Origin of the sequence: Cyanobium sp. WKJ7-Wakatipu, assembly GCF_024345355.1 — a bacterium.
Classification (GTDB): domain Bacteria; phylum Cyanobacteriota; class Cyanobacteriia; order PCC-6307; family Cyanobiaceae; genus Cyanobium_A; species Cyanobium_A usitatum.
This window is the reverse complement of the sequence record NZ_JAGQAY010000003.1, coordinates 1-108,882: the sequence shown is the minus strand read 5'-3', so window position 1 is coordinate 108,882 and position 108,882 is coordinate 1. Positions and strand designations below refer to the sequence as shown.

Annotated in this window: 127 protein-coding genes and 1 tRNA gene (1 of these 128 only partly in view); 63 read left to right on the top strand and 65 right to left on the bottom strand. The window is 61.0% G+C overall.

All coding sequences use genetic code 11. The features are described 5' to 3' along the window. Positions 1 to 190 carry the end of a TIGR04283 family arsenosugar biosynthesis glycosyltransferase gene (locus KBY83_RS02830; protein ID WP_255018237.1) on the top strand. 560 nt of this gene lie to the left of the window's left edge, so 190 of the gene's 750 nt are visible here — the last part of the coding sequence; its start codon lies beyond the left edge, outside the window; its stop codon occupies positions 188 to 190. Here KBY83_RS02830 and KBY83_RS02825 read toward each other — a convergent pair. Then, complete coding sequence (locus tag KBY83_RS02825) at positions 187 to 675, bottom strand: GNAT family N-acetyltransferase (protein WP_254942346.1); 489 nt, start codon at positions 673 to 675, stop codon at positions 187 to 189. The genes KBY83_RS02830 and KBY83_RS02825 overlap by 4 nt on opposite strands. Before the next feature lie 95 nt (positions 676 to 770). On the opposite strand from KBY83_RS02825, the gene KBY83_RS02820 reads away from it, so the two are divergent. Continuing rightward, a complete protein-coding gene (locus tag KBY83_RS02820; protein ID WP_255018236.1) occupies positions 771 to 1,505 on the top strand; it encodes an alpha/beta fold hydrolase in 735 nt (244 codons plus the stop codon). Positions 1,506 to 1,536: 31 nt separating this feature from the next. Here KBY83_RS02820 and KBY83_RS02815 read toward each other — a convergent pair whose 3' ends face one another. Further along, entirely contained in the window at positions 1,537 to 3,336 is a 1,800-nt protein-coding gene (locus KBY83_RS02815; protein WP_255018235.1) for an ABC transporter ATP-binding protein, read from the bottom strand. Further along, positions 3,336 to 3,983, bottom strand: a complete 648-nt coding sequence (hisG, locus tag KBY83_RS02810; RefSeq protein ID WP_255018234.1) for an ATP phosphoribosyltransferase — start codon at positions 3,981 to 3,983, stop codon at positions 3,336 to 3,338. The genes KBY83_RS02815 and hisG overlap by 1 nt, the downstream gene beginning before the upstream one ends. Positions 3,984 to 4,035: 52 nt before the next feature. Between hisG and gloB the strand changes: the two genes are divergently transcribed. Beyond that, a complete protein-coding gene (gene gloB / locus KBY83_RS02805) occupies positions 4,036 to 4,779 on the top strand; it encodes a hydroxyacylglutathione hydrolase (RefSeq protein WP_255018233.1) in 744 nt (247 codons plus the stop codon). Here the strand turns inward: gloB and KBY83_RS02800 are convergent. Continuing rightward, the gene (locus KBY83_RS02800) at positions 4,776 to 5,891 is read right to left on the bottom strand and encodes an ABC transporter ATP-binding protein (protein ID WP_255018303.1); all 1,116 of its coding nucleotides are present in this window, start codon (positions 5,889 to 5,891) and stop codon (positions 4,776 to 4,778) included. The genes gloB and KBY83_RS02800 overlap by 4 nt on opposite strands. A 74-nt stretch (positions 5,892 to 5,965) precedes the next feature. On the opposite strand from KBY83_RS02800, the gene KBY83_RS02795 reads away from it, so the two are divergent. Then, positions 5,966 to 6,367 (top strand): RidA family protein, encoded by a 402-nt coding sequence (locus tag KBY83_RS02795; RefSeq protein ID WP_254929441.1) that lies wholly within the window; start codon positions 5,966 to 5,968, stop codon positions 6,365 to 6,367. A gap of 18 nt (positions 6,368 to 6,385) precedes the next feature. On the opposite strand, the gene KBY83_RS02790 is transcribed toward KBY83_RS02795, so the two are convergent. Next, positions 6,386 to 6,580: a hypothetical protein gene (locus KBY83_RS02790; protein ID WP_255018232.1), complete on the bottom strand. Its 195-nt coding sequence runs from the start codon at positions 6,578 to 6,580 to the stop codon at positions 6,386 to 6,388. 313 nt (positions 6,581 to 6,893) lie between these two features. Between KBY83_RS02790 and KBY83_RS02785 the strand changes: the two genes are divergently transcribed. Further along, positions 6,894 to 7,040 (top strand): hypothetical protein, encoded by a 147-nt coding sequence (locus KBY83_RS02785; protein ID WP_193486189.1) that lies wholly within the window; start codon positions 6,894 to 6,896, stop codon positions 7,038 to 7,040. Between the two features lie 43 nt (positions 7,041 to 7,083). Next, a tRNA-Pro gene (locus tag KBY83_RS02780) sits at positions 7,084 to 7,157 on the top strand. 204 nt (positions 7,158 to 7,361) lie between these two features. On the opposite strand, the gene KBY83_RS02775 is transcribed toward KBY83_RS02780, so the two are convergent. Beyond that, positions 7,362 to 9,551: an AAA family ATPase gene (locus tag KBY83_RS02775; protein ID WP_255018231.1), complete on the bottom strand. Its 2,190-nt coding sequence runs from the start codon at positions 9,549 to 9,551 to the stop codon at positions 7,362 to 7,364. 101 nt (positions 9,552 to 9,652) lie between these two features. On the opposite strand from KBY83_RS02775, the gene KBY83_RS02770 reads away from it, so the two are divergent. From KBY83_RS02770 to KBY83_RS02745, 6 genes are all read left to right on the top strand, one after another. Next, the gene (locus KBY83_RS02770; protein WP_255018230.1) at positions 9,653 to 10,555 is read left to right on the top strand and encodes a hypothetical protein; all 903 of its coding nucleotides are present in this window, start codon (positions 9,653 to 9,655) and stop codon (positions 10,553 to 10,555) included. A gap of 139 nt (positions 10,556 to 10,694) precedes the next feature. After that, positions 10,695 to 16,142, top strand: a complete 5,448-nt coding sequence (locus tag KBY83_RS02765; protein ID WP_255018229.1) for a DEAD/DEAH box helicase — start codon at positions 10,695 to 10,697, stop codon at positions 16,140 to 16,142. Further along, on the top strand, positions 16,139 to 19,105 hold the full coding sequence (locus tag KBY83_RS02760; RefSeq protein ID WP_255018228.1) for a helicase-related protein: 2,967 nt from the start codon (positions 16,139 to 16,141) through the stop codon (positions 19,103 to 19,105). Before KBY83_RS02765 ends, KBY83_RS02760 begins: the two co-directional genes overlap by 4 nt. A gap of 510 nt (positions 19,106 to 19,615) precedes the next feature. Then, a complete protein-coding gene (locus KBY83_RS02755; RefSeq protein WP_255018227.1) occupies positions 19,616 to 23,011 on the top strand; it encodes an Eco57I restriction-modification methylase domain-containing protein in 3,396 nt (1,131 codons plus the stop codon). A 3-nt stretch (positions 23,012 to 23,014) separates the two neighbouring features. Further along, a complete protein-coding gene (locus KBY83_RS02750) occupies positions 23,015 to 24,493 on the top strand; it encodes a WD40 repeat domain-containing protein (RefSeq protein ID WP_255018226.1) in 1,479 nt (492 codons plus the stop codon). Between the two features lie 2 nt (positions 24,494 to 24,495). Then, positions 24,496 to 25,716 carry an STAS-like domain-containing protein gene (locus KBY83_RS02745; protein WP_255018225.1) on the top strand — a complete coding sequence of 407 codons (1,221 nt, stop codon included), beginning with the start codon at positions 24,496 to 24,498 and terminating at the stop codon, positions 25,714 to 25,716. A 62-nt stretch (positions 25,717 to 25,778) separates the two neighbouring features. Here the strand turns inward: KBY83_RS02745 and KBY83_RS02740 are convergent, their stop codons facing one another. Next, on the bottom strand, positions 25,779 to 26,369 hold the full coding sequence (locus tag KBY83_RS02740) for a hypothetical protein (protein WP_255018224.1): 591 nt from the start codon (positions 26,367 to 26,369) through the stop codon (positions 25,779 to 25,781). Then, positions 26,369 to 26,716 carry a hypothetical protein gene (locus tag KBY83_RS02735; RefSeq protein ID WP_255018223.1) on the bottom strand — a complete coding sequence of 116 codons (348 nt, stop codon included), beginning with the start codon at positions 26,714 to 26,716 and terminating at the stop codon, positions 26,369 to 26,371. Before KBY83_RS02735 ends, KBY83_RS02740 begins: the two co-directional genes overlap by 1 nt. 60 nt (positions 26,717 to 26,776) lie before the next feature. On the opposite strand from KBY83_RS02735, the gene KBY83_RS02730 reads away from it, so the two are divergent. The 3 genes from KBY83_RS02730 (at position 26,777) to KBY83_RS02720 (ending at position 29,214) form a co-directional block, all read left to right on the top strand. Further along, positions 26,777 to 27,412, top strand: a complete 636-nt coding sequence (locus tag KBY83_RS02730) for a hypothetical protein (RefSeq protein ID WP_255018222.1) — start codon at positions 26,777 to 26,779, stop codon at positions 27,410 to 27,412. Positions 27,413 to 27,630: 218 nt separating this feature from the next. Continuing rightward, positions 27,631 to 28,380, top strand: a complete 750-nt coding sequence (locus KBY83_RS02725; protein WP_255018221.1) for a hypothetical protein — start codon at positions 27,631 to 27,633, stop codon at positions 28,378 to 28,380. A 246-nt stretch (positions 28,381 to 28,626) separates the two neighbouring features. Then, the gene (locus KBY83_RS02720; protein WP_255018220.1) at positions 28,627 to 29,214 is read left to right on the top strand and encodes a sigma-70 family RNA polymerase sigma factor; all 588 of its coding nucleotides are present in this window, start codon (positions 28,627 to 28,629) and stop codon (positions 29,212 to 29,214) included. 30 nt (positions 29,215 to 29,244) lie between these two features. Here the strand turns inward: KBY83_RS02720 and KBY83_RS02715 are convergent, their stop codons facing one another. After that, entirely contained in the window at positions 29,245 to 29,382 is a 138-nt protein-coding gene (locus KBY83_RS02715; protein ID WP_255018219.1) for a hypothetical protein, read from the bottom strand. Positions 29,383 to 29,682: 300 nt separating this feature from the next. Between KBY83_RS02715 and KBY83_RS02710 the strand changes: the two genes are divergently transcribed. From KBY83_RS02710 to KBY83_RS02685, 6 genes are all read left to right on the top strand, one after another. Next, complete coding sequence (locus KBY83_RS02710; protein WP_255018218.1) at positions 29,683 to 29,970, top strand: hypothetical protein; 288 nt, start codon at positions 29,683 to 29,685, stop codon at positions 29,968 to 29,970. A 64-nt stretch (positions 29,971 to 30,034) separates the two neighbouring features. After that, positions 30,035 to 30,439: a LexA family transcriptional regulator gene (locus tag KBY83_RS02705; RefSeq protein ID WP_255018217.1), complete on the top strand. Its 405-nt coding sequence runs from the start codon at positions 30,035 to 30,037 to the stop codon at positions 30,437 to 30,439. Positions 30,440 to 30,596: 157 nt separating this feature from the next. After that, complete coding sequence (locus tag KBY83_RS02700) at positions 30,597 to 30,920, top strand: hypothetical protein (RefSeq protein WP_255018216.1); 324 nt, start codon at positions 30,597 to 30,599, stop codon at positions 30,918 to 30,920. Positions 30,921 to 31,183: 263 nt separating this feature from the next. After that, positions 31,184 to 32,155 carry an ArdC family protein gene (locus tag KBY83_RS02695; RefSeq protein ID WP_255018215.1) on the top strand — a complete coding sequence of 324 codons (972 nt, stop codon included), beginning with the start codon at positions 31,184 to 31,186 and terminating at the stop codon, positions 32,153 to 32,155. Between the two features lie 334 nt (positions 32,156 to 32,489). Continuing rightward, entirely contained in the window at positions 32,490 to 32,762 is a 273-nt protein-coding gene (locus KBY83_RS02690; protein ID WP_255018213.1) for a hypothetical protein, read from the top strand. A 502-nt stretch (positions 32,763 to 33,264) separates the two neighbouring features. Then, positions 33,265 to 33,417 (top strand): hypothetical protein, encoded by a 153-nt coding sequence (locus KBY83_RS02685; RefSeq protein WP_255018212.1) that lies wholly within the window; start codon positions 33,265 to 33,267, stop codon positions 33,415 to 33,417. A 102-nt stretch (positions 33,418 to 33,519) separates the two neighbouring features. On the opposite strand, the gene KBY83_RS02680 is transcribed toward KBY83_RS02685, so the two are convergent. Further along, positions 33,520 to 33,756 (bottom strand): chlorophyll a/b-binding protein, encoded by a 237-nt coding sequence (locus KBY83_RS02680; protein ID WP_255018211.1) that lies wholly within the window; start codon positions 33,754 to 33,756, stop codon positions 33,520 to 33,522. A gap of 250 nt (positions 33,757 to 34,006) precedes the next feature. Continuing rightward, complete coding sequence (locus tag KBY83_RS02675; protein WP_255018210.1) at positions 34,007 to 34,150, bottom strand: chlorophyll a/b-binding protein; 144 nt, start codon at positions 34,148 to 34,150, stop codon at positions 34,007 to 34,009. Between the two features lie 194 nt (positions 34,151 to 34,344). Here KBY83_RS02675 and KBY83_RS02670 point away from each other — a divergent pair, with 194 nt between their 5' ends. Beyond that, the gene (locus KBY83_RS02670) at positions 34,345 to 34,587 is read left to right on the top strand and encodes a hypothetical protein (protein WP_255018209.1); all 243 of its coding nucleotides are present in this window, start codon (positions 34,345 to 34,347) and stop codon (positions 34,585 to 34,587) included. A gap of 132 nt (positions 34,588 to 34,719) precedes the next feature. Here KBY83_RS02670 and KBY83_RS02665 read toward each other — a convergent pair whose 3' ends face one another. From KBY83_RS02665 to KBY83_RS02600, 14 genes are all read right to left on the bottom strand, one after another. After that, on the bottom strand, positions 34,720 to 34,872 hold the full coding sequence (locus KBY83_RS02665; RefSeq protein WP_255018208.1) for a hypothetical protein: 153 nt from the start codon (positions 34,870 to 34,872) through the stop codon (positions 34,720 to 34,722). A gap of 16 nt (positions 34,873 to 34,888) precedes the next feature. Next, positions 34,889 to 35,149 (bottom strand): hypothetical protein, encoded by a 261-nt coding sequence (locus tag KBY83_RS02660; protein WP_255018207.1) that lies wholly within the window; start codon positions 35,147 to 35,149, stop codon positions 34,889 to 34,891. Between the two features lie 128 nt (positions 35,150 to 35,277). Continuing rightward, positions 35,278 to 35,490: a Nif11-like leader peptide family natural product precursor gene (locus tag KBY83_RS02655; protein WP_255018206.1), complete on the bottom strand. Its 213-nt coding sequence runs from the start codon at positions 35,488 to 35,490 to the stop codon at positions 35,278 to 35,280. 149 nt (positions 35,491 to 35,639) lie between these two features. Further along, the gene (locus tag KBY83_RS02650) at positions 35,640 to 36,188 is read right to left on the bottom strand and encodes a hypothetical protein (RefSeq protein ID WP_255018205.1); all 549 of its coding nucleotides are present in this window, start codon (positions 36,186 to 36,188) and stop codon (positions 35,640 to 35,642) included. 3 nt (positions 36,189 to 36,191) lie between these two features. Then, positions 36,192 to 36,755, bottom strand: coding sequence for a hypothetical protein (locus tag KBY83_RS02645; RefSeq protein ID WP_255018203.1), 564 nt, complete (start codon positions 36,753 to 36,755; stop codon positions 36,192 to 36,194). 95 nt (positions 36,756 to 36,850) lie between these two features. After that, positions 36,851 to 37,492, bottom strand: a complete 642-nt coding sequence (locus KBY83_RS02640) for a hypothetical protein (protein ID WP_255018202.1) — start codon at positions 37,490 to 37,492, stop codon at positions 36,851 to 36,853. Further along, positions 37,477 to 37,806, bottom strand: a complete 330-nt coding sequence (locus tag KBY83_RS02635) for a hypothetical protein (protein ID WP_255018201.1) — start codon at positions 37,804 to 37,806, stop codon at positions 37,477 to 37,479. The genes KBY83_RS02640 and KBY83_RS02635 overlap by 16 nt, the downstream gene beginning before the upstream one ends. A 117-nt stretch (positions 37,807 to 37,923) precedes the next feature. After that, positions 37,924 to 38,232, bottom strand: coding sequence for a hypothetical protein (locus KBY83_RS02630; RefSeq protein ID WP_255018200.1), 309 nt, complete (start codon positions 38,230 to 38,232; stop codon positions 37,924 to 37,926). Between the two features lie 72 nt (positions 38,233 to 38,304). Further along, on the bottom strand, positions 38,305 to 38,430 hold the full coding sequence (locus tag KBY83_RS02625) for a hypothetical protein (RefSeq protein ID WP_255018199.1): 126 nt from the start codon (positions 38,428 to 38,430) through the stop codon (positions 38,305 to 38,307). Positions 38,431 to 38,543: 113 nt separating this feature from the next. Next, a complete protein-coding gene (locus KBY83_RS02620) occupies positions 38,544 to 39,341 on the bottom strand; it encodes a hypothetical protein (RefSeq protein WP_255018198.1) in 798 nt (265 codons plus the stop codon). 13 nt (positions 39,342 to 39,354) lie between these two features. After that, complete coding sequence (locus KBY83_RS02615) at positions 39,355 to 39,915, bottom strand: hypothetical protein (RefSeq protein ID WP_255018197.1); 561 nt, start codon at positions 39,913 to 39,915, stop codon at positions 39,355 to 39,357. Continuing rightward, a complete protein-coding gene (locus KBY83_RS02610; RefSeq protein ID WP_254993316.1) occupies positions 39,915 to 40,343 on the bottom strand; it encodes a hypothetical protein in 429 nt (142 codons plus the stop codon). The genes KBY83_RS02615 and KBY83_RS02610 overlap by 1 nt, the downstream gene beginning before the upstream one ends. A gap of 3 nt (positions 40,344 to 40,346) precedes the next feature. Continuing rightward, positions 40,347 to 41,288 (bottom strand): major capsid protein, encoded by a 942-nt coding sequence (locus KBY83_RS02605; protein WP_255018195.1) that lies wholly within the window; start codon positions 41,286 to 41,288, stop codon positions 40,347 to 40,349. Positions 41,289 to 41,371: 83 nt separating this feature from the next. After that, positions 41,372 to 41,767 carry a hypothetical protein gene (locus KBY83_RS02600; RefSeq protein WP_255018194.1) on the bottom strand — a complete coding sequence of 132 codons (396 nt, stop codon included), beginning with the start codon at positions 41,765 to 41,767 and terminating at the stop codon, positions 41,372 to 41,374. Positions 41,768 to 41,862: 95 nt separating this feature from the next. Between KBY83_RS02600 and KBY83_RS02595 the strand changes: the two genes are divergently transcribed. The 6 genes from KBY83_RS02595 to KBY83_RS02570 all read left to right on the top strand — a co-directional run bounded on the left by KBY83_RS02595 (position 41,863) and on the right by KBY83_RS02570 (position 45,933). Next, on the top strand, positions 41,863 to 42,588 hold the full coding sequence (locus KBY83_RS02595; RefSeq protein WP_255018193.1) for a C39 family peptidase: 726 nt from the start codon (positions 41,863 to 41,865) through the stop codon (positions 42,586 to 42,588). A 10-nt stretch (positions 42,589 to 42,598) separates the two neighbouring features. Continuing rightward, positions 42,599 to 42,883 (top strand): hypothetical protein, encoded by a 285-nt coding sequence (locus tag KBY83_RS02590; RefSeq protein WP_255018192.1) that lies wholly within the window; start codon positions 42,599 to 42,601, stop codon positions 42,881 to 42,883. 40 nt (positions 42,884 to 42,923) lie between these two features. Continuing rightward, positions 42,924 to 43,334 carry a hypothetical protein gene (locus tag KBY83_RS02585; protein ID WP_255018191.1) on the top strand — a complete coding sequence of 137 codons (411 nt, stop codon included), beginning with the start codon at positions 42,924 to 42,926 and terminating at the stop codon, positions 43,332 to 43,334. 569 nt (positions 43,335 to 43,903) lie between these two features. Next, positions 43,904 to 44,374, top strand: a complete 471-nt coding sequence (locus tag KBY83_RS02580) for a DUF2493 domain-containing protein (RefSeq protein ID WP_255018189.1) — start codon at positions 43,904 to 43,906, stop codon at positions 44,372 to 44,374. Positions 44,375 to 44,450: 76 nt separating this feature from the next. After that, positions 44,451 to 45,077, top strand: coding sequence for a siphovirus Gp157 family protein (locus KBY83_RS02575; protein ID WP_255018188.1), 627 nt, complete (start codon positions 44,451 to 44,453; stop codon positions 45,075 to 45,077). An 88-nt stretch (positions 45,078 to 45,165) separates the two neighbouring features. Beyond that, positions 45,166 to 45,933: an RAD52 family DNA repair protein gene (locus KBY83_RS02570; protein WP_255018187.1), complete on the top strand. Its 768-nt coding sequence runs from the start codon at positions 45,166 to 45,168 to the stop codon at positions 45,931 to 45,933. Positions 45,934 to 45,936: 3 nt separating this feature from the next. Here the strand turns inward: KBY83_RS02570 and KBY83_RS02565 are convergent, their stop codons facing one another. Continuing rightward, positions 45,937 to 46,131, bottom strand: coding sequence for a hypothetical protein (locus KBY83_RS02565; RefSeq protein WP_255018186.1), 195 nt, complete (start codon positions 46,129 to 46,131; stop codon positions 45,937 to 45,939). A 100-nt stretch (positions 46,132 to 46,231) separates the two neighbouring features. Here KBY83_RS02565 and KBY83_RS02560 point away from each other — a divergent pair, with 100 nt between their 5' ends. Together KBY83_RS02560 and KBY83_RS02555 are read left to right on the top strand one after the other, a co-directional pair. Next, positions 46,232 to 46,516 (top strand): galactose oxidase, encoded by a 285-nt coding sequence (locus KBY83_RS02560; RefSeq protein WP_255018185.1) that lies wholly within the window; start codon positions 46,232 to 46,234, stop codon positions 46,514 to 46,516. Next, positions 46,513 to 46,722 (top strand): hypothetical protein, encoded by a 210-nt coding sequence (locus KBY83_RS02555; RefSeq protein WP_254929450.1) that lies wholly within the window; start codon positions 46,513 to 46,515, stop codon positions 46,720 to 46,722. Before KBY83_RS02560 ends, KBY83_RS02555 begins: the two co-directional genes overlap by 4 nt. Here the strand turns inward: KBY83_RS02555 and KBY83_RS02550 are convergent. The 4 genes from KBY83_RS02550 to KBY83_RS02535 are packed head-to-tail and all read right to left on the bottom strand — an operon-like array spanning position 46,691 to position 50,462. Then, complete coding sequence (locus KBY83_RS02550; protein ID WP_255018184.1) at positions 46,691 to 47,779, bottom strand: DMT family transporter; 1,089 nt, start codon at positions 47,777 to 47,779, stop codon at positions 46,691 to 46,693. The genes KBY83_RS02555 and KBY83_RS02550 overlap by 32 nt on opposite strands. 39 nt (positions 47,780 to 47,818) lie before the next feature. Next, positions 47,819 to 48,439, bottom strand: coding sequence for a class I SAM-dependent methyltransferase (locus KBY83_RS02545; protein WP_255018183.1), 621 nt, complete (start codon positions 48,437 to 48,439; stop codon positions 47,819 to 47,821). Between the two features lie 29 nt (positions 48,440 to 48,468). Continuing rightward, positions 48,469 to 49,839, bottom strand: a complete 1,371-nt coding sequence (locus KBY83_RS02540; protein WP_255018182.1) for an Nramp family divalent metal transporter — start codon at positions 49,837 to 49,839, stop codon at positions 48,469 to 48,471. Between the two features lie 41 nt (positions 49,840 to 49,880). Continuing rightward, complete coding sequence (locus KBY83_RS02535) at positions 49,881 to 50,462, bottom strand: hypothetical protein (protein ID WP_255018181.1); 582 nt, start codon at positions 50,460 to 50,462, stop codon at positions 49,881 to 49,883. 121 nt (positions 50,463 to 50,583) lie between these two features. Between KBY83_RS02535 and cadR the strand changes: the two genes are divergently transcribed. Then, a complete protein-coding gene (cadR, locus tag KBY83_RS02530; RefSeq protein WP_255018180.1) occupies positions 50,584 to 51,000 on the top strand; it encodes a Cd(II)/Pb(II)-responsive transcriptional regulator in 417 nt (138 codons plus the stop codon). A gap of 16 nt (positions 51,001 to 51,016) precedes the next feature. Here the strand turns inward: cadR and KBY83_RS02525 are convergent, their stop codons facing one another. From KBY83_RS02525 to KBY83_RS02510, 4 genes are all read right to left on the bottom strand, one after another. Continuing rightward, positions 51,017 to 53,224, bottom strand: coding sequence for a cation-translocating P-type ATPase (locus KBY83_RS02525; protein WP_255018179.1), 2,208 nt, complete (start codon positions 53,222 to 53,224; stop codon positions 51,017 to 51,019). Positions 53,225 to 53,311: 87 nt separating this feature from the next. Continuing rightward, positions 53,312 to 53,722, bottom strand: a complete 411-nt coding sequence (locus KBY83_RS02520) for a hypothetical protein (RefSeq protein WP_255018178.1) — start codon at positions 53,720 to 53,722, stop codon at positions 53,312 to 53,314. Positions 53,723 to 53,795: 73 nt separating this feature from the next. Beyond that, positions 53,796 to 55,259 carry a multicopper oxidase family protein gene (locus KBY83_RS02515; RefSeq protein WP_255018177.1) on the bottom strand — a complete coding sequence of 488 codons (1,464 nt, stop codon included), beginning with the start codon at positions 55,257 to 55,259 and terminating at the stop codon, positions 53,796 to 53,798. Positions 55,260 to 55,269: 10 nt separating this feature from the next. Beyond that, positions 55,270 to 55,767 carry a DUF411 domain-containing protein gene (locus KBY83_RS02510; protein WP_255018176.1) on the bottom strand — a complete coding sequence of 166 codons (498 nt, stop codon included), beginning with the start codon at positions 55,765 to 55,767 and terminating at the stop codon, positions 55,270 to 55,272. Positions 55,768 to 55,926: 159 nt separating this feature from the next. On the opposite strand from KBY83_RS02510, the gene KBY83_RS02505 reads away from it, so the two are divergent. From KBY83_RS02505 to KBY83_RS02485, 5 genes are all read left to right on the top strand, one after another. Then, positions 55,927 to 56,700 carry a DUF305 domain-containing protein gene (locus KBY83_RS02505; RefSeq protein ID WP_255018175.1) on the top strand — a complete coding sequence of 258 codons (774 nt, stop codon included), beginning with the start codon at positions 55,927 to 55,929 and terminating at the stop codon, positions 56,698 to 56,700. A gap of 40 nt (positions 56,701 to 56,740) precedes the next feature. Then, complete coding sequence (locus KBY83_RS02500; protein ID WP_255018174.1) at positions 56,741 to 58,942, top strand: heavy metal translocating P-type ATPase; 2,202 nt, start codon at positions 56,741 to 56,743, stop codon at positions 58,940 to 58,942. A gap of 43 nt (positions 58,943 to 58,985) precedes the next feature. After that, positions 58,986 to 59,237: a DUF2933 domain-containing protein gene (locus KBY83_RS02495; RefSeq protein WP_255018173.1), complete on the top strand. Its 252-nt coding sequence runs from the start codon at positions 58,986 to 58,988 to the stop codon at positions 59,235 to 59,237. After that, the gene (locus tag KBY83_RS02490; RefSeq protein ID WP_255018172.1) at positions 59,237 to 59,881 is read left to right on the top strand and encodes an isoprenylcysteine carboxylmethyltransferase family protein; all 645 of its coding nucleotides are present in this window, start codon (positions 59,237 to 59,239) and stop codon (positions 59,879 to 59,881) included. Before KBY83_RS02495 ends, KBY83_RS02490 begins: the two co-directional genes overlap by 1 nt. 67 nt (positions 59,882 to 59,948) lie before the next feature. After that, positions 59,949 to 60,416: a hypothetical protein gene (locus tag KBY83_RS02485; RefSeq protein WP_255018170.1), complete on the top strand. Its 468-nt coding sequence runs from the start codon at positions 59,949 to 59,951 to the stop codon at positions 60,414 to 60,416. A 294-nt stretch (positions 60,417 to 60,710) separates the two neighbouring features. Here KBY83_RS02485 and KBY83_RS02480 read toward each other — a convergent pair whose 3' ends face one another. The 3 genes from KBY83_RS02480 to KBY83_RS02470 are packed head-to-tail and all read right to left on the bottom strand — an operon-like array spanning position 60,711 to position 61,511. Further along, entirely contained in the window at positions 60,711 to 60,998 is a 288-nt protein-coding gene (locus KBY83_RS02480) for a hypothetical protein (protein ID WP_255018169.1), read from the bottom strand. Then, on the bottom strand, positions 60,995 to 61,249 hold the full coding sequence (locus tag KBY83_RS02475; RefSeq protein WP_255018168.1) for a DUF3721 domain-containing protein: 255 nt from the start codon (positions 61,247 to 61,249) through the stop codon (positions 60,995 to 60,997). The genes KBY83_RS02480 and KBY83_RS02475 overlap by 4 nt, the downstream gene beginning before the upstream one ends. 46 nt (positions 61,250 to 61,295) lie before the next feature. After that, positions 61,296 to 61,511, bottom strand: coding sequence for a DUF3721 domain-containing protein (locus tag KBY83_RS02470; protein ID WP_255018167.1), 216 nt, complete (start codon positions 61,509 to 61,511; stop codon positions 61,296 to 61,298). Between the two features lie 64 nt (positions 61,512 to 61,575). On the opposite strand from KBY83_RS02470, the gene KBY83_RS02465 reads away from it, so the two are divergent. The 4 genes from KBY83_RS02465 to KBY83_RS02450 all read left to right on the top strand — a co-directional run bounded on the left by KBY83_RS02465 (position 61,576) and on the right by KBY83_RS02450 (position 65,206). Continuing rightward, the gene (locus tag KBY83_RS02465) at positions 61,576 to 61,992 is read left to right on the top strand and encodes a heavy metal-responsive transcriptional regulator (protein ID WP_255018166.1); all 417 of its coding nucleotides are present in this window, start codon (positions 61,576 to 61,578) and stop codon (positions 61,990 to 61,992) included. A 169-nt stretch (positions 61,993 to 62,161) separates the two neighbouring features. Then, the gene (locus tag KBY83_RS02460; RefSeq protein ID WP_255018165.1) at positions 62,162 to 62,818 is read left to right on the top strand and encodes a DUF305 domain-containing protein; all 657 of its coding nucleotides are present in this window, start codon (positions 62,162 to 62,164) and stop codon (positions 62,816 to 62,818) included. Between the two features lie 248 nt (positions 62,819 to 63,066). Beyond that, complete coding sequence (locus KBY83_RS02455; RefSeq protein WP_255018164.1) at positions 63,067 to 63,330, top strand: hypothetical protein; 264 nt, start codon at positions 63,067 to 63,069, stop codon at positions 63,328 to 63,330. Between the two features lie 436 nt (positions 63,331 to 63,766). Further along, positions 63,767 to 65,206, top strand: a complete 1,440-nt coding sequence (locus KBY83_RS02450) for a GIY-YIG nuclease family protein (RefSeq protein WP_255018302.1) — start codon at positions 63,767 to 63,769, stop codon at positions 65,204 to 65,206. Between the two features lie 650 nt (positions 65,207 to 65,856). On the opposite strand, the gene KBY83_RS02445 is transcribed toward KBY83_RS02450, so the two are convergent. Continuing rightward, entirely contained in the window at positions 65,857 to 66,195 is a 339-nt protein-coding gene (locus tag KBY83_RS02445; protein ID WP_255018163.1) for a hypothetical protein, read from the bottom strand. Positions 66,196 to 66,203: 8 nt separating this feature from the next. Further along, positions 66,204 to 69,728, bottom strand: coding sequence for a TM0106 family RecB-like putative nuclease (locus KBY83_RS02440; RefSeq protein WP_255018162.1), 3,525 nt, complete (start codon positions 69,726 to 69,728; stop codon positions 66,204 to 66,206). Positions 69,729 to 70,237: 509 nt separating this feature from the next. Between KBY83_RS02440 and KBY83_RS02435 the strand changes: the two genes are divergently transcribed. After that, positions 70,238 to 70,582: a hypothetical protein gene (locus KBY83_RS02435; protein WP_255018161.1), complete on the top strand. Its 345-nt coding sequence runs from the start codon at positions 70,238 to 70,240 to the stop codon at positions 70,580 to 70,582. A gap of 39 nt (positions 70,583 to 70,621) precedes the next feature. Next, positions 70,622 to 71,260: a hypothetical protein gene (locus KBY83_RS02430; RefSeq protein WP_255018160.1), complete on the top strand. Its 639-nt coding sequence runs from the start codon at positions 70,622 to 70,624 to the stop codon at positions 71,258 to 71,260. A gap of 70 nt (positions 71,261 to 71,330) precedes the next feature. Here the strand turns inward: KBY83_RS02430 and KBY83_RS02425 are convergent, their stop codons facing one another. Continuing rightward, entirely contained in the window at positions 71,331 to 72,521 is a 1,191-nt protein-coding gene (locus KBY83_RS02425; protein ID WP_255018159.1) for a DUF3293 domain-containing protein, read from the bottom strand. Between the two features lie 87 nt (positions 72,522 to 72,608). Between KBY83_RS02425 and KBY83_RS02420 the strand changes: the two genes are divergently transcribed. From KBY83_RS02420 to KBY83_RS02405, 4 genes are all read left to right on the top strand, one after another. After that, positions 72,609 to 72,968, top strand: coding sequence for a hypothetical protein (locus tag KBY83_RS02420; RefSeq protein WP_255018158.1), 360 nt, complete (start codon positions 72,609 to 72,611; stop codon positions 72,966 to 72,968). Positions 72,969 to 73,234: 266 nt separating this feature from the next. Next, positions 73,235 to 73,885 (top strand): thermonuclease family protein, encoded by a 651-nt coding sequence (locus tag KBY83_RS02415; RefSeq protein WP_255018157.1) that lies wholly within the window; start codon positions 73,235 to 73,237, stop codon positions 73,883 to 73,885. A 139-nt stretch (positions 73,886 to 74,024) separates the two neighbouring features. Continuing rightward, on the top strand, positions 74,025 to 74,663 hold the full coding sequence (locus tag KBY83_RS02410; protein ID WP_255018156.1) for a hypothetical protein: 639 nt from the start codon (positions 74,025 to 74,027) through the stop codon (positions 74,661 to 74,663). Positions 74,664 to 74,756: 93 nt separating this feature from the next. Continuing rightward, positions 74,757 to 75,125: an AbrB family transcriptional regulator gene (locus KBY83_RS02405; RefSeq protein ID WP_255018155.1), complete on the top strand. Its 369-nt coding sequence runs from the start codon at positions 74,757 to 74,759 to the stop codon at positions 75,123 to 75,125. A 219-nt stretch (positions 75,126 to 75,344) separates the two neighbouring features. On the opposite strand, the gene KBY83_RS02400 is transcribed toward KBY83_RS02405, so the two are convergent. The 3 genes from KBY83_RS02400 to KBY83_RS02390 all read right to left on the bottom strand — a co-directional run bounded on the left by KBY83_RS02400 (position 75,345) and on the right by KBY83_RS02390 (position 76,864). Beyond that, entirely contained in the window at positions 75,345 to 75,596 is a 252-nt protein-coding gene (locus KBY83_RS02400) for a hypothetical protein (protein WP_255018154.1), read from the bottom strand. Positions 75,597 to 75,705: 109 nt separating this feature from the next. Next, a complete protein-coding gene (locus tag KBY83_RS02395; protein ID WP_255018153.1) occupies positions 75,706 to 76,026 on the bottom strand; it encodes a hypothetical protein in 321 nt (106 codons plus the stop codon). Continuing rightward, positions 76,001 to 76,864 carry a hypothetical protein gene (locus KBY83_RS02390; RefSeq protein ID WP_255018152.1) on the bottom strand — a complete coding sequence of 288 codons (864 nt, stop codon included), beginning with the start codon at positions 76,862 to 76,864 and terminating at the stop codon, positions 76,001 to 76,003. The genes KBY83_RS02395 and KBY83_RS02390 overlap by 26 nt, the downstream gene beginning before the upstream one ends. A gap of 102 nt (positions 76,865 to 76,966) precedes the next feature. Here KBY83_RS02390 and KBY83_RS02385 point away from each other — a divergent pair, with 102 nt between their 5' ends. Next, complete coding sequence (locus KBY83_RS02385) at positions 76,967 to 77,167, top strand: hypothetical protein (RefSeq protein WP_255018151.1); 201 nt, start codon at positions 76,967 to 76,969, stop codon at positions 77,165 to 77,167. Continuing rightward, positions 77,164 to 77,427: a hypothetical protein gene (locus KBY83_RS02380; RefSeq protein ID WP_255018150.1), complete on the top strand. Its 264-nt coding sequence runs from the start codon at positions 77,164 to 77,166 to the stop codon at positions 77,425 to 77,427. The genes KBY83_RS02385 and KBY83_RS02380 overlap by 4 nt, the downstream gene beginning before the upstream one ends. Before the next feature lie 9 nt (positions 77,428 to 77,436). On the opposite strand, the gene KBY83_RS02375 is transcribed toward KBY83_RS02380, so the two are convergent. Together KBY83_RS02375 and KBY83_RS02370 are read right to left on the bottom strand one after the other, a co-directional pair. Continuing rightward, a complete protein-coding gene (locus KBY83_RS02375) occupies positions 77,437 to 78,000 on the bottom strand; it encodes a hypothetical protein (RefSeq protein WP_255018149.1) in 564 nt (187 codons plus the stop codon). 9 nt (positions 78,001 to 78,009) lie between these two features. Then, positions 78,010 to 78,498 carry a hypothetical protein gene (locus tag KBY83_RS02370; protein ID WP_255018147.1) on the bottom strand — a complete coding sequence of 163 codons (489 nt, stop codon included), beginning with the start codon at positions 78,496 to 78,498 and terminating at the stop codon, positions 78,010 to 78,012. 116 nt (positions 78,499 to 78,614) lie between these two features. Here KBY83_RS02370 and KBY83_RS02365 point away from each other — a divergent pair, with 116 nt between their 5' ends. Together KBY83_RS02365 and KBY83_RS02360 are read left to right on the top strand one after the other, a co-directional pair. Further along, positions 78,615 to 78,881 carry a hypothetical protein gene (locus KBY83_RS02365; protein WP_255018146.1) on the top strand — a complete coding sequence of 89 codons (267 nt, stop codon included), beginning with the start codon at positions 78,615 to 78,617 and terminating at the stop codon, positions 78,879 to 78,881. After that, complete coding sequence (locus tag KBY83_RS02360) at positions 78,881 to 79,309, top strand: type II toxin-antitoxin system VapC family toxin (RefSeq protein WP_255018145.1); 429 nt, start codon at positions 78,881 to 78,883, stop codon at positions 79,307 to 79,309. The genes KBY83_RS02365 and KBY83_RS02360 overlap by 1 nt, the downstream gene beginning before the upstream one ends. A 9-nt stretch (positions 79,310 to 79,318) precedes the next feature. On the opposite strand, the gene KBY83_RS02355 is transcribed toward KBY83_RS02360, so the two are convergent. Then, positions 79,319 to 80,689: a DUF4055 domain-containing protein gene (locus tag KBY83_RS02355; RefSeq protein ID WP_255018144.1), complete on the bottom strand. Its 1,371-nt coding sequence runs from the start codon at positions 80,687 to 80,689 to the stop codon at positions 79,319 to 79,321. Between the two features lie 327 nt (positions 80,690 to 81,016). Between KBY83_RS02355 and KBY83_RS02350 the strand changes: the two genes are divergently transcribed. Continuing rightward, entirely contained in the window at positions 81,017 to 81,799 is a 783-nt protein-coding gene (locus KBY83_RS02350; RefSeq protein WP_255018143.1) for a DUF3427 domain-containing protein, read from the top strand. Positions 81,800 to 81,821: 22 nt separating this feature from the next. Then, positions 81,822 to 82,388: a hypothetical protein gene (locus tag KBY83_RS02345; RefSeq protein WP_255018142.1), complete on the top strand. Its 567-nt coding sequence runs from the start codon at positions 81,822 to 81,824 to the stop codon at positions 82,386 to 82,388. 23 nt (positions 82,389 to 82,411) lie between these two features. Here the strand turns inward: KBY83_RS02345 and KBY83_RS02340 are convergent, their stop codons facing one another. Genes KBY83_RS02340 through KBY83_RS02330 form a run of 3 tightly spaced genes read right to left on the bottom strand, consistent with a single transcriptional unit; the run spans position 82,412 to position 85,235 of the window. Next, positions 82,412 to 82,897, bottom strand: a complete 486-nt coding sequence (locus KBY83_RS02340; protein ID WP_255018141.1) for a sigma-70 family RNA polymerase sigma factor — start codon at positions 82,895 to 82,897, stop codon at positions 82,412 to 82,414. Between the two features lie 38 nt (positions 82,898 to 82,935). Next, positions 82,936 to 84,609, bottom strand: a complete 1,674-nt coding sequence (terL, locus tag KBY83_RS02335; protein ID WP_255018140.1) for a phage terminase large subunit — start codon at positions 84,607 to 84,609, stop codon at positions 82,936 to 82,938. After that, positions 84,609 to 85,235 (bottom strand): hypothetical protein, encoded by a 627-nt coding sequence (locus KBY83_RS02330; RefSeq protein WP_255018139.1) that lies wholly within the window; start codon positions 85,233 to 85,235, stop codon positions 84,609 to 84,611. Before KBY83_RS02330 ends, terL begins: the two co-directional genes overlap by 1 nt. A 124-nt stretch (positions 85,236 to 85,359) precedes the next feature. On the opposite strand from KBY83_RS02330, the gene KBY83_RS02325 reads away from it, so the two are divergent. The 9 genes from KBY83_RS02325 (at position 85,360) to KBY83_RS02285 (ending at position 92,277) form a co-directional block, all read left to right on the top strand. Beyond that, positions 85,360 to 85,515, top strand: a complete 156-nt coding sequence (locus KBY83_RS02325) for a hypothetical protein (RefSeq protein WP_254942766.1) — start codon at positions 85,360 to 85,362, stop codon at positions 85,513 to 85,515. Between the two features lie 389 nt (positions 85,516 to 85,904). Next, entirely contained in the window at positions 85,905 to 87,635 is a 1,731-nt protein-coding gene (locus tag KBY83_RS02320) for an AAA family ATPase (RefSeq protein WP_255018138.1), read from the top strand. 78 nt (positions 87,636 to 87,713) lie between these two features. Continuing rightward, positions 87,714 to 88,328 (top strand): hypothetical protein, encoded by a 615-nt coding sequence (locus KBY83_RS02315; protein WP_255018137.1) that lies wholly within the window; start codon positions 87,714 to 87,716, stop codon positions 88,326 to 88,328. A 2-nt stretch (positions 88,329 to 88,330) separates the two neighbouring features. Continuing rightward, a complete protein-coding gene (locus KBY83_RS02310; protein WP_255018135.1) occupies positions 88,331 to 88,558 on the top strand; it encodes a hypothetical protein in 228 nt (75 codons plus the stop codon). 48 nt (positions 88,559 to 88,606) lie between these two features. Then, positions 88,607 to 89,005, top strand: a complete 399-nt coding sequence (locus tag KBY83_RS02305; RefSeq protein ID WP_255018134.1) for a hypothetical protein — start codon at positions 88,607 to 88,609, stop codon at positions 89,003 to 89,005. Between the two features lie 86 nt (positions 89,006 to 89,091). Further along, positions 89,092 to 89,529 (top strand): RusA family crossover junction endodeoxyribonuclease, encoded by a 438-nt coding sequence (locus KBY83_RS02300; RefSeq protein ID WP_255018132.1) that lies wholly within the window; start codon positions 89,092 to 89,094, stop codon positions 89,527 to 89,529. A gap of 101 nt (positions 89,530 to 89,630) precedes the next feature. Next, on the top strand, positions 89,631 to 90,347 hold the full coding sequence (locus KBY83_RS02295; RefSeq protein WP_255018131.1) for a hypothetical protein: 717 nt from the start codon (positions 89,631 to 89,633) through the stop codon (positions 90,345 to 90,347). 58 nt (positions 90,348 to 90,405) lie between these two features. Continuing rightward, positions 90,406 to 91,113: an ERF family protein gene (locus KBY83_RS02290; protein ID WP_255018130.1), complete on the top strand. Its 708-nt coding sequence runs from the start codon at positions 90,406 to 90,408 to the stop codon at positions 91,111 to 91,113. Positions 91,114 to 91,938: 825 nt separating this feature from the next. Continuing rightward, positions 91,939 to 92,277: a hypothetical protein gene (locus tag KBY83_RS02285; RefSeq protein ID WP_255018129.1), complete on the top strand. Its 339-nt coding sequence runs from the start codon at positions 91,939 to 91,941 to the stop codon at positions 92,275 to 92,277. Between the two features lie 464 nt (positions 92,278 to 92,741). Here the strand turns inward: KBY83_RS02285 and KBY83_RS02280 are convergent, their stop codons facing one another. Continuing rightward, on the bottom strand, positions 92,742 to 93,944 hold the full coding sequence (locus KBY83_RS02280; protein WP_255018128.1) for a site-specific integrase: 1,203 nt from the start codon (positions 93,942 to 93,944) through the stop codon (positions 92,742 to 92,744). A 537-nt stretch (positions 93,945 to 94,481) separates the two neighbouring features. Here KBY83_RS02280 and KBY83_RS02275 point away from each other — a divergent pair. Further along, positions 94,482 to 95,696: a hypothetical protein gene (locus KBY83_RS02275; RefSeq protein ID WP_255018127.1), complete on the top strand. Its 1,215-nt coding sequence runs from the start codon at positions 94,482 to 94,484 to the stop codon at positions 95,694 to 95,696. Positions 95,697 to 95,787: 91 nt separating this feature from the next. Here the strand turns inward: KBY83_RS02275 and KBY83_RS02270 are convergent, their stop codons facing one another. From KBY83_RS02270 to KBY83_RS02210, 13 genes are all read right to left on the bottom strand, one after another. Then, entirely contained in the window at positions 95,788 to 97,128 is a 1,341-nt protein-coding gene (locus KBY83_RS02270; RefSeq protein WP_255018126.1) for a DUF6880 family protein, read from the bottom strand. A 4-nt stretch (positions 97,129 to 97,132) separates the two neighbouring features. Beyond that, complete coding sequence (locus tag KBY83_RS02265) at positions 97,133 to 97,555, bottom strand: type II toxin-antitoxin system VapC family toxin (RefSeq protein ID WP_255018125.1); 423 nt, start codon at positions 97,553 to 97,555, stop codon at positions 97,133 to 97,135. Positions 97,556 to 97,568: 13 nt separating this feature from the next. Next, positions 97,569 to 97,853, bottom strand: coding sequence for an AbrB/MazE/SpoVT family DNA-binding domain-containing protein (locus tag KBY83_RS02260; protein ID WP_255018124.1), 285 nt, complete (start codon positions 97,851 to 97,853; stop codon positions 97,569 to 97,571). 75 nt (positions 97,854 to 97,928) lie between these two features. Next, positions 97,929 to 98,165: a helix-turn-helix domain-containing protein gene (locus tag KBY83_RS02255; protein ID WP_255018123.1), complete on the bottom strand. Its 237-nt coding sequence runs from the start codon at positions 98,163 to 98,165 to the stop codon at positions 97,929 to 97,931. Beyond that, positions 98,165 to 98,947 carry a KilA-N domain-containing protein gene (locus KBY83_RS02250; RefSeq protein WP_255018122.1) on the bottom strand — a complete coding sequence of 261 codons (783 nt, stop codon included), beginning with the start codon at positions 98,945 to 98,947 and terminating at the stop codon, positions 98,165 to 98,167. Before KBY83_RS02250 ends, KBY83_RS02255 begins: the two co-directional genes overlap by 1 nt. Continuing rightward, complete coding sequence (locus KBY83_RS02245) at positions 98,944 to 99,231, bottom strand: hypothetical protein (protein WP_255018121.1); 288 nt, start codon at positions 99,229 to 99,231, stop codon at positions 98,944 to 98,946. Before KBY83_RS02245 ends, KBY83_RS02250 begins: the two co-directional genes overlap by 4 nt. Beyond that, on the bottom strand, positions 99,231 to 99,812 hold the full coding sequence (locus KBY83_RS02240; protein WP_255018120.1) for a hypothetical protein: 582 nt from the start codon (positions 99,810 to 99,812) through the stop codon (positions 99,231 to 99,233). The genes KBY83_RS02245 and KBY83_RS02240 overlap by 1 nt, the downstream gene beginning before the upstream one ends. After that, positions 99,805 to 100,041: a hypothetical protein gene (locus KBY83_RS02235; RefSeq protein WP_255018119.1), complete on the bottom strand. Its 237-nt coding sequence runs from the start codon at positions 100,039 to 100,041 to the stop codon at positions 99,805 to 99,807. Before KBY83_RS02235 ends, KBY83_RS02240 begins: the two co-directional genes overlap by 8 nt. Then, positions 100,038 to 100,763: a hypothetical protein gene (locus KBY83_RS02230; RefSeq protein ID WP_255018118.1), complete on the bottom strand. Its 726-nt coding sequence runs from the start codon at positions 100,761 to 100,763 to the stop codon at positions 100,038 to 100,040. The genes KBY83_RS02235 and KBY83_RS02230 overlap by 4 nt, the downstream gene beginning before the upstream one ends. Before the next feature lie 120 nt (positions 100,764 to 100,883). Next, positions 100,884 to 101,579 (bottom strand): XRE family transcriptional regulator, encoded by a 696-nt coding sequence (locus tag KBY83_RS02225; RefSeq protein WP_255018117.1) that lies wholly within the window; start codon positions 101,577 to 101,579, stop codon positions 100,884 to 100,886. A gap of 219 nt (positions 101,580 to 101,798) precedes the next feature. After that, positions 101,799 to 102,179, bottom strand: coding sequence for a VRR-NUC domain-containing protein (locus KBY83_RS02220; RefSeq protein ID WP_255018116.1), 381 nt, complete (start codon positions 102,177 to 102,179; stop codon positions 101,799 to 101,801). Between the two features lie 39 nt (positions 102,180 to 102,218). Then, positions 102,219 to 102,488, bottom strand: coding sequence for a Txe/YoeB family addiction module toxin (locus tag KBY83_RS02215; protein ID WP_255018115.1), 270 nt, complete (start codon positions 102,486 to 102,488; stop codon positions 102,219 to 102,221). After that, entirely contained in the window at positions 102,485 to 102,727 is a 243-nt protein-coding gene (locus KBY83_RS02210) for a type II toxin-antitoxin system Phd/YefM family antitoxin (RefSeq protein ID WP_255018114.1), read from the bottom strand. The genes KBY83_RS02215 and KBY83_RS02210 overlap by 4 nt, the downstream gene beginning before the upstream one ends. Positions 102,728 to 103,159: 432 nt before the next feature. Between KBY83_RS02210 and KBY83_RS02205 the strand changes: the two genes are divergently transcribed. Beyond that, positions 103,160 to 103,333, top strand: coding sequence for a hypothetical protein (locus tag KBY83_RS02205; protein WP_255018113.1), 174 nt, complete (start codon positions 103,160 to 103,162; stop codon positions 103,331 to 103,333). A 10-nt stretch (positions 103,334 to 103,343) separates the two neighbouring features. Here KBY83_RS02205 and KBY83_RS02200 read toward each other — a convergent pair whose 3' ends face one another. Together KBY83_RS02200 and KBY83_RS02195 are read right to left on the bottom strand one after the other, a co-directional pair. Beyond that, entirely contained in the window at positions 103,344 to 107,000 is a 3,657-nt protein-coding gene (locus KBY83_RS02200) for a tetratricopeptide repeat protein (RefSeq protein ID WP_255018112.1), read from the bottom strand. Then, positions 107,000 to 108,691 carry a tetratricopeptide repeat protein gene (locus tag KBY83_RS02195; RefSeq protein ID WP_396093304.1) on the bottom strand — a complete coding sequence of 564 codons (1,692 nt, stop codon included), beginning with the start codon at positions 108,689 to 108,691 and terminating at the stop codon, positions 107,000 to 107,002. The genes KBY83_RS02200 and KBY83_RS02195 overlap by 1 nt, the downstream gene beginning before the upstream one ends. Positions 108,692 to 108,882: the final 191 nt, after the last annotated feature.

The following is a 108,882-nucleotide window of genomic DNA, read 5'->3' as shown; positions in this document are numbered from 1 at the left end:
GCTGCGGCGCCACTGCCGGCTAAGGCCGCTGGGTGCCCAGCTGAGGGTTGATGGTCGCCGCTGGCAGCAGCTGGGCGTATGGCAGACGGCACTTAGCAACGCCCAGCTGCGGCGGGCCTGGCGGCGGGGCGGCAGCGCCGAGGAGCTCGCTAGCCGCTACTACCAAACGGGTGATATGAGCCGGCGCTAGGGCGAATACCAGAAAGCGCAACGGCGCTGCAGCGGTTCAAGCTCCCAGCCCTGGGCGACATAGAAGGCCACCACCTCTGGGTCGGCAAACAGGCTGACCCGATCCACTTCCATCGAGCGCAGCTGATCGAGGACGTAAACCATCAACTGCTTGCCCAGCCCAGCGCCCTGATAAAGGGGATGTACTGCCACGTCCCAGACGGTGGCCTCGACGACGCCATCGCCGGTGCAGCGGGCGAAGCCCACCAGCTTTGGCATCCGGGGGTCGTGGCGCCACAGACCCACCCGCAGGAGGCTGTGCTGGAGGGCTTTGCGCACTCGGCGCAGGGGCCGGCGGCTCCAGCCCACGGCATCGCAGAGCCGCTCAAGCTCGAACAAGTCGATTTCCCGCTCGCGGCTGAGCACCAGGCTGAGCTGGGAATTGGGCGTGGGGCAGAGCCGGTGCTGCTCCCCGTAGAGGCTGGTGAGGAGCTCGGCCGAAGCCACAGGGGCGGGTGCAACGCAATGGAACGATCCTGCCCGATGGTCGTTCGAGTTGCGATTGCTGCGCCAGCCTGGGGGGCCCGGGTTGCCGAGCGCTGGTGCACCAAGCCCCCTCCCCCCTGCTGGTGGCACTGCATGGCTGGCTGCTGGCCGGCAGGTTGTGGACGCCCCTGGCAGCAGCGCTGGCACCACGCTGGGAGCTGTGGAGTCCGGATTTACCGGGCTTTGGCCAGCGGCCCAGGCCCCGGGGGCTGCAGCCAAACCTGGCCAGCTACGGCCGCTGGCTAGCCGCAGCGGCCCAGGAGCAGGCGGGCGGCAGACCAATAGTGCTGCTGGGCCATTCCCTCGGGGGCAGCATCGCCCTGCATGCGGCGCCCCTACTGGGCGAGCAACTGGTGGGGGTGATCCAGATCGCCGCCGGCGGTGGTGTCTATCAGCCGCGAGCCTTTGCCCAGGTGCGCCGCGGCGGCGCCCTGTTTTTGCGCTGGCGTCCTGGCTGGCTGGCGGAGCTGCCGGGCAGCGATCCGGTGCGCAGCCCCCTGCTCGCCGAGCGCCGGGCAGCCCAGGGCCTGCTGGCCTGCAGCACCGGCCCTGGGGCGGTGCGCCAGCTGCCCCAGCTCACTGCCCGCCTGCAGGTGCCAAGCCTGTGGATTGCCGGCGAACGCGACCAGGTGATGGCATCTCGCTATGTGCGCCATCTGGCCGGTTACGCCCCAGAGCACGAGTTCATCGAGTTGGCTGGAGCTGGCCACCTGCCGATGGGCCAGATGCCTGAGCAACTGGCGGCGCCGATTCAGCAGTGGCTGGGCCAGTTGCCATGCGGTCAGTTTTAAATCAGCCAGTTGCCAGGGTCTGAAGACTGATTCAGAGAGCGGCCAGGCCCCGCTCCTGCAGGTCGGCCAGCTGGGCATAGACACCCCCCGCCAGGCGCAACTCGCTGTGGCTGCCCTGCTCAATCAAGTGCCCCTTGCGCAACACCAAGATGCGATCTGCCGCCTCCACCGTGGCAAGGCGGTGGGCAATCACGATGGCGGTGCGCTGCTGCAGCAGGCGCGAAAGATCCCGCTGCAGGGTGGCTTCGGTGGAGGGATCCATAAAGGCCGTGGCCTCATCCATCACCAGCACTGAGGGATCGCGGATCGCCACTCGGGCCACTGAGAGGAGTTGGCGCTCGCCGGAGGAGAGGTTGCCGCCGCGCTCACGCAGCTCCGTGGCTAGCCCATCAGGCAGGCGCCGCAGCAGGGGCTCCAGGCCAAGCTCAGAGCAGATCTGATGCAGTGCTTCGCTGCTGATCGGGGCGTCGAGGCGCAGATTGTCGGCCACGTTGCCGCTGAACAGGAAGGTGTCCTGCAGGACTACCCCTAGCCGCTGACGCAGGGTGGGAATCGGCAATTGGCGGATGTCGATGCCATCGAGCAGGATCCGGCCGCGCTGGGGCTCATAGAGCCGGCACAACAGCCGGATCACGGTGGTTTTGCCTGAGCCGGTAGGGCCCACAAGGGCCACGTGTTCACCGGGAGCAATGCGGAAGGAAAGATCGGTGAGGATCGGGTCGTCTTCTCGATAGGCAAACGACACATTGTCGAAAATCACCTCACCAGCACTGGCCCGCTTACTGCCGCTCTGAATGGCTGCAGCAGAGCGTTCACTAGCTGGTAGATCAGCGATTTCGATCGGTTGCTCGAGCAGCTCGCCGATGCGTTCAACAGCGGTGAGGCCTCCCTGGATCTGGGTGAAGCGCTCCGCCAGCTGGCGCAGGGGATCAAACAACCGCTGGGAATAAAGGATGAAGGTGGTGAGGGTGCCAAGGCCCATGGCACTGCCGAGCACCATCCAGCCGCCCAGGGCAAGCACCACGGCCACTGCGCTCAGGGCCACCCATTCGATGAAGGCCGAGATGGCGCTGTCAAACAGGATTGTGCCGTTGACGGCCTCGCGATAGGCGGCGGTGACCTGGGAGAAACGGGCGCTGTTGGTGGCCTCGCGGCGGAACATCTGCACCACTTCCAAGCCCTGGAGGTTTTCCTGCAGATCAGCATTGAGCTGGCTGAGCTCCTCGCGCACCCGGTAGTTGGCCTTACGGAAGCGACCTTGCAACCAAAGAATGCCGAGCACCACCGGCACCTGGCTGACCAGCAGCAGCAGGCCGAGCCGCCACTCGATCGAGATCATCGTGACCGCGATCACCAGCAGGGTGACCAGGTCGGCCAGCACACCCACGGCGCCACTGCCAAACACCTCGGCTAGCGCATCGACATCACTGGTGAGCCGGGTGAGCAGCTTGCCAACGGGAGTGCGGTCGTGGAAGCGCAGCGACAGTGCCATGGCGTGGGCAAACAGGTCGTCGCGGATGCGGGCGGTGAGCCGCTGGCCAACGGCCTGAACGTTGAAGGTTTGGATGCCCTGCAAACCCAGACGCAGCATCACCGCACCAAGCAGCAACAGCACCAGCAGGCGCAGGGCCTCCGGCACCGCCATGCCATCAAGCCAGCCCAGGGTGGGCTCTCGCCGCAACACGGCGATTGCCTGGCCCACCAGCAGCGGTTGCACCGCAGCGGCGAAGGCCACCGGGATCAGCAGCAGCAGGGTGAGGCCGAGGCGGCGACGATCACGGCCGAGGTAGGGCAGCAGGCGGGCCAGGCGTTGCCGGTCAAGGCCTGCCATCAGCTACCTCGGGGGGTGGCAACCAGAGCGATGCGGTCGACGATTCCCTGTAGGGGACCGTCGTCGAGTCGCAGGGCTAAGGGGTGGCCCACCAGCCTGGCGGTGGAGTGGAAAAGATCTTCAATGGCGATCAGGCCGTTTTCCTCCAGGGTGCGACCGGTGGCTACCAGATCGACGATCGCCTCACTCATGCCGGTAATCGGTCCCAGCTCTACCGATCCAGCTAGATGGATCAACTCCACCGGTAGGTCGAGGGCATCAAAGAAGGCCTGGGCGCAGCCGGTGAATTTGCTGGCAACGCGGCAGTGGGCGGGCAGGTCGGAAGCGCGGCGATAGCCACTACTTGCCTTCACCGCCACGCTCATGCGGCAACCACCGAAACCCAGATCGAGCAGCTGGGCTACCGGCAGCTTGTGTTCGCGGATCACGTCGTAGCCCACCACGCCGAGCTGGGCCTGGCCGTAGGCCACGTAGACGGGGACATCGGCATTGCGCACCAACAGGGCCCGGGCCTGGCCGCAGGCGCTGGGCACCATCAACTGGCGGTTGCCGGGCTCAAGTAGGCCAGCGAAATCGAGACCAGCGGCCGCAAAACGGGCCACCGAATCCTTAAGCAGGGCACCTTTAGCGAGGGCGACGGTGATCATGCCGGGGCTGCAGCGGTGATCATGGAAAGGCGCCACAAACTGGACTTTAACGATGCAGCAACTCAGCGTCGGGCTGATTCCGGTACTGCGCGACAACTACATCTTTCTGATGCAGCGCCAGGGCCAGGCGGTGGTGGTCGATCCTGCCGTGGCAGAGCCAGTGATCGCTGCCCTCGAGCAGCAGGGGCTGGAGCTGGTGGCGATCCTGCAAACCCACCACCACAGCGACCACATCGGCGGCACCCCCGGCCTGCTGGCCCGCTGGCCCAAGGCGGCGGTGCTGGCTAGCCGCGACGATCTGCTGCGAATTCCGCTGCAAACCATGGGGGTGGGCGATGGCGACAGCGTTGAGTTGCTGGGTGAGCAGGTGCAGGTGATCGCCGTGCCGGGGCATACCCGCGCCCACATCGCCTACTACCTGCCCGCTTCCGGGCACCTGTTCTGCGGCGACACCCTGTTTGCCGGGGGTTGCGGGAGATTGTTTGAGGGCAGCGCAGCCGACATGCATGTCTCGCTGCAGCGGCTGGCCCAGCTACCGGCAGCCACCAAGGTGTGGTGCGCCCATGAATACACGCAAGCCAATTTGGGCTGGGCCGCCGCGGTGGTGGCAGCCAGCGATCCCTGCGCCGGTGCTATCGAGGCGCGGCTGGCGGCGGTTGGGGCGGCGCGGGCCCGGGGCGAAGCCACCATCCCCAGCAGCGTGGAGCTGGAGCGAGCCACCAATTTGTTTGTGCGAGCCAGCAGCCCGGAGCAGTTGGGCGAGCTGCGGCTTAGTAAGGATCACTGGCCCAGCTAGGGCCGCTGGGCAGGGGGGCCAACCTGCAGGGACTGCTGGGATGGGAAGAGCACACCAAGGGCTCCGGGGCGCAGGGTTAGCCGGCAGCGTTGGCCCCGGCTGTATTCAGCCTCCAAAGGCAAGCGCAGCCGTAGTTTCAGATCACCAAGCTGCACTCGGTAGAGCCATTCCCGGCCCAGGAATTCCCGCCCCTGCACCCAGGCCTCGCCCTCCGCATCTGGATGGAGACCAATCGCCTCAGGACTGACCAGCACCTCCTCGCTATGACCTGCAGCTCCCCCTTGGGGCAGCAGGGAGGAGCCGGCTGTGGCGTGCAGGCTTCCTAGAGCTGTGACCACCTGCTCACCACACCGCTGGGCCGGCAGCAGGTTGCCTTGGAGCACAAAGCGCCCCACAAAGGAGGTGGCGGGGTGCTGCACCAGCTGCCTGGGGCTGGCGCATTGATGCAGCACCCCATCGCGCAACACCGCCACCCGATCACAGATAGCGAGTGCTTCTTCGGGATCGTGGGTAACGATCAGGCCGCTTGCACCACAGCGCGAAAGCACGGCGGGCAGCTCGCTCCGCAGCCGCAGGCGCACCTCCACATCGAGGTTTGAGAAGGGTTCATCGAGGAGCACCACGGAGGGGCCCGGCGCCAGGGCCCGGGCCAATGCGAGCCGCTGGCGCTGGCCGCCCGAAAGCTCGTGGGGATAACGGCTCTCCAAGCCATTGAGCCCGAGCAGCTCCAGCAACCAACTAGCCCGGCTGCTGTCCTGACCGCGCCGCAGGCCAAAACAGGCATTGCGCCAGGCGTCGAGGTGGGGGAATAGGGCGTAGTCCTGGAAAACCATGCCAACGCCGCGGCGCTCCGGTGGTAGCCAGCGGCCTTGACCGGCCACGGCCCGGCCGTCGATCAATACAGAACCGCGCTCTGGCCGCTCAAAGCCAGCGATCAAGCGCAGCAGGGTGGTTTTGCCGCAACCGGAGGGTCCAAGCAAGCCCACCAATTCGCCCTGATGGAGGGCTAGATCAATGCCTTGCAACGTCCAGTCGCCTGCTGTGGCATTGGCGTAGCGGTGCCACAGGCCTTGCAGCTGCACGTGTTCGCGCAACGGCAAATCGGCAGGCATCAGCTCGGCAAGGGGGCTGGCGATCGGCGCAGGACCGGCAAGGGCCATAGGCTCAGCCACCATCCTGACCTGGCATGAGTCACCCGATGCAGCCCGAAGCCGTAATCACCGCCAGCGCCCCTGCGCCTGTAGGCCCTTACAACCAGGCGGTGAAGGCGGGGGGAGTGCTTTATTGCTCCGGTCAGATCGCCCTGGATCCCAGCACTGGCTTGATGGTGGGGGCTGGCGATGTGGAGGCCGAGACCCGCCAGGTGCTCAGCAACTTGCAGGCCGTGCTGGAAGCTGGCGGCAGCAGCCCAGGACAGGTGTTGCGCACCACGGTCTTTCTGGCAGACCTGGGCGATTTCGCTCGGGTTAATGCGATTTATGCGGAGCTATTTAGCGATGGGGTATCGCCGGCTCGGGCCTGCGTCGAAGTGGCGGCTCTGCCCAAGGGGGCTCGGGTTGAAATCGACTGCATTGCCTTAGCCGCTTAGTAACTGACTGCCAAGGAATTAGTTGGGCGGATTCAAGGGGCAATCCATCAGCCCGGCAGCTTGCTCATCTACGGCGCTGAGTCGCTCCAGGATTGAGCGCAGGTCGAGGACGGACAATTCGCCATCTCGCCCCCACTTCATCGCCGAGCGACCGATATCAGTTGAGTCGCCATTGCCGGAGCTCATCACCATGACCCCGCGTGTTGATTTCAACACTAGCTAGGCGCGGGGAGCATGAATTCAAATAATTCGCCCTGCACCAGCACCGAGCCCTGGCGAGGACCAGGGGACTGGGGGTGACCCCGGACTGGAGCAGCGCAAAAGGTCTGCAAATGTGACGTCCACTCTTCGGCGCGGAAGACGGCGTACGGGGAGGAAACCGGGGCGGATGCCGGGGTGGAAATCATGACCCTGGGTAATTAATACACCCGTACTATAGGCGTGAAATTGCATTGTCGACGGGCCAGGCCAGTCCTGGCATGCCCCGCTTTGACCAGGATGGTGGGTTCGCCTGTCTGCGATTGAGATGAAACTGCCAGAGGGTTGGCGGGTCTGGCTGCTGGTTATTGGGCTGAATGTCCTAGCTGGCTATCTCTGGTTTATCGATCGAGCCGTCGAGCCGCCAGCCGCTGGTGGCAACCTCCTGGACCTGATCCGATCCCTAGGCCGCTGAGCCTTGCCTGATGGCGCCGGCGCACCCCTAAGCTCATCTGCGACGGGGCGTGGCGCAGCTTGGTAGCGCGGGTGCTTTGGGAGCACTAGGTCGCAGGTTCGAATCCTGTCGCCCCGATTGACTTTTCACCGATAGGCCTTCAGCTGGGCACCCAAAAGGCACCCAAACAGTGCCCAAATGTTTAGAGGCTTTCTCTCTTGGCGGCTGCTTTCAGCGCCAAAAGGGCGCCGCCCACGCCTGCAGAGCGAGGAACCTGGCCACTCCTCAGGTGCCTTTCATCAATTGCTCACCGGGATTTGGTCGCGGCTTGCGGTGACTTGATCAGTCACTACGCAGCCGATTGGAAAAACTGCTGCGCAGTGCTTGCTCAGCAGGCTCTGAACTTGGCTGCCGACCGCCATTGACCCCAATCGCCTCCCGGCAGCGGTCCACCAGCTCCTGCCTGAGCGCATCAGGGCATTCGATCCGGATGCCACCGCCAAAAGCAAACAGCCAGCTGCGCAGGTCGATGTCGGCCGCAACTGTCCAGCTAGGCAGATCCAACTCCACCGGATAGGGGTGGCTGTTGCTGGGGCTGCCAGGTTCGAGCACATGCGGCGCCTTGGGGTGGTGCCACCAGCTATCGCCGGGCAGCGGCTTGGAGAAGCGGGTGTGCTCGATCGGGTAGCGCTGCAAACCCTCGCGGATGAAGGCAAAAGCCCAGGGGGCGCAACAGAAGCGCAGGGTGACGAGTGCCTGGCTGCGCCGCTGAGCCGAGGGGCTGGCAATCGCCAGCTGCTGCTCCAGATCAGCCCCGAAGTAGATGCCGCCGCTGTGGTGCAGCAAGCGCTCCAGCCTTGCCAGGGCGGCGGAATGTTCCTCTTGGCTGCGGCGCAGGCCGCCATCGCTGCTGCGCCGGGCGAGCCGGTCTAGCCGCTCGCTGCGGATCAGCCCTTGCTCGTGGCCCACCTGGTCTTCCTCGTAGAGGAGATACCAGCCGACGTTGTGGAAGATCAGCTGCAGCGGCCACACCCGCAGCTCACCAGCGGGGCTATCGGCAAAGCTGCCAACCCCTGGGTAGCGCTCAAGCAGCACCCGCCTGTGCTCAACGATTGCGGCCTCAATGGCATCAGCACGCCGGGGAGCGGCCAGCGAATCGCGCCGCACCAGCTTGGTGTCGACCACCGCATGGCGGGCGTAGCTGCGCACTGGCGCAACGCCATCGGCGCTGATCCCCGCCCAGCCCAGTCGCTCATCGAGTTCAGCCAGCAAGTCCTGCGCGGAGGGATCCGCCAGGCGGCCGGCGGTTTGGCGCACCACGTTGTGCAGCTCCCGCAGGCGCGGTGGAGAAAGAATGGCGGTGCCCAGGCAGTAGCCGTGGCGCACGTTGTCGTTGCGGTTGCGGAAGCCATAGGGGGTAAGGATCTTCTCGAGGTCCTTACGCAGCGTTGCCGTTTCACCGCTTAGGTAGGCACCAGGGATGAGCTCGGTAGCGGCAATCAAGTGCTGGTGCAGGTTGGCGCCGCGCTCTGCCGGCCGATCAAAGGGCTGCTGCAGCAGGTGACGCAGCAGGGTCATCACCCGCAGAAATACCGGCCCATCACCCATGGGCGGTAGGCCGCCATGGATGGCGCCCACCACGCTCTGACCGGTAGGACTCGGCGGCAGCTGAATCGGCGCTGCAGTTGGCACCGCACTGCAAAACCCATTGGCCTCCAGCCAGGACAGATCCCCTCGGATGGCATCGGCATCAGCAAAACACTCCCCTTGCAGACGCCCCAGAAAGGCAGCGGCGCGATCCGCCAGGTCTCCTTCTGGCAGGGGCGAGAGGATCGCCTCAAGTTCCTCTGCGCTGGCGGGATCGGTGGCGCCCAGATCGGGCCAGCTGCTCAGCAGCCGGATCAGATACAGCAGCCGCTCAAGATCGAGCATCCGCGAGTAGCCGTGGCGCTGCAGCTTGCGCTCACGATTGGTGGCAGAGCGGATGCGCTTATCCAGCCCGGCCAGTTCTGCCTGCAGCACCGGCGTCAGCTCGCCGTGATGGGTAGGCACCACAGCGCAGATCGCCGCAAACCCCTCCGCTCGGCACGGCCCGAAATGGGGATCGGCAAGCGCAGCGGCCATCTCCTGGATCACCGGCACCGGCACGGTCCGCTGGCGCCGGCTGTTCCAGTCCAGCGAGGTAGGCAGGTCGGTGTAGAGCCACCAGCCAATCCACTCCACTGGCGCTGGCAGAGGGAGAGCATGGGTGATGGCCAGGCGCCAGGCGCGGCGGGCATGGGTGGCGTCCACGATCACCGGAGTGCCAGCAGCCACGGCCTCTTGAATGCGCTGGTGCAATCGCTGCTGGATATCTACCCAGGGGCCCTGCACTGCTGCATCACCAAACACCTCAGCTCGGATCACGTCGGTGGAGAGCACCAGCGCCGGGGACTCACCGGGGCCAGTGAGCAGGGGCGCCAATGCTTTTGCCAGCGTGGTTTTGCCGCTTGCGGGCTGGCCGATCAGCAGGTGGCAGCGCAGGGTCGCCATCGCGGCAGAGGCAACAAGGGCTTCCACTATTTCGCACGAAAAAGAGCATTGCCAGCCTCCGCAGCGTTGACGCTGCATTCAGCAACACCTTCCTGCCTCCCTTGGCCAACTCCTGCAGCAGCAGCATCCGCTCCACGCCACGGCGGGATGAGAACTCCTACGCGCCGCCAACGCCCTTAGAAGACCTGCACATCCTCGACTTTCTCGAGCTAGCTGGCTCCCAGGCCAAAGCAGGTGCGGCACTAGCGATGCACCAATCAACCGTGTGCCGCAGCCTGCAGTTGATGCAGCAGCAATTTCAGTTGCTGCCGCGCCAGGGGGCACCCATTTTCCGCCACGGCCACAACACCTGCCTGCACCACCTGCGTCTGGCATATCGGGAGCACCGGCTGATGGCTGGCCTGATCCGGCTCGGTACAGACCTGCTGCACCAAAGCCTTTTGTATGGAATGACGGGCGTGCAGCTGGTGCCGCCCCGCTTTCGCAGCGCTGAGCATTGGGCCGAACTTGTGAGCCATGGACTGCTCGATGGCGCAATCATTAGCTCCTTCTGCTTGGAGCAGCAGCTGCAGTCAGATCAATCGCCCAAATGGGACGGGCTAACCGCCATGCCCCTGGGTCAGCTGGCCTTGCAGCTGGTTGCCACAACTACAGAGGTAAAGCAGGTGTTGCTGCCACGCCGGGGTGCGCTGCCGCTGCTGCATCAGGCCCTGGAGTGGCACGGCCTTGGGGTGGCGCAGCAGCCAGAGGCCTGCCAGGAACCTGCCGCCTGGCTCAAGCGCGCTAGGGACCGCAAGCTGGCGATGCCGATCTGCTCTGACTTGCTGGGGGCTGACTGGCTAAAGGCCAACGCTCTAGTGCCACTAGCAGCGCAGCCACCACTGTTCGAGCAGCTATGGCTGCTGCTGCCCCGCGGTGCAGCGCATAGCAAGGCAGCACGGCTTTGCCTGCGGCTGCTAAGGGTGCGGATCAATCGGACTCAAACAATGCAGGATCTGCATTAAATGCCAGTGCTGATAAGCGTTTCGGAGGTGACGAGTTGACTGGCATTTGCAGCGAAGCGACGCAGACTGGCGCGATATGTCGTCATTGCACCGCTAACGAGATGGGGAGCGTGTCAACAGGCGAGATGGGTTTCAACTGATGGACGTTTTTTCCTTCCGAGACAGGGTTGTCGAGGACTACGGCCAGTTCAGCCGCAGCTTCACTCAGATCAAAGCCCCAGACCTCCAGGAGTTCGTGGATGGCAGTTATGGCAAGGGCGAGTACTGGCCTTCTCCGCTGATCCAGCTCAACCCCAGTTTTGTAAGCGGCGGTGCAATCAGCGAGCTGGTAGAGGCGGGGGTAGTGCACGCGGAATGCAGCCAGATCTTTCGCTGGGGCAAGGAAAGCGGGCCGGGTCAAGAGCTGCAGCTGCACCGCCACCAGCGCGATGCAATTGAGATAGCCCGTAGTGGTGGCAGTTTTGTCATCACCTCTGGCACAGGATCAGGTAAGTCACTGGGTTACATCATCCCGATCGTCAATCGGGTGCTGGAAGCCCGCGAGGCTGGCGACCAACAGAAACGCATTCGCGCCATCGTGGTCTACCCCATGAATGCGCTTTGCAATAGCCAACTTGAGGAGCTACAGAAATATCTTGGACTTGGCTATCCAGAAGGGCCGCAAGTTACTTTTGCGCGTTACACAGGGCAAGAGGGTGACGACGAACGTGAGAAAATAAAAAACAATCCGCCAGATATTTTGCTGACAAACTATGTGATGCTCGAATATATTCTTACCAGGCAGGATCCACTTGATCAAAAAGTGATTAGTGATGCCAAAGGTCTTGAGTTCTTAGTACTTGATGAGCTCCATACCTATCGTGGCCGCCAAGGAGCTGATGTGGCGCTTTTGGTACGGCGAGTGCGCCAGCGTCTGAACACCAATCTGCTCTGTATCGGCACTTCAGCCACGATGGCCTCAGAAGGCACTGCTAAGGAGCGAAATGCCACGGTGGCGCAGGTAGCCAGCAAACTCTTTGGCACCTCGATCCCAACAGATCACATTGTCACCGAAACGTTGCAGAGGGTCACTGAAGGCGAACTGCCGAACACGGAGGAGTTGAAATCAGCCCTGCAAGCTGATTACTCAGCTACAGCAACGCACGAGTGGAAAGCGGCTGACCTGCACCAGCACCCCCTAGCTCGCTGGGTTGAGCTAAAGCTGGGCTTGGAAAGAGAAGACGGCTTGGACGATGGCAAGTGGGTGCGCTGCAAGCCGCATACCTTGCAAGTTGCCAGTAAAGAGTTAGGTGATCAAACAGATCTCAACGAAGAGCAGATTCTGGCCACCTTGCGGGATTTCCTCCTCGCCGCCTATCGGGTGGAAGTCGGCCCCAACCGCCGCTTCTTTGCCTTCCGTCTGCATCAGTTCGTCTCTGCAGGCGGTGATGTCCACGCGACCCTGCAGGCTCCGGGCCAGCGCTACCTAACGCTGAAGGCCCAGAAGTATCAACCCAATGCAGGTAGGCAGTCGCTGCTCTATCCGGTGGCGTTCTGCCGCAGTTGCGGCCAGGAGTTTCACCCAGTCTGGTCCCATCTAAATAACCGTATTCCAGTTCAGATCGATCCACGTGAATTTTCTGATGAATCCAGCCTGCGGGAGCGGGACGTGGTCAACGGCTACTTCATGCCCGACGCGGAAGGGAAATACAGCATCGATGACCTAGAAGCAGCAAATTTCCCCGACGGCTGGCTGGAACCTGACAAGAACGACGAGCTAACTCTGAAACGTACTTTCAGGGAATTTGCGCCAGTTCCCTGCCGCTTTCGGTCCGATGGAGGCGCCAGCAGCGATGGCCTTCCCGGATGGTTCTTGAAAGGCAGCTTCCGCTTTTGCCCATCCTGCGGTGTCGAGCACGGGGTACGAGGCAGTGAGTTCCGCAAGCTTTGCGGTCTTAATTCCGAAGGTCGTAGCTCAGCAACCACCACTCTGAGCCTGGCGGTGCTGCGGCAGTTGTTGGGCTTCCCTGCAGATGAGATCCCCGATCAGGCCCGCAAGCTGCTGGCCTTCAGCGACAACCGTCAAGATGCCTCACTTCAAGCAGGGCATTTCAACGACTTCGTGCGTGTGTTGCAGCTGCGGGCAGGTCTAGTTGCAGCCCTCAATGCCCAGCCTGAGAAAGAGCTGAGCCTTGAAACGCTGGCCCAGGAAACCGAGAAGGCGTTGCGCCTGGAAGCGGGGGACTTCATTGCAATACCCAACGCCAAGCCGAATGTGGAGCAGAGCAATCGCCGCGCCCTGCGTGGGGTGCTGGAGTACCGGCTGATTGTTGATCTGCGCCGAGGCTGGCGGCTCACGAACCCGAACCTCGAGCAGCTGCGGCTGCTTGAGGTTGACTACGCGAACCTGGTTAATTGCGCTGAGGATCAGTCCGACTGGGGCCAGCGGCACCCGCTCTTGGCCCAAGCCAGCAGTGAAGAACGCTTCCTGATCTGCCATCGCTTACTGGAAGAGCTGAGGCAGAGACTCGCCGTTGATTGCGATGCCCTGGTTCAAGAAGAATTTGAGCGCCGCAGGAAGGCTGCCTCTGATCTGGAGGAGGTGTGGAGCATTGGTAGCGATGAGAAGCCTGAGCTGGCTCGCAGCGTGGTGACAAGCCCTGTTCCCCAGGAGCTCAAAAACCGAGGCGTGGAGGGCTTATCACTGCGAGGGGAGTTTGGTCGCTGGCTGAAGTCTCGGGAGCGCTGGCGCTCTGTAGATGATCTTTATCGAACCTTCAAGTGGAAGGACGAGCTCTATCAAGAAGTGTTGGGTCACGTCCTCGAAATGCTCACCTCTTGGGGGTTGGTAAAACCGGTTGAGGTGCGCCTGGGCCGCAAAGCCAGCGAGATGATCCAGGGATGGCGATTGAACAGCACAGCACTGCGCTGGACGCTGGTGGGGGCGGACTGCGAACCCCAAGACCGGTACGCCACGCTCTTGGAGAGAGCTCGCCAAAACAGCGGCCGCCGCGGTCCCGTAAATCCCTACTTCCGCCGCCTCTACGGAGACCTTGCCGCACTAATAGCAACCGAGGGTCGTCCTTTCCTGCAGACCCTGCTTGCTCGTGAACATACGGCCCAGGTGGATGCGGGCGAACGGGAACGGAGGGAAGAACGCTTCCGTAGCGCTGCGTTGCGGCTGATGTATTGCTCCCCAACGATGGAGCTAGGCGTTGATATCGCCTCACTAAATACCGTCTACATGCGCAACGTGCCGCCTACACCGGCGAACTATGCCCAGCGCAGTGGCCGTGCTGGTCGCAGCGGCCAACCGGCGCTCGTGCTCAGCTACTGCGGCGCGACCTCACCCCACGACCAGTACTTCTTCTCCGATCCAGTGCGCATGGTGGCAGGTGCCGTAAGTGCGCCAACACTGGAACTCGCCAATGAGGAACTACTCAAGGCCCACTTCCGGGCTCTATGGCTGGCGGCCACCCGCCAGCGTCTACCCGGCAAGGTGAAGGAACTGGTTGATATCAGCGCAGCGGGGCGTCCAGTCCAGCCTGAACTGATGGAGGCGCTATCCAAAGATGAGGCCTACCGCACTGCTCAAGCCGATTGCCAGGCGATTGTCGACGACCTGCTGGACAAGAAGTGGCTTGGGGCAACCCCGCCAACCTGGCTAACGGGCAGTTGGCTCGAATCACTGACCCGTGGCGCTGCTCTTGATTTTGATGCTGCGCTCAAGCGTTGGCGCGAGCTGCTGGAGGCTGTCGATAGCCAAATTAACCAAGCATCTAAAGATCTTGGCAATCACGCACTAAGTGAGCGTGATCGCCAAGCCGCTGATCAGCGCTTGCGGTCTGCTCGAATGCAGCAGCAGTTGTTGCTCGCAGACAAGCCAGGCAGCCGCAACAACAACAACGACTTCAGCACCTACCGCTACCTGGCCAGCCAGGGCTTCATGCCGGGATACAACTTTCCGCGCCTGCCACTGATGGCCTATATCCCAGGTTCACGGGATCAGGTTGGCGGTGGTAGCTATATAACAAGGGCGCGATTTGTCGGCATTAGTGAGTTCGGCCCCCACTCATTGATATACCACGAGGGCAACACTTACAAGGTGAAGGGTGCTCTGCTCGGCTTGCAGGACAACGCCGTTGCAACTGGTACAGCAACGCTCGCCACACAGGATGCGCTGGTGTGCGGCGCCTGCGGCCATGCCCATCTGGGGGATTCTGCAGAGCTTGAGTTGTGCTGTCACTGCGGTACGCCACTAAAACTGCACCCTGATGGCAAAGCGGTACGCATCCCGAAGCTTTATCAGATCGAGCAGGTCACTACCAAGCGTGCCGATCGGATCACCTCCGATGACGAGGAGCGCCAGCGGCTCGGCTACGAACTGATCACCACCTACGAATTTCCCAAAGAAAACGGCGTGGTGAAGGTGGGTAAGGCCCAGGTGACGTGCGATGGCCAGCCGTTGCTTGAGCTCAGCTATGCCCCCGCAACCCAGATCAGCCGCGTAAACCTGGGCTGGCGCCGGCGTGAAAACAAAAACGACATGGGTTTTCCAATCCACCCGATTAACGGGCAATGGGGAGGAGAGAAGGACCTGCGCGGAGATGCCGCTGACGAAGACGGCCCAGAGGTGGGCTTTGTGAAAATCACGCCTTATGTACAAGACCGCAAGAACGCTCTGCTGATGCGCTTCCTGGGTGACTGGCAGCCGCAGCAGCTGGTGAGCGTCAAAAGCGCGATCAAGCGGGGCATCGAGGTGACGTTCCAGCTAGATGGCAGCGAAATAGCAGCTGAGTTGATGCCAAATGAAGAGTCAGCCACTGCACTGCTTCTTTACGAATCCGCAGAAGGTGGTGCTGGAGCCTTAAGCAGGCTTGTTGAGAGTCCCACCGCCCTACAGGCTGTGGCTCGAACCGCGCTCGAGATTTGTCACTGGCGCTGGGACGGTGAAATGCCGGTATTAGAAGGCCAGCTGATCAATGCCGATCCTGAATGCGAAGCAGGTTGCTACCGCTGTTTGCTTGGTTACCACAACCAGCGCGATCACGATGTGATCGATCGCCAGCTGCCTGAACTCAAGCAGTGGCTCCTGGATCTGGCTCGGGCTGAGCTGATCGGACAAGGAGGTATGGATGGCCGAAGCGCGATTCTCGAACGTCTGCAGGCGTTGGCTGGCAGCTCCCTAGAACGGCTTTGGCTCGACACGATTTATCGACATGGCCACAACCTGCCAGATAACGCCCAACAGGAGGTAGCAGGTCACTACGTGACGCCCGATTTCACCTACAAGCAGGCCTGCGCCGTGGTGTTCATTGATGGTCCCCATCACGAACAGCCATTGCAACAGCGGCTGGACCAACAAAAACGCCAGGCCCTCACCGATGCCGGGATCACGGTGGTCGTATTCACCCAAGACACCATTAGCTGGCCGGTTGTGCTCAGTGAATACAGCTGGCTGTTTGGAGAGGGGCGGCAATCACTTAGTGCCAGTCCTAAAGAATCAAGTACTTCCTCCACATCAACTTCAGAATCTCCAAGCAGCTTGGGTGAAGCCTTAGATCAAGTATTCAAACAACACGGTGAGTTGCTCGGTGGTGGGCAATGACATCTACCCCAACCCAAACTCCATTGACTGACATCCCCTCTCCAGGCGCGATTGTCAAGGTGCGTGGACGCGAATGGATTGCCCTGCCCCAGAGCAGCACTGAAAAGCAAGAGCAGGTGCTCAAGCTGCGGCCCCTGGGTGGTGGTGACCAGACGATTGCCACCCTGTATTGGCCGCTGGAGGGAGCAGCCGTGAAGCCCGCCAGCTTCGATCCCCCAGATCCTGCTTTGAGCGGCTCCCAGAGTTCGGCCTTGTTACTGCGCGATGCCCTACTGCTCAAGCTCCGAGCTGGAGCGGGTCCGTTCCGCAGCCTGGGCAATGTGGCCCTGGAGCCCCGGCCTTATCAGCTAGTGCCGCTGTTGATGGCGCTCAAGCAACCAGTAACGCGGGTTCTGATCGCTGATGAGGTAGGCCTTGGCAAAACAGTGGAAGCGCTCCTGATTGCTCGGGAACTGCTTGATCGCGGTGAGATCCGCAAGGTCACGGTGATCTGCCCTCCCCACCTTTGTGAGAAGTGGCGGGCAGACATGATCGGTCAGTTCAATCTCGCAGCCGAAGTGGTGCGGCCGGGCACGGCCCAGAAACTGGAACGGGAGTCAGCGGGCAAGTCGATCTTTGATGTAATCCCCTTCACGGTGGTCAGCCTTGATTGGATCAAGAGCGACCACAACCGCGAGGGCTTCCTGCGCAGCTGCGGCGAATTCGTGATCGTGGATGAAGCCCACACTTGTGCAGCACGTAAGGGCGGCGGTCGCCAGCAGCGTTACCAGCTCCTTCGCGGTCTCTCCAGTAAGCCGGAACGCCACCTGGTGCTGCTAACGGCCACACCCCACAGCGGGGACAAGGAGGCATTCGACAACTTGCTGGGGCTACTTGATCCCAAGTTTGAAGGCCTAAGCCAGATGCCAGAGGGTGATCGCCGGCGTGGTCTTAGGGAAGAGCTCGGCAGTTATTTCGTGCAGCGCCGCCGCCAGGACCTCAAGGAGGAGTGGGGCACTAATGGTGCCGATTTCCCTGACCGTGAAACGCGTGAGTCCGAATACACCCTGGGCGGTGATTGGGGTGCTCTGTTTAACGACGTTCTTGAATACGCCCGTGAACTCGTGCGCCGCAGCGCTGGGGCTAGCAAGTTTCGCCAGCGAATGAGCTGGTGGGCAGCGCTTGCATTGCTGCGCTGCGTTAGCAGCAGCCCAGCTGCAGCATCGGCCTCACTACGCACCAAGTTGGTCAACCTGCAGGGCAGCGATGCAACTGACAGCCCAGCTGATGAGGATCAGATGGCGAAGGACCTAGAAGCCGCTGCTGCTCTGGCTGTACTTGATGGCTCGGAGGAAGAGTTCAGCGCAGAAGAGGCAGCACCTGGATCTGATCTGGCCAGGCCAGAAGACGCGGAGCACCTGCAAGACCTGATTGCCCGCGCCGATCTATTGCGCGGCAAGGCCCACGACCCCAAGCTCAAGCAACTGGTCAAAGAGCTCAAAGCCCTACTAGCGGAGGGCTTCCGCCCGGTGGTGTTCTGTCGCTTCCGGCCGACAGCCCACTACTTAGCTGAGCAGCTGACAGATGAGCTGCCTAAACGTAATCACGTGGTGATGGCGGTGACAGGTGAATTACCACCGGAGGAGCGGGTTGGACGTATTCGTGAGCTGCAGCAAGTACTTGCAGATGGCAAGGTGCCAGTGCTGGTAGCCACCGATTGTTTATCAGAGGGAATCGACCTGCAGCACACCTTTGATGCTGTGGTGCACTACGACCTCTGCTGGAACCCCACCCGCCATGAGCAACGCGAAGGCAGGGTGGATCGTTTTGGCCAGGCACGATCGGCAGTGCGGGCCCTAATGCTGCACGGCGGCAGCTCCAACCCGGTGGACGATCGAGTGCGCACGGTGATCCTGGAGAAGGAAAAAACAATCCGCAAGGAGCTGGGGGTGAGTGTGCCCATCCCCGGCAACGCCAACACAATCACCCAGGCGGTGCTCAGCAGCATCTTGGGTCCGATTGCCCAGGAGCAACAGCTGAACTTTGATCTAGGGCTCAGCACGGAAACCGCCAGCCAGCTGCAACTGGAAGCAGCGATAGATGCTGAATGGCAGAGCGCTAAAGAGAACGCCAAGGCCACACGCACGATCTTTGCCCAGCGCAGCCTCAAGCCAGAAGAAGCTCTAGGCGAGTGGGACAAGATGCGCGAATCGCTAGGCAGTGATGCAGCAATTGAAAGGCTGGTGGTGAATGCCTGCCGGCGGCTAAACCTGCCGATCGGCCCGATGGGAGCTAACAGCGGTTGCTGGGAGCTGGATCTCACTCGCTTGGAAGACAACCGCATTGCCCTGCGCGAGCGGCTGCAAAACCACGACCTCAGCGGCAAGTTGCGAGTTAGCTTCCGCTCGCCTGCCCGGGACGGCAGCCAGCTGCTCAGCCGCTCCCACCCCCTAGTGGTGGAACTGGCCGATTTCGTGGCCGAGCGGGCGCTCAGCGGACTGGAGCCCAAGCTGGCAGCCCGAGCTTCCGTTATCCGCACCAAAACGGTGCAAACACGGACCCAACTGCTGGTGCTGCGGCTGCGTCACCAGCTGCATCAGGATCGGTGGATCGGCAGTGGCTATGAATCCTTGCCTGATCTGCTGGTCGAGGAATGCCTCACCGTGCGAGTGGTGGGCGATCAAGTGGAATCATTGGAAGGATCAGCAGCTCTGGAGCTGTTGGAAGCGCCGCCCAGCGGCGATGTGGATTCGGGGCAGCGCCAGCAGTGGCTCAAGGAGGCGATTGCTGGACTGGAAGGGTTGCAGCCAGCTTTCAAGGCCCTGGCCGAGCGCCGCGCCCAGCTAGCGGAAGACGACCACCGCCGAGTGCGGGAGGCATCACTGCGGCGCGGCGAATCACTACGGATGCGCTTCAACTGCGAACCCGCCCCGGCTGTTGATGTGATCGGCGTGTTCCTCCTACTTCCTGCCCCCACCCTCTGAGTCATGTCGCGCAATACCGCCACCGTTACCTTCCAGGCCCTTGAGATAAAAGGCACCCTGCTGCCGGCATCCCTGCTGGAGGAAATCTCCAAGCTTGAGCGGCCCAAGGAGATGTTGCTTGAGCCTGGCGACTACGGCCTGAGCCGTGGAGAACGCCTGCGGGATCGCATCGATTCGGCCTGGGTACTCTCCAAGGAGCTGTGGGAGGAATACGGCAACCTCAAGGGCCGGGCAGGGCAAAGCATTGCCGGACAGCACTTCGGGATGCGGCTGCTGCGGGAGGTGTTCAGTTGGAGTGGAATCGAGGCGTGTAATGGCTGGCGCCAGGGGGAATCGAGCTATGCGATCAACTACCGGGCCTTTGCAGGGTCGGTACCTCTGATCCTGCGGGGTATTGAAGAGGGCGAACTTGACAAGGGCAGCGCTCAGTTTGGCCAGGAGGGCCGCCGACGATCACCCCATAGCTGCCTGCAGGAATGCCTCAATGCCGACGACAGCTCCAACTGGGGCGTGCTGATCAGTGGTGATCGGCTGCGGCTGCTCCACGACAACCCCTCGCTGGTGAAGCCCGCCTACCTGGCGGCGGATCTGGAGCTGCTAATCGAAGGCGAGCGCTTTGATGAATTTTCGGTGCTGTGGCTGCTGCTGCACGCCAGCCGTTTCCAGCATCCTCAAACGGGCAGCTGCGTGCTCGATAGCTGGAAGCAAAAGGCAGAAGCATCCGGTGAACGAGTGCTGGGCGCCTTACGCGGAGGTGTGCAAGCAGCCCTCCAATTCCTAGGTTCTGGCTTTCTCAACCACCCAGCCAATAGCGAACTGCGTGATGCGCTGTTCAAGCACCACACCCTTAGTAAACAGCACTTCCATGAGCAGCTGCTGCGGCTGGTGTATCGGTTCCTGTTCCTGTTCACCGCAGAGGACCGGGATCTGCTGTTTCCACGCGAGGTGGACAAGGGTGACCCGCGCCGGCGGATTTACCGCGAGGGCTACAGCGTCAGCAGGCTGCGTGAGCTGGCGATCAAACGCAGCGCCTATGAGGGCGACTACGGGGATCTGTGGGTACTGCAGCGGCTGGTGTTCCAGCAACTGAGCATCGGCAACTCCCCCCTGGGACTGCCCGGCTTGGGCGGCCTGTTCAGCCTGGAGCAATGCCCAGATCTGCAGGGCGCTGAGCTGTGGAACGGGCCATTGCTGCGGGCGATCAAGGCGATCGGCTGGTTCGACGCCGGCGGCACCTTCACGCGGGTGCGCTACCGCGACCTCAACACCGAGGAACTCGGCAGTGTGTATGAGGGTTTGCTGGAGCTGCACCCCCAACTGGAGCAGCAGGGCAGCCAGTGGCAGCTGAGCTATGGAGGCGGAGCGGGCAGCGACCGCAAAACCACCGGCAGCTACTACACGCCCGATGCCCTGGTGCAGGAACTGATCAAGAGCGCCCTAGTGCCCGTGATCGAAGACCGGCTGAGCAAGGAGGTTGGGGCGGCTGATCAGGAAAAGGCCCTGCTCAACATCAAGGTGATCGACCCCGCCTGCGGCAGCGGCCACTTCTTACTGGCCGCTGCACGGCGACTGGCAGTAGCCCTGGCACAGGTGCGCGCCGGCGACGATCAACCCAGCGAAGACGACCGTCAGCACGCCCTGCGTGATGTGGTGGCCCACTGCATCTATGCGGTGGACAAGAACCCGATGGCGGTGGAGCTCTGCAAGGTGGCGCTGTGGATCGAAGCGATTGATCCAGGCAAGCCGCTGAGTTTCCTCGATGCCCACATCCAGTGCGGCGATTCGTTGGTGGGTGTGTTCGACCCGAAGGTGCTGGTGGAGGGCATCCCCGATGAGGCCTACAAGCAGCTGACGGGTGACGACAAAACGGTGTGCTCCAGCCTGAAGAAGGAGAACGCGGCAGCCCGCAAAAACAACAGCCGCCGCGGCTCCAACCGCGGTATTCAGGGCAGTTTTGATCTCAGTGGAGCTAAGCCACGCAGCCGTAGCCAAGAAGCGCTGCAGGCGATTGAGGCAATGCCAGAGGCAACCCTGGCAGAGAGTGCTGCCAAGCAAGCTGCCTATGCGAACTGGCTCGGGCAGAGCGGTCAGGATCCAGAAGCACTGGCGGCAGATCTTTTCACCGCCGCGTTCTTTCTCGCCAAAACCAGTGGCTCACGCGCCACGGTGCCGACGACAGAGCATCTGCTGAGGCTCTTGGGCGGACAGCCTGTTGAAGAAGCTATGGAAGAGGCCGTTGCGCATGCTTCCCAGAGCTTCCGCTTTTTCCATTGGCACCTGCGCTTTGGCGAGGTGATGGCCCGAGGCGGGTTTGATTGCGTGCTTGGCAATCCTCCCTGGGAGACGATTAGTCCAAACATCAAGGAATGGTTCTCCACATATGATCAGACAATCAAGTCAAGTTCTCCGATCGAGCAGGAACAAATACAGAAGCGCCTTCTCGAGAACTTGGCAATCAGAAAGTCCTGGGATTCCTACTGCGACTTTCTCTCTAGGCTTGGTGAATTCATAAAAGAGTCTGGCCGGTTCAGCCTTTTCCCGCCCGGGAACTTAGGCAAAGGTAACATGAATCTCTACCGCTTCTTTACCGAGCTTGCTACTAAGCTTTCTACTCGGCATGCAACTGTAGTCGGCCTAATCATCCCCGACCACCTCTACCTGGGGGCAAGTGCATATTCAATTCGCAAGGAGCTCATAGAAAAGAGAGGGAAGCTATACCTAAGGGCCTTTGAAAACTCTGGGGGGGTCTGGTTTCCCACTATACATCGGAGCACCAGGTTTTGCCTTTTCACGTCTGTAATGGCCGCTCCAGAAGAGTCCCTGAATGCCGCTTTTGGTCTTAGAACTCTCAAGTCAATTCCCGCCAATGCGAGGGGAATTGATATTCCCACATGGATGTGCAATGAGTTTGGCGGTTCAGCCTTCACCATACCCGAAGTGATGTCTGAATACGAAGTAGAAATAATCCAGGCCATCCACAGCGCTTATACTTCGTTTCAGTCTTCATATCAACATTTTTCGGCGAGCAGAAGGCCATATAGCCAAGAACTAAATACAGGATCAAACAAGCTGTCTCTAAATGACACCAAGGCTGGCTTGCCAGTCATAGAAGGAAGAATGATAACCAATTACGACTACCGAACAAAGATCTACAATTCAGGCAAGGGAAGAAGCTCTGTCTGGATTGAAGCTGAATTCAGCTCAGCGGAAAAAGCGCTCTCGCCACAGTGGTACATCACACCAGAGCATTTAAACCAAGATAGCATTGACAGAATAGCCAGGTTTAGAATTGGGTTCTGCGATGTCGCAAACTCAACCAATCAACGCTCTTTGACAGCAGCATTAATACCTCCTGGATGCATCTGTGGCCACAAGGTTCCCACTATCAGCATTCCCGAGCAAGGTCCTGCCAGCATGATGCTTACGCTGGGAATATGCAACTCACTCATTACTGACTTTTTAGTTAAGAAGAAAGTGTCATTAACTCTATCTTTCACAATTATGGACAGCTTGCCGATTCCCATCAAGCACCCTAGCAGTCCTGCGGAACAGCATCTGACGGTGAAAGCAGCCTCTTTGATGCTGGTTGGCGAGGAGATGGCTCCATTTGCTACCTCGTTTGCATCTGAGATTGAATCCTGGCCGTGTAGTGAAGAATTTAGGCCCGAGGAAGATGTAAACAAGCGACTAAAGCTTGCGGCCGAGATCGATGCAATCTATGCCTTCAATATCCTGAGGCTCAGCCGAGCTCAACTTGGGTTTATCCTTAAACCGAAAGATATAACCGAAGAATGCTCAGGTTATGAGCCATTCGGGGCTCTAGAACGAGCGGAAATTCGCCGATTTGGGGAGTATCGCACTCAGCGCCTTGTTCTGGAAGCTTGGGATCGGCTGTTTGGAGGCTGAGTGGTGCCTGATTCTTCCCTGACTGATTTCTGGGTCAAAGGATATGAACGCCTCGTCAAGCGGGGATGGTTTTCATCGCTCACGGTATTGGCCTATAGCGAACGAAGCGATGTCCTTGCCGTTGATGGGGGTGGCGGCCGGATCCTTCTAGTAAATCTTCAGACTCTCGAAGCACTTGAACCTAAGAAGCTTGAGTCTGGGATTCGCAATCTGTGCTTCGCAGATTCAGGGCAGCTGTTTGCTGGACTGGACAATGGCAGCGTCGTTTCTCTTTCTGCGCAAGGGCTGCAGCTCCTGTCTGCAAAGGTCAGTCGCAAAGCGATCACGTCGGTTCTCTGGTCAGCGGACTACGGGCTACTTGTGGCCGCAGAGGATCGTCGACTCCGTCGCCTGGCTCCTGAAATCCTTGAGGAAATCTCTACCTCAGAAAAACTGCGGTGGGTTGGTCACGACCTGGAACTCCTTGAACCCGATCAACAGTTGATCGCAGCTGGCAGTGACAACAACCTTCACCTGGTCGACCCTCAACTCCTGGCCCCGTTGCTGGTGATCCACGCGGGCACAGCTCGTCAGACCCACAACAGTTCAGGACATGGACATCTGGTTGCAGCTGCTCAAGATGGCACAGTCACCATCCTCAATGCCGGCACGCACAGCCAACGCAGCGTGCTGCCGATTGCCAATGATGAGCTCGCTGGTGTTCAGATCTCGGATAGAGAACCTGCCTTGTTTCTCGCTGATCAGCAGGGCGTGGTTCAGGAGTGGGATCTCCGGACTTTAGAACCCATATCGGCACTACAGGTCGATGGAAACACCAAGGCGCTGACAGTCAGCGGATCCGGTGATGTTCTGGCTGTTTGCACAGATCACTCGGTGCAGGTGTTCTTGCGTGCTTCGCAGCTCACAGAGTTGGCTTGTTACCAACAAGAACTGGCCAGGCGCCAGTCCCTCCTGAGTGTGATCGAACAGTTTTTCCGTCGGCTGCTTGGCCGTCCCCTTCCTGCACTCCCTCCGCCGCCAGAGCTTCCATCGGCCCTGGCCCAAGCCGCCCTGAACACCGATCCACAGATCCGTGAAATCGAGCGAACCACCTCAGAAGCCTTGGTCCAGGCCTACCGCGGTATCGCTGCGACCGCACGCCAGGTCGACTGGAAAGCGGTGGGGAAGGCCATCGATCAACAGCAACGCCATCAGCTCGAGGCCCAGCGACTTGAACTGCGGCGGCTGAGAGAGGAGAGGCTCAGCAAAGCCCTCGAGGAAGCGCAGCGTCGCCGTCTGTTTCGTCAACAACAACTGGAAGCACGCGAGCTCGCCATCAGAAAAGAGAAGGCTGCACAGCGCTCCAAAAAGTTCTGGGAGGGCGTCGGCCGACTGGTGGGAAACATGGCCTCCAGCGCCGCCAGCTCAGCGGCGACGGGTACCTGGGTTAACTCCTACACCCGTCGAGACGGAACCCGGGTGCGCGGGTATCGGAGGAGGTAGCCATGCCCATCGTCTCCTTACCTGCACGAGCTGCCATTCATCAAGCGGTTGCAGCTCTCTATACCGAGGGAGCCCTGCATCTCAACGGCGACACGGTGTTCCTCACCTTCGCCGATATCCCCGCCATGGATGTGTTGGCGTTCCTCGGCGCCTGGGGGCTGATGGCCAGGAGCCATGGGAGCACCATCAAGTTGCGCGGCGAGGCAAAAACACTCTCAGCCCTCCAGCTGCTGGGGTTCCATCAGCTCCTCGACATCTCACCATCCAGCACCAACGCCAACCCTCAGCTGGCCAAGGCACCTGCCGTTGGTGTGTTGCCCCTCACGCCGATCGCCACGGAAGAGCAGCAGTTCCAGGCCGTTGATGCCATCTGCGCCATCGCCTTGGCCGCCGTCGACAACGCTGCCGCCTTCATCCCAGCGCTCGAGTGGCTGGCCAACGAAATCCTCGGCAACATCCTGACCCACGCAGCCGCTGAAACGCCCGGCGTGGTCTGCGCCCAATACCGCGCCAAGCAGCAGCGCTTCGACATCGGCATCTGCGACATGGGTCGCGGACTGCTCGGCTCTCTGCAACCCGCCTTCCCCGAGGTGCGCAGCTACGGCCAAGCGATCGACCGGGCGATCGAGCGCGGTGTCACCCGCGATCCCGCTATCGGGCAGGGCAACGGCATGGCCGGCTCCTACGAGATCGTGCGCCTAAACGGCGGCACCTATCAGATCTGGACCGGGGATGTGGTCTTTGAGCTGAACAAGGGGCGGCGCAGACCCCAGTTCCAATCGATGCCAGCGGTGTTCGGCACCGGTGTGATGTTCTCGCTCGACACCAGCAGACCCGTCGACCTCGCCAGCACTTGGATCGCCTCCGCCACCGGCGCCGAGTGCCTCTTCCTCAACACCCAAACCGAAGCCGCCAGCGACAGCGGCCTCAATGTGGCTGCTGAATGCCTCCACACCGGAGGCCGCGCACCCGCCAAACGGCTGCGGCGGAAGATCCAGGGCCTTCTGCCCGCCATGGATGGCGAGCCCCTGATCCTGGATTTCTCCGGCGTTAAATCCGCTGCCAGCAGCTTTCTCGACGAGCTCCTTGGCCGCCTCGCCGCAGAAGACCCGCGCGGCCAGGCGATCTTCGACGGGCCCGTGCGCATCCAGGGCATGAACCACACCGTGCAGGCTATGGCCAACGTGGTGGTGGCGCAGCGGTTGGGGCAGACAAGGCCTTAGTGATCTGGCTCCTGTGGATGCGAGCCGCGCAAGCAATGAGCCTCCGTCGAAAGAGTCAGCAGCTATTGCGTTAACCACCGCTCAAGTTGAAGATTAGATTGGACTTCTAGAAGATCAGAAACTCTGGCATCTTTGCGTGCCATCTGATCAGCAGAGCATCGAAAGAAGGCTTCATCGCCATCGATGCTCTCCAGCTTTAGTTGAGCATCACCCATTGAATCCACCAGCCGCAGATGGCGACATCGGCTTCTGGCTTCCCTCAGGAATTCAGGCAACCAGAGCAGCACCCGATGCAACTTCAATGCCTGGTCCTCATGGTCTGAATAAACCCCTCCGTAGGGAATCCGCAAGTAGACGCGACACCAGGACTCCACCCTCTGCACATAGAAGGCGTGACTTTGCATGCCATGCCCCCAGAAGCCGATGGCGAAGTGTCCCTCGGGTGCGTCCCGCAGAAAATCCTCCACATCGGGCTGCACCCGGTAGGGATGCTCAAGGGCAGCTGCAGTGCCAAACAGCAGTTGCCCCAGCCACAGCAACTCCAGATCAGCAGGAATTAGTCCCAGGGGCATCGGCTCACCGATTCGCTCGGCGTAGTGGGCCACCAGACCAGCCGTTGTTGGCGGAGGGATCGCCCTGTTGCGCGGTGCCATCAGGCTTCCTCGCCGTTGAGATCTAGAACAGTCCAGGTGGTGCTGCTCACCGGCCCGCAGGCGACGCCGCAGGTGGTGATCTCAAAGGCCACCCAGTTCGGTTTGTCCACGCTCTTTAGGAAAGCCACCACGTCGACCCCGTCCTCGAGCGCGTCCTGAATGGCGACATGGGCAGCCCACTGGGGCTGCAGTTCGTCGCACAGAAGTTCAGGTTCATCCGGCACCTCATGGCACCAGAAGCCACGCACCGTTGGGGCGTTTGGTTCTCCCGTGTCCTTGAACACCGGCTGCCCCGTGGCCGGGCAGAAAAAGTTCCAGTCGTCGCGTTCCAGTTGGATCAGTTGCATGGCCTTGGTGGCGTGTTTGTGCCACTGTTGCCCCAAAGCCTGTCTTTGCGGCATCAAGCCGTGCGAAAGACCAGGATGGGTGACGTCTCCATGACCATGATGACGGCAGCAGACCCCAGCCCTTCCCCTGACATCGCCGCTGCATCTGCAGCCCGCACCATCGCGCTGCAGATGCTCGAGGAGCGTGGCCGTGGTGCGGTGCTCGTGGGCGTGGCTCGCGTAGATGCAGCCCTGGAGCATCTGCTGCAGGCGGTGATGACCCCGTCAAGCGCTAAAAGCGACGGCCTGTTCCTTCCGGAGCGACCTCTTGGATCGATCGGCGCCAAGGTTGCCCTGGCCAGCCGGCTTGGCTTGATCGATGGACCGGTGGAGCGGGCCCTGAACGTGCTGCGCAAGTTGCGCAACGCCTTCGCCCATTCAGCGGATTCAGCCTCGCTGGGGGATCCAGCCCATAGCTCGCGCCTGGGCGAGGTTTATCCAGACGCGCGAGCCAACCCGCTTTGGACACCCCTGGAAACGGTCTTGGCCGCACAGCCGCCCTCTGCCCATGGGCCGCTGGAACCGGACTTGCGCGATTACATCCTGCTGATCACGATCCTGGTGGCTTTTCTGGAGGCCACGGCCCAGCAGCTCACGCCGATCCAACCGGCAGTGGTGATGCGCTTCTCAGGCGTCAGCCGGGCGACAAGTTCATGATTGAGTCCTGATCGTTTTGATGCATTGCCCGGCCTTATCAAAGCAGCCTTGAATTCAAAAGAGGATTTCTCTGAGCACGGCCAAGCTCCCTTTTGGCCCAGTCAAAAGATAGGGGGCAAACCTCGATGGAAGTGATTTCGCAAAAGTCGACATGCCCCATCTCATTTAGTCTTGCAGAGGGAAGCCGTGTTTAGCCGACCAACCTCAGGGGCAAGTTCATGACACTTCCAGAGCACGGAACGATCACCTGCAGGGCATGTTTCAACGGACTGGAAGGAATTAGCTGCTCTCCGGCGCCCAAGTGGAAAATGGTCAATGATCCGGGCGCATGGGGAAGTGCTAATCCAACATATCTAGTGCTTGGTTTCTCGAAAGGTTTCACGCAAGCGGATGCATTTAAAAACAAGCCCTTTGAGCAGATCGCCTTCGGCGGAATGCGCCCGCGACTCACTGCCGCTTTGCGCTCTGTTGGCATCTTGAATGAAGGCGAGGATGTGAACTCAATGATTGCTGACCCACATTCAAGAATTGCCTTCGGCTCTCTTGTGCGTTGCAGTGTCTCCCGAATCGATGAGAAAGCATCTCGCTCCAAGGGTCATTCCATTTACTCCTGCACAGGCTCGATAATCGCCAAATCCTTTCGTGAGATTCCAGACATTCTTGAGAATTGTTCACGAATATTCCTCCTGAATCTCCCAACATCAGTACGGGCTGTCCTGTTTCTTGGGAATCAGGATTCATATGTAAGAGGCTGTCAGTCATTACTTCTAAAACTGTTTCCAGATTCCTTTTCAAAAGTGAATCAAGTTGCTGCGGATGCAGACAGCCGGCGCTGGGTGCATCTTGCCCATCCGTCTGGCCTGAATGGCCACTTCAATACATGGCTAACGAGAAATCAAGGCAGTGGGCAAAAACGGCTCTTGGCCCAAGAAGCGCTCGCTGACATTGCAAAAAGTTCTACTGCCTAGTCTCCAACCAGCCGCGTTGTGAGGCCAGGGCAGTCGCCTCCTGACCGCCTCGATGCAGCGCTTGGCGTGGCATCGCTTTGTGTATGCGGGCGGGGGGATGGCTTGCCACCAGGCCGTCAAACACCCACCTGAATCCCTCGTCCAGTCCTCGCGCTGCGTCAAGGATCTAGCCATGCGCCCCGGTGGGGCGTCCTTGTCACCTCGCTGCGGCTGGCCGTTGGGGGTGGGGTTCTCTGCCGTCCCCAGATGGCTGCCCCGCTTTCCCGCTCTGCCCTCCGTGCCCGCGATGCCCTGGTGCTCGAGCACCTCTCTCTGGCAGATGCCGTTGCCTCAGCTGTAGCCCGCCGCTTCTTCCCTTTGATTGAGCGGGAGGATCTGATCCAGGTGGCCAGGGAAGCCCTGCTTCGTTCAGTGCTGCGCTGCAAAGCAGGTGAGCCGGCAGAGCCCTATCTGCGCCGCTGCATCTCAGGTGCTTTGCAGCATCACCTGCGCGATCGGGTGCGGCTGGTGCGCATTCCACGCCGGCTGCATGAGCAGGGTCAGTGCCCACTGGGTCATATCAGCCTTGATGGCCACGCCGCTGGCGAGCCGTGCCTGCTCGATCAGCTGGCCAGCCCCGAGCAAGAAGCAGCCAGGCCCGCTGATGATCTAGCGCTGGAGCAGCTAGTAGATCGGCTGCCTGCAGCTCAAGCCACTGCCCTGCGGCTCACTGTCCTTGAGGGCCTCTCGCTCCGGCAGGCGGCAGAGCAGCTGCAAATCAGCGCCATGTCGGTGCAGCGGGCCCAAAAGAAGGCCCTTGAGGCTCTGCGGCAGCAGCTGGCAGGCGGGGGCTGAGGCCTATTGATCTATTGCAGCCAGGGCCGTTCAGCGCAGCGGACCTGGCAGGCGGCGGATCGGCCGCACCTGCGGCTTGAGTGGCGGTGGGATCTGCAGTTGCTGGTCGACCCAGTGGGCAGCAAGGGCTGCCAGCAGGCTGCCTGTGTCGCCGTGGATGCGGAGCATGGCGTTGGCTGAAAGTGCTGCCCACCAGCCTGATTGGGCCGGCCCGCTCCGCCAGCGCATAAGGCGACAGTGCCGCGCAACCAATGGCACAACCGCGGGCATCAATGGCACCAGCGAAAGCTCCGGGAACGCATTTCAGTCCTCGCTGCTGCCTGGCGACTCGAGATCGGCGCCATGTCGGTGTCGCAGCGTGAGGTGCGCCAAGCGGCTTTCAGGCGACATCGAAAACTGAGCCAGAGGCGACACGAAAACTGAGCCACCTGGCGGACCATCCATCGACCAATCCACCTGCGGTTGTCCTTGTTCCGCTCGCGCCGGAGCGGGCTGCGGCTTGGCAGCCAATCGCCTGTGGGTTTCTACGGTGCAGCGATGGCCCAAGACCTCAAGCACCCCGCCACCGGCGATTTGATTGTGTTGGCAGCTGATGAGAAGCTTTGGCGGATCGGCTGGCCTGGCAATCCAGTGCTGGTGGTAACCAAGAGCGGACCAGACGGCAGCGCCCTCTACCGGCTGGCTGACCCCAAATGCAAAACCTGGAACAAGGTTGGGGATATGAAGCTGGTTCCCTGGCCAGAAGCCGCCAGCTGAGCCAATCCAACCCAAGCCACCCCACCAGGAGTAGAACGGCTGTACTGCTGCTATCGCTGGTTTGATGTTGGCCGACCTGCCTATTGGCGAGCCTGTGCCCTTCTGCCCGGGCTCGTTGGGTGAGGGCTTGGATCTCCATGCCGCCCTGATCCCCAACCCGGTCTGCACCTTTTACATGCGGGCCAGCGGCAATGGCATGCGCCAGCACGGCATCAACGACGGCGACCTGATGGTGATCGACCGCAGTGTGGAACCCTGCTCCGGTCATGTCGTCGTCGTTGCCCACCAGGGCAGCTTCTTGATGCGGCCGCTGCTGCGTCAGGGGGAGCAGTGGTTACTTGAACCGGTGCGGCCAGGAGAGGCAGCAATCCCTTTGGACCTAGAGGTCTTTGATCGCTCAGGACTCTTTGGCGTAGTGGTCCATGCGGTGCATCACCTTGGCAAGCCACGACGCTTACGCAAGATCTGATCGCTCCTGCCTTGACCTGACCTGCGTAGAAGGCTGGCCCTAGCTGGGTCGGCTTCCGGTGGGGCTTACTCCGGGTCCTCTCCATTGTGCTTCCTTCCTGCGTCAGTACGCCTCTGGGATCGGTCCCATCGCTGCGCCACACCTGGCGCCGAATCCCATGGCCACCTATTCCGCCCAGTCCAAGTTCTGCCGGCCAGAAGAAGATCCCTTCCTGCTACTTGATCGCGCCTCGCGCTCCATCGAGCAGCTGCTGCGGCGCGATCTGCCGCTGCGCCGCACCTGGAGCGAGCAGCCCTATGGAGAAGAGGAAATCACCCTTCTAGAAGAGGAGGTGCTGCCAGCCATCGCTCAGTGCCTGGCCCGAATCGATGCCATCGATTCAGCCCTTAGCGCAGCTGGAGAAGAGCTCTATCGCCAAGAGGTATTGGCAGCAGCTCAGAAGCGCCGGGTTCTGCTCCCTGGGGAGGTGGCGCTTATCTGAGCTCATGCAGGCCGCCATATCGGCGGCCTGCTCTATCTCTTTTCCCGCCAAGTGCACCTAACGGTGCTGGTCTGCCTAACGCAACTCTTGGTGCTGGGCTGCGGGGGGGGGCGCACCTAGCGGTGCGACAGAGCCTGGAGGAGAAGGGTTTGGTACGCGCAGGGAACTTCAGTGTGCGCAGGTGGCGCAAGGGCTACGCGAGCGGCTAACGCCGCCCTTGCCCTCACCGGCGCGGTCACTTCCAGTCCTTTGCGCCCTATCCAATGGCCGCATCACCAAAGTCACGCAGTAAGAGCTCAGCTCCTTCGCCAGAAGAAGCGCTGGTTCGTGATCTCATCGAGCTCCTAGAAGCTGGCAGCACGCCATGGCGCAAGCCCTGGGATTGCCACACCAGCGGTGTTCACATCAATCTGCTCACACGCCGTGCCTACCGCGGCAGCAATCCAATCCTTTTGGAGCTCGGTATGGCCATGCGTGGCGCTGAGCTGCCCTTCTGGTGCGGCTTTGGGGAGGCCAAGAAGTTGGGCATCTTCCCCCGCAAAGGCTCAAAGTCCGTCCGCATCCTGCGGCCGCAGCTGCACTCCAGCGAGAAGGAGGCGTCCAATGGCGAGAAGGTGCTCCACAGCTGGGCCAGCTACCGCCCCGTGCCGGTATTCAATGCCGGCGATCTCGAGGGTGATGCCTTGGCTGGCTTGATCGCCGCACGGATGCCAGCCCCAGAGGGGCGAGCCACAGAAGCCCGGCCAGCGATTGAGCCGATCGCCCGCGCCGAGCAAATTCTCTCTGCTTGGCCGGTGCCAGCTAGCTGGGGTGGTGAGCGGGCCTTTTATTCCACCAGCTCCGATCGCATTCAGCTGCCGCTGCGCGAAAGCTTCCACGGGGCTGCAGCGCTCTATGCCACCTGGGGCCACGAGGCCATTCACTCCACTGGCCACGCGTCGCGGCTTAAGCGGGATCAATCCGGCGCCTTTGGCTCCAGCAGCTATGCCCGCGAGGAGCTTGTGGCAGAGCTGGGCAGCGTTCTGCTGGGGCAGAGGCTGCAGATCGGCTGTGAGCTCACCAATCACGCCGCCTATCTCCAGAGCTGGATATCAGTGCTGCGCCAATCCCCCAAGGTGTTGCTGCAGGTGATCAGCGCAGCCCGGCAGGCGGTGGATCTGATCTGCCCAGAGCCAGAAGCTCCAGATGCTGCCTTGGTTGAGCATGAGCTCAGCCTCTCTGCTGAGCGCACCTAGCGGTGCGTCGCCGGCTAGGCCGGCTTCATGGGGCCTTTGGCCCCTCCCCCAGCTGGGCACTCATGCGTGGCTGACACCGGGTGCCTGCAATCCAGGCCCTTTGTAATGCCAGGCAGCAGGACCGCATTCCTCGAGGTTTTCTCACCGCTCCCCTTCTGCGTAGAGGCAGCACTCAGCTCCTCTTGCTTTGGTTGATCCCGGCACTAGCAGCCGGCAGGCGGACAGAACCAGCACCGTTGGCTTTGGGCACTGCTGGTAATTCGTCGAGCACCCCTTGCAGGTTGCCCTCACTTGCTCGCAGCAGGAAAGGGCTACGCAAGTGGCTACGCCACCCTTGCCTGCTGCTGCGCCGTGGGGCGTCACCTGGGGGTTCCTCGCCAAAATTTCCATGGCAGCTCCACAAGGCCCCGTCTGCAATATCCGCCTGCTAATCGTCCATCGCTATGCGCCCGGTATCAAAAAGAGCGGCGCTCAGCCCTGCACCGTTGAGCACTTCGGGAGGCGCGGTAAGCCGGTTAAGAAGATGCGGCTGATCCCGGCTGAGAAAGCATTTGCCTTTGCACGCAAGTTCCAAGGCCTTCCCGGCGTCACCGTCTCAGTCTGCTAAGCCCCCCAGTAGGGGGCCATCGGCCCCCTACTGGGGGGCTGGATTGGTGGCAGGGGGGTAAGAAGAGTAGGAAGGAGATAAGAGCAGCGGGCTTTCTTGCTTCACCCACTCCCGCTTGGTCGGGGTTACGCGGCGCTTACGGCCGCTGAATAAACCGTGCAAACCGTGCACAAACCGGGCACTTAACCGGTGGGACAACAGCGCGCCAGGGGATTCCACCGCTCCCGCCTGGTCGGGTTCCATTGCCCCTTCTGCCTGCTTGCCAGCTGGAAGTAGAGCAGCGGCCTGCCTGCTCCAGCCGCTCGCTCCCGCTCGGGCATTCCGCATAGGCCCGTGCCCGCTGCCGCTCCGGGAGTTGCGCTGAGCAAAAGCGCCCATTCAGCACATCAGCTGGATAGAGGGGCCCATCAGCTCTGCAAAACCGCTCTCCAGTTTTCCCCGCTTCTCGGGGTGTCAGGTGCGCGTTCTTTGCATCTCAGCGATGTTCCCGCTCTCCACCACCATGCAGTCCCTCATTGATGCCTGGGAAGAAGCTCAGTCTTCCGGTCAATGGCAGGAGCCACAGCCCGAGCCCGCCTATCCAGCAGCCTGGTGGCTAATCCAGCTGGAAGAAGAGCCCCAAGAGCTTGAGCCTCCCCTGCGCTGGTCCGTCTAGCCGGCCAGCTGGCGGCCTTGGAGGCCGCCGGTTAATCCATTGGCATCAAGCAAAAACCCCCAGGCAATACCTAGGGGTCAGAAACAAAAGGCCTGGAGGTGCTTAGAAGCAGAAAGGCAGGAACTGGGTACGGCAGGCGGCGTAGCCATCCACCAGGGCGCCGAGGCCAATTTGATGGGCAATACCAAAGCCGGTGAGGCCTTCCACCACGATGCCGGTGACGATGCCAACCATGGCTGCGCGGCCGTTAAACAGTTCCACTTGCTTGAGCTGCTCCATGAGGGTCAGCTGTTCCGCGCTGTTATCAAGCGCTGAATCGTTAGAGGGAGTGTTGGTCATGGCTTTTGGTGGCGGAAAAGTTGCTGGGAAGCTGAATAGATGAGAGCTACAAGCTCAATCGGCAAGGTCCGGCTGGTTGAGAGCACCAACAATCCAGGCACCGAAAAGGAGAACTGTGATTGTGGAAATCATTCAACCCTCTTGGCCAGGTCCGTAGGCCGGCTCAGCACGTAGATCGTCATTGCCGAGAGCACGGCAGTGATCAGGGCAACGACCGAAATTGCAGCGGTGTAGTCGGTTTGCATGGCGCTCAACCCAGACCGATCTGGGAAAGGATGCCCTGGCCGGTGAGCAGCTCGGTGCCAAGACCGATCACAAAACCAAGCATTGCCAGACGGCCATTCCAGGTTTCGGCGAAAGCGACAAACCCAAAGCGAGAAGTGGACTCAGTCATGATTGTGACGAAGTGTTAAAGCCAATGTAACAGGTTATGAACATGCGATGCAAGGGGTGCCCCGCTCTGGCCTGCTCGGCTACCAGCGACGCTTTCTGTCTGCTCCCACTGACAGGAGCAGCAGCCGCCAGCCGTCACCAGCAGGGTTGATGCAGAGCGCTTTGCCGCAGTCATTGGCGCCCGCTTTGATCTCCATGACAATTGATCATTCAGACCGCAGGCATCTCGCGCTAGCAGCAGAGCTGGTTTCAGGTGAGCAGCAGTCCATGCAGCAGGACCTTGACTACCGGCTTTTGGAATCCACCTACCGTCAATCAGCTGAATACGCAGCGATGGTTCAGCGCTATCCGCTGCTGCGTAGCTGGATCAGCGCTTGCGAGTCTTCTGAGCTGGTGGGCCATCCACCATCGGTGGGCGATGAGCAACAGGCGGCATAAGTTCGCCGAGCCGCTACAGCACCAGCGACCCCAAGGCTTGAGAACTGGAGTTGTGGGAGTTCTGCCGGTGATCAAGGCGAAAGGATGACCGCCATCGGCGGCTTACCCCCCCTATCAGAGAAGGACTAGCAGTTACCCCTCGGCTGAATCCTGAGCTGCAAGCGGATCTGGCAGGCCTTGGGTGATCGCCAAGGCTCGTTTGTAGATCGCACTTGAGGTTGCGCCGGCAGCCTCCATGGCGATCCGCATGTTCTGCCAGTAATCCAGTGTTTTGGCTTGAGTCATGGGTGCTGCTCCGGTGTCAGGCGCAAGCGGCCGCTATGCCGCGGCGCCGGCCCAGAGGTTCGATCCATTCGTTCAGCACAAGCTTGTGCTGAACAAGACGACTTGGCAGGCGGCAGCCAAGGTTGATCTGCCCCTCGTCAACCAAGCGCCCCAACCGAATCGCCAAGGCTTCCTCGTGGCGGGCAAAGGCGCCTTGGTGGGAGGCAACCCAGGAGATCTCATGCTCCGTGATCACACCGCTAGAGATCGACTCCAGAAAGACTTCCCCGACTGTCATGAGAGCCATGTAACGACTTCGTTACATGCTGCCGCGCCCGGCCTCGCTGCGTGGCTCCCGCGGGCTCGGGGGCTGGCCAAGGCAGGCGGCTGGCTAGAGCACGCCAGTCCTTGCAGAAGCGTTGGGGCTCAGTAGTTGGAGGCTTTATCGCCTCCTTGCAGTTCCCCTGCGTTGTGGTGCTCTAGCCAGGCGTTTTGCAGGTCAGCTCTGGTGAGCCGGTAGCCCAGCTGGCGGGCGGTGCGTAGCAGCTCCTGGCGGCTATGGCACTGGCGCAGGACCTGCTGGAGTGCCGGGCTGGTTTCTGCATCAGCCACCAACCGCTCCAGATCAGACCAGCTCATCCACTCAAAGCAGAGATGGGTTCAAGCTCGCGTGAACTGGTGCCTGCTGCCAGGTTCCCTGCGGCACATTGCGGCGCATTGATGCCTTGGCGGAGCGTTGCGATCGCAGGAGCGATCTGCTGAGAGCACAACAAGCCAGTAGCAAGGCCTCAGGTCGCAGCCTTGAGGGCAGCCACCTCTGCCTTGAGGGACTGCAGCTCATCTAAAAGCGCGTTTACGAGCTTGTCGATATAGCCCTTATTGGTCAGGTCACTGGCCGCAACTGGCGGGCTAGCTGCTGCAGGACAAGAGCCAAAGGTCACCTGGCCGCTGCTGTCCTCAATTCGCCAGGCCGATCTAGAAGACGGCAACTGGCAGCGAAAGAAGGTCCCGTCGTAGTACAGGTAAACGTCACGGCCATTGAAGGTTGAAACGCCGCCGCTGTTGGCCCAGCGCAGCGGGCCGTTCATCACATCGCCAGCCTTATTGACGTAGGTGGTTGCCATCGCAGCGCTGAGCACGCCGTCGGCGGTGATGCTCAGCCCAGCACCCACCTTGATGCCGCCCAACACCGTGACCGTCGCTACGGGCAGGACGTAAAGGGAGGAGGGCACAAACAACTTGGCGTCAGTGCCCAACCTGGCGCTGTTGCCGGCATCAGCCGACACCGCGCTCGGGCCAGCCGGGCCCTGCAGGTTGGCAGCAAGCGACCAGGCCACCGCTCAGCTCAGCGTGTACACATTCCCGCTGTCCTTATCCAGGTACAGGTCACCTGGAATAGAGCCAGGGATATCTTCCGCAGGAGCGCCGCTGCCGTTGAACCAGCCCGTACCGCGCATGCCCTGGACGCCAGCTGGTCCTTCTACTCCTTGAGCGCCAGCAGGGCCTATTTCTCCTTGAATGCCAGCAACGCCCGCAGGGCCCTCAATTCCCTGTGGTCCTTGGATCGAGCCGCCATTCACCCAGCTGCTGCTGGCCGCATCCCATACCTGAAAGGAGTCATCGGCCTGCACGATGTAGGCATCGCCCTGGGCTGCACCAGCTGGCAGCTCCGTTTCTGTTGCCACCTGGCCCTTAAAGGTGATGCCCAACCCCGCAGCACCCTGGATGCCCTGCTGACCTTGAACACCATCAGGGCCAATGGGGCCCTGGATGCCAGTTTCTCCTTGTGGTCCCTGGACGCCTTGGGCGCCATCAGCGCCAGCAAGGCCCTGCACCCCTTGGGCGCCCTGAATACCTTGCTCACCCTGTGGACCTTTAAGAGAGCCACCTGCTACCCAAGCCATGGTCAAGCGGGCCAGTAGCCCGGTGTGTCAACAGCAGCTATTGCCGTATCGAACCGCTAGCCGCAGCTGCAGCCGCGTTCAGCAAGCTGACTGGACTAGAGCGACCCGTAGGGAATCTTGCGCATGGCGCGCACAGGAGAAATAAACACCTTGGGCATCCAAGAAAACAAGCCGCTATCGGTGCTCAACACATAGCAATCGCGCGTATCCCTCTCTGATGATGTCCAGTGAATTATTGGTATAAATGCTTCCGCCCCACCCCACTGAAAGGCAGGGTTTAAGCACTGGGCTGGCATGTATGGGGGGAACAGGTAGTCACGCCTTGGCACTGCATATGGGTTGATCCCATCTCCATAGGCTGGATCAGCCACGTTTGGCGTTGCTGTTGGCTTGAGATGGAAGTAGGCAATCTCCAGCTCGTAGTGCGCTGGCATGTACCAATCGTCGTAGCCGTTGATATTTAGTGCCGCGCACCACTGCGCAGCAGGGTGAACACCATTTTGGATCATCCACTCAGTGTTCGCCCAGCCGTCATGCCTGCTGCCGCAACCACCGCTTGGCCCGTAGTCCCTATAGGTCGGGTTGTATGCCTGCGGGTAAACCTCGGGCATGCCGGTATTAGAGCCGCCAGTAGCGCCCGCATCACGCGGCGCGACGATTAGGTAATGGGTGGGGTTGCCATCTGCCGTATGGCTAATCAAGCCAGCAAAGTAGCCGCCACCTATGGGTGCGCCCACCTCTGGAATAACAGGAGCAAGCGGCTCAATGCCAAGCGGCAGCCAGGTCCCCTGATTTGCCATATAGGCATGGGGAACGCCAGCAAGCACCTGGAAATCACTAGTAGCTGCAGGGCCTTGCGGCCCCGCTGCACCAGTAGGCCCCATGACGCCTTGCGCTCCTGCTGCACCAGGATTTCCTGCAGGGCCTTGCGGTCCCTGGGGCCCTTGAGCGCCTTGGCTGCCTTGCGCCCCGGGCGCTCCTTGAGAGCCCTGGGGACCTTGAGCGCCAAGGGGCCCTTGAACACCTTGCGGGCCAGCAGGGCCAGCAGCACCAGGCTCGCCCACTGCCCCTGCCACGCCAGGTGGTCCAGCAGGGCCTGGTGCTCCTACCTCTCCTTGTGCACCAGCATCACCAGCCGGCCCGGCAAGGTTGAGCGCCTCTAGCCAGCTCATTGGCTCACACCAGAAGATGTGCCGTCTTGGTTTATGGCTGAATCAAGGGAACGGGCCTCAAGGTTTGGATCCAGTTCAGCCAGTGCAATAGCGGGCGCAGAAGCCACTGCCAAAACAGCAAGGTTTCCCCAGCGTCCTTCTGCAGCTACGTAGTACTGCGGCACACCTGCATCAACGCGGAATTCGGTATTACAGGCAGTGCCAGCTGGTCCTGCTTCTCCAGTAGGGCCAGGCTCGCCAGGGGGTCCAGCTACGCCAGGGGGGTCCATCAAGGCCAGCAGGGCCAGGCTCTCCAGGGGGACCATCTATGCCAGTAGGACCCACATCACCAGCTAGGCCGGCCTCTCCAGCCGGGCCACTTTCACCAGCCGGGCCAGCTAGGCCAGCAGGACCCTGCGGACCTGCAGGGCCCACTTCACCTGCAGGACCAATATCTCCAGCCGGACCAGCAGCACCTTGTTCTCCGCTTGCTCCAGCAGCACCTGCAGGACCTTTTGGACCAACAAGGTTCAAGCTCTGGTTCCAGGGCATCAATCAGCTGCAACGTTGCCGCGCGCACCAAGCGGTGCGAATTTGCGTAGCGCACCTAGCGGTGCGACCTGCTCGCTATTGCCGATCAACCCTCCAGCACATAGAAGTTGCCGCTGAGGTTGTCCAGGTAGTAGTCACCTGGATTAGCATCACTGATCGTCAGCGGCGGTGGTCCAGCACCGTTAAACCAGCGCGTACCGCCGCCTGACGGCATGGCCCAGGTGCCATCAGCGCAAAGGAATAGGGAGCTCGAGCCATCGCTGGCTGGCACACCACCAGCACTGCTACCGCCACTCCATCGCGTCAGGCTCCACTGCTGGGTTGTGCTGCCGTCGTAGGCAGCGCCACTTAGGCCAGCGCCAGGGATCAAGGGCAGCACAGAGCCAGGCGCTGTGCCACCACCACCGCCATCGGGAGGTGGCGTGACCTCGGGCTGCCAGATCGGACAGCCCGCCAGGCTCACCAGCAGCGTTGCCGTAACACCGCTGCCGCTTAGCTCTGCTGTGATCGTGTAGTCCCTGCGGCTGATGTAGCCATGGCGCAGCCGGCCATTGCCATCGCCGCCAACTGGCCAGGGCAGGGTCTCCGTCACCCCATCACCCCAGTCCACCGTCACCGAATTGGGTGGCGTGTGGCGTGGGTTGAGCAGCATCTCAATCGGGATCAGCCCGCCCGACTCCGGGCCAGCGGGCTGCCAGCTCAGCTCCAATTCCGCAGCTGGGATTGGCGCACGGCCAAACCCCAGCTGCTCCCAGCGCTGCACCTCATTGGGCGGCACCCACACGGCCTCACCAGGACAGCCAGCAGGTGGCAGCAGGCGGATCAGCTGCGCGCTGATGCCACCACTGCTGATCGCAACGCTGGTGCGGATGGCAATGGTCATCTGCTGATCCTCGTTAAATCAGGGGGTCATCCAGCAGCAGATCTGGCAGCGGCTGCTCAGGTTGTTGTGCCAGTGCAGTGGCCTGCTCCACCAGCTCTGCTTTGGTTTGGCTGCCATCGAGCTCGACGCAATAGACGCTGGAGCAGTGCTCAAGGATCTGCGCCTTGGTCATGGCCTGATAATCAGGCGCTGCTACTGGCGCAGGGGCTGCATCTGGCTTAGGCTCAGCTGCTGGTTCGGGCTCTGGTTCCCAGTCCGCTTCTGGCACTGCTGCTGGTTCAACAGCAGGCAATGGCTGAGCTACTTCTTCTGGCTCCAAGGCGATCAGATCGGTTGGGATGACGCCAGGCAACAGCTCTTCTGGTGTCGCACCGATAGGTGCGTCTGGCAGATCCGCGCCGGGAGTAGGTGCATTCGGTAGATCTGCTGCAGCTTCTTGCAGCTGCCAGCCCAGGCTTTGCCAGCCGCCTAGGTGCACTGGCCAAATAAAGCGGTGCTCTGCTCCAGCACTGATCCGCACCATCCCCTCAGGAATGGCTGGATCACTTAGGTCATGGCGCACAGGAGTCACCATCAAGCAGGAATGGTGGCGGTAAGTCCCACGTGCATCCCCTCTGGGGTCTCGGGGCTCACCTCAGCTTTGGCAAAGCAAACCGCTGGCAGGTCCACATCGGCTAAATCAGCAGCATTGAGCTGGATGTCACGTCCACTGATGAACGCCTCCACCCGCCCGCCTTCTGCTGGTAGTGCAACGGTGGCTGCAACCACCCAGCTACCGGTTGTGCCATCACGCAGCACAGGCGCAAAGGACACCTGAATTTCAACTGCAGCAGCAGAGCCTGGATTACTTGCTACTACCGAAAAGCGTGACGCTGCATCGAGCTTGGTTGTAAGCAGCACCTCTTCTCCAGAGAGGAAGGTGCGCTCCAAGTTGCGTATGGCGCTGCGGTTGGTCCAGCCCACCAGGGTGGTCTCCGCATCAAGCAAGGGATTGCCGTTCATGGCTCAGTTAGCAGGTGTGATGTTGAAGAGGCGGCCAGCAGCGCGGCTTTGCAGCACGGCAAAGCCCACGTACCAATCGACGCGGGTGCGAAACACCGGGGCATCAGGCACCTCGCCCAGGTCCCGCACCGAAATGCCATAGCGACCCTGGAAGGGGCCCTGCAAACCGGTGACGCCTTGATCACCAAAGGTGCAGCAGTAGATCGAGCTGGTGCCGCCCGCCTCGTCGTAACCCATCACCTCAATGCCCTGGGCATCGCGGTCAACCGTGACGAGCTCGCAGTCCTGATAGCGGTGCACCGTCATGCCAAAGGAGTTGGTGCTGGTTTGATACACCCCACCACCAATGGAAGCGCGGGCCAGGGCATTGAGCTGACGGCGCATCGCCTTGCTCATCACCAGCACCTTGCTGCCGCCATAGGCATTCACCGAATCGATCAACTCATCGAGGCGATCGAAATCAAGCGGTGCACCAGGAGCAGTGCTGCCACTCCCACTACCTGCGTTGTCGATTGCCATCGCATCGCCTGGCTGCAGGCGCTTACTGAGGCCGTCAAATGCCCTGGGGTTGGCGCTGCTATCGCCATTGATCACTGTTGCTTCCAAGGTGAGCCGCATGGAGCGCACCTTCATCTCGATCTGGCTGGCACGGGCCTCAGGGCCCATCAGGTCAACAATCGAGCGGTCCACATCCACGTCACCACCAAAGAGGTGCACCGCTTCTGCGCGCTGGTCCACCACGCCATAGCTCTGGGTGTAGCCCTCGTTGACAGCGCGGAAGCCAACAGATGGCAGCTCCTGTTCAGCGGAATAGAACAGACCGCTGCCGGCAATATTCATGAACGGCAGCTGGGCGAGCAGTTCGCCCTCTGAAAACGTCTTGAGCACAGCTAGATGCTCAAGTCGGTTTTCGTATTTAGCTGCCTCGATCAAGGTGAGGCCCATGGCATAGGGGGCAGCGCCCCGGGGAGGTCAGGGGCTATTGCCGACCACCTGGCCCCAGCGGCGCAAACCGTTCTCGCCTCTCCTCAGAGTTGCTCCAGCGGGGTCTGCCGGCCTGGAAGTGTTTCGATCGCTAGTCGTCTGCTGCTCTGGTAGCTCTCGAAAACCAGCACCAGCACCTGGCCGATGAAAGAGCGCGGGCGTTTGCGCTCGCGAGTGGCCGAACTCCAGAGCCGGCGGCTGATCAGCCAGCGCTTGATCGCTTCTGTGAGCCGTCCGCGGCGGCTTGCGAGCCAGAGAGAGCGCTCCAGTTTGTGTCGCCTGAACTTGCGGCGCTGGTGGATCTCATTCATCACGATGCCGTGCAGCTCCCATTCCACAGAGTTGCCACACTTCTCCCTGTAGTGGGCATCGAGCGCCAGCAGCTTCTCGTCGTCGAGATTGCGCGTCAGCTGGCAGTAGAGCTCGTGACTCTCAGGCATGAGGCACATCAACCGACCTATCCGACCTGCTCCACAGTCTGAGCTGAAAGAGGTGGAGTGGCGGGGCGGCAACAGCAAAGGACTGCCCTGCTGCCATGACCACAACCTTTCCTGCCGCCCAGGCACCATTCACAGCTGAGCGCTGGCAGCAGTTTTGGAACGCCTGGAAGGCAGAGCCACAGCAACTCGAGGGCATCGAGCAGTTGCGGCTCGCCGTCATTGCTGCAGACCCAGCGATCCTCACCGAGGCCGCACCCTGGCGCCAGACCTTCTCCTCGACTTCCCCAGCGCCGGCCCATACCAATCCCTTACCGGTGGCCTGGGAAAACCAGAACGACAACGCCTCAGGCACCGGCTACCGGGAGTGCTTCTCCAGTAGCTGCGCCATGCTCGCCCGCTACTGGGGCAAGGTCGGCTCCGACGATGAATACAACGTCATCCGCGCCACGTACGGCGACAGCACAAGTGCAGAAGCCCAGCTCTCAGCGCTGCGCTCACTGGGGCTGACAGCGAACTTCGCGACCAATGGAGATCGAGCAGCTTTGGAGCAGCAGATCAACCTGGGGCGGCCAGTAGCCGTGGGCTGGCTGCATCACGGTTCTGTATCTGCTCCATCAGGTGGGGGCCATTGGAGTGTGGTGATCGGTTTCACCGAGGCGGTTGCCATTCACAACGACCCCAACGGAGAGGCTGATCTAGTCGCTGGTGGTTACACCGCCAACACCAACGGCGCAGGCCAGCACTACAGCTGGAAGAACTGGCAGCCCCGTTGGGAAGCCGATGGCAATGGCACCGGCTGGCTGCTCACCTGCCATCCCTGAGCAGCAGGCCATGACAGAAGCACCGCAGCTGCTGACACCACTGCCGCCACCGCGGCCACCGTTTGATCGTGAGCGCTTTGTCTTTAAGACCCTGGCGGTAGTGATCTGCACTCAGCTTTTGATCTATTCCCTTGCTGCTGGGGTCTGCGGTCAGCGGGCATTGGCGGGCCGGCCAGTTGGTCAGGTATGTCCCGGCACGCTTGAGAAATTGCAGATGGGTTTTGATTCCACCCTCAACCTGCTGCTGGCACTACTGGGCGGTGCGGCGCTGACGAAGGTGGAGCGGCGCTCCTGAGCTCGGCAGCTGGGAGAGTGGGTTTGCACTGCTTGCATCCATGGCCCGCTACACCCTTACCCTTGCGCTGCCAGCTGGTCTCGCAAAGGCAACGGCTGCGGACCTTTCGAGTGCTCTAGGCCAGGCGCTGCTGCAGCTGGGGGCAGAAGTTGTTAAGAGCAGCCGCTGGCAGCTCGTGGCCGACGATGTCACTAATGCAGAAGAACCCATCCGGATGATCTTCTGCTGGAGCCAGCCAGCCAATGCAGAACAAGCTGTTGAAGTGGGCGTGGAGCTAATTAGCCGCGAGCTGAGGGGCAGCGGTGCACCGCGAACACAAGGCGCAATCGACCGTTTGCTCAAGGGACTCAGTGAGCAAGTTCCAGGCCTGCGGGTGCTCAGTGACAGCAGAAGTCCAGTGGCCAAGCTCACTGCATTTAATCCGACAGCAGCACAAGAGCAGAAAGATTGAACGCAGGGCAGGGGAGTTCTGCTCAGGGGCTAGCCCAGCAGCGTTCAAAAGCATGGAGCTAGCGCTAGAGAACACAGCAGTGCTGCGGTCGCCGGCGGCTGCCGTGAACTTGCCACAGCTGAGCTGTGGCTGACGTCAGACAGCCGCCGCCGCCCTCGGTTGGCCTGTGTTGGTGTAATTGGGCCCGGCATCTCTCCCGCGGCTGCGGTGGCTTAGCGGCCAGCTGCCAGTGGCTGGATGTGGTGAGCCCCCAGCTTTGCTCGCGCGGCTGCGCGGGCACTGGTCAATTTTGAGCGGATCTGGTGGTCTTAATTCTTAGTCAGCCGAGGCTGCTGGGCATGGGCTTGCTCTGCGCAGATCGATTGCCATGCAGTGGTTCTACCGGTCTATAAGTGCAGTTGTACTGCTAGAATAAGGGCTGCACCAAAGGCCCCAAGCCCATCGCCTGCGGTAATCCAATTCCCTGATCTCGCCAGCACTGCCGCTTTTCTTTTTGCGGCGTGTTGCCCCGATTGGTTGTCACCTCTGGCAGCTGAATCATGGATCTTTGTATTCCTTGTGGGCCCGCAGTGGCTCCGTTCCATTCGCTTGTGATCGCGGCCGGAGGCGGTCGTGATCTGGCCTGGCCCCAGCAGCGGGTTGCCGCTGAGCTGCTTGCTCGTAGTAGAGGCCGGCTGGTGCATCTGCTCCTCCACGGCGGCGCCCGCGGCGCTGATGCTGCCATTGGCCGCGCTGCCCAGCAGCTGGGCTGGTCAGCTCTGGTGATGCCGGCCCAGTGGCAGCTCCACGGCCGGGCCGCTGGTCCGATTCGTAATCGCGAGCTGCTTGAGCAGGCCGTTGCTCGCGCTGTTGCTCACAGCTCTCCTGGCTGCCTCCCCTCAGTGCTGGTAGTCGCCTTCCCCGGTGGTGCCGGCACGGCCTCGCTGGTCAGAGAAGCCCGCCGCATGGCTTGCCGCTCACCTGTCCCGATTGCTGTGGTCGAGGTCAGCCCAGCTGGCGGGCGGTGCGCTGTTCCTGTTGCTGCCATCGCTCTCAGCTGATTTCGCAGCAGAAGCTTTCTGGCCTCTGTGGCGCCTGCCTGCACGTCCCGTTTCCTATTCGTCCGCTTTCACCGTCATGCCTGTTCTCACTCCCATTCCCGCCGCCATTCCTGTCGTCGATTCGGCTCCTCCAGTGGCAGGCCCTGTCTGCTCCTTGCAGCGATCCGGTTCCCTTTGGCAGCTGGGCAGCGAGGCCCAGGAGCTCACCACCGCTATCGGCCAGCTAGCCGAGCAGCTGGAAGCTGATGATCCCGAGCAGCGCGCTCTGGCCTTGGCTGAGCTGGAGGCCGCCCTGCTGGCAGAAGAAGGCAATAAAGCTGCCCTCTCCGCTAAGGCAGATGCCACCTGCTGGGTGATCGAGCACCTGCGCGGCCAGGCCGCCTACCGGCAGCAGCAGGCCAAGCGGCTTGCCGATCTTGCCCGTAGTGATTCAGGCCGGGCTGATGCCTTGGAGGAATCGCTGATCTTTGTCCTCACCCAGCTGCAGCCAGCGGCTACGCGTTTCTCCTTTCCCGATCACGAGCTCAGCAGCCGCAAGTCCCAGGCCGTGGTGATCGACGACGAGCAGGCCCTCGATGCCGAGTGGCTCACTTTCTCCACCACCAGCAAGCCGGACAAGAACGCCATCAAGGAAGCCCTCAAAGCCGGCCACCAGATCACCGGCGCTCAGCTGCTCAACCGCCGCTCCTGGCGCATCCACTGAGGGGGCAGAGCCCCCTCGATATGGGTCTGTTGCAGTGGCGGGCCCATACCCCTCCCACCCAAATCACCTCTCACCTCGCAGTATTCCCATGTCCACCGCTGTCTTCTCTCCCGAGCAGATCGCTGCCCTTTCCGCTCCACTCGATCGCGCCAAGGTCCAAACCCGCAGCCAGGCCGGCCGCTCCCTGGCCTACCTGGAGGGGTGGCAAGCGATTGCCGAGGCCAACCGCATCTTTGGCTTTGACGGCTGGCAACGCGAAACCATTGCCGTGCAGTGCGTCTCTGAGCGGGAACGCACCCTGGGCAGCAGCAACCGTGCCGGCTGGGGTGTCACATACACAGCCAGGGTGCGCATCCGCGTTGGGGAGGTGATCCGGGAAGGCAGCGGCGCCGGCCATGGCATCGACGTCGATCTGGGCCAGGCCCATGAATCAGCCCTCAAGGAAGCCGAAACCGATGCCATGAAGAGAGCTCTGATGACCTTTGGCAATCCGTTTGGTCTGGCGCTCTACGACAAGCAGCAGCGTGAGGTCACCAGCTCTGCAGCACCTAGGCCGGTGCCAAGCGCCAACCCCAGCAGCAGGCCAGCAGAAGTGGTGCCTGGGCGCCAGCTCCAATCCCCTGCGCAGCCAGAGGTAGACCCAAGCCTTGATCCGCTTGATCCAGGCACGATTCACCAGCTACACAGCACCATTCGCTCCTTGCCACGCCCGGCACTAGAAGGTCTCACCAAGGCCTTCCGCAAGCGCTTTCAGGTGCCGCCAGATGCACTCTCAATTGCTGATCGGATCTGCCAGCGCCGGCATCACGAATGGATTGAGGCCTTCCTTGTGCAACACCAGCAACTAGTGGCCTGAGCCTCAGCGCTGCAGCAACCAGCGCAGCAGCGACAGGCCGATGATCAGCCCGATGCCGGTGTTCCAGAGCCAGGACGGACGCTCGGCCAACCGCTGCAGCCAGGCCGGCAGCTGATCACGCCACTCCTCCATCGCCAGCACCGCCAGCAGCAGCAGGACTAGGGGGATGCCGATGGCCAGAACAAGTTCGCGCAACATCGGCCCTTATCCGCTGAGCGCACCGTATCGAGGGCGCAAGGGGAAGGCAGCAAAGCCCCCCCAAACGTGCTAGTACAAGCGTACGCATTGGCCATGATTCATGGGTGCCTCTCTCCCCCGACCCGCAGCGCTGAATGCCCGGCTTGATACCCCTATCGAGGAGTGGCCTTACCTCGATGAGGGCGTGCTGCTCAAGACCCGCAGCCGCAAGGTCTGCATGACCTGCCATTGGTTTAGGCACCACGCCGGGGTGAACTGCATCCCGGTGCTCACCTGCCAGCTGCACCAGGGGCTGATCGCCCATGGCGAGCACCTCACCAGCCGCTGCCAGGGCTGGACGGAGGATATGACCCGTCAGCGGGGCTGGGCGCCGGAAGTGGCATGACAGCTGCTGCCAGCCGGCGTCCACCGCTCACCCCCAAGGAGGGTTGGCTGATCCAGGGCGGCCAGGTGCTGTACTTTCGCCCGACTCGCTGGGAGCGCACCAATCAACGGCTGGAGCTGATCAGCCCAGATCTGGCCATTGATCAGGATCTGAGGCGTAGGCAGAGCGGACGGCTCAGTGCTGATGGCGGTGGTGCACGTCGCTGACGTGGGGGTGCTCGTGGACCAGCGGGTCATGGCGGTGCCGATGGCTGTGCCAGAAGGGTTGGCCTGGCTCGAGGTCAGCGAGATCCTCCGGTCGGTGGGGATGAAGGTGGTGCGCATCGCCTTCTACAGGGGCATGGAAGTGGCGGTGCTGGTGATCGAGTTCGGCATGGCGGTGCCAGTGGCCGTGGCTGGATCGCAGCAACAAGCCTGTGCTGAGCGCCATGGCGACCGCCGCCAGCAGCAGCGATGGACTGAGAGGTGAACCCAGCAGAGCCACCGCCACCAGAGTGCCAAGGAAGGGAGCGGTAGAGAAGACCACGGCTTCCCTGGCGGCCCCCAGAGCGGCCAGGGCCACCATGTCGAGCCAGATCGAGACGCCATAGCCCAGGCTGCCGATGCCAAGCAGGGCGGCACTCATCCAGGCGAACGGAATGGCATGCCCTTGCAGATTGGCCACGGCCAGCATCGGCACGGCAGCCCCGAGGGCCTTGGCGGCGGAGATCTGCAGGGGGTTGCGCAGGCTGAGGCGCTGGGAGAGGTTGTTGTCGATGCCCCAGCACAGGCAGGCCATGGCAATCCACAGCACGCCCTGCCACTGGCTGCCGCCCAGGGGACCCGCCGAGAGCACCAAGGCGCCGCTGAGCGTGAGCGCGGCCGCCGCCCAGCCTTCCCGGCCGAGATGCTCCTTCCCCACCCCCACAGCGATTAGCACCGTGAATACCGCCTCAAGGTTGAGCAGCAACGCCGAGGCCCCCGGGGTGAGCAGCGCCAAGCCCTTGACCAGGGCGATCGGACCGGCGATGCCGCCCAGCAGGGTGATCAGCCCCAGCAGGGGGAGATCACCCTGCTGGATCGGAGCGTGGCGGCTGGTCGGGGCCTCGGCCAAGGCCAGGGGCAACAGCACCAACGCCGCACCGGCATAGAGCAGACCCGCCACGAGCACGGGAGAAGCCCCGTGGCTGAAGCTGCCGATCAGCGGAGCGCTGGAGCCGAACAGGGCGGCAGCAAGCAGGCCCGACAGCCAGCCGCGGCGCTGTTCTCGCGTCTGGGTGGTCATCAGGAGTACCACAGCAACCGGACGGGCTCCATTACAAAACTATGGGGAAGTCCGCTGGAATCGACAGGACAGAAAGTGTTGCTCCGCGCCGCCTGGTGTGCGATGGCTGAACTGCTCATAGCCGAGCAAAAAAAATGCAGTTCCCAAGGTTTCCTGGAGCCTCTCAGGGCTGTACCGCACCACAGGCAAGCCACTGCAAGTGGTGGGGCCATCTTCTGCAAAGGTTGCCAGGAGCAGAGTGCCACCAGGCTTGAGCGCCTGCAGTACGGCCCGGACATAGGCCTGCTGATCGGCCGGGCTGGTGAGGAAATGAAACACCGCCCTGTCATGCCAGACGTCATAGGCATGGGCGGGCAGGGTGGCCGTGAGGATGTCGGCCTCCAGCCACTGCCCCGCAGCGGCGCGTGCGCCAAGCCGCTCTCTGGACACGGCCAGTGCCGCGCCGGAAAGGTCCAGAACCGTGATCCGTTGATAGCCAAGGTTCAGGAGGTCATCCACAAGCGTGGAGGCCCCGCCGCCCACATCAATGATCGCCGCATCCAGTGGTAGGCCGGCTGCCTGAAGCAGCCGGAGTGAGTCATCGGCATGGGCTTGATACCAGCTCAACGACTCAGGGGCCTTGGTGGTGTAGATCGTCTCCCAGTGGTTTTTGCTCGTCATGGGCCGACGCAGAAGCTGCTGTCAACAGTTCAGCCGCCCCGCAGCACCGCGCTGAGCAAGGAGAGGTTGATCATCACAATCACACTGGCGCAGAGCCAGCCCATGGCCTGCTGCCAAAGCGGCGCCCGCAGCTCGCCCATCAGGCCGCGTCGCCCGCAGAACCACACCAGCGGGATCACCGCGAAGGGCAACTGCAGCGACAGCACCACCTGGCTCAGCACCAGCAGATTGGTGGTGGCCCGTTCCCCGAACAGGATCACCGTGGCCATCGCCGGGATCAGGGCGAGGCCTCGGGTGAGCAGCCGCCGTTTCCAGTCCGGCAGCCGGATCTGCAGGAACCCCTCCATCACGATCTGGCCGGCCATGGTGGCGGTGAGCGTCGAGCTCTGGCCAGCCGCCAGCAGGGCCACCCCGAACAGCACGCTGGCGAGCGAGGTGCCCAGCATCGGCGTCAGCAGCCGGTAGGCCTCGCTCAGGTCCGTGACCGGCTGCGGTAGCCGTCCGTAGAAGCTGCCGGCGGCCAGCACCAGGATCGAGACATTGATCAGAAAGGCCAGGCTGAGGGCGATCAGCGTGTCCCAGGTGCTGAAAGCCAGGGCCCTGCGCTGTGTCCCCTGGCCGCCGTCCCAGCGGCGGGATTGCACCAGCGAGGAGTGCAGGTAAAGGTTGTGGGGCATCACCGTGGCGCCGAGAATGCCGGCGGCCAGAAACAGCTGCTGCCCGTCCCTGAGGCTCGCTGACTGGGGAAGAAAGCCCTGGCCCACCTGGCCCCAGTCGGGCTGGAGCAGCAGCATCTCCACCGCGAAGCAACCGCCCACCAGAGCCACCAGGGCGATCACCAGGGCCTCCAGCCTGCGGATCCCGAAGCGCTGCAGCGCCAGCAGCAGAAGGGTGTCGGCGGCCGTGAGCCCCACCCCCCAGAGCAAGGGGAGGCCAAAGAGCAGCTGCAGGGCGATGGCGCTGCCCACCAGCTCGGCCAGGTCGCAGGCAATGATGCCCACCTCGGCCAGCAGCCAAAGGGGAATGCGGCAGAACCGCGGCAGCAGCTGGCTGCAGGCCTGGGCCAGATCGAGTCGCGTGGCGATGCCTAGCCGGCAGCAGAGCGATTGGAGCAGCATCGCCATCAGGCTGGAGAGACCGATCACCCACAGCAGGCGGTAGCCAAACTGGGAGCCGGCCGCCAGGTCGGTGGCCCAGTTGCCCGGATCCATGTAGCCCACGGCCACCAGGTACCCGGGACCGAGAACCCGCAGGAAGGTGCGCAGGGTGCCGAGTCCGGCGGGCACCTCCACGGCCTGCGCGTCGTTGCGAGCGGCGGTGCCGAGCGGTGCATCAGGCATGAAGCGACGCCAGCGAAGTTGGAGGGTAAGGCGAGGGTGGCTGCGATCCTGCTTGGGCATGGCTGGCATGAGCCCACCCTGGGGAAGGGATCACCGCCAGCTCAGAAGTCGCGAGGACCTGTGTAGCCACTGAGATCAGCGAGGGTATTCAGTGGCTTGACGCCCGAATCCACGACGCCCTTGATCTGCCAGCTGGGATAGCCCTGAACCCCCTGCTGCTTGCACAGCTGCGCCTGGCTGTTGGCGCCGTCCTCCGCGCATTCGATCACTAGGAGCTTGGCGGCTGCCTCCTTGCCGAAGGCCTCCTTCTGGTCATGGCAGTGGGGGCACCAGTACGCCGTGAACACCCGGGCGCCGACGCTGCTCAGATGCTCCGCCAGGGCAATCTTGGCCGGCGAACTGGCGCTGATGACAGCTGGAGCCGCCCGTCCGCTTTGAGCGAAAGGCTGGTCCGCCGATGCTGCCCAGCCCAGCCCCAGCAGACCAACAAGAAGGACTGTCATCACTCCGCGAAAGATCAGTTGGCTGCTGCCGATCCAACCCCAGCGCTTGGCGGTGATCGAGCCGGTGTCGATCAGGCCGATCGTGGCGAGCACGGCCATGGTGAGGCGCACCCAGGACCGGCCTGACTCCTTGCCGGCCCGACGGCTGGAGAGCGGTTTGGTTCGCGTCGCGCTGCTCACAGGCTGAGAGAAGGTTGGAGATACCGCCATTGAAAAGCCTGAAGTAGCTTCAGGGTCAAGGGTCTAGCGTTGTGGCATGGAGTTTTGCCCGCTCGACTTGCCAACCCAAAGGGATGAATCCATGCAGATCGGCGAGTTGGCACGGTCCACCGGGGTGAAGATCGAAACCATCCGCTATTACGAACGCGAGCACTTACTGCCGGTGCCGCAGCGCACCGATGGCAACTACCGCCTCTATTCGCCGCGGCATGTGGAGCAGTTGCGCTTCATCCGCTACTGCCGAAGCCTGGATATGAGCCTGGAGGAGGTGCGCATCCTGATTGAGGCGCGGGACGCACCAGCCGGGAGCTGCCGGACAGTGAACGCATTGCTGGACGAGAAGACGGCCGAGGTCGATGCGCGGGTAGATGAGCTGCGCCAGCTTCAGCATCAGTTGCGGAACCTCAGAGGGCTTTGTCCGCAACCTGATGAGGTGAAGACCTGCGCCATCCTCATGGAATTGAACCGATCGGCTCGCATCGACAAGGCTCAGATCTGATCGTTTCTGACCACACTCAGCCCCTGATCTTGCCAAGCGTGGGGGTGCGGAGCAGGCGAAGTCCATTGGCGATCACAATCAGGCTGGTGCCCATGTCCGCAAACACCGCCATCCACATCGTGGCATTTCCGGCCACGGTTAGCACCAGGAAAAGGCCCTTGATTCCCAGCGCCAGCGCAATGTTCTGGCGCAGGATTCGGAAGGTGCGGCGAGAGAGGACGATCGTTTCCGGTACCCGCATCAGATCGTCGTTCATGATCACCACATCAGCGGCTTCGATGGCGATGTGGGTGCCTGCGGCCCCCATCGCAAAGCCGATGTCCGCCTGGGCCAGGGCCGGCGCATCGTTGATGCCATCGCCAGCCATGGCCGCGAATCCATAGCGGGCTTGCAGATCGGCTACTGCTTCCAGCTTGTCCTGGGGCAGCAGGTTGCTCTTCACCTCATCGATGCCGGCCACGGCTGCGATCGCAATGGCGGTGGCTGCGTTGTCGCCGGTGAGCATCACCGGAGTGACGCCGAGGGCCCGCAGGGCGGACATGGCGGCCGCGGAGCTGGGCCGCACGGTGTCGGCGACGGCGATCAGGGCGAGCACGCCGCTGTCATCCGCCAGCAGGCTGAGCGAGCGGCCCTGGCGCTCGTGGACCTCCATCGTTGCTTCCAGTTCGCTGGAGCAGAGCCCCAGCTCCTCGATCCAGCGGTGGTTCGCCAGCATCAACGGCCGCCCCGCGATCAGGCCGCGCACCCCGCGCCCCGGCAGGGCCTCGAAGGCCTCCACGGCCAGCCGCTCGCCATCGAGGCCTGCGGCCATGGCCCGCGACACGGGATGGTCGGAGCGCTCCGCCAGGCTGCTGGCCAGCTGTTGTAGAGCGCCAGCGTCTGCCCCTTTTTGCCAAGGGGAGAAAGCCACCAACTTGGGTTGCCCGAGGGTGATCGTGCCGGTCTTATCGAGCGCCAGCACCTTGATCTTGCGGGCCTCCTCGATATACAGGCCGCCTTTGATGATGATGCCGCGACGGGCGGCGGTGGCCAGGCCGCTCACCACCGTGACCGGGGTGGCGATCACCAGCGCGCAGGGGCAGGCGATCACCAGCAGCACCAGGGCCTTGTAGATCGCCTGGAGTGGGGTGAACCCCAGCAAGGGCGGCGCCAGCAGGGCAACGGCAAGGGCCACCACGAACACCGCCGGGGTGTAGCGGGCCGCAAAGCGATCGACGAAGCGCTGGATCGGGGCGCGGGAGGCCTGGGCTTCTTCCACGGCCTGGATGATGCGCGCCAGGGTGCTGAGCGAAGCAGGCGCCGTCACCTGGATCTGGAGGGCGCCGCCCTGGTTGATCGTGCCCGCAAACACCGCATCACCTGGGCCTTTGTCCACCGGCAGGCTTTCGCCGGTGATCGGGGCCTGGTTGATCGCACTCTCGCCGCTGAGCACCGTGCCATCGAGCGGCAGCCGTTCCCCTGGGCGGACACGCACCACATCGCCGATGGCCACAGCACTGGCGGACACGCGTTGCCAGCGGCCATCGCTCTGGCGGATCTCCGCCTCATCGGGGGCCAGGGCCATCAGGCTGGTGATCGCCTGGCGGGCCCGCTCCACCGCCCGCGCTTCAATCGCCTCGGCCACGGCATAGAGCGCCATAACCATGGCGGCTTCCGGGAAGCGGCCGATCAGGAAGGCGCCCGTGACCGCCACGCTCATCAGCGCATTGATGTTCAGTCGGCCTTGGCGCAGGGCCGCGAGGCCCTTGCGAAACACGGAGAAGCCCGCCAGGGCGATCGCGGCGATGGCGATCCCGATCTCCAGCAGTTCATGGCCCGGGTAGGCGGGAACGACCAGATGCATCAATTCCGCTGTGATCGCCAGCGCCAGGGAGCCCGCCAGGCGGAGCCGTTCACGGCGCCGTTCGGCGCGGGTCTGGTCGGCGGACGGCCGCTGATCGGGGCTGATCGGCTCCGGGCTGAACCCCAAACGGCGGATCGCATCAAGGGCGGAGCTCAGCGCGGCCGCTTCGGCATCGATCGCTAGAACGCGCTCGGCCAGCAGGAACCTCAGGCCGCGGATGCCGTCGACACCAGCGAGGGCATGGCGGATCTCGCCTTCCTCCGTGGCGCAATCCATCGCGCTGATCCTGAACAGCACTTCCGTACCGACGACCGGCTGCGGCGCCGTACTTGCTCCAGCCGTCTGCCCGCCGTTTTCGCTATTGCAGCAAGTTTCCGCCATGGTCCTGTCATCCAGACCCCAGCAAACAGCCTGTAGTCACTTCAGGGTCAAGGGCCTAGGCGGCACCAGGTGGCCGCAGGCTGTTAATCAACGCAGCTGGGGACACTCCCGATCCCGCAACGGCTGCATCAGCTCATCGGCTTGCCGGGCCAGCTTGGCTCCAGCCGTTGTGTAGAACTTGAACCGCTGGCGGTTGACGTAGAGAACCCGCTGGCTGCGCAGCAGCTGTTCTTCCGCCTTGTGGCGGCAGTCGAGCAGAGCCTGATAGTCGATGGTCAGCTCGTTGCGATCGTTTGCATTGGCCCCATCGACCTGCTGGCTGAGGACCGGGCAGATCCGCTCACGGATGGTTCGAACCAAAGCGATTTCGGCCTTCATGGCCTGCTCCGCCAGGGTATTGCGTTGATCCAGCAGGATCCGACACGCCTCCAATTCAGCCGCCATCCCCGGAGCTACCAGCCAGCAGCAGGCCAGCGTGAGAGACAGGAAGTGGCGCATGAACGGATGGGTTCGAGTCCTGTGTCTTTGGCAACTATGGGGGTGATCATCTTGAGCTGAGTCAGACCATCCGCTATTCGATCTGCAGTACCCCCATCAGCCCCAGATCCTCGTGGTCGAGGTTGTGGCAGTGGTAGACGGTGCGGCCCGGAAAATCCCGGAAGCTCACCCGAAGGCCCACCTCCTCGCCCGCTCTTACCAGCACGGTGTCCTTCCAGCGGCGCTGGGCTTCAGGGCGGCCATCACGGCTGATCACCTGGAAGGGATTGATGTGCAGATGGAAGGGGTGATCCATCACGTCGTCATTGACGATCAACCAGTCTTCCGTGCTCCCGAGGGCAACACGGGTATCAATGCGATCGGGATCGAAGGACTGGCCATTGATCACGAAGCCCATGCCCCCGGCGCCCATGCCCCCCATGCCGTGTTGCATGCCGCCCATTCCCATCCCCATGGCATGGGCCAGGGAGAAGCGGCGCGTGCGCTCTGGCTGCGGCAGGGCCGGCACGGGAATCAGGGTTTTTGGGAGTGGCAGCGTCGCCACTGATCCGGCGTAGTTGAGGATGGCCAGGGTTCGGGGACCCTCCTCAGCGGCGGTCATGCCCATGTGGCCACTGCGCTGGTAGGGCATATTGAGCAACCGATAGGTGCCGGGGGTCTGGTTCCCTTGCACCAGCACATCCGCCCGCTCGCCAGGGGCCAGCAGCAGTTCGTCGAGGGACTCAGGCGTGGCGATCGCGCCGCCATCGGTGGCGATCAGCACCATCCGGTGCCCTTCCAGGGCGAGGCGGTAGATGCGGGCATTGGAAGCATTCAGCAAACGGAGCCGCAGCAGACCGCCGCTGGGGATCGCCAGGCCGGGATTGAGCTCCCCGTTCACCGTCAGCAGGGGGCCTTCCCGGCCGAGCATGCGCCCCATGCCCATGGCGGTTTCCTGGCCGGAAGCACTGGCGAAATCCTTTAGCACCAGCACGGTTTCGCTGGCCGCCGCCACTTCCGGAATCCCGTCGAGATCGCCTCGCACCAACAGGGCACTGCCGAGACCGCCGAACACCTGATCGGCCGAGAGGCCGTGCCGGTGGGGGTGGAGATAGAACAGCCCGGCCGGATGGTCCTTGGCGATCGTGAAGGTATAGGTGCTGGAGCCACCGGGCGGCACGCTCAGGAAGACGTTGTCGCCCGCTCCGGTGGGGGGGATGTGGAGCCCATGGAAGTGCAGGTTGGTGGGTTGGTTGAGTTCATTGCGCAGGCGCAGCCGCACCCGATCGCCTGCCCTTACCTCCAGCAGCGGACCGGATAAGCGGCCGTTGTAGGTGAGCAGCTCGGCGGGGCCACCCGGAAGGGTCCCCCGCGTGGCCTGGGCCACCAGTTCCAGATCGGCTGCCCCCCCTCGTGAGACAAGCCGCGCCGCACCAACAGGCTGGCTCCGAGAGGCATTGCGCTGCTGCCAATCCCAGAGACTGGATGCGCCTACGGCCGTGCCCAGTCCGGCGAGGCCCAGTCCCAGCATCTGCCGGCGCCGAAGGGGAGTGGTCATGGTTGGGTTCTCACTTGGCGTGCTGGGAGAAGCTGCTGATGGCTCCGGTCCGCGTGAAGGCCATCACCGTGAACGCCTCCTTGCCGTAGGCCGATTCCATGCCTGGGGAGCCCAGGGGCATCCCCGGAAGGGCGAGTCCCGCCACGGGCGGCCGTTTCTGCAGCAGCCGCTTCACATCGGCGGCAGGAACGTGCCCCTCAAGGGCAAAACCAGCCACTTCGGCGGTGTGGCACGAGGCCAGTCGAGCGGGAACCCCCAGGCGTCGCTTGACGACGCCGACATCGGCGACCACGAGATCGCGCACCTGGAAGCCATTGGCGCGCATGTGCTGCACCCAGCCTTTGCAGCAACCGCAGCTCGCGGATCGGTATGCGGTGACCGGCATCAGGGCTGGAGCTTTGGCGCGTGCCGGGAGCGACCCGCCCGCTGAGAGACCGGCAGCAGCAGCGCCGAACCCCAGCAGCAGGCCCAGGAACCGCGAATGACCGCGGAAAGATGTCGAGTTCATGGCCTCTGATGCGGAGATGTCTCAACCGTAGAACCTCCACTCGAGTGGAGAGTCAAGCCAGGGATGGCCGGCTGCAGTCAGCGCAGATTTGCTGCGCCTTGGCCCTTGACTCTCCTGTCAAGGGGAGACCATACGGTGAGGTGGTCTGACACTGCCGCCATGCGCACCTCCCGCTTCTCCTCCACCTTGATCGGGCTCGCCTCTGCCCTCACCCTCGTGGCTCCTGCCCTGGCCCAGATGCCCGGTGGTATGAACCATGAAGGGCACCAAGGCATGCCTGGAATGAAGGACATGCCTGGGATGAAGAGCATGCCAGGAATGAAGGACATGCCTGGGATGTCCGCCCCTGCCGGATCCGCCCCGGCCCATGCCAGCCATGCCCACGACGTGGGTCCCGCCGGCGCCACCTACGACCTGCGCTTCATCGATGGGATGGTGCAGCACCACACCGGCGCCCTGCGCATGAGTGAGTTCGTCTTTGGCATCGGCCAGCCCGGTGTGGGAGCCCTCGGCAAGACGATCTGGCGCGATCAGGCCAATGAAATCCGGGCCATGGGTCTCTGGCGCAAGGCCTGGTATCCCCAGGCGCCCGTTTATCCCGTGGCCCTGACGAGCGGCGGTGATCCGAACAGCCTCAGCGGTCTCACACGCATGGGCCAGGCCCAGATCGATGGCATGCGCATGATGGGCGAGCTGCCCACAAAGGAGAACCGGGTCACCTGGTTCCTTGAGGGCATGCTCAATCACCACGGTGGGGCGCTGATGATGGCCCACGACGCCCTGGCCAAGAGCACCAATCCCACCGTCCGCCGCTTCTCCCGTCAGGTGATCGTGGCCCAACGCGCTGAGATCATCGAACTGCGCCGGATGCTGGCGGCCGACGGACTGCGCAAGCCGGAGTACAGCAGATACGACGCACTCTTCAGCCTTTGAGCACCGGCGACTTCATCCTGAAATAAACGGGAACCCCGACATGACCGCGACGCAAGCCCGCCACGCCCACGACCATCACCACATGCCGCCAGGCAGTCACGGCCCGCCGCCCACGAACGGCGGCGGCAAAGGCATGGCCAAGGATCCGATCTGCGGCATGGTGGTTCCCAAGGCCACAGCCCTCAGCACCCAGCGCGGCGGCCGCGACTACTACTTCTGCAGCCAGAGCTGCCTGCAGACCTTCCAAAATCCCGACCGCGAACTGCGCGTGATGCGCCGTCGCGTGGGCTTCGTGATCGGCGGGGTGCTGGCGCTGGCTCTGCTGCGAGCCGGTGCGTTCATCGCTTTGGCGGCGGGTGTCAGTCTGGTGCAATGGGTGCCGCTGCCGGCCCTGCCCTGGATGAGCTGGGGGAAGTGGCTGTTTGCGCTCGCCACCCCCGTGCAGTTCATCGGAGGCTGGTCATTCTACACCGGCGCCTGGGGTGCCCTGAAGCGCCGCGCCCTCAACATGGACGTGCTGATCGCCCTCGGCACCTCCGTTGCCTACTTCTACAGCGTGGTGGTGGTCTTCGCGCCCACCTGGCTTCCGGTTGGCGTCAATGAACGGGACGTCTACTTCGAAGTCTCGGCGGTGGTTATCGCCTTCGTGCTGATGGGCAAGTACATGGAGGAGATCATCAAAAAACGCTCCTCAGCCGCCGTGCGCAAGTTGCTCGATCTTCAGCCCGCCACGGCCACGGTGATCCGCGAAGGCATGGAGATGACCGTGCCCGCCGATGCCATCGACACAGGCGAGACGGTGCTGGTGCGCCCGGGCGAGAAGATCCCCGCCGATGGGGTGGTACTGGATGGCAGCTCCTCGGTGGACGAATCCTTGCTCACCGGTGAATCCCTGCCGGTGGCCAAACAGGCCGGTGCCGAACTGATCGGCGGCACCGTGAATGGACGGGGGCTGCTCCGTTTTCAGGCCAGCCGGGTGGGATCCGACACCTCGCTGGCCCAGATCGTTCGCATCGTGGAAGAGGCCCAGGCCAGCACCGCCAGCGTGCAGCGCCTGGCCGATCAGGTCACCGGCTGGTTCGTTCCTGCCGTGGTGCTGATCGCTATCGCTGCCTTCGCTCTCTGGACGTTGGCGGGCCAGTTCAGCAGTGGTCTGCTGGCCTTCATCGCCGTGCTGGTGATCTCCTGCCCCTGCGCCCTTGGCATCGCCACGCCCGCCGCCCTGATGGTGGGGGTGGGCAAGGCCGCCGAGCAGGGCATCTTGATCCGCAGCGGCGAGGTGCTGGAGCGGGCCGAGAAGCTCACCACCGTTGTGTTCGACAAGACCGGCACGCTCACCTTGGGCAAGCCGGTGCTCACCGATCTGGAGCCCCAGGCAATCCATTCGGAGCAGGAGGTGCTTCAGCTCGCAGGCTCCCTGGAGCACGGCTCCGAACATCCCCTGGCGGCGGCGATTGCCGAGGCCGTTGCAGCGCGCCATCTGGAGCTGCTGCCGCTGGAGCAGTTTGAGGCCCAGGTGGGTGAGGGCATTACGGCTAGAGAGGGCGGGGACGTCGTCTGGTTCGGCAACCGTTCCCTGGCGAGCCGCTTTCTGCCCCAGCTTCCCGAGCTTGAGGAGGGCCAGCTCGCACAGCTTGAGGCCCAGGGGAAAACGGCCATGTTGCTGGGGCGGGCCGATCAGATCCTTGGGGTAATCGCCGTGGCCGATACGGTCAGACCAGAGGCCGAGCAGGCCGTGGCACTGCTGCGGCGCCGTGGGGTGCGGGTGATCATGCTCAGCGGCGACAACCGCACCACCGCAGAAGCGATTGCCGCCCAGGTGGGGATCACCGAGGTGATCGCCGAGGTGCGGCCTGCCGACAAGGCTGGAACGATCAAGGCCCTGCAGAAAGATGGGCAGGTGGTGGCGATGGTGGGGGATGGTGTCAACGACGCCCCGGCCCTGGCCACGGCCAACATCGGCATCGCCATCGGCTCGGGATCGGATGTGGCCAAGGAAGCCGGTGACATCATCCTGATCCGCAACGACGTGCGGCTGGTGGTGACCGCCATCGGCCTGTCGCGGGCCACCATGCGCAAGATCCGCCAGAACCTCTTCTGGGCATTCATCTACAACATCATCGGCATCCCGATTGCTGCCTTTGGTTGGCTTAACCCGATGATCGCCGGGGCGGCGATGGCCCTGAGTTCGCTCTCGGTGATCGTCAACTCTTCGTTGTTGCGGCGCTACCGAGCGGCCTGATCATCGGTGCTTTCGTCCCAGTCCGTCCCCTTTAGCGAGATCGATGGCTGATCCCACCTTCCTCTCCAGCTGGTCACCACGTCGCCGGTCCCGGTGGGTGCTCTATGGCTTTCTCCTGGTGGCGGCCTTCTACCTGCTGGTAGAGCACACAGCGCACACCCTTGGTGCCCTTCCCTTCCTGGTGTTCCTGGCCTGCCCGCTGATGCACCTCTTCATGCATGGCGGCCATGGGCATAGCCATCACGGCGCCCCGGAGGGGCCGGACTCGCAATCGACCCCTACACCCAAGCCGTGATGAACCAAAGTGATGCCTCGGCCTATGGCCTCTGGGGACTGGCGGTGGTGAATGCCGCTGTTTTCATCTTATTTGCCTTAAGTTTCTTCAAGCCCAAGACGCCGCGTGACTGGCGCAGCTTTGGTGCATTCAGCTCCTTCCTGGTGGCCTTGTTTGCCGAGATGTATGGGTTTCCACTGACGATTTATCTCCTTTCCGGCTGGCTTGGGAGTCGCTATCCATCCGTGAACTGGCTCTCCCATGACGCGGGGCATCTATTGGAGACGTTGTTTGGCTGGCGGATTAATCCACATTTCGGACCCTTCCATCTTGCCAGCTTCGTGTTGATCGGTGGCGGCTTCATGCTCATCGCCAGGGGCTGGGACATACTTTATGCTGCCCAGCAAAAGCATGAACTGGCGACCACCGGCATCTATGCGCGTCTGCGCCACCCCCAGTACCTGGGCTTCATTCTGGTGATGACAGGATTCCTGCTGCAATGGCCCACGTTGCTTACCCTGGCGATGTATCCAGTGCTTGTGGTGATGTACCTGCGTCTGGCAAAGCAAGAGGAGCGGGAGGCTGTGCGCGAGTTTGGAGATCGTTATCGGGCCTATCTTTCGGCTGTGCCGGGCTTTCTTCCCTGGCGGCATCGCCATGGCTGAGAGGAGCAGTATCAGTGTGTCGTATGCACCTTAGGGTTCAATGAATAGATTGGCGGAGCAAAGGCTTATGTTCAAGAAAAGTGCACGAATTCTCGCTGCACCAGAAACAAATCTGTTTCTCTTTGCCTTTCTGCTCAACTTCGTTTACGAGGTTTGGCAGTCTCCCTTTTACGAGTTCTACGCAAGTCCATCCCTGGGCGACAAAGTTATTGACTTGACCCACTGTGCCTTCGGCGATGGGGTCATCATTCTCTTCAGCAGTTGGGTTGTGAGCGCGTTGATGCGTTCGCGGTACTGGGTGCTGACCCCAACCTGGAAGCTGACGCTCCTGTTTACCAGTGTCGGCCTGCTGGTCACTCTTGTGATCGAAACCTACCGAGTCAATGTTTCCAAAGCCTATGGAGTGCCGGTACTGGCAGTTCCCATTCTAGGCATGAGTGCACTTGCCGTCATTCAATGGATTGTCTTGCCTGCAATCATCCTCTATCTGGCTCGCCGTCACATGTTGGGATATTCAGGGCAGGGCCTGCAATAGCCCAGGCATCGTTCGCAGCTCTTACTCTTTTTTATGAAACTCAGTGGGGAATTGCCTTTGATGGCACAGACGACGCGACCCTTTCAGTTGTTCAGTAGATACGAAAGCTGTTGGGTCCCTTCACTGCCATCGGCTCAGTGGGCTGATGACCAGAAACTCATCCGCCACATTCTGGTCGGAGATTAGTCAGTCTGATTGCAAGCATTCCGAAGGGGTTATGGCAGGTGAACCCTTTGTGGTCGTTGCGTGTCACGCTCAGATTCCTCGTTGATACCCTCTTGCCTGGCGTCCTGATCAGACGGGTGGCGGGCTGTGCTTCTTCCCGCTCCGGCGCCCCAGCAACAAACCAATCCCAGAGCCGGCGATGAACAGGGTGAGCACGCCGAGGACCGTGGAGTAGTAAGGCTGCAGATTGAGGGCACCGAAGTTGCCCGTGTGCAGCTTGATCAGCCAGAAGGCCTCGATCCCCTGGGCTGAGAGGGCCCCATAGAGCGAGCCGGAGAGCGCTGTGAGCAGCAGCGGCAGGGCTGCCAGGGGCACCAGGCTGCGGTGCAGCCTGCGGAACAGATGGTGGTGCCTCACTCCTTATCCATGGCCTTGTGCAGATCCTGCATGTTGGCGCAAGGCATCCACAGGGAGCCCATCGCAAACGCGCCCTTGCATTTGAGTTCGGCGGCGCGCTTTTCAGCTTCCTGCTTGGTCTTGAACATGCCCTGCATATGGGCCTCGGCGGCTGAGGTGGTGAGCAACGGAGCGAAGGTCGCCGCTGCGAGGGCCGCCAGCAGAGCCCAACGGTTGGTCTGCTGGAAGGGGCCGGTGGAGTGCTGGGTCATTGAGATTGCGAGGGGATGGTCAGTGACAGAAAAGGGACCGCTGGTGTCACTTCTCCTTGGAGACGGCTTTTTCATAGACATCAAAGTTCTGGCAGGGCATCCATTCCTTGCCCATTGCAAAGGCGCCGCTGCACTTGAGTTCCTTGGCTCGCTGTTCCGCAGCGGCCTTGCTCGGGAACATGTCGTTGGCCTGGGCGCGGGCGGCGCCGGGTGCCAGGGCTACGCCTGCCGAGAGGAGGAGAGCCAGAGCGATGGGGTTCACGGAATGCCAGGAGGACGAGGTACATACCACTATAGAGTCTCCCTACGGCAGGAGAGTCAAGCCCATGGCAGCTGTTGGCATCAAGACCGGCATGAAGATCGGAGCGCTGGCCGGCCGCAGTGGCCTGCCGGTCAAGACCCTGCGCTACTACGAGGACCTGGGCCTGCTGCCGGCGATCGGCCGCAGCGAAGGCGGTTACCGCCTGTTCGCAGAACAGAGCCTGCAACGCCTGGAGTTCATCCGCAAGCTCAAGACCCTCGGGCTCAGCCTGGAGGAGATCCAGGACTGCCTGGCCGTGCACGATGCCGGTGAGCTGCCCTGCGGCGATATTGCGATCCAGCTGGAATGCCAGATCGAGCGGATTGATGGCCAGATCAAGGAGCTGCGCCAGCTCCGAAAGGAACTGCAGGGCCTGCTGTCCGGCTGGCAGAGCGATCCCGCCAAGGATGACGCGGTGATCTGCCCCAATCTTCACGTCTGAGGGCTGAGCGTGACGTTCGGCCCGCAGGGAACGAATGGGCACCGATTCGATGAAGCCATGACCCAATGGCGTGTTCAGCTCCCTGCTGCGTGCCCATCCTGAGTACAGGCACAAGCAAGGGAGAGAACTGATGGGCCAACACCTGGCTACGTTTGACCGGACACGTTCGGTGGCACTCAGGCTCGCGGCCGCTGCAGGGCTGGGAGCGCTCGTTCTGTCGCTGGGGGCTCCAGCGCGCTCAGTGCCGCCCCAGGTGGTGGCCCAAGCCGGAAGCGAGATGGGAATGGGGCGGAGCGGTCCGGGACGGATGGGCTCCCAAACGATGGATCGGCACTTCATCGTGATGATGATTCCTCACCATGACGGGGCGATCGCCATGGCGGATCTTGCCCTCACCCGCGCGCGCAAGCCCGAGATCAAGGCCCTGGCCCGCAGCATCAAGGCCAGCCAGACGCAGGAGAACGCCCAGATGCGGACCTGGTACCGGCAGTGGTTCGGCAGCGACGTTCCCAGCTGGACGACCGCAGGAGCCATGGGCATGGGCGGCATGGGTATGGGGATGGGAGGTGCCATGGGCATGGGTGGTGGCATGGGTATGGGCACGAGCCTGGCCGCCCTTAAGAACGCCGCCGATTTCGATCGGGCCTTCATCGAGCAGATGATTCCCCACCACCGCATGGGCGTGATGATGGCTTCGATGGCCCAGACCAACAGCCAGCATCCGCAACTGCGCGCAATGCAACAGGCCATGGTGAAGGCCCAGAGCCAGGAGATCGAGCAAATGGCCCAGTGGTACCGGCAGTGGTTCGGTGGCTCAGGCAGCTGAGCCCTTGCGGCAGCCGCAGGCCCGCGAAGCGGTAGTTGAAGCGCAGCGGGCCTAGGCGGGTGGAGCGGCGAAAGCGAAAACCCATGGCTCAGCGGCTCTTCGCGCAGTAGTTGCCTGAGGAATACCAGCCCAGTGGGCAGGACTTGCCGGTTTTCTGAATCGCCTCCCGCTCGTTACTGGGGCTGCTGAGGCAGTAGTTGCCAGAGGAATAAAAACCCAACGCCAACCCCAGCAGCAGGCCAGCAGTAGTGGCGCCTGGGCGCCAACTCCAATCACCTGCGCAGCCAGAGGTAGACCCAAGCCTTGATCCACTTGATCCAGGCACGATTCACCAGCTACACAGCACCATTCGCTCCCTACCTCGCCCGGCACTGGAAGGTCTCACCAAGGCCTTCCGCAAGCGTTTTCAGGTGCCGCCAGATGCACTCTCAATTGCTGATCGGATCTGCCAGCGCCGGCATCACGAATGGATTGAGGCCTTCCTTGTGCAGCACCAGCAACTGGTGGCCTGAGTCTCAGCGCTGCAGCAGCAAGTGCTGATAAGCGCAGCAGCGACAACCCGATGATCAGCTCGATGCTGGTGTTCCAGAGCCAAGACGGGTGCCCGGCCAATCAGTGCAGCCAGGGCGGTAGCCGATCGCCCTACTGCTCCAACGCGAGCATCGGCAGTAGCAGTACCAGCAGAGGGATGACGACGGCCGGAACGAGTTCGCGGAGCATCGGCACCTCTCCTCTGCTTGAACGGCATCCAGCCCTACGCGCATCGGAAGCAACGCACTTTTACACGTGCTCGCAGTTGGAGTGGCCCCTGGGTGTTCCCTTGCCTCGTGCTGCGGCCCATGCGACCAAGCTCGATCTCCCGGTTGAGGAGTGCTGAGAGAAAAGGAAGAAGGCGACTGGAACAGAAGGCTAATTCCATCTAAACTAACTTAAAGCAAAAACTTGAGCATGCGCTACGCAATAACCTATTTAACCAACAAAATTGTCGACGCAGAGGATCTATCCTTATCCCTTGATGAGAGGCTGAGAATAATCTGCCCTGTATGCCAGCATCCCCTAACGTACGTTGAACCCATAAGAAATGCGCGTCACTTCAGGCACCCTCGCAGATCTGAAGAAGATTTAGTTGATCCAAGCCTTCAATGCGAAGCACGTGTAAGCCAGATCAGCACAGAAGCGGTCCGTGCCTACAATCGAATTATTGATCAAACTAATATTCAGGTTTTCCAGAGACACTTTTATCGAATAGTTGTGACCGCTCTGTTAAAGCGAGAGGTTGACAAAGAGGAGGCCAGTAAATGGATAAGAGCCATGAAAGATCTGATAAACTCTAAAGAAGCTGTATTGCTTCTAACGGAAATTGACGAGTACTGTGTGGAATATCAAGGCAATGTCCTTCGAGAGCATGCTGATATAACTGCAAAAGTAAAATCTCGACTCAAGGATCGCCCATTCAAAACAAGACTCGCGACACTTAGAGATCTTGTGCGGAGAGTAGAGCCGGGAAATGACTACTGTCACGCATTGCATGAGCTTGAAGTAGAGAAAATAGTAGAACCAGCAAACCGGACACTCGTCCAAATGATAAATTGGTACGATAAAGAAGGTCACAAAAAATACTCAGAAAATATTCTTGAGGAGTACTGGGGCCTGATGGCAAATGTTATGCAAATGTTATCCCACAAAAAGTCTACAGAAATGCGTCACTTTGCATTGGCATTCCATGGATGGCTTGTCATTGCAAATATGGATGAACAAGGAGGCGATGCAGACTGGGATAGAAGAGATTCCATCATTTATCTTATTGCTAGGTACATGACGGCTGCACGGCTAAAGCCTTCGGAGAGAGCTAAAGGTGATAGATCTCTTCGCGAGATTGCAATAGACATTAATAGCCTGCTCGCAAATGGAGCAGGGGTTTGTGATTATCTAGGCAGCACTGGAGAGATGATGACCATTCCAGAGCCGGAAGACTGGCTAAAAGTCATAGCCAAAATCAACGCTAATGACGCCTGGGATGATTTTAATGATAGGTCTGGATTTGTCTATATAGCCTTCAATAGGGCCGAAGAGGTGGCATGCGTGAAGAAGGTGAAAATAGGGAAAGCAAAGGATATCGATAAGCGTCAGGCAAACTATCAAACCTACTCGCCTGACGGGTTTGAATTTTACAACGTCTACTCTGTATGCGATAGACATGGAGCCGAAAAATATATCCATCATAATCTTAAAGGCCATCGCATTAAGGGCAAAGGCGGCCAAGAATGGTATGAGCTTACCCTTGAAGAAGCCGACGCAAAGGTGCAGCAATATGTTTTCGAATACATGCAAAAAACTGGTTATTTCAGGGATAGCAATCAAAGATCAAGCTCAAATGGGTTTGGCTAGGGAAGATCTTGGCAGATAGGGTTTGAGAAGAGCGATGCCGCCAAAAATCGGCTGGCGTGGACTTTTGCCCTGTCAACGCCGCACAGCTCAGCCCCACATACACCGGCTGTATCCGGCGGCTCTGGCGTTTCTCGCCATGAAGCACTGTGTGCCAATGGCCTCGGCGCCAAGAAGCGGGGCGGGGCTTCCACGGTCCGGACCCAGCGCCAGGTGGTTGACGCCCAGAAACCGAGCGGATTGTCTAGTAACTGCAGACCCGCCTCAATTAGGGCGGCATAGGCCAAGGTGCAAGTCGAGGCGAAAGCAGCCGAGCGCACGGATGCTGCAAGCCACTGAAGGCGCCGCTGCTGAAAACGAACTGCACAGCCGTCACGCGAACGTGCCGCGCTGGCTGGCGTGAGCTGAAGCCTCCAGGCCTCGGGCTGAGTGGCTGAAGGCGCCCAGCGCTAGGGGCTCCGCGGCGCTACGTGGCCATGCCCAGCGTGGGGTGGACCCTGGACGCAACCACCATCGGCAACGCACTGGGCTGATGCCGCAGGTCCAGTCATTGCGTAACAACTCCACGATCGAGACAGTTCTGACGCCGATACGCAGGCCGCGTTGTATAAAGCGGCCCAGTTGTTCCAAACGCAAGTCGCCGGTCTGCGTCATCAGCGGCTCTTGACGCAGTAGCCACCGGATGAATACCAACCCAGGGGGCATCCCTTGCCACTCTTCTGGATCGCTTCCCTCTCGTTACTGGGGCTGCTGAGGCAGTAGTTGCCAGAGGAATAAAAACCCAGCGGGCAGCCAGCACCACTTTTCTCGATGGCGCCGCGGGTGTTGCCCCCGGAGCTGGGCACGCAGTAGCCGCCAGAGCTGTAGTAGCCAAGCGGGCAACCTCCAACCTTGGGCAGCGGTTGCACCGGCTGCTGGGCCAATGCCGAGATGCAAATACCGGCCAGCAGGGAGGCTGACGCCGCCAATGAAAGCAAGAGGGATTTGGCCATGGTGAGCGTCAACGCAAAAGGGGAGCAGCTGGCTGGGTGATGCGGCAGAGCCGGTTGATCTGCTCGGCCTCCTGCACCGTGTTTGCGATACCAGTGGTCAGGCCGGGTGAGCCCACCACGATTGATAGGCACTGGGCGCGGCTGATTGCCACGTTCAGACGGTTGGGCTCAAGCAAAAAGCCCAGGCCCCGTGGTGCGGCCTCACCATCGCTGGCTGTAAGCGAGTGGATCGCCACCGGCGCTTCTTGCCCCTGAAACTTATCCACCGTGCCGACGCGAGCCTTTGTGCCCAGTCGTTGCTGCAGGCGGTTCACCTGCACGTTGTAAGGCGCAGTCACCAAGATCTGCTCAGGTCCGAGTACCCCTCGCTTGTCCTGGCCCGCTGCTGCATGGCAATAGCTGCTGCCGAGCAGGGCATCAACTAGCTGCTCGATGCGATCAATCTCAGCTTCACTGCAGACGCTGCAGTCGTTGTGCTCCACCGCTTCAAAGACGAGGCCTTGTTGCGGCAACGGTTCCCCTGTGGCACCAATGCAAGGCTGCCGCCAGCTGATCGCGTTGCTGGCGTTTGCTGGGTTTGCATTGAGCCGGCCGTCATAAAAGAGCTGCGACACCATCGCCGTCAGCGATGGTTCCATCCGCCAGCTGGTGGCTAGGAACACGCCCCGATCCGCTGGCACCACATGGGCGCCCTGCATCAAATACTCCAGGCAGGAGAGCCCGGAATCCCCTGGATGATCTGCCTGGGTGGGCTGGGCCAGCTGCTGCTGATCGCCCACCAGCAGGATCGTTTTGGCGCACCGCGCCATCACCAGCAGGTTGGCCAGCGACATTTGCCCCGCCTCGTCGATCACCAGCAGATCGAACTGCTCAGAGAGCTCATCTCTGCAGAACATCCAGGTAGTACCTCCCACCACCGCCATTTCATCTGTCAACGCATGGGCTGGCACCAACGGAATACCGCTGCCCGCGAGTTGCTCTTCTGACTTGCTGTTGCTGCACTTGACCACCACATCAGGGAAGCCCTGCTTGGTGCAGGTGGCCTTGGCCTTACGCAGCAGGTTGTTGATTGCAGCGTGGCTATTGGAGCTGATCGCAACCCGCTTGCCCTTAGCCACCAGCTGGGCGATCACCTCAGCTGTCACCGTTGACTTTCCCGTGCCCGGTGGACCCTGCAACGCCAGGGCGGCGGCACCGCAACCGGCAAGAAAAGCGCTCAGGCGGCCACTAACGGAGTCCGGCTCTGCGCAGATTGCCTCGTTGAGGCTCGAAAGTTCTGCAACCGGCTGGCGCTCCAGAAGCTGCAACATCGCCTTGGGCAATCCCTTGCCGCCGCTAAGCCAGCAATTGGCCTGCTCCAGCAAGCTCTCGCGCAGCGATTCACTGATGTCAGCTGGCACCTTGATCAGTGAGCTGAGACCCTCGGGGATGCCATCGCTGAAACCCGCAGCGCGGCGCTGATCACGCTTTTTCCAGGGCAGCTTCAAGGTGATGCGGCCGCGCTCAGCATCAAGCGACTCGACACTCACCTTGAGGCCCGTTGCGGGGATCTCCAGCTGCAGGCCCCGATCGCCACTGCCGGCTGAGAGCTTGAGCGGCTGAGAGGGATCAAAGGCAAAGGTGTGGTAATCGGCGCCTGTGAGCTTGCTCGCTCGGGCCTCCACGCTTTTCCAGCGGGCCTCGGCGATCGCTTCCCCGTCGTCAATCAACTCAGCGGGGCTGAGCTCAGCCTTGTTGCGGCGATCGAAATAGGCCCACCAGGCCACCTTGGCTTCCCGGTGGTGGAAAGGCAGCAACTGGGCCAGCAGGCGCTGCACCCGCCAGCTCATGCCCCGGCTGCCGCACTCCTGTTGGGCAGCGAGCAGTTCATCGCTTGCGGTGGCCGGTGGGTCGCTCTGCAGTGTTTCCGGCAGCTCGGCCAGCAGCTGGGCACTGAGCTGCTCCAGCGGCCAGGGCTCCTTGTTCTCTTTCTCCTCCGCGCCTGTCGCTAGGGGTTGCTCTGGCAGGCCCTGCTCGCGGCGCAGCTGCAAAAGCCAGTCGTGCAGCAGCACGGTCGACTCGCAGTCCTCCCGGTTGTAGTTCTCGATGTCTTTGAGCAGGGGGCTGCCCTCTGGCAACGCACCGGGGCGGTCTGGTTCACCGGAGCTCTGCCAGTTCAGGTAAGCCACCACCGAATCGCCCGCGTTGGTCACCTCCGCCTCCCGGCGCTCCATGTAGAGGTGCTCAACTTTCTTGATCGAGTAGCTCGGTTCACCCAGCACGATCGAGCCGGTCACCACCGGCAGCAGATCCACCAGTAGCCCCGAGCGCAGCCACTCGTCGATCACCGCTTCTCGGGTGCAGTGCTGCTGCGCCAGACGGCGCATCGCAGTCTTCTCGTAGCTGGCGTAGTGGTAAACCCGCAGCGCTGGGTAACTCTGGCGCCGCGCTTCCACCCAATCCACCCACTGCTCAAAGGCACGCTTCTCCTCGATCGGGCTGTGGGCCCACCAGTCCTTGAACTCCGCCTTGCTGAGCGGGCTGTCGCGGTAGCAGGCACCAAAGAGGTATTCGAGCTTGGTGCCTGCAACCGAGTCCTGGATGCCCTCCATGTCAAACCAGATGTCGCCGGCATCGGCAGCCGGCAGCGCTGAGAGGCCTTTGCCGGTGACCACAGGGCGCAGCCGGTAAGCCGGTCTGCCTGCTGCATCAGCAGGGGTGAGTTGCAGTTCAGCCTGCTGCTTTAGTTCGTGCAGGCTCTCCGGGTTCAAGCCCGGAACTGCAGTGCCAGCAGGCAAAGCCGCAAGTGCGTCAATGGTGGTGATGCCAGCCCCGCGCAGCTTGAGGCGCTGGCTCTGGCGCATGTTCGCCACCAGCATCAGGTCGCGCTGCTCAGCCAACCGCTGCTCAATAAAGGCGCTCCAGCTGCTGTGGTCACCGGGCATGTCTTCTGGAACAGCCTGCGGGTCAAAGGAATCGCGAAAGACGCGGTAGCGCTGGCGCAGCAGCTTGTACCAGGACCAGAACTGATCGGTCGCGTAGCTCTGAAAGCGCCCACCACCGAGGTAGAGCTCAAAGTGATCAGGCCGCTGACCCAGCAATGACGTCAGTAGCTCGCAGTAGGCCGAGGCCTGCACCAAAAAGGTGGTCTTGGGCTTGGAGGCGAGCTTGCACTCGATCGGGATATAGCTCCACGCGCCAAGGGCAGAGGGTTGCTCGATGCGGCGCAGCAAGTCAGCCGATCCCCGCATCTCCTCGTTGCAGAGCGAGGCTTGATGGATGAAAGCAAAACCCTCTGCCATCGCCTCCTTGGTGGCGGCGTAGTCGGCCTCGTTCTGCTTGCCGGGTAGGCGGGCAATGCTGTTGCCCTGACTCTCCAGCTTGCTAAGCAGCACCTGCTCGTGGCGCAGGCCATCTAAAAACAGCTGCTTATCAAGAGAGCTGACCTCAGGCTTGCTTGCTGCAAACAACCCACGGGCTTCCAGCTCTTCCCACCAGGCGCCAATCACTGGGCTGCGGGAGAACAAAGAGAGCTTGCTTGGTGTTATGAGCACATCATGGAAAGCAATACGGCAGCAGCTAGCTGAATCCGTTAACGATAGAGCGCCCGGCCTGCTGTAAAAACCCCCTCTAGATCGGCGCTACGGAATATAGGCAGATCGCATAAACTTTGATATAGAACGATCTGGTACTGGCAGAAGGTGCGAGCCTCCGATAAGCCGTTCTCCAGGTGATCAATCGTGGGGCAATGAGCCTTACAGGGAACCATGAGACCCTTGGCCTGTCTTGCGACACAGCCCCCATTGCCTGACCCGTCTACCCTCGCGGTCAAGTTGTGCACAACCTGATGAGCAATTGCCCAAAGACCGACTCGCCCAATAACCCTAGCGGCTGATCACAGTCTCAGGCTGCTTTGGGCGCCACAAGCCCTTGCAAAACGACACAGCTATGCAGAAGCTGCATTGAAAACAAATAAAGCAATGGGCAGCCTGCTCTTTCGCAGGAAGATGACCCTGCAAATCGCCTAGTTACTCCATAGTTGCTCTAGATCAACGTTTCGATCATGCAGCTTCTTCGTCTTGAGCACGGTCACTGGAATTTCTTCTGCCCCGTAACCGGCAAAGAGGTCTACAAAGAAGAAGGCGGCTTTAACGCTGCTACCTTTCGAGGTGGCTGGCACCAGGAGGTGCCAGCCGAACCCCTAAATCTGGCGCCTGAACTCCAGCCGGCATGGGATGCCTACCTGGCCGAGGTGGAAGCAAAAGATGGCGACCTCGATGTGGCGGCCTTTCTTGAGAGCGTCGAGCAACCCGGCTGGGTGGCTTTTGAGATCACCACCTGTGGCATGGCCTGCGGTCCGGTGTGGGAGACCACCTGGACCGTGCTCGACCTCAGCGAGCAGGAGTAAGCGCAGTCACAATCACAGAAAATCAGTCAATAACTCGCCGTGCCAACCAACACCCAAATGGAGAGCTGCGTAGCTGATGAGCGCGGCTCACTCGTTTTCTGGTCGCCCAACCTGCAGCATCGCAAGCCAGCCAGCAAGGTTCAGATCATCGATGTCTTCTCCCTGCAGGTGGTCACTGGCTACATACGTGACCCTCAGGGCCGGCTATTGCTTGAATCCCATCCCTCGGTAGCTGCAGGTCGCAGTTGGAGCCTGGCCAAGGCAGCCCAATTGATGCGCAATGACGCCAGGCCAAATCGCTGGGTAGCCCTGCATTTCAATAAGCACGCCTGGGGGCTGTTCTGGGCTGGTGGTGGGTTGCAGCACTGCCGTGAGTTGCTGTCTCAGCAGATCCCGCCATCGGACATTTCCAGCGCACTGGTAGAGGCAAGCCCGGAAGCCCTGTTGCGGCTGGTTCTTGATCTTGGTGCTGATCAGCCCAGCCTTACTCAGAGCCCCACTGCAAAGCCTGCCAGCAATCATCACAAAGGGCCGTGGCGAATTATCGCCTTGACATCATTGGCCTGGCTGACTGCCCTAGTCGTGACGGTTGCAGGCTTCCTTACCGCACTGGAGCGTCAGGACCGCAAGTTGGAGTTGTTGCTGGAGCGAACATCACCACAATCCTCGTTGCAATGATTCACTGCGCGATGCAGGCAAAATATGCTTTCGCATAACAGAAGCATCTATTGATGAGAGTCGGAAGCTTTCAGGCTGAGCAACGTGGTGACGTATTCATCACGGTCTCATCTGACGAGATCACCATAGTTGCGTTTTCAGTGAGCTCGAAGATGGCACGTTGCTGAAAAAGCCTACCGATCTCGACAGCCTGTGATCGGGTCAATCCTGATACAGCCCAGCAATCCTCTTCCCAAATCGAATTAAGATCAGCAGAGCGCCCAATGACTCTCGTAAGATCCTTGGCTTCGGATATACTCCTGAGGTATTTGCCTAGAATCTCCGTACGTCGAGAGTTCTCTTCTTCTCCCAGAAAGTCTTCGTAGGGATTCTGAGCGGAAATCACATGTACGGGCGTAGATATGGACAGCCGTGTCGCACCTGATCCAGTAAAAACTGTGGATGGGCCTTCAGTGCTGATAATTTCTGTCTCGCAATATGCAGTCCAAACAGCTTCTCGATCAGCAAGAAGTCGTCTTACCCTACCGGCCAATAACTCGAGATCGCGAATGCGCCGCAGAACATCTGACGTATCTGCACCATATTCCAAGACAGTCCTGGCATGGGCGAGATGATTACGCATCTCATTGATCCTCTGAAGAGCAGCCCTGGCTTCACTTTTCGAACTGTAGTCAAGTGCCTTTCGCAGCTCCTCGCATTTAAGAATATATTGAATCGTGGTTATGAAATTGTCGGGTCTTTCACCGGCATCCTGCTGAGCTGCGTCAAGGCGCTTGGGTTCATCGGGTATCGGGCGCCCTTGGTATGAGCCGTAAAGACGACGTAAGCCACGTTCAATCCCCAGGATTACAGCGAAAAGATAGGCTGAAATCGTGGGACGGCCAAGATCCTGACGGCCAATGGTCCCAAGCAAGGATCTATTGGCACGCACAAATAACCAGCCATGTTCGGCAAGCTGTTCAATCGTATAGTGCAGAGACGAGCAGTGATCAACCCAGTGCTCAGCAGGCGTATCAACAGCGTACTGGCCGACCTTTTTGACTGTTCTGTCTACGTCAAGACTCATTCGCAATACAATCTGAGTACCGCCACTACCTGCGACAGGGGCCTGGTCAAGTTCATAAAGCTGCATCAATAGACTGGCCTGCTCCGTTGATACATCAGGGTCCAGCTCAAAAGGATTACGGCTGCAGATATGCTCGGCGAGGAAAACGGTAGTTGCAAGTTCCTCGATTCTCAGATCTCGATCCAGCATTGCCATCGGTCACCCTGATGCGACTATACTTTGCATACGGTCATCATACCGTCCAGTTTCAATTCTCGCTCCACCCCCTTGCGACCTTGAGCCATGCCACCCAGCACCGTTGAACTTGAAGCCATCATTGAGGATGGACAATGCGTTTACTCATTGTCATGGGATACTGATAGCCCGTTTGGAGGATCGGGTTGCGAGCGCGTCTACGCCCTCAATGGAGCTTATGCCGTTGCATTTGATGTCGGAGAACGTTCTGGCCCTTACTCCACACTGTGTGATGCAATCAGTGCGACAGAGCAGCTCTACCTGGTTGGGCCCGCCACGAAAGAAATCGAAAGCAAGGAGCTCAACATTGACGAAATTATCTCCCTGCTTAAGCCATTTGAAGGCGTGGAAGAACCTGAGTTAAAGATCAGGATCAATGGCGTAGTTCGCACGATTCAGTCAAGCTGACCTGCAGTGCAGATCAGGCTTCGTCACATCATCAGATGATTCAGCGGAGCGGGAGAAGCGCTTTGAAAACAGTCATGCTTCTGGCGGCCACCCATCTTCGATCGCACGTCGGGGCCAGCAGCCATCTTTAGCGCTGGCACCGTTCCGTACATCCGTGCTGCTCGCAGCCACTGGTGTGCGGCAATCGATGCTGAGCTGAGCCGGAACTTGCCAATGGCAGTGGCGCTAGCCACTGACTTGAGCGCTCCGGCCGCCATAGTCCCGGCATGTCCAATTCCTGGCTGGCTTCGCTTTCCCTCCTAGGGATTCTCGTGTCGCTTCATATGCCAATGGCATTACAGGCGCAAACGGATAGGGCCACCGTGCTCTCCATCGGCGACGGCGACACGATCCGGGTGCACCAGGTGGGCAAGGCCCTCACCGTGCGGTTGGCCTGCATCGATGCCCCCGAGACGGCCCAAAGCCCATACGGCCAGCAGGCCCGCATGCATTTGCAGCAGCGCCTACCCATCGACAGGGAAGTAAGCCTCAACATCAAAACCACCGATCGCTACGGCCGCTTAGTTGCCGAGGTTTTCAGCGGCGTGAACATAAACCTGGCGCTGGTGGAAGACGGCCAGGCCTTTGTCTACCGCCAATACCTGCGCGGCTGTGATGCCAAGGTTTATCTAGAAGCAGAAGAGCGGGCCATTCGTGCACGCCTAGGGGTTTGGCAGGTAGAAGGCGGCATCACCCGGCCGTGGGACTTCCGCCGCGGACGCCGCGCAGCCGTTATTCCTGATGGCACCACCCCGTGGGGCCGCCGTTACCGCTGCAGCGAGATCAGCTCCTATGCCAAAGCCCAGGAGCTGCTGCGCCAGGGGCACAGCTATCTAGATGGCAATGGCGATGGGGAGGCCTGCGCATCTCTGCGATAAGCAGCGATCCAAAGAGCCATCTCAAGAGGAGTCATCTGCATATAAAGCGTTGTACCTATGCGGTGTTGGCATTGAATCAGCTGTTATCAGCAGTTTGCGGCACCTGAGGGTCTAGATCGGAGCCATTCAGCTGCTGACCATGCACTCCATCTATCGACTTGCGGCCGGCACTGCTGCAGCAGCAGCAATCGGACTCTCGGCTACGCCTGGTGTGGCTGCGGTGTATCAAGCCCTCTGCACCGGTGGCTCGGAATGCACCGTCACCCTGGCTAATGGTCAGATCGGTACCCCTGGACTAGTCATCAAGAAAGATCAGGTGCTCTCTTGGTCGCAGGGTGGCTCAGGAAGCAAAACTGATGTCGGCATGGGCGTTGCTGGCGTTGTGCTCTTTGGCATACCAGGCCTGATCGGCTTTGCTGCCAAAAAACACGACTACACCTTCTCGATCAACTACGTCGATGAAGCAGGCAATATTCAGGCAACGGCAGTTGGCTTCAAGAACAATGTCCCAGCCAATCAGTTCATGATGGAAATGATGGGTATGACGGGGTTGAGCCTCGGGGAGGTCAACAAGGATCTCCAGGGGCGTATTGATCAGATCAAGGCAGAGTCAGCCGAGAAGGCACGCATTGCGTCACTGGACTGCGCCCGTGCGCTCAAAACCTATAGCTGCAGCTGGGATGCCTACGTAGCAGCCAACCCAGCTGTCCAGATTTGGGCCAAGAAATACCCCTCAATGGTTCCAGCAGAGAAGGCGCGGCTAAGAGCAATCGATTGATCCCGTGGAGCGGCTGGTACGCATTAAACACATTAGGACTGGATAGTGGTGATCTGGCTGGTATCTTCCTAGCGGGGATATTCCTTTGTACTTATGTTTACCGGTCCTGAACTGCTCGCCAAGCTCAAGGAGCTTGGCGATGTCTCAAAATCTGAGTTGGTGCGTGAGTGCGGCTACTGGAGCACCAAAAAAGATGGCAGCGAGCGCCTCAACTTCACCGCTTTCTACGAGGCACTGCTAAACGCCAAGGGGGTGAACCTCGGCACCGATAGCAACGGCCGGAGTACTGGCAAGGGTGGCCGCAAGCTGAGCTACACCACCAAGATCCAGTTCAACGGCAATCTCATGATGGGCAAGGCCTACACTTCCATGCTTGACCTCAAGCCAGGCGATGAGTTTGAGATCAAGCTGGGCAAAAAGCAGATCAAGCTGATTCCGCTTGGCAGCACAGAAGAGGAGTGAGCAGCTGCTAGGCGGCTGCTAGTGAGCATTTGTTGCGCGCAGGCAGCCGCCATCTGTGATCTCTTGCACAGTGACAGCAGGCGCCAGTGAGTTAGGTGCCGGCATGAGCGCCTGCACTCCCTTGCCCGGCCGCTCCAGAGAATCCCCCGCTCACCCCGGGGGTTTTCTGTTGCTGGATTTTTGAGCAGCTCTGCGCAACCTCTTGGTCTGCCAATTCCGTCAGCGCGGCAACGGGCACAGCAAGGGCCCTGGCATGCGGCAGGTGCGCCAGCCCCCCTTAGTGGTGGAAACCTCCACGCCGATCAGAGCAGCGGGGTCGTTGCTTTCAGTGATCGGTTCAACCCAAGCAATCGCATCAGCAATTGCGTCATCAAGGCTGCTGTATTGGGCGTCGAGCTCACGGTGCGGCTCACAGCCACCATCAATAAGGCGGTAGCAACGATCTACCCCTTGGCCAGTTGAAATCTGCATCCGCTTCCTCTTAGTTTTGCCGGGCGCACCTAACGGAGCGGCCCAGCTCATCACGATGGCTAGCCAGCAAACCGCTTGGCTGTATCGAGCAGAACACGTTGATCAGTTGTTACAGCCAGCCCCGATAAGCGCTGCGCTGCTTTCGGGCACTGGCCTTAGATCGAGCAGAGCCGAACTGGGGACTGACGCCATTGCGGCGGCGTCTTACCCAGCTGCCCTGGCGAATCAGGCGGCTATCGGCAGCATTTGCCTGCTTCACAGACACCAAAGTTCCATAGCCCGCCTTATGGCGAGTACTAGCGCGGCTGCGGGCCTGACTTGCGCTGCTGGCTGGCACCACCGTGGCGGTGCTCCTGCGGCTCCAGAACGCCAGGTAGTAACGCCAGCTCGCCATGTCTTTCAGCTCACCGGCGGCTGTTGCGGCCGCCACTGGTCGTAAAGCCAGCCCGGTAAAGCTCACTGGCACTCATCGCCTGGGGGTTGAGAACCTCGCCAAAGCCACTACCAGCGGCGGGCGTTATGGCCAGCCCAGGTGTCCCCGTGCCCATGGCACCGCGCTGTTGAAACAGGAAGCCGTAGACGGGGTGGATGCGCAGCTGATCGAGGAAGTCAGCGGTGCTAAGTGGCCGCCCGTCATCGCCCAGCAACGGCTGGCCCTGGCTATCGAGTGGTTCGAGCACATCACTTCCGTCCTTGCCGGCGCTGAGGCGAAAGCTCTCCCCTAGCTGACCCTTGAAAACATCAAAGAAGGTGCCGCGCCCGTCACCGCCGGTGCGGCCCTCTGCTTCTGAGAAAGCGCGCTCCAGCAGCCGTTCCTTGCGCAAGGCCAGCACAAGGGCCTGGGCGCCATCGCGTTCAGCAGCCACGGTTGCCACCTTTTTGGCGGAGGCTTCTTCCATCTGCCGTTCGCGCAACTCCACCTGCTGCTCCAGCAGTTGCTTCTGCCGTTCTGCCTCCTGCAGGCGGGAGTATTCCTCTGGGTTGATTTCAGAGAAGCGTGTCAGCTGCTGCCTTACGCCACGCAGTTCTTTTTCAAGGTGGTTGGTGCGGCGCCGCTCGGCCTTAAGTGCCTCGCTGAGGCCGTCCTTTCCCTTTGTGGCCGGCTCATGGCCACTGGAGGCAGGATCATCGGTGCTACTTCCGTTGTCATCAGAAGAACTGTCCTGCTCACTGGCGTCTGTGTCGCGGAGGTCCAGCAGTTCGTTGCCTTCACCCGAGCTGCGGGGTGTGTTGATGTTGGTGCTGGAAGCTGTGGTGCTTGTGGCCATGACCCGTCTCGGCTGTCAGTGGGATGGCAGCCCATCACGGCGCTGCTGTTACCTGTTGCCGAGGGGGGGCCTGTTTCGGGCAAGCCGCCTTAGCCTCAGGGCATGAGCACCGTTCAAGACATAGAAGCTGCCGTGGAGCAGCTAGCTCCCGAGCAACGGGCCCAGTTCCGCGCTTGGTTCGAAGCCTTTGATGCCCATGAATGGGATCTGCAAATCGAGCAGGACCTAGGAACTGGTCAGCTGGACTGGCTGGCTGAGGAAGCCCTTGGCGATCTGGCTGCCGGGCTCTGCACCGATCGGTGAAGCATCGCGCCAGTCCTCGCTTCTGGTCCTCCTACGAAGCCCTTCCCGTCGCTGTGCAAGAGCTCGCTGAACGGACCTACGAGCAGCTCAAAACCGACCCACGCCACCCGTCGCTGCACCTCAAACGCATCTGCAGGTTCTGGTCTGTGCGGGTGGGGCTGAGGCATCGCGCCTTGGTAGTTCAAGCATCAGAAGATGAGCTGCTTTGGGTATGGATCGGCACCCACGCTCAGTACGACCAGCTCCTCAAGAAAGGCTGACGAAATAGCTCACTCCAACCGATTCGGCTTAAGCGTGCCAAACACCCGCTCACCAATCAGCGGCTGCACCAGACCGCCAATGCCGCCTGAGCCATAGCTGGCGCCAAACTCCAGCACCGTGAACAGGGTGTACTGGGCATAGGGATCTACCCCTGCATCACCTGCGGCATTGAGCAGGGTTAGATCACCAAGCCAAATTGAGCCCTCGCATGGGGCCACAACAGTTCTGCCTCCGGAAGACACACGCCGGCCGTTCTGACTCCACTGCAGCTCCTTACTCAGCCAGATCGCACCAGGGTTGGGAGGCAGCCGGGTGGCACGGCAGATCATCCCTTGAAAGGTGAAGTCACCGGTATCAACACCAGGGCCGTTATCTCTGGCGGTGATGTAACGGGAGCGCTCAAGAAAGCACTCGAGTACGTGGCTAGCCACCACAGCAGAGGTCGTGTCACCAGGGATGGCGTTTTCGCCCAGCAGTAGCCGGGCATTGGCAAATGGCTGCAAGGGGGTGGGGCCCCATAGCGCTGAGTTGCGCTGGTGCTTGCCACTGGTGATCTGGCGGGGGCTGATCATTGCCAGCGCTCAACCCCTCAGCAGGGCCGCGCTGCCAGTCATCACCGCGGCAGCAGCTGTGAACTGAACCCAGCTAGCCAGCCCTGGCAGCAGGAGCAACAGCTGTTCTCCGTAACGGCGCCGCTGGTTAAGCAGTGCCGCCGCGCAAGAGCGGGGATTGGCATAGACGGTCTCGCTCTCCTGGCGCAGCAGCGCTGTGTCGTAGGCGATTACGTCGGCTTTCTGCAGTGGTGCATCGCCGCCGGCTGCAACCGAACCAGCGAGCGGCCCGGAGGAGGAGCGCTTCTCGATTGCCTGCTCCTGCTCCGGGCCAGGCGCCAGCAACTGCTGATCGATCAGTGCCACCGCATCAAGCAAGGCGCGGGCACTGAGTACCCCAGCTGGGTGGTGGCGCTCCAAGTCCGCCATTGCCCGTCCGATGGCGTCAAGGCAGGGCACAGTCGCCGGCAGGGCTAGCGCCTGACGGATGGCTTCTTGATCCTGCGGTTGCCAGCTCACCGCGGAGCCTGAATTCAGCAACGGGACTACTACGCAGCATCCAGGGCCATTGCCGACCATGCAAAACCTGTATTACAGTTGCTCCATTCGTCGTACTGGGTTTAGCCCTGCGGGCCATGCCGCTCACCGTCAGGCTCGATTCCGACACCGAGCACTTTCTCAATGACCTGCTGGACGAAACCGGCCAGGACAAAAGCTCTCTGATCCGCCAGCTAATCCGTGAGCGCTGGCAGCAGCGGCAGCCACGACCCTCCATCACCCAGCAACTGGGCGGCCATCCACAAGCCTTCCTCGATACCCTGCCAGCAGGCAGCGCGGAACGGCAGCAACGGCGCCGGCTTCTTGGTCAGCACCTACAAAAGCGCCGAGCGGAGCGGAGCTGATGCAGCGGATCTTGATCGATTCCGGCATCCTGCTGAGCTACTACCAGCAGCAGGAACCGCTCCATCAAGCGGTTATCGCCTTCTTTGACCAGAACACTGCTCAGCTCATCACCTCACCTATTTGCATCGCTGAGGTGCTCTGGCTGCTTGGTAATCCAGGTAACCCCGGAGTGCTGGCTGCTCAAAACCACCTGCTTACTGCTGTGAGTCGTGGTGGCATTGAGGCCATCAACCTGCTTCCAGAGGACTATGCCCGTGTCGCCGAGCTCAACGGGCGCTACGCAGACCTGCCAGGTGATTTCGCCGATCTCACCTTGGTGTCCCTCTCTGAGCGGCTTGATATCGCTGAGATCCTCACGCTTGACAGCGACTTTGATGTCTACCGGCGTTTCCGCAAGCAACCCTTCTGCCGGATTCCTCTTGGCTGAGCAAAGGCCCTAGGTAGATGCCGGGGCAATTCCGGCCAGATCCCCCAGCCATTGCCGTAGGGCCTGCTCGCTGATGATTCCCCGCTCCTGCAGCTGGAGCATCTCGCTCACGGTTGGCTGGGGCTTGGGTGCTGGTGCCAGCGGGCTGATCTCCACCGTCAGGGCAGCACCTTCCTGCACGGGTAGCGGTTCACCGGTGATGGCGCACCAGTGCTGCAGCAGAGAAGAGAACATCGAGGCCTTTTGGATCGCCTGGCTCTGCAGCAGGGCGTAGGCCTGGGAGGCCGCCATCGAGATCTCCATCGCCGTGCGCGGTGCCCCCTGGGCAGCAGCGGGGATCAGGGCATCACGGCGCATGCCTTGATCCAGCGATTCCAGCCAGGCGCGGTGTTCAGCCAAAGACCGGGCCTGGATCTCGACGAACTGGAAGCTGGCTCCCTCCGGTAGGTCGATGACGCTGTTTGGTCCCAGCACCACAGGCTCACTGGCTGAGCTACTTCCCATCGGGCCAGCCACACCGGTGCGTACTCCCACCGGCAGTGCCGTTCGGTACAGCAATTCCTGGTAGTCGCTCTGGCAGCGGAAGTGGTTGAGGTACTGGTGGGCCAGACCAAGGTGGGGCAACTCCCCCTCTCCAAAAGCAGCGCCATGGCTGGCATACCAAATTGCAGGTAGTTGGTTGATGCCGCGGTAGTGGCGCTTATCAAGCCGTTGCGTGCGCCAGCCGCTGGGGGCCTGGGGATCGGGCACAAGGGTCTCAGTGCTTAGGTCCATGCCAGCCACTCCGGGGCCATCAGCATCTAGAGAAGCTGTCAGGTACTGCCAGGGGTGGGGTGGGGGATCCTGTGCAGGTGGTGTGTCGGTGGTTGGGTGAGGGGCATTGGGGCGCCGCTCCCGCCAGGTGATCGCATCTGGCAGCGCATGGTTGCCGGGCAGGTGCCAGTGCAAAACATCTCCCCGCTCATTAAGCAGCAGCCGCGGCAACGACAACCGGTCGCCATTGCGCAAGGCCTGCTGGCGATCACCCTCGCTGGGCCAGAGGTGAACCGGTGGGATCACACTTACAAGGGCAGCACCATCTCTGAGCACCAGCAGATCAGCGGCTTCTAGGAACACCCCCAGGTCGGTGCCGCAGCCATCCACATCACTGATCACCGCCTGCAGCGTGGCCGGCAGCTCACGCCAATGGCTGGAGGCCAGCATTCCGGCAAAGGTGCGCAGGGCATCACGAAAGAAGCCCGATGGCAGGGCTGCCTCTACCCGGCGCCGGTACGCAGATTCAGGTTCCCGTTCGCCGCGGGGCAGGTAGTGCTCTCGGCGGCCCGAAAGCAGGTGCCAGCAGTCCTGCACCAGCTCCAGGCGAGGCAGCAGTGCCGCCAAGGTCGGGTGGAGGGGCCAGGGGATCGGACCAGTGGCCAGCGACAGCAAAAGAGATCAGCAACTGCGGGCTATTGCCGGCGGGAGAAATTCAGCATTTGCCGGGGTGGCTTTGTTGGCGGGGCTGCTGTGATCGTGTATCCGGCTAAACAGGTGGTTATCGGACCTGCACAAGATCCCGCAGCAAGATGCACCAGCTGCAAGCAATCAAGTTGACATATAAATTTCAGCAGTCGCCAGTGGGAGGCCTAGAGTCGCTTAGGCTGATCGGGGCGGATTGGGCGCTATGGATTTCACTCTTAATCAGTGTTGGCTACACAGAGGGAGCGAATGACTAGTCATCCATTTATTGTTGGCGAAAGATATACAAAGTCCGACATTTACAGGGTGTGCGAAGTTCCTGCATCAAAGCAGAAGGGTAACTGGAACACTGGATATACAAAATACGAAGGAGACTGGTTTATTTTTTGTGGCGTGGGTGTGCCAGGCCGTACAGGTCATAATTATGGAAACCATTTTGCAGGTGATGACCTTATTTGGTCCGGGAAAACCGCTTCTCATGTCGGTCAGGAATCAATCCGCTCATTGCTAAATCCAGTTGAAAACATATACGTCTTTTACCGTGAGGAAGACAGGGATCCTTTTACCTTTGCCGGTCTCGCGCATGCAAAAGATCACAAAGAAGTAGTACCAGTGGAAATCACCTGGTCTTTCTCGGCCTCTGCAGCCCAGCGACCCGAGGTTCTGCCAGAGGAGGTGGAAAACCCTGAAAGCTATGTGGAAGGTGCAACAAAAACTATCTCAGTCAATATTTATGAAAGGAATCCACAAGCAAGGAAAGCCTGCTTGGTGGCTCATGGCCACCGATGTTCAGTGTGCGACTTCAGCTTTGAAGCGTTGTACGGCGAGATCGGGCGAGGCTTTATTCATGTGCATCATTTGAAGCAGTTGGCAGATATAGGCTCTGAATATCAGTTGAATCCATTAACAGATCTCCGGCCTGTTTGTCCTAACTGCCATGCGATGCTTCATCGCAGAAGACCCGCCTTCTCAATCGAAGAACTTGTTGAGTTGCGAGACGCCGCTAAAAAGGCAATCAACCGGACGCACTAAACCGTGCCGGTTATTCCCACCGTTGGCAATCATTTTCAAGCCGATCCTCAGCATGCCTAAACAGACATGGTCAGCCGTTAAGACTGTTGTTGGCAAGCTGAGCCAGGATGAACTTCTTGGCCTTGTCGCCGATCTCTACCGACTCTCCAAGCCGAACCAGGCATTTCTCCACGCTCGCTACGCGGATGCGGAGGCTGCGATGGAGGATTGCAAGAAGATCATCTCCGACTGCCTGTATCCGGATATGCAGCGCGATCGCCCTCTGCAGGTCGCAAAAGCCAAAAAGGCTGTTGCTGATTTCTGCAAGGCGGTCGCTGAGCCAATACTCCATGCGGAACTGATGGTGTTCTTTTTGGAGCAGGGCAATGCCTTCACCGTTGAATACGGCGACATCGATGCAGGCTTCTACGACGCCTTGCTCGTCATGGCCAGCGGCGCTGTCCAGGCGATCTGCGGACTGCCAAAGGAAATGCAGGAGGCCTACGGGGAACGGCTCGCCGAGGTCGTGCGCTCGTCTTCTTATATCGGCTGGGGCTATCACGATGGACTCAAGCAGATCTACACCGCTGCCTTTCCTGACTGGAATTGACGGCTACTCCGGGCAAGAGGACATCACTCCAAGGATTCATCCGTTTGGCTTAGCGCCATCGCCACCACCCGCACTGAGCAGGCGGCTGCGATCTCAACCCAACGCTCTGGCGTGAGCCCCAACTGCTCGGGGATCTGATCTGCAGCTATGCCCTGCCGCAGCAGCTTCTGGCCCCTGGCATGTAGCTCCCGCCAGCGGCCGGGAACTGAGATCAGAAAGCCCTTATCGCGCAGGTAGTGGGTGATCTCGCCGTTCACAAATGGTCTGGCGTAGGCGATGAAGTTGGAGCTGCTGCGGTTCATCCGCTTGCAGTCGTAGCGGCGTGATGCCTTGATCAACCCAATTGCTGCCAGCTGCTCGAGGTCTTCTTTGGGATGGCCGGTGCGGCGGGCGTAGTTGCCCGCCACCTTGGCCGCAAAGTGCAGATGCTCCACCACCAGGGCATCAGCAGCGCCGTGGGGCGAACTGCAGGGTCGCTGCCGGCAGTGGTTTTGGGAGACAGGGCTCATGGCAGGGCGGCAGTGAGGGGTCGGGGGCTATCCCCCCATCAGCGGGAGAAGAGCAGCGGTCTTGCGGCAGTGCTGCCGCTGCCTCGCCAGTGCTGGTTTTGCAGCCAGATCACCCCCTGGCAGAAGGCATCCACCAGGTCGTCATGGGCGGCATTGGGAAAACCCAGCAGCTCAGTGATCAAGTCGTCGTTGCCAGGGCAGAAGCCCAATTGGCCGGCCTCAAGCAAGGGGGCGACGGCATGGGCGCGGCTCACCTTGCTGCCGACTGGCCGCACTGCGATCAGTCCAGGTATCTGGCGCTGGAGCAGCTGACAGACCGCCGGGCCATTGGCGGCGTCTTCTATCAACACCGCATCGGGGCCTAGCCCCTGCGCCTTCAGAGTGGCCAGGCACTGGCTAAGGAATTTGACAACATCCGGCAAGTCGAGGTGGTGGTGCTGGCTCCAGAGCACCTCAATGCGGTGACTCGGTGCTTCTGATCTGCTGATCGCACCTACAGGTGCGACTTCTCCACTGCGCGCAGAAGCAGCGGTGCGATGTAGCTGCAGGCCCTGGCCATGGGCCTCAACTGCAGGGTGAACAGCTCGCTGCTCTGCAAGCAGACCGAGCAGCACAAAAGCGCAGTAGTCGTTGGCCTCGCCGCCCTTAAAGCTCAGGTCACAGCTGAGCACCAAAGGAGAGAAGGGCTTCTGCTGGCCTTTCTGGGGCTGGCCCCTATGTACCGGGCCCCTCTGGGGCTGCTCCCTTTGCGGCGTCTGCAGCAGCCAGTGCCGCTGGAACAGCAGACCCTCAGCCGGTGATGGTCGCTGCTGGTAGAGGGCATTCCACCAGTAGCTGCCGGCGCGGATGCGGATCTGCTCAAGCTCCGCAGCAGGAAACCGCTCTGGGCATAGCGGTTGACCGGGCTGGCGCCAATCAGGCTCGAGGCTGCAGGTATCAGGAAAGCGCAGTTGCTGGGCCGGATGTTCAGCAATGGCCGGCAGGTTGAGCACCTGCCAGTGCTGCGGTGCGGCGCCACTTTCTTGGCTCAGTAGCCAGCCGATCAGATCGTCCTGATGCCAGCGGGTGAGCACCACCACCTGGGCGGCGCCAGCGGCGCCATTTACGCCTGGTTCTGATCTAGTCAGCCAGACGGATTGGAACCATTCGATCAGCTTCTGGCGTTGAGCTGCGGAGTTGGCATCTTCTGGGCCCTTGTACGGGTCATCAATGATTCCTAGTGCATAGCCCTTGCCCGTAAATGGTCCCCGCACACCGGCGGCAATGCAGCCGCCGCGATCAGGGGTGAGCCAGTTACCAACGGCGGTGGAGTCCTTGGAGAGGGGATGACCAACCGCGCGGTAGTAGTGCCTCGCTTCTCGGCTATGGGCATAGGCCAGCTCGGCTGAATAGGAAGCAATGGCGCAGAAGCGTGTTGGGTAGCGGCTCACCCAGTAGGCGGGAAACAGCTTGGAAACCAGGAGCGATTTCCCCAAGCGCGGCGGACAGCAGACGATCAGGCGATTGAGCTCGCCATCAGCAACCCGCTGCAGCAGGGCAATCAATCTCTCGGCCCAGGTGTGGAAGGCGTAGCCGGGATAAGCGGCCACGATGAAGTCACGAAAGCTCTGCTGCTCCTGCTGCTGGGCTTGGCTGCGGTTGGGATCGGGAACATCCAGCAGGCCCCAGTCAGCCCAGAGGTCGGTGGCCGGGTCTAGGAGCAGGCCTGCCATCAGAGCCTTTTCTCAGGCGCCGATTCAGGTGGCTTGAGTGGTGCGCGCAGCATCCCGCCGATCTCGGCGATCACCCGGAAGGCACCGACGGCTGCAGAAAACTGCTCAGCCTCCATGGCGCGGCGGGCGCATTCATTGAGGGCAAAGATCTGCTCGGCCTGATGCCGCTTGCGATCGCGAACCAGCTCCTCGACCATGCGCTGACGGGCAACGTTGAGGTAGCGGTTGAGGGTCTGGATGTTCGTGACGTTCCAACTGTCACGAGCGTTCTCGTAGATCTGATTAAGGGCTTTGCGTTGTGCAATCCAAAGCTGGGCCTCAGCAATGCGGCGCTCCACCTCGTAGCGAGTGGGTCTGGTTGCATTGGGAGCGGGCTTGCCTTTGACGCGCCGCGGGGGGTTGCGATCACCGATTGGTCTTGAGGGATCGGTAGGTGCGTAGAGGGGTTTGCCTTCCCCGTCCTCAGCGTTAGCCGCATCACGCAGGAGCTCGGCGTTGTCCTGCTCGTCTGCAGTGGGCTCCTCTACCAGTGCGGCCGTAGAGCAGCTCGGCGCAGCGAGGGACGCGTCGCTTGACGCGGTGCCCGCAAGAGAGGGGGGCGAAAGAGAGGGGTCCGGCTTAGCCACTGAACTTGCTACCTGGGATACCGCTGCGCAGTCATCGGAGATGGGGCATGAGCCCGGTCCGATCAAATGCTAATACGCCGCCGTATGGAGCGGTTAGCGTGCAGCGGCAGTGCACTTTTGGGGCATGAAGGATTCCAAGATCGTGATCGTGGGGGAGGTGATGGAGCGAGTAGAGGCAATGATTCCGCCGTATATCAGCAGGACGGCCTGGATCAATTTGCTGCTGGAGCAGGCCTTGGCGGAGGCGGAGCAGAAGTGGGAAGCCAAGGGTCGTGCCTGAGCTACCTACCCATGCGCAGGGGGAGTCAAGCTGGGCACCTGAAGACGCCGTCTGCGAGCTCAGCGGGCCTAGCCATTGGCAGAGCGACTTTGAGGAGCGCGCCAGCTGGTGCGACGCCGAGATGCGGGCATACCTGCTGCTCCAGTGGGTGCCCTATGGGCTGGAGGCTGCCTTTAGCGAGGAGCTAGCCGCAGCTGGGCACTACACCCGCCTGCAGAAAATGCGCAGCACCCAGGCACTCGACGACTGGGACGCTGCCAATCCAGTCACTTCCAGCCGTGAACGAGCAGCGTTCAGGGAACTGAAAAGGCTGGGTATCTATACCCAACAAGACTATTACCTGCCAAGTAAAGCTGATGAGCAAATTTACAGCAAAAGACTTAAAGAAGTTGAGCGCAAGATCGGCCGCCGAGAAGGAAGCAGAGGAGGAAACCCACAGAAGCCACAAGGTTCTGATCGAGCACGTCGAGCGCGCCGCCGAGGTCACTAGGGGCTGGAGCGATCACGCCGCCTTGGAGTGGACTGAGGAATACCTGGTGCGTAATGGCATCACGGTGCCAGCAAAGCTGAGCATGTTCCTAAAGGAGGCCAGTGGCCTGTGGCTTGCCATCCCGGAGCCAAGGCGTAAAGGAGAGCGGATGGATACGACACCAACCCCTTGGGTGTGGGAGGGAGTCGTGATGGCCGGAGCCATGAACCTGCTTGTGGCACCACCAAAGATTGGCAAGTCAGCGCTGATGGTCGGGATGATCGCAGCGTGGTGGCACGGCGAGGCCGAGTACCTGGGGCGACCACTACACGGCACCTGTCCGCGGGTGTTCGTTGTTGGCACGGATCAACCAGAGAACGACTGGTTCACGCTGCTCAAACGAGAAGGCCTGATTAGAGAAGACGGAACGATGGGCGGCCCAGTAGAGGCCCTATGGCACGCAGGAGCTCCCTTGCACCTAAACGAGCAGGGGATTGGGAAGTTGAGCCAGTTGGCGCAAGACAACCCTGGCGCGATGTTCCTTGTTGACAGTTACCACGCCTGCGTCAGCCCGCTTGGCATCGATGAAGCCACCAGTGCATTCGATGGTCCGGCCAGACGGCTGCAGGAGGCGCTAGCGCCCCATCAAGCAACGCTGGTAGCAATCCACCACGCCAACAAAAGCGTATCTGGCGGAAACGCGACGAATGCATCACGGGGAAGCAATTCACTGCCAGCAGCGGCAAGCCTGACGATCCTGATGAACTGGCTAAAGCAGCCGGTCGACGGGCAGACGCAAAGCGACTTCCGCGTTGTTGTTAAGACGCAGGGGCGCGCCAAAGGTTCGACGTTGCTGGTGGAGCTAGAAGACAACGGCTGGGTGTGCCATGGCGATGGCCAGGGCGTGCTGCAAGCGGAGTCACTAGCGGCAGCGCAGCTGGAGCTGAGCGGGCGTCAAGCAGACGCCTTTGACTACATCGCAGAGCGGTGGGAGTTAGGAGGCTTCCAGGTCTCTGGCGTGGAGCTTGCCAGCCACCTGAACCTGCAGGGGAATAAGGCGAACCGTTGCTTGCAGCAGCTGCTGGCTAAGGGTCTGATCGAGAAGGTCGGCCAGAGCGAACCTGCAGAGCAAGGGGGGCGGCCATCAGGCCTATTCGCCCCCACTAACCCCCTCCCCCCAGAGGGGGTGATAAAGGGTGAAAAAGGGAAAAACCCCTCGCGTACGTACGAAATAAAGGGTTTTTCACCTTCTTCTTCTTTTACACACGCGTACGGGGGAGGGGGGTTAAACACACCCCCTGTTGAACCCGCTGCAGCCACTGGAGAAGCCGTGGCTGCAGCAGAAGGCTTAATCACACCCCAGCCCCAAAAGGGGATGGCTGTCGAAAAGCTCGGCAGCGATGGGCGCTGGCAGAACGGCTGGGTGATCCAGGACGCCAGCAAGCCCCACAAGGTTGAGATCGTTCGGCTGGGTAACCCGCTGCTGAAGTTCATCGCCCAGCGCTGGCTCCTAGACATCAGGCCTTGCTCTGGCTCTCCATGGCCAGCTGGCGACCCTGGCCATGAGCTGGCGCAGCCAGAAGAGCACCGAGGCCTAACCGGCCTGGTTGAGAGCGCTGAGTCCGGCTCACAGGAAGAGGACTGGATCTAGCGGCTGCCCTGTTCAACGACTTCATATGCCTAGGTAAGGGTATATTCAGAAGATCTGCGGCTGTGCCTGTCTCCCTTAATGCTTGCTCCCCTGCCCATCCACTTCGATGCCAGCTGGCACCGCTATTGCTGGAAGCCAACAGGGGAGTGGCTGCTCCATTCCGTCACCAAGGTCACAGGAGCCAGCAAGAGCGAAAGCCAGAAGGCGGTCTTCTTGAAAACGCAGCACCTCTGGGAGCCCCGCGGTAAACACGTTCACGCCTGCCTTGAGGCCTTCCTCTCCGGTGGCCCGCAGCTGGATGCGGGTGACTACGGCGACTGGGTTGAACCTTTAGTGGCACACCCGTTTTGGAGCAAGGTCACACCGCTGGCGATCGAATACCGCGTCTGTGACCTGGGCCGCTCGATCGGCGGCTCCCTCGATGCCCTTGTGCAGCACGACAACGGCAAGGTGCTGCTGCTTGATCTCAAAACCCAGAGCAGCGCCAGGGCCAGCACCTACAGCACCGACGCCCAGCTGGGCGGCTACCTCTCCATGCTGAAGCTGCATCACCCAGCGCTCTGTGTCGATGAGTGCTTAACGGTCTGGTCCAAGCCAGGTAAGAGCGTCATCACCAGGGCAGCCGCTGCTCAGTGCGGAGCGGCCTGGACCGGCGCCGTTGACCAGTTCATGGGCTACCAGGAGTTCCTGTAGCCATGCAGCTCCACCCCGCTACAACAGCTGGCTTGCTGTTCGGCATTGGGCTCGGTGTGCTGCTGATCCAGGCAGCACCAAAGGGGAGCCTCGCGCCTGCTGGCTATGCCGGCCTGCTTTGCAGCTCGCAGCCACCGCCTAGGCCCAAGCCAAAGGTGCTGCTGGCATTGCAGAGCGCGGCTAGCTGCAGTTCCGCTCAGCGAGCCGATGGACGCGGCACAGGTCCCTAGTCCTGCGTAGCCGCTTTGCCCTCCCTAGTGCCTAGAGCATCACTTGCGATGACATCAACCGATCTACTGAGCGCCCATAGCGGTGGCAGCCCGCAGGCCCCCCGGGGCGCAGCGACCAGCGGTAGCGCCGCAGTATCAGAAGAGCTGCCGCCAGCACAGCGGGCGATCAAGGTGGCTGAACTCAAGGCGCTGATCAAGGCCGCAGAAGCCGATCTGGCTCTGCAGCTAGAAGCGTTCGATGCTGATTTGGCAGCCGGGAGGCTGGATGAGTTCTCCTACCAGCCAGGGGTTTTTGAACTCGGTTCGATCACCTTGAACCGCAGTAGCAGGGCCAGCTGGCGCTACAGCCCAGCAATCAAAGAACAGCAGAAAGCAGAGCAGCAAAACGGGGCCGCAACTCAGGTGATCAGCGAGTTTTGGAGGATCAGCGCCCAGGAGACGTTTTGAGCGTCACCCCATCGGTTGGGCTCAGTGATTCGGAATTACAAACCGCACCTACCGGTGAGACATCACTAGGTCCCGCGGCCGCAACCTTGACCCTGCGCATCTACGGGCTACCCGGGCCCATGGGCTCCAAGCGCCATCTCGGCCATGGCGTCATGGTCGAGAGCAGCAAGAAGGTCAAGCCCTGGCGCTCTGATGTCATGGCCGCTGTTGTTGGCGCATACCAGGGCCCCCTAATAGCTGCCCCCGTATCGGTAGAGGTGGTGTTCCTGTTCTCCCGTCCCAAGGGGCACTACGGCAAGCAGGGGCTAAGAGCCAGTGCACCGCTGCACCTGGTCAGCCAAGGCGCAGGTGACATCGACAAGCTGTGCCGCTCCACTCTCGATGGCATCTCAGCTGGCGCCGGTGGAGCCCTGCTGCGAGATGACAGCCAGGTAGTGAGCCTGCGCGCCAGTAAGCGGTACTGCGCAGCAGGGGAGCGTCCTGGGGCCCTGCTGACGGTGATCGTGCTTGCAGAGCGCAGCTAGCAACGGAGCCGGCCTGCGAGGTGGGATTGTTGGCGCGGCTAGCAGGCGATAAGGAGAATCTTCCGCTAACGTAGGGGTATACCACTCCTGCGCAGGCACACTTGTCGACCCCCAGCCGAGCCGTCCCTGAGCGATCCGAGTTCGGACGCGTCATCCAGCGTTGGTTCAAAGCCAACGGCTGGCCGCAGGATGTGCCCCATCGCCTGGCAAAGGTCACCGGTGCCCAAGGTCCTTGGAACAGCCAGATCAGCTGCGCCATGAACGGCAAGCTTGATCCCAAACCGGCCTTCTTTCTGGCTTTTGGCGCCTTCAATGACGCCGTTGCGCGCCAGTCCTATCCAGGCGTCACCGACCGCAAACTCCTCGATCAGCTCAAGGGAGCCACCCCTCTAGCTAAAGACGACGGCACCCCCTACAGCGCCGTTGAATTCTTTGCCCTCTTTGCTGGGATGCTGCAGTCACCTGAGGCGTACAAAGAGGTCTCTGCTGGCGAGGAGATCAGCGACGAGGAAGCCAAGGCCCGCAGCGAAGCCCTGCGGCGCGCCTTCCAGGACGTAGCCAAAGATCAGATGCTCAGCCCCAAGGAGGCCTGGGAAAGCCTGCGGCCTCACATCAAGAACCTCGATGCATCCGCCCTGAACCGTTTCAAGGAGGTGCTCAGCGGCTGGGGGGACTACAGCGGAGCGGAACTGATGGAACTTGCGACCAGCGGTCCCTACTCAGAACCAGGAATGGCCCTAGAGAGCTGGGCCTCAGGAGTAGACGGCGTCAGCGGCATTGAACTGGCCCGAGAAGCGCGGGCAGCAGTGGAGCGATAACTACATACGCAGGCGTATGGCAAAGGGTATATTCCTTGCGTAAGCAGATTTGCTGTCCATGGACTCATGCCTCAAGGAGCTCCCCAAGGCCCTTGCTGCCTTTCAAGCCGAGCACCACGCCGCAGGCCGTGACAGCAAGGGCAACTACGGCGCCTACACCTCGCTAGCTGGCGCCCTAGCTGCCATCAAAAACGCCACTGCTCATGGCCTTAGCCACTCGCAGACCCTTCACCCGTTAGGGGAAGACGTGATGCTGCTGCGCACCAGCGTCTTCCATGTCAGTGGCGAGCTGCTCTGCAGTGACCTGCCGATCCCGCTCAAAACAGAAGGCCGCGCCAACTACTGGCAGGGACTGGGATCTGCAATCACCTATGCCCGTCGCTACAGCCTGCTTGCCATCTACGGCCTGGCCGGAGAAGACGACGAAGCAGAGGCGGCCCCTGTCCCGGTCGCCAAAGCAAAGCCTGCCGCAGCCAACTCAATGCGAAATTTGCATACCCCTGCGCAGGCATCACAAGTAGAGGCTCTAGAGGTGCCCGGGCCGCCTGCAGTGGAAGCAGATACGGACATCTGCTGGCTTGAAAAGGAGCGCCATGGCCGCATCGTCGAGTCACTCAAGTGCGCACCAAACAAGGCCGAGGTGCTCACAGCTTTTAAGGAGCACTTCAAGATCGCGACCCCAAAAATCAGCCCCGCCCAAATACAGCTCCAAACGCACGCTGACTTCCTTGAAGAACAACTTGGACTCGCAGTCCTCTCTGCCTAGCGCGCCTGGCGGTGCTGTTCTGCCGATCAGCGGTGCGACCGAAAACCTAATAACAGCAGCACTGGAGCTGCTCAAGCTCGCCTTATCGCAAGTCAACCAAAATGAAGCTCAACGTATCCAATTTGCTGAACGCACAAACCAGTGCGACACCCCCTGCCAACGGGGAAGCGACCAGCAGGTCAAGGCAGCTCTTATCTGCAGCGCAATGCTCAGCCTCGAGCAGCTCAAGCCACCTGCGGCGAGTCTTTCATTACCTCAGTTCTGCTCAGGGCTACCTCGCAGACCAAAGCGAGCGGCAAGTTAATGCTGCCCTAGCGGGCAAGCCTCACTGCCCCAACCCACATGGCGCACCTAGCGGTGATGAACTACAAGGCGCACCTAGCGGTGCGACGTGGACGCAGGATCCGGCGCAGTCTTTACGGTTCCTCTGCTCTGACGTTGCAGCCAGCAGGGCAAAAGCCCTTTGCCACCTGTACCCAGACATCGCTATTTCGGTGGTGAGTTTTCGCTGCGCCTCCCTAGGGACATGGTTCGCGGTAGCTGAATGAGTAGCCAGGAGCAAAGAGAAGCAGGCCTGCTGAGCGCACCTACCAGTGCGGATTTACACAGCGCACCTATCGGTGCGACTCACACCAGCCGGTGCCAGGAAGCTGAATTCACCAAGAGGAGACCAAGGCCCTGCACTCCTGGATACAAGAACCGCAACCTGGTCCAGTCAAAACTCACCGACGAGTTATATCGCAAGGCCTGGGTTTATTGCCGCGATCACGGTTACAGCTTTAGCAGCTTTACCCGTTCCCTTTACGAATCCTTTTTCTCAGAATCATGAGTGACTTCAAAGCAGCACTGCCTCAGGTAATCAAGTGGAGCACGGGCGAGAACAAGTACGACCAAACCGGTAAAAGCCCAATCTCAATGTCATTGTTTGTTCCGGTTGAATCAGCATTTGCCTTTGCTCAATATGTGTTGAACATGGCAGATGATGAAACCCGTCATAAACCCGGCAAGATCTGGGACTACAGCAGCAACTGCGAAATCGAAGTCCAAGGCTTTTACATCAACGGCAAAGGTCGAGACGGTCAAGGTGGTAGCAGCTACGGCAACATCAATCCCCAAAGCACCAAGTGGCAGCAGGGGCCCAGTGAGCAGGAGATACCCTTTTGATGACTTCTCAATCTACAGAGACAGACATGAAGACGGAGCTCCGCACTTTGTGCGCTGACCTTGCTGGCCATCTGGCATACATGCACGCACAAATGGAAGAGGCGAATCAATACTCTGAGCTAGAAGATTACTACTGGTATCGAGAAAGCGTAAAGCTGCTTAAACGTGCCCGCACCGTCCTGGCTAAGACTCCAACTACTACCTAGTCCCATGAAAAGCAAGTCAGCTTTGAAAGACCCACCTAGTGGTGTGACCTGGATTCCACAGCGGGCGGCTGCAGTGCACCTTGGCATCAGTGAGCGCACCTTGCAACGCTGGAGGACTGCGGGACTCCTCATCGTGGGAGTGCATTACCGCCGTAAGTTCCCTAGTTCCAATAGCCCACTTCTTTATCAGCTGGAGCGCTGCGAAGAAGCCATGAACGAAGCCTGCTTTAGAAAGGTGCAGACACTTGAATTAGCGATTTAGCTAGTGGTTTCTAGAGCTGCATCAAGCGTCTTAAGTGTTGAGCTGGCCTTGGCAAAAGCAGCTTCTGCGCCAGCTTCCGTTGCCCAGGGGTAGCTGCGGCAGTGAACCTCGATGCTGTGACCCATCGCCAGCGCCATGGAGCCGTTGTCGATGCCGCGCTGATGACCACGCACGCTGTAGCTGTGCCGGAAGGAGTAACAGGTCAACCTCTCATCCTGGGACTCCACTTGCTCCTTGAGTGACTTCCAGCCAGCTCGCCGGCTCAGATAGGTGGCAATGGAATCGGCAGCACCATTGCCTGAGCGCAAGGCCGGCAGCTCGATCAGCCGAGCCTGCCAGCGCGGGAGCAAGTTCCACTCCACTGCTACATCGCCTGGTCTATCCAGCTCGCCTAGCGGTGCGGCGTCGACAAGCGGTAGTGGCCACAGCCTGCGTGGCTTGGTAACTCCACCGCCAGAACGCTTTTCGTAACTGCACCACCAGTAAGGCGTCTTGGTCTTGGGGTCAGTCCTGACACTCAGGTGCAGCAGCTCAACTGGACGCAGGCCCAGCTCACTCATCAGCCGGATCACATCAGCCCAGCGCCGACCAGCCTCATCATCAGGAAAGGAAGCAAGCAGGTTGAGGATCTGCTGGTCTGTAATTGCATTGCTTTTCTGGCTGGTGGCGCTGGCAGGCTTGCGTCCAATCGCATCCTTGAGGTCAGCTGGTGGCTGCCAGATCGCCGGCAGTCGCTCGCGGCTAACGCAGTACCGCAGGAACTGAGCAAGGTTGCGTGCCCGCTCCTGGCGGCTACGACTGCCGGGCTCCCATTTCCTAATGCAGCCATCGATTAGGTCCTCTGGTGTTGTGGGTGGTTTGCGACTAGTGAGCTCGCCAACAGCTTCTGTAAGTACAGGGACATATTTCGTCTGCCATGTCTCTGGCTTGATGGCAGTGCCGTGGCTGAGCTTTTGCTGCTTAAAACGCTCCAGTGCACCGTGCCAGTCGTGCTGCTCAATCAGCTTTGGTGCCTTGCCGGCAGCTAGCTCTTCTGCCTGCTTGAGGGTGTGACCCTTCTGGACGAGCGCGTAGATGTTGCGGATGCGGACGTAGGCGTCACCAGCAGACGAAGCAGTCCACGAGAAGGGGAGGGTGACGGCCTGCTCGGTATTGCTGCTCTGCTCAGCGGACTTGACGGGGCTACGCAACTTCAGCATTACTCGTCCCGACTTTGGCGACTCACGCACAGTCCAGCCGCTCCCAAGCTGCCGGACCTGCTCACGAAAGGAGATTGCCCAGTGATCCAGGTTTTTGACCTTGGGCATGAAAGGCACCCAAAAGGCACCCAAAACCTACCGGATCTGTCCCGACAAGGCCAGACAGCCCGAGCCAAAACAGTTGGTATGACTCGAAAACCCTGTGGTGGCCAACCCGCCAATCTGGCTTTGGGAGCACTAGGTCGCAGGTTCGAATCCTGTCGCCCCGATTCAGTGATACCAACGGCTCTCGGGATTCCCGGGAGCCTCTTTTTTTGGTCAAATTGGCCAATGTACGAAAAATGTACGAATGGCCTGGCCTGCTGGACGCATGGAGCGCTCCGTTTGGCCGCTTTTTGGTCATTTTGAGAAGCCAGGAGCCGCCTGGGGTCTCTCCCTAAAACCCCTGCTACTACTGCATTTCACCCTGCCAACTCTTGGCAGTTCACGCCACTGCATGCCAACCTGTGGGGCTGAATCTCTCCCAGAATCTCTCCCATGCCCCGCCCGAGTGTCTGGGTAACGGTCCTGAGGGCTGGTCTCTCCCACAGCCTCTCCCAGGAGGGCTGCCGCTCCGGAATCACGGTCAACGAGAAGCGGGGCAAGGCTCGGGTCAATATCTCCGAGGCCCTGGGGAATGGCCGCCGCAGGCAGGTGCCGTTATCGATCGACTGGGCACCAGAAAATGTTGACGCGATCCGAGAAGCCACCCTCGCCATCTATCGCGGCCTTGTCGCCGGCCAGCCAGTTGAGGTCGCCATCGAAGCCGTAGCAGGGGAGCCGGAAGCCGGCATCAGCAACGCTGGGCCCATCAACTGGCCAGCTTTGATCGAAGCGTTCCGCGAACGCAAGCTGGGCAGTGGCGAGATCAAGCCAACGACGTGGACCAACATCTACGCCAGGCGCATGAAAGTGATCCTGGCTGCGGTTGATCGAGCCGAGACGCCTGTGCAGTTGCTGGAGGCCATTGCAGCCCCATGGGCGAGCCAGCCGGGTTGTCGCGGACGGCAGCTCCAGGTGCAACAGACTGCCGCAATCCTCCGTTGGGGAGTTGATACGGGACGCCTACCGGCTGAGTGGGCACCTCCTTTAGATCTCAGTCCCTATGTGGGGCGTAAGCGAGAGGCTGCTGCCGTCACAACGCCTCTGGCCGTTGGGGAGATCCTGGCCCTTGTGGAAACGATCCCCGATTCGAAGTGGCGCTATGCCTTTCAACTGCTCTCCGCCTATGGGCTCAGACCGGAAGAACTGCAGCATCTCGAACTTCGTGGTGGGCGGCTGTGGTGCACCTACTCAAAGGTCTCCAGTCGTGGCAGGACTGAACCCAGGCCGCTCCGGCTGTTGCCCTGCGACCGCTGGGCAGCTGAGTGGAACCTTGAAGCCAACTACCAAGCCGATCGACTGCCGCCCATGAAACCCGGACTCGGTGCCGATGCCATGGGCCTCTACATGCGCCGCCGGGAACTTTGGACTGAGCTTCGGCAGCGGTATGAGGCAGAAGGCGAAAAGCTGGTGCTCTATTCCTGCCGCCATGCCTACGCGCACCGCGCTCACACCCTCTGCACAATGCTGCCCACCAAGTTTGTGGCGGCTGCCATGGGCCATAGCCTTGAAACACACCTCGCCGCTTACAGCCGCTGGATCGGAGACGATGAAGTGGATGCAGCATTTGAGCGGGCTGCCCAGCGGATGGAGCAGCTCGAAACCGCTTGATGTATGGGGCATTGCTGGCAATGCTTGTAAGCCAACATCACTACATACTTATGTTCTTGGATTGGTCGCGATTTAGAACCGATCAGATCATTCATCGCTCCATCAGCTTCCAGAACCCCCACTTCGCTCCATAGATGTCGTACAGGCGTTCCACATAGGCCGAGTGATCTAGATGCCCTTGCCAGTCATCAATGCGGCCAGCCAGCTGTTCGCAGGTGCGGAGGTGCTCGGCGGCATAGCGGTAGCGATTGGCGCGGCCCATCCATAACGCAAAGAACACCATTGGTCGTAGCAGCAGCGTGGCAGCCAGGGGATGGGCGGCACTGAGGCGCTCGGCGGCGGCGCTGTGAATCGTGTAGGCATCTCCCTCCCACTCGTCCTCATGGGCCAGCACATGGCGTGCGGCGCGGGCGAGTGCCGGCCATTCCACCAGGAAGTGCAGGCCCAGCAGGCTGATCGGATGCTGCTCGGCCACCTGCAGGGCCCGCTCTTCCGCTTCCACATCCTCAAAGTCTTCAAGGCGTTTGAGGTAGTCGCGCAGATGCGGGATCGAGAGGGTCCTGCTGAACCACTGCCAGCGCATCTCCTGGGCTTCCGCCTGCCGGTTCAGGGCCTCAAGCACGGCGACGCGGCTGTCGTGCCACTGCCCATCCGCAAGACCTACCGCCTCTTCCGTGGCTCCATCGAGGATCTCTAGGGCCTGTTCCGCCCGCCCGGACGCCAGCAGGTGTTGGGCCACGCTGGCGGCGATGTCACGCCAGCGCAGATCTTCGGCATCGAACTGGGCCAGGTAGCCATCAACGTCACCACGGGCTATGGCGATCTGAAGAAGGTGGGTGTTGCCGTCGCAGGCGCAGTGCTGGCGGCAGTAGCTCCCCAGCAGCTTCAGGCCCCAGTCGCCCAGGGCGTCTTTCAGCGCTGGCACCAACGCATCGAACTGCTCAAAGGTGTTCTCCGCCAGTAGCTCAGCGGCATGCTGCGCCAGGGTTTCAGGCTCCAGCTGGGCGGCCTGGGCCAGCGGTCCCAGTTGCTTGGCTGCCCGTTCGAACACGCCGATCACTACTCCGGTGCTGTCTGTGCAGCGCTCCAGCACTCCCTCGGAGAGTTCAAGGAAACGTCGCAGGAGATCAAAGGCCTGCTTGGGATCTCCGGCCGCGATCGGACCGGTGATCGCCTGGAGCTGCGCCTCCAGATCGGCTACGAGGGCCTTGCGTCTGGCCGAATCCACAAAGGTGGTGGCCCGATCGATCGCGGTTAGACGTTTGCGCACTTCATGAACGACTCCATCGATCCCCTCGCCAGCGGCCAGGGCAAGGCGCAGCCGCCGCTGGATCACGGCGTTGCCACCGCTCACCTCGATCAACAGCTCCGCCAGCGCTGCAGCACCAAGGGTTTCTAGGTTCTTGGCGTTGAGGGTGCGCTTGCTGGCCACTGAGCTACGACAGGGTGGGACTCAAACCCAGGACAGTGGCGGCCTGTTGCATCCGAATATCGAAGCTGGCCAGGTGGCTGCAACGGCTGTGCAGCGCCACCGCCAGATGCAAGGCGTCACCGGCGCGCAGGCCGAGGGCCGGATCCTGGAGCAGCTCGGCCGCCTGGCGAAAGCGGCCGCGATCAAGCGAGCGCAGTTCAACTCCGCCCTGCAGCAGGCGCTCGAATTGCTCTCCAGCGGCCAGGCGTGCTTCAGCACTGAGGCCGTGAAGACGCTGCTTCATGCCCAGGGCGCTGTGGGTTTCGGTGATCAGCCAGTCGCTGCTGATCAAGAGTTCGCAGGACTGCGCAAACCAGTCGAGGGCGCGCGAACTGCTCTCTTCCGGGGTCAGCAGAGCCACCACGACGCTGGTATCGAGATAGATCATCGATGGGTCAGCGTCACCAGCGTTCACCGCTACGGCATTCCTCGATCACAGAAGGGGTCAAAGGCATGGTTGCCTGCAGCTGGCGCAGATCACTGGCCAGGGCAGAGCGATCCAGCTTTCGCAGAGGCTCCAGGCTCAGGCGGCCGCCTGGTCCAACGACGATGTCGATCTCATCGCCTTCCTGCAGCCCGGCCTGACGCAGGCAATCGGCCGGGAGCCTCACCGCCAGGCTGTTCCCCCAGCGGCGGATCGCCTGCGGGAAGTGCTGGCTGGCGTCAGCTGAACGGCCTTGAGGCATGGACTGGGTCAAGGAACGCCTTGGGCCGTTCCCGGCCACCCGTAGAGACATGACTCTACGTCCGGTTTGTGGTTTTCAGTGCTGGAGATGCCGCCGGCTCCACCCAGTGATGGTGGCCTCCACGTTCTCCAGGTGCCACTGCAATGGCCCCCGGCCCTGGGTGCAGCCCCAACGCCTGTAGTGCTTGCCCGGGGTTAGCACCCCTCGCAACCGCAGCTGGCGGAGGGTTTCGCGGCTCATCCCCAGGGCAGCGCAGGCTTCTGCTGTTGTGACCCAGACCCGCTGGCGGGTTGGCGTTGTGGCGGTTTCCATCAGCTTCCTGCCAGCTGGGCGCGGCAGCGCTTGAGGGTGTCGATCAACCAGGAGCGGCGATAGCTCTTGACCTGGCGCGGTGCCCCGTCAACAAATTGTTGGCGGCGAGGGGGTTCTTCTTTGAACTCCTCGCGGTAAGCCCTGGCAACGAGCTTGCCGGCTGCGCAGAACTGGTTGCGCGGCAGCGCTTGCTGGAACACCTCCAGCCAGGCATCCCCCAGGGTGAGCTCCTCGTCAGTCGGGGCCCCCGACAGCAATCCCGAGCTCGCGGTCAGCACGTTGCTGCGCACGATGTCCTTGAACAAAAGCTCGTCGCGTTGATCCAGGCCGCCGAGCCGCTCGAACAGTCCGATGCTGCGTTCCACCAGGGCGATCACCTCGGCTTCCCGCAGCCGAAGCGGGGTCGTCTCCACCGGTGTCGGCTGAGCTTGCTGGATGCTCTCCAGGAACCAGCCGTCCATCCACACAGCGAACGGTGCGCTGATCCAGCGAGCCAGGTCGACCGCGACTTGGGGATGGACCCAGGTGCCCTGGTGAGAACCCCCTTTCAGACTGAGACACAGGCTGGAAACGGGAATTCCCGTTTCGGTGCAGAGGGCCTCCAGGTAGGCCGTCGCGCGGTCGGTACGCCAGTAGTCGTTCCACTGTTTGCCGTTGGCCTTGCATATGGCGGTGGCGTTGACGTAGCCGTCGGTTGTGCGCCGAGAAATTGGCGTGCCGTTCCAGCTGCGGGAGACCAGGGCGTTCTGGTCGACGGGGGCGAAAGGCGTTGAGCTGTTCATCGGTCTGACAACGGTTGGAGAAGTGGGACCCCCGCGGCGCTGAAGACGGCATCGGGGCGGAAGTCATGGCTGCTGCTGATCACGGGCCGTGGCGGCACCGGCCCGGCGATCACCACCAGCAAGGTGCTGAGCTGAAAGAGAAGCCCCAGCAGCACCAGCAGACGCAAAGCGTTGAGGCTGCTGACGCTGACCGCGACGGCGGTGGGCCGGCGGGTGCGGCAGAAGGAAGGCAACTGGGGACGGGGTCTGGCGGCCCCGTTGCTGCGCACGTGTGGCGAGCCCATCAGAAGGGGGCCTCGTCGTCGTCATCAACAGCCCAACCGGATCCGTTGCCCGCACCCGTGGTGTAGCCCTCGACTTCTTCAAACCCGTCGGTGGGATCGATCTGCTCGTAGGGCACGAACTCGACGACCTGAACGGCGCGGGGCTGGAAGGTCATGCCGCAGCCGTTCTCCCCGTCCCAGTCGTAGATGTCAAAGGCGACGACCACCTTGGAGCCATTGCCGATGGCGGCCCCATCCCAGGGCTGCTTTTTGGCATCGACGATGCGGGGCCCCTCAGAAAGAGAGCCGTCGCGCCGCTGAAACTGCGGCACCTTGAAGCGCACCACGGTGATCTCGCTGGGCTTCTCCTTGTCGTGCTTCCAGGGGAAGCCCTTCTCGGCGCGGCGCTTGCGGCTGCCATGCAGGGCGATGAACTGATCCTCCATCGCCAGCAGGAAGGACTGGGCCCTCTCATCGCTGTTGGGAAGGAGAAGGTCGGTAGTCCAGGCCTTGGGTTTGCTCTTGTCGAGCTGATGCCTGGGGGTGATCAGGTGGGCCCAGCGCACCTCGGCGAGGGGGCTGCGAAAGATGTCCTTAGCCATGGGTTGAATCGGGGTGAACGGTGGAAATGGGCTGTTGATCGAAAGGGGGGAGGGGCGGCAAGCCAAAGCGCTCGCGCAGCAGGTGATGCACCGCCCCGCTGGCCGAGAGGTTGTGGCGCTCCATCACCTCTCGGACGCGCAGGTACACATCGGTGCGCACCTGGGTCTGGATGAAGTGGCGGCCAGCCACTGAGCGGGGCTGCTCGCCGTAGCGACGAAGCCCTTTCATGGCTCTGCCGGCGCCGCGGCGCCATCGAGGCCGTGCCCCTCGCACTCCTCAAGGAAGTGATCGATGAAGGCGGCGTGCTGGTGCTGGGTGATGCGATCACCGATGGAGCGGGCATTGCGCGGCACCTGGAAGTGCTCGCGGAACGCCTTGGTCAGCTCCTGGCGAGCTGCCTGGGGCAGGGCGAGGATCCGCTGGTGGGTGGCCTCGATCTCCTGGGGCGTAAGCGGCTCCAGAGCGACATCGAGGTCAACTGCTGGGGCACCCTCTTTCTCCTTGCTGGGCTCAGGCACGGCCGGAGCACCAGGAACCCCGACAGATGCGAGGCTATTTGCCCCTTTCCTCTCAGGCTCTACAGGCTGAGCCTGTTTGGCCAAAGGGATGCCCAGCAGCATGGCCAGCATCCAGCCGGAGGCCCGCAGCAGGTCGTCGACCTCGTCGGCCCACTCCTCGCTGGTGACCTCAGCTCCACCGGAGTGCATCACGGTGACCCGCAACTTGTTGCGGCCGCGGATGTCGACCAGCTGGGCACTGAAGGCAATGCCTGATGCAAAGGCCGGTCTGGCTGCTTCGACCACGGCAGCCAGATCAAGGGATGGAACGGCCTGCACCTGCTCCTGAAAGGAGGCCAGGGCGACGGTGAGAGCTCGCTCGGCACTGCCCTTTTCGTCGAGCAGTTCAAGAGCGTCGGTTGGCACGCCTGCGCGTGCGAGGGATTGGGTCATGACATCAGAGAGCCGGGCTTGTGCCCGCTGGCCTGAACTTAGCGGCTTGCTAACGCTAGGCGCAACCCCTGCCAGGCTCGGGTCTGTCCTGGCGGCCATGCTGAGGGCTGCCAGGCGGGCCTAGATGATTGGATTCTCTTGGTCCCAGAGGACGATCCAGTCTTCGGGCATGAAGAACTCCCCCTCCAGCCATAGCTGCGAGAGTTCTGCCGGGCTGTAGTCATCCACAGCCAGCACCTCGCGGAATCGCTTCTGATGCTCCGATGGAACGCTGGCCTCTAGGAGCTCAAGAGCTTCGGTGACATCAAAGCCGCGCTCTTTGATGACTCGGCGCACGTACTGCCGCCACTTCTGACACAGCTCCTCCGCTCGCTTGGCACTCAGCGTCGGGGCGGGAGCGGTTTGATAGGTGCTTGGCACAGGCACATAGCCGATGTAGCAGCTCCAGAAGTCCACGGCATCCCAGAGCTTGCCGTCATCGCCGTGCAGGGGCTCAGCATTCTTCAGCTGGTCCTTCAACCGCTGGGACTTGACCGGACCCCAGTCCTTCTCCTCCAGGCGACGGTTGAGCTCCTCGAGCTGGAAGAAGGCCTTCTGGCGCAGCTCGCCGGCTTTGCCCTGCTCGATCACCGAGAGGTTGCCGTAGGAGATCACCTCGAACTTGGCTTCCGTGCCCCACTCGCAGGCGGTGTACTGGGTCCAGCCGTTACGGCGCCGCCAGTTGAGCAGCATCTTCCCGAAGGCTCTGCGGGACTCGTCCTGCCAGTCCAGAACGGCCTGGCAGGTGCGCTTGACGGGCTGTTTTGCTTGTGCCATAGCCCAATCCTAAGCGCTCCTTGGCACTGCTAGCCAGAGCTTGTTACGGCTTGGCGGACTGTTTTCGGTGGTTTCCTGGCTCGGCCAAGAGCTGTTTGACCTGTTGGCCAGTCAGAACCCGGCCCGTCTGGGCCTGGAAGCTCAAAGCCAGCGTGTAGGGATGGGCGCCGGGATAACGGCTGGCCAGAACCTGCAGCTGCCGGCGCAGTTCGGGTCTGTTCATTGGCCCGACCCGGCCATGAGATTCAGGTCCAGGACGGCTTGAGCCTCTGCAATCGAGCGGCAGACCGAGCCCAAGCCGCCAAGCTGCTGCACCAGCTGCAGAAAGGCCCGCTGCTCGGGGCTGACGATTCCGCAGTCCGTTTTGATCTCCAGGGCAACGAACTGGGCAATGCTCTGACCGACCAGCTCGGGCGTGATCTCCAGTGAGCGCAACCCGATCAGGTCGCTGCTGCCCTTGCACAGCCCGAATCGCACGAAGCGCCCCTGCTGGTCGACCAGGGCGCCGGTGTTGTTGCGCCAGAGCCGCACCGGTCCGCGGCCGCAGGCCAGTCGGATGCGCTGCTGGATCTCGTGTTCGCTGGGCGAGGAGGAGGCCATGCCTCCTGTTGCCGGGCTGGTTGTCAGCGAACGGCACGCCTACTCGTAGTGGGTCCAGAGGCGCAACACCTTCACGATCCGCTCCTCCTCCAGCACCTGGTAGACGAGCCGGTGCTGGATGTTGATGCGCCGTGAGCAGGCTCCGCGCAGCTCCCCGACCAGGGCTTCATAGGGCGGTGGCTGCCGATAGGGGTCAACGGCCAGGAGTTCCAGCAGGGCCTGGGCTTTCTGCTTGAGCGCCGGATAAGCGGAGGCGAGCTTGCGGGCGTCCTTCTGGGCCTGCCTGGTGAACAGAACCGTCCAGCTCACCAGCCCGTTTCGCTGCTCAGCTCCGAGACCTCGGTGGCCATGCCTTCCAGGATCGATTCGCGCATGCCTGGAATCGAGACCAGATGCAGGGTCTCCTGGATGGCGCGCCAGTCGTCTTCCGAGAGCAGGACGGCATTGCCTCGCTTGCCGGTGATCTGCAAGGGCTCGTGGGACTGGCCCACCTCGTCAATCAGGGCGTAAAGCCGCTTGCGGGCTTCTGTGGCTGAAACGGTGGCCATGGCGTTCCTACTGCCCGTACGTCAAAGCGTACCACTGCTGGCCATGCTGTGCTGCGCCTGTGCAGAATTGCTGAAGTCCGCGCCGAAAGCCGGCCGAGGCGGCTACTCGATGGGGGGGTGCTCCGTTTGAGCATTGGCCATCGCCGCCTTGGCGTGCTTGTGGGATGTCGGTTCACCAGGCCTTCTGCTGGCTGGTGCCCCTATTGCGAATCACGCTGACGCAGAGCTGTTAGCCGACGGTGACGGGGTTAGCGGCAGCGGGTGGGGCGGCGTCGAGGGACAATGAACAGATCAGCGTTCTGGCTACGCAATTCCTGGCTCTATCCTGAGTCCTTTTAACTGGTCAGAACGTTGGCCCATCAATTAACGATCTGCATCCTGCGATGTCGCTGCGGCCATTCGTTCAGTCAACATAGTTGAGAGCTGAACAAGATGGTGGTGACGAGACATCAGTTGAACGAAGGCGGGATTATCGGGATTCGCAGCCTCGAAAAGCGCTTGACTAGCGGTAATGTCCGCAATTCTCTGAAGCTCTTGGTCGATGCGGATTATGGCCTTGCAGTATTCATCAAAGTTCATGATGGCTATGCCCAAGTAAACGCCTGAAGTGCCCTAATCATAGGTCTTGCTCGATGAAACGCATCAGTTCTTCGGCATCGTCAGCCAACTTGCGGTCATCTTCATCTGGATCGTCAAGACGGGCCATGCTTCCTTGCAGTTCCTCCAGAAGCGAGAGTGCTTCTTTATTGCGGTCCAGCTTGTGGAAAACCTGGGCTAGATCAAGCCGTTCACGATTAGTCCATCCGGCATCTGGGCCTTCGTAGGTAAGGCAGTGATCAAGAGCCTGCTGTCCGTAGTCCACGGCTTGCTCGAGCTTGCCAGCTTCTTCCAGCGTTTTGGCCAGGATTCCTAGTACCCGGCCGATCTCGAAATCACCAGGCTCCAAGACCTGCTGGCGGGCCGCCAACAATTCACGGAAGAGAGTTTCTGCTTCCTCCAACTCTCCGTTTTCACGCAGGGCGATCGCTAGGGCTTCGATTGATTCCAATGTGCCTGAATCTGTGTCGTTATGATGCTGGCGGCGCCAGGCCAATTCGCTCCTAAGTAGCTCTATCGCTTCTTCGTAGCGCTCTTGAGCAAACAGGCACCACCCCAAACCAGAACTAGTGGCCACTGTGGCGCTATCATCATTCCCTAAAGTCTTCAGCTGCCCTGCAAGGGCTTCCCTATAAAGCTGCTCGGATTCCTGCAATTCATCGGCACAGTAGAGATCTTTTGCCAAGTGGTGGATCGAAATGAGGGTGCCAGGAGCATCCCGGCCATCTTGCTTTGCCGCCAAGTCGAGTTCTTGGCGGCGTAGAGGAATGGCCTCTTCGTAGCGTTCCTGGTCAGAGAGCAGATTGGCCAGAAAGAACCGGCTGTTCCTTGTATCAGCATGGCCAGGACCAAGCAACCGATCCCGAACTTCTAGGCAATCGGCATAGCATGATTCTGCTTTATCATGGTTTCCCATGATTTTATAGAGTTCGGCCAAATTTGCCTGGATCGTAGCGGTAATGGGATGGCAATGCCCGCGCAATCGACGATTGACTTCGTAGCACCACAAAAGCAACTCCTCGGCTTTTATGTAATCGCCCATCCGAAAATGAACAGATGAGAGGTTGACCTTGCTGATAATTGTTGATTCATCTTCCTTTCCCACCATTAATTCATTTTGCAGCACGCATTCGCTTAGCAATTCTTTTGCTTCCGAAAATCGCCCAGTATCCACAAAGGCCGACGATAGATTGTCGAGAACAGTCAATCTATTCGGATGGGCGGCCATGCCCGCCTCAAGCATCAGCTTATTGCACTCCTCGAAAAGCGACTCAGCCTTCTCATCTAGCCCCATTTCGTTGTACACACGACCCAAGTTGTTTAAAGTGGCTAAAGTTTTTGGGTGCTGCGCGCCCAGGATATTCCGGCGGTCGGACAAACACTTCAAATATGCCTCCTCGGCTTCTTGGTGCATCCCCAGGAGTAGCGTCGCTCCTGCAAGTTCATGGTATCTGTCAAGCAGTTCATCTTGGCTTGCACTTTCGTTTGTCTCTGTCAAATCAACAGATAGCTTCCGAAGATCAAGCAGGAGGCTGCTGTGAAATCCCGCAGACAGCATGAATTCCGCAATCGCATCCACAAACCATCTCAACTTCTCAATATCTTCACTTGAATAGCGCCCCTGATCTTCTTCCTGCCTCGCTGCAATTCGCTCAAGCTCCCATCTAATCTCTTCGAGGACATTGCTCTCGAAATCATCTTGGTCTGACTGGATTAGCGGTTCTACGCTGCGCCAGTAGTCTGCTGCTTCTAGTTCGCCATTGTAAAAACTAAGCAATGCCAAGTACGCAGGTTGAACAAGGTGGCTCTTGAGTTCGGTAAGTCGGCCGGCTTGTACTAGCTGCCAAGGATGTTCTCTGGCAAACTCCTCGTCCAATTTCCCCTTGGTCTTGTGCCAATCTGCTAATCCGCTATGGGCCTCATGTTGGTCCTCATCTGTCGACAGGTAGCAGTTCTTCACCGCCCTGCGCAGATAATCATGGTCAAACACCAACCGATTGCCATTCCTGCCGAATGAACCCTCCAGCCCAAGGTCAATCGGCGCCCACTGCAGCGGTTTCACTTTGGTGACCGCCAGCAGTTCCGTTTCGCTCAACCCAGCGCGGCTGGCCCACAGGGTCGTCATCACCTTCTGCACTGGTTCGCGGCCCACATCCAACTCGAGTCGCTCCAGCGCTTTGGAGTAGAGCGCATCAACAGATTCGGCCTCGAGGTAGCCCTCAAGCTGTTGCGCCAGCGTTTCATGGCGACCGCAGGCACGCAGCTCATCGAGCACCACTCGCAGAAACAATGGGGAGCGTGCCGGCTCGTGCTTGAGGATCTTTGTCTCAAGCTCCGGCACGAGAGTTTTGTTGTAGCGCTGCATGTATGACTGGATCAGAGCTTTTTGCTCCTCCAGTCCAAGCGGTCCAATCGTTAGGGTGGTGTACTGCCGCTCTTGCAGGATCGTGCGGGCCGGGCAGTCCAGCGTGCTGATCACCACATGCAGCTGAGTGAACAGTTGCAGCGGTAACCAGGGCAGGGCCTGTTGGTTGTCCTCAGGTAGACGGTCAAGTCCGTCAAGCACCCAGATCCAGCGCCGCTCATGTTGCATGCACCAGTCGCTGAGCTTCCCGAGGGTCACTGTCACGGTGTTGACCAACTCCCAGTAGTCATGGGGGACCTTGATCGGTTCAAGCAGCTCCTCGGCCATCAGCTTCGAGGCTGCCTGCACCATCCGCGCCAGCATTGGCTCCAGCGCATTGGCGTCGTTGCTGCAGCCCAGGTGGTGGGCAAACACCACATCCCCTGGATGGCTCTGTTGATGCCGCTGCATCCAGTTGGCGATTAGTGCGCTCTTGCCAGCACCGGATTCCCCGGTGATCAGGATCCGTTGCTCGCCGGCGGCGATCCACTGCTCCAGCTGCGACACCTTCACGCAGGCTGTGCCGCCGTCTTCATACAGGTCGGTGCGGGCGCGGCGGTAGCTGGCGTGTTTGCGCTCCTCCCGTTCCAGCGCGTCGGGCTGATCGATATCGGGGAACTGCTCCTCGATCAGGGCCCGCAGGTCTTCGCCGATCCTTCTGGCTAGGGTCTCGGGATCGGGTAGATCCTTCTCCACCACAGGGAAACCGCTGTCGCGGATGCGTTGCTTCAGATCGGCGAGTTTCTCGGCTTCCTCGTCGTTGTCGCAGACAAAACCGGGTTCGCTCTGCTTCCAGCTCCAGGCCGGGTCGCGGAAGTAGAAGAAGGCTCGGCCCGCCATCTTCGGGTTGCGCAGCACCCCGTGCAGGATCTCCAGCTCGGTGACGCTGCGGCGCCCCAGGTGCTCCTCCACCCAGGGCTCATCAAACAGCACCACGCGGTTATCGACGTCATCCGGCGGCACCCAGCCGTAGCGCTCACCGAGCAAGCCCACGAAGTACGGCCGGCAGCGGTTGATCTCCGCCAGGCAGATCGGCAACACCTTGCCCTGACGGCTTTCCTCCTCGGTGATACCCCAACGCAGATCAACCTCCACTACCTCCACACCCCGCGCACGGGCCTTGCGACGCAGCTCCGGGAACACCTGCTTGACCAGAAGGTCGCGCTCCTCCATGAAGTCGCGGAAGGTGCTGGAGAGAAAAACCCGGATGACGCGGTGGAGAGGCTCGCTCGTAGTGTTTGGAGAACTTGATGGAGAGCCTGTGCCGGGCATCAGAATTCCTCCGGTGGCGCCGCTTCGATTTGCTGCAATAGCTCCTCGGCCTCACTGAGCAGCTCGCGGTCGTGGTCATCGGGCTCGTCGTTGCGGGCCATGGATTCTTGGAGCTCTTGGAGCAGAGCTCTGGCCTCTTTGAGGCGCCCCAGCTTGTGCAGCACGCGGGCCAGATCGAAGCGTTCGCGATTGGTCCACCAGGCATCGGGGCCTTCGTGGGTCTGGCGGTGATCAAGGGCCTGCTGGCTGTAGGTGAGGGCTTCCTCCAGCTTGCCGGCTTCTTCCAGTGTTTTGGCCAGGCCGCCGAATGCCCGGCCGATCAGGAAGTCACCGGGCTCCAGCACTTGCCGGCGGGCTGTCACCAATTCCCGGAGGAGTGCTTCTGCTTCCTCCAGGGCGCCGGTTTCGCGCAGGTCGATCGCAAGGGCGTTGATGGAGGCGAGGGTGCCTGGATCGGTGTCGCCGTTCTGCTCGCGGCACCAGTCGAGTTCACAACGCCGCAGGGGGATGGCCTCTCCATGGCGTTTCTGCTGGGAGAGCACATCGGCGAGGTTGTAAGCAGTGATGAGTGTGTCGGCGTGGTCGGCGCCCAGGGCCTGCTCACGGCCCTGCAGACAGCGCCTGTAGAGCGACTCCGCCTGCTCCAGTTCTCCGAGTTCGTCGTGGAGGGACGCCTGGTTGCTCAGCTGGGTCAGCACCTTGGGATGGTTCTCGCCTAGTTCAGCGGCCAGAGCCTCTTGCGCTTCTTGCGAGAGCGCTAACGCCTCCCGCTGTCTGCTCAAGGTTGAGAGCGCATCCAGAATCTCGCGCAGCGATACGAGGGTTTCGACATCGGCGACGCCGAGTTCTTGTTGTCTCTGGCTCAAGCAGCTTGTCAGCACCTCCAGAGCTTCCTCTGTTTCACCAGCAGCCAGCAGATCGCAGCCAAGGCCGTGCATGGAGATCAGCATGTTCTTGGCATCCACCTCGACATTGGCCTGGCACCAGGCCAGCTCTACTCTTCTCAGCTCGATCGCCTCGTCGTAGCGCTCCTGCTCACTCAGGCAGCGGGCCAGGCCGTACCGGCTGGCCATGGTGGCGCCATCGTCGTCGCCCAACGCAGCAATTCGCCCTGAAAGAGCTTCTCGGTAGAGGTGCTCAGATTCCTGGAGTTCATCGGTCCAGTAGAGGTCTTCAGCCAGCTCGTGGATAGAAGTTTGAGTACTCGTTGCAATTAAGCCATCGCGCTTGGCTGAAAAAGCAAGTATCTGCCTCCTGAGAGGGATAGATTTGTCGTAAGTCTCAAGATCTGTGAAAACCCTTGCCAGAACCTTGCGAACATCATTGACCTCCGGATGATCCAATCCAAGCTTTCTTTCACGTATTCTGAGGCAGTAAGACAGCATATTGCGAGCAAGAAGAAGCTTGCCTGATATCCGGAACAGCTGGCCCATTCGAACGTATATCGAGATCATCGGCAAACTGCCGACACCCCTATTTCGCTTGACGACAGATAGGGACTTAAGATAACATGATCTGGCTTCGTCTAGGCGATTTAGACACTGGTAAGCCCAGCCCAATCCTTCGTAAATGGCTGAAACCCAATCATCACTAGGCCCCAGTGCTTGATTGGCCAACCCAAGACAGTCAAGATATATTCTGACTGCTTCCTCGTACTCACCGTTGTCACAATATGCACCAGCCTGATTCATCATTAGAAGTATGAAATCTGGGTTTAAGGGCACCTCGAAAAATCGCAAGACCGCTTGATAGCGACCGAATTTGAATTATACTAAGGCTTCAAGATTACATGCTTTCCATGGGCCAGCGAGGTTTCTGGGACGAACAACAAAGAGTTGCAAAGCTCCAAGAGAAGAAGCCTGTTCTGACGCGTCTTACTGAA

Coding starts and splice junctions, on each gene's coding strand:
- KBY83_RS02435 (WP_255018161.1), top strand. CDS start 70,238: ATGCAGCTTCTTCGTCTTGAGCACGGTCACTGGAATTTCTTCTGCCCC.
- KBY83_RS02475 (WP_255018168.1), bottom strand. CDS start 61,249: ATGACCCAGCACTCCACCGGCCCCTTCCAGCAGACCAACCGTTGGGCT.
- KBY83_RS02720 (WP_255018220.1), top strand. CDS start 28,627: ATGGCTGCCCCGCTTTCCCGCTCTGCCCTCCGTGCCCGCGATGCCCTG.
- KBY83_RS02390 (WP_255018152.1), bottom strand. CDS start 76,864: ATGGCCACAAGCACCACAGCTTCCAGCACCAACATCAACACACCCCGC.
- KBY83_RS02400 (WP_255018154.1), bottom strand. CDS start 75,596: ATGCAGATTTCAACTGGCCAAGGGGTAGATCGTTGCTACCGCCTTATT.
- KBY83_RS02365 (WP_255018146.1), top strand. CDS start 78,615: ATGCCGCTCACCGTCAGGCTCGATTCCGACACCGAGCACTTTCTCAAT.
- KBY83_RS02740 (WP_255018224.1), bottom strand. CDS start 26,369: ATGGCACCGCGCAACAGGGCGATCCCTCCGCCAACAACGGCTGGTCTG.
- KBY83_RS02765 (WP_255018229.1), top strand. CDS start 10,695: ATGGACGTTTTTTCCTTCCGAGACAGGGTTGTCGAGGACTACGGCCAG.
- KBY83_RS02515 (WP_255018177.1), bottom strand. CDS start 55,259: ATGACCACTCCCCTTCGGCGCCGGCAGATGCTGGGACTGGGCCTCGCC.
- KBY83_RS02560 (WP_255018185.1), top strand. CDS start 46,232: ATGGGTGCCTCTCTCCCCCGACCCGCAGCGCTGAATGCCCGGCTTGAT.
- KBY83_RS02540 (WP_255018182.1), bottom strand. CDS start 49,839: ATGCCCAAGCAGGATCGCAGCCACCCTCGCCTTACCCTCCAACTTCGC.
- KBY83_RS02305 (WP_255018134.1), top strand. CDS start 88,607: ATGACATCAACCGATCTACTGAGCGCCCATAGCGGTGGCAGCCCGCAG.
- KBY83_RS02285 (WP_255018129.1), top strand. CDS start 91,939: ATGAGTGACTTCAAAGCAGCACTGCCTCAGGTAATCAAGTGGAGCACG.
- KBY83_RS02815 (WP_255018235.1), bottom strand. CDS start 3,336: ATGGCAGGCCTTGACCGGCAACGCCTGGCCCGCCTGCTGCCCTACCTC.
- KBY83_RS02265 (WP_255018125.1), bottom strand. CDS start 97,555: ATGATCTATCTCGATACCAGCGTCGTGGTGGCTCTGCTGACCCCGGAA.
- KBY83_RS02630 (WP_255018200.1), bottom strand. CDS start 38,232: ATGGTCCCCCTGGAGAGCCTGGCCCTGCTGGCCTTGATGGACCCCCCT.
- KBY83_RS02260 (WP_255018124.1), bottom strand. CDS start 97,853: ATGCCTCAAGGCCGTTCAGCTGACGCCAGCCAGCACTTCCCGCAGGCG.
- KBY83_RS02670 (WP_255018209.1), top strand. CDS start 34,345: ATGACAATTGATCATTCAGACCGCAGGCATCTCGCGCTAGCAGCAGAG.
- KBY83_RS02510 (WP_255018176.1), bottom strand. CDS start 55,767: ATGAACTCGACATCTTTCCGCGGTCATTCGCGGTTCCTGGGCCTGCTG.
- KBY83_RS02465 (WP_255018166.1), top strand. CDS start 61,576: ATGGCAGCTGTTGGCATCAAGACCGGCATGAAGATCGGAGCGCTGGCC.
- KBY83_RS02550 (WP_255018184.1), bottom strand. CDS start 47,779: ATGACCACCCAGACGCGAGAACAGCGCCGCGGCTGGCTGTCGGGCCTG.
- KBY83_RS02695 (WP_255018215.1), top strand. CDS start 31,184: ATGGCCGCATCACCAAAGTCACGCAGTAAGAGCTCAGCTCCTTCGCCA.
- KBY83_RS02645 (WP_255018203.1), bottom strand. CDS start 36,755: ATGGCTTGGGTAGCAGGTGGCTCTCTTAAAGGTCCACAGGGTGAGCAA.
- KBY83_RS02420 (WP_255018158.1), top strand. CDS start 72,609: ATGCCACCCAGCACCGTTGAACTTGAAGCCATCATTGAGGATGGACAA.
- KBY83_RS02350 (WP_255018143.1), top strand. CDS start 81,017: ATGACTAGTCATCCATTTATTGTTGGCGAAAGATATACAAAGTCCGAC.
- KBY83_RS02525 (WP_255018179.1), bottom strand. CDS start 53,224: ATGGCGGAAACTTGCTGCAATAGCGAAAACGGCGGGCAGACGGCTGGA.
- KBY83_RS02700 (WP_255018216.1), top strand. CDS start 30,597: ATGGCCACCTATTCCGCCCAGTCCAAGTTCTGCCGGCCAGAAGAAGAT.
- KBY83_RS02745 (WP_255018225.1), top strand. CDS start 24,496: ATGCCCATCGTCTCCTTACCTGCACGAGCTGCCATTCATCAAGCGGTT.
- KBY83_RS02445 (WP_255018163.1), bottom strand. CDS start 66,195: ATGGCCAAATCCCTCTTGCTTTCATTGGCGGCGTCAGCCTCCCTGCTG.
- terL (WP_255018140.1), bottom strand. CDS start 84,609: ATGGCAGGCCTGCTCCTAGACCCGGCCACCGACCTCTGGGCTGACTGG.
- KBY83_RS02665 (WP_255018208.1), bottom strand. CDS start 34,872: ATGACTCAAGCCAAAACACTGGATTACTGGCAGAACATGCGGATCGCC.
- KBY83_RS02275 (WP_255018127.1), top strand. CDS start 94,482: ATGCCCCGCCCGAGTGTCTGGGTAACGGTCCTGAGGGCTGGTCTCTCC.
- KBY83_RS02240 (WP_255018120.1), bottom strand. CDS start 99,812: ATGGCTAAGGACATCTTTCGCAGCCCCCTCGCCGAGGTGCGCTGGGCC.
- KBY83_RS02255 (WP_255018123.1), bottom strand. CDS start 98,165: ATGGAAACCGCCACAACGCCAACCCGCCAGCGGGTCTGGGTCACAACA.
- KBY83_RS02315 (WP_255018137.1), top strand. CDS start 87,714: ATGCTTGCTCCCCTGCCCATCCACTTCGATGCCAGCTGGCACCGCTAT.
- KBY83_RS02450 (WP_255018302.1), top strand. CDS start 63,767: ATGCGCTACGCAATAACCTATTTAACCAACAAAATTGTCGACGCAGAG.
- KBY83_RS02205 (WP_255018113.1), top strand. CDS start 103,160: ATGGTGGTGACGAGACATCAGTTGAACGAAGGCGGGATTATCGGGATT.
- KBY83_RS02375 (WP_255018149.1), bottom strand. CDS start 78,000: ATGATCAGCCCCCGCCAGATCACCAGTGGCAAGCACCAGCGCAACTCA.
- KBY83_RS02760 (WP_255018228.1), top strand. CDS start 16,139: ATGACATCTACCCCAACCCAAACTCCATTGACTGACATCCCCTCTCCA.
- KBY83_RS02680 (WP_255018211.1), bottom strand. CDS start 33,756: ATGACCAACACTCCCTCTAACGATTCAGCGCTTGATAACAGCGCGGAA.
- KBY83_RS02615 (WP_255018197.1), bottom strand. CDS start 39,915: ATGGTGACTCCTGTGCGCCATGACCTAAGTGATCCAGCCATTCCTGAG.
- KBY83_RS02245 (WP_255018121.1), bottom strand. CDS start 99,231: ATGGGCTCGCCACACGTGCGCAGCAACGGGGCCGCCAGACCCCGTCCC.
- KBY83_RS02785 (WP_193486189.1), top strand. CDS start 6,894: ATGAAACTGCCAGAGGGTTGGCGGGTCTGGCTGCTGGTTATTGGGCTG.
- KBY83_RS02655 (WP_255018206.1), bottom strand. CDS start 35,490: ATGAGCTGGTCTGATCTGGAGCGGTTGGTGGCTGATGCAGAAACCAGC.
- KBY83_RS02555 (WP_254929450.1), top strand. CDS start 46,513: ATGACAGCTGCTGCCAGCCGGCGTCCACCGCTCACCCCCAAGGAGGGT.
- KBY83_RS02735 (WP_255018223.1), bottom strand. CDS start 26,716: ATGCAACTGATCCAACTGGAACGCGACGACTGGAACTTTTTCTGCCCG.
- KBY83_RS02290 (WP_255018130.1), top strand. CDS start 90,406: ATGGACTCATGCCTCAAGGAGCTCCCCAAGGCCCTTGCTGCCTTTCAA.
- KBY83_RS02235 (WP_255018119.1), bottom strand. CDS start 100,041: ATGAAAGGGCTTCGTCGCTACGGCGAGCAGCCCCGCTCAGTGGCTGGC.
- KBY83_RS02195 (WP_396093304.1), bottom strand. CDS start 108,691: ATGAATCAGGCTGGTGCATATTGTGACAACGGTGAGTACGAGGAAGCA.
- KBY83_RS02775 (WP_255018231.1), bottom strand. CDS start 9,551: ATGGCGACCCTGCGCTGCCACCTGCTGATCGGCCAGCCCGCAAGCGGC.
- KBY83_RS02500 (WP_255018174.1), top strand. CDS start 56,741: ATGACCGCGACGCAAGCCCGCCACGCCCACGACCATCACCACATGCCG.
- KBY83_RS02660 (WP_255018207.1), bottom strand. CDS start 35,149: ATGACAGTCGGGGAAGTCTTTCTGGAGTCGATCTCTAGCGGTGTGATC.
- KBY83_RS02505 (WP_255018175.1), top strand. CDS start 55,927: ATGCGCACCTCCCGCTTCTCCTCCACCTTGATCGGGCTCGCCTCTGCC.
- KBY83_RS02590 (WP_255018192.1), top strand. CDS start 42,599: ATGACAGAAGCACCGCAGCTGCTGACACCACTGCCGCCACCGCGGCCA.
- cadR (WP_255018180.1), top strand. CDS start 50,584: ATGCAGATCGGCGAGTTGGCACGGTCCACCGGGGTGAAGATCGAAACC.
- KBY83_RS02585 (WP_255018191.1), top strand. CDS start 42,924: ATGGCCCGCTACACCCTTACCCTTGCGCTGCCAGCTGGTCTCGCAAAG.
- KBY83_RS02230 (WP_255018118.1), bottom strand. CDS start 100,763: ATGACCCAATCCCTCGCACGCGCAGGCGTGCCAACCGACGCTCTTGAA.
- KBY83_RS02490 (WP_255018172.1), top strand. CDS start 59,237: ATGAACCAAAGTGATGCCTCGGCCTATGGCCTCTGGGGACTGGCGGTG.
- KBY83_RS02340 (WP_255018141.1), bottom strand. CDS start 82,897: ATGAGCCCTGTCTCCCAAAACCACTGCCGGCAGCGACCCTGCAGTTCG.
- KBY83_RS02725 (WP_255018221.1), top strand. CDS start 27,631: ATGACACTTCCAGAGCACGGAACGATCACCTGCAGGGCATGTTTCAAC.
- KBY83_RS02715 (WP_255018219.1), bottom strand. CDS start 29,382: ATGCTCCGCATCCACGGCGACACAGGCAGCCTGCTGGCAGCCCTTGCT.
- KBY83_RS02570 (WP_255018187.1), top strand. CDS start 45,166: ATGTCCACCGCTGTCTTCTCTCCCGAGCAGATCGCTGCCCTTTCCGCT.
- KBY83_RS02410 (WP_255018156.1), top strand. CDS start 74,025: ATGCACTCCATCTATCGACTTGCGGCCGGCACTGCTGCAGCAGCAGCA.
- KBY83_RS02415 (WP_255018157.1), top strand. CDS start 73,235: ATGTCCAATTCCTGGCTGGCTTCGCTTTCCCTCCTAGGGATTCTCGTG.
- KBY83_RS02595 (WP_255018193.1), top strand. CDS start 41,863: ATGACCACAACCTTTCCTGCCGCCCAGGCACCATTCACAGCTGAGCGC.
- KBY83_RS02600 (WP_255018194.1), bottom strand. CDS start 41,767: ATGCCTGAGAGTCACGAGCTCTACTGCCAGCTGACGCGCAATCTCGAC.
- KBY83_RS02425 (WP_255018159.1), bottom strand. CDS start 72,521: ATGGCAATGCTGGATCGAGATCTGAGAATCGAGGAACTTGCAACTACC.
- KBY83_RS02250 (WP_255018122.1), bottom strand. CDS start 98,947: ATGAACAGCTCAACGCCTTTCGCCCCCGTCGACCAGAACGCCCTGGTC.
- KBY83_RS02225 (WP_255018117.1), bottom strand. CDS start 101,579: ATGGCACAAGCAAAACAGCCCGTCAAGCGCACCTGCCAGGCCGTTCTG.
- KBY83_RS02520 (WP_255018178.1), bottom strand. CDS start 53,722: ATGCGCCACTTCCTGTCTCTCACGCTGGCCTGCTGCTGGCTGGTAGCT.
- KBY83_RS02800 (WP_255018303.1), bottom strand. CDS start 5,891: ATGCCTGCCGATTTGCCGTTGCGCGAACACGTGCAGCTGCAAGGCCTG.
- KBY83_RS02610 (WP_254993316.1), bottom strand. CDS start 40,343: ATGAACGGCAATCCCTTGCTTGATGCGGAGACCACCCTGGTGGGCTGG.
- KBY83_RS02405 (WP_255018155.1), top strand. CDS start 74,757: ATGTTTACCGGTCCTGAACTGCTCGCCAAGCTCAAGGAGCTTGGCGAT.
- KBY83_RS02620 (WP_255018198.1), bottom strand. CDS start 39,341: ATGACCATTGCCATCCGCACCAGCGTTGCGATCAGCAGTGGTGGCATC.
- KBY83_RS02705 (WP_255018217.1), top strand. CDS start 30,035: ATGTTGGCCGACCTGCCTATTGGCGAGCCTGTGCCCTTCTGCCCGGGC.
- gloB (WP_255018233.1), top strand. CDS start 4,036: ATGCAGCAACTCAGCGTCGGGCTGATTCCGGTACTGCGCGACAACTAC.
- KBY83_RS02675 (WP_255018210.1), bottom strand. CDS start 34,150: ATGACTGAGTCCACTTCTCGCTTTGGGTTTGTCGCTTTCGCCGAAACC.
- KBY83_RS02310 (WP_255018135.1), top strand. CDS start 88,331: ATGCAGCTCCACCCCGCTACAACAGCTGGCTTGCTGTTCGGCATTGGG.
- KBY83_RS02545 (WP_255018183.1), bottom strand. CDS start 48,439: ATGACGAGCAAAAACCACTGGGAGACGATCTACACCACCAAGGCCCCT.
- KBY83_RS02200 (WP_255018112.1), bottom strand. CDS start 107,000: ATGCCCGGCACAGGCTCTCCATCAAGTTCTCCAAACACTACGAGCGAG.
- KBY83_RS02385 (WP_255018151.1), top strand. CDS start 76,967: ATGAGCACCGTTCAAGACATAGAAGCTGCCGTGGAGCAGCTAGCTCCC.
- KBY83_RS02325 (WP_254942766.1), top strand. CDS start 85,360: ATGAAGGATTCCAAGATCGTGATCGTGGGGGAGGTGATGGAGCGAGTA.
- KBY83_RS02485 (WP_255018170.1), top strand. CDS start 59,949: ATGTTCAAGAAAAGTGCACGAATTCTCGCTGCACCAGAAACAAATCTG.
- KBY83_RS02280 (WP_255018128.1), bottom strand. CDS start 93,944: ATGCTGAAGTTGCGTAGCCCCGTCAAGTCCGCTGAGCAGAGCAGCAAT.
- KBY83_RS02360 (WP_255018145.1), top strand. CDS start 78,881: ATGCAGCGGATCTTGATCGATTCCGGCATCCTGCTGAGCTACTACCAG.
- KBY83_RS02575 (WP_255018188.1), top strand. CDS start 44,451: ATGCCTGTTCTCACTCCCATTCCCGCCGCCATTCCTGTCGTCGATTCG.
- KBY83_RS02495 (WP_255018173.1), top strand. CDS start 58,986: ATGGCTGATCCCACCTTCCTCTCCAGCTGGTCACCACGTCGCCGGTCC.
- KBY83_RS02685 (WP_255018212.1), top strand. CDS start 33,265: ATGCAGTCCCTCATTGATGCCTGGGAAGAAGCTCAGTCTTCCGGTCAA.
- hisG (WP_255018234.1), bottom strand. CDS start 3,983: ATGATCACCGTCGCCCTCGCTAAAGGTGCCCTGCTTAAGGATTCGGTG.
- KBY83_RS02605 (WP_255018195.1), bottom strand. CDS start 41,288: ATGGGCCTCACCTTGATCGAGGCAGCTAAATACGAAAACCGACTTGAG.
- KBY83_RS02210 (WP_255018114.1), bottom strand. CDS start 102,727: ATGGCCACCGTTTCAGCCACAGAAGCCCGCAAGCGGCTTTACGCCCTG.
- KBY83_RS02795 (WP_254929441.1), top strand. CDS start 5,966: ATGAGTCACCCGATGCAGCCCGAAGCCGTAATCACCGCCAGCGCCCCT.
- KBY83_RS02220 (WP_255018116.1), bottom strand. CDS start 102,179: ATGGCCTCCTCCTCGCCCAGCGAACACGAGATCCAGCAGCGCATCCGA.
- KBY83_RS02565 (WP_255018186.1), bottom strand. CDS start 46,131: ATGTTGCGCGAACTTGTTCTGGCCATCGGCATCCCCCTAGTCCTGCTG.